Origin of the sequence: Streptomyces sp. NPDC059718, from assembly GCF_042733315.1 — a bacterium.
Taxonomy (GTDB): Bacteria; Actinomycetota; Actinomycetes; order Streptomycetales; family Streptomycetaceae; genus Actinacidiphila.
This window is the reverse complement of the sequence record NZ_JBHWGA010000038.1, coordinates 1-91,093: the sequence shown is the minus strand read 5'-3', so window position 1 is coordinate 91,093 and position 91,093 is coordinate 1. Positions and strand designations below refer to the sequence as shown.

General features: G+C 72.1%; 83 protein-coding genes. 31 read left to right on the top strand and 52 right to left on the bottom strand.

All coding sequences use genetic code 11. The features are described 5' to 3' along the window. Positions 1 to 120: 120 nt before the first annotated feature. From ACFV3E_RS33685 to sigE, 5 genes are all read right to left on the bottom strand, one after another. Positions 121 to 732: a hypothetical protein gene (locus ACFV3E_RS33685; protein ID WP_500538256.1), complete on the bottom strand. Its 612-nt coding sequence runs from the start codon at positions 730 to 732 to the stop codon at positions 121 to 123. Between the two features lie 78 nt (positions 733 to 810). Next, the gene (locus tag ACFV3E_RS33680; protein ID WP_500538254.1) at positions 811 to 1,251 is read right to left on the bottom strand and encodes a sec-independent translocase; all 441 of its coding nucleotides are present in this window, start codon (positions 1,249 to 1,251) and stop codon (positions 811 to 813) included. 133 nt (positions 1,252 to 1,384) lie between these two features. Beyond that, entirely contained in the window at positions 1,385 to 2,881 is a 1,497-nt protein-coding gene (locus tag ACFV3E_RS33675) for a S1C family serine protease (RefSeq protein WP_500538252.1), read from the bottom strand. 69 nt (positions 2,882 to 2,950) lie between these two features. After that, a complete protein-coding gene (locus ACFV3E_RS33670; protein WP_500538250.1) occupies positions 2,951 to 3,919 on the bottom strand; it encodes an anti-sigma factor family protein in 969 nt (322 codons plus the stop codon). Next, a complete protein-coding gene (gene sigE, locus ACFV3E_RS33665; protein WP_499513787.1) occupies positions 3,916 to 4,692 on the bottom strand; it encodes an RNA polymerase sigma factor SigE in 777 nt (258 codons plus the stop codon). Before sigE ends, ACFV3E_RS33670 begins: the two co-directional genes overlap by 4 nt. 136 nt (positions 4,693 to 4,828) lie before the next feature. On the opposite strand from sigE, the gene ACFV3E_RS33660 reads away from it, so the two are divergent. Then, the gene (locus ACFV3E_RS33660; RefSeq protein WP_499516934.1) at positions 4,829 to 5,494 is read left to right on the top strand and encodes an O-methyltransferase; all 666 of its coding nucleotides are present in this window, start codon (positions 4,829 to 4,831) and stop codon (positions 5,492 to 5,494) included. A gap of 109 nt (positions 5,495 to 5,603) precedes the next feature. On the opposite strand, the gene ACFV3E_RS33655 is transcribed toward ACFV3E_RS33660, so the two are convergent. Continuing rightward, the gene (locus tag ACFV3E_RS33655; protein ID WP_018561471.1) at positions 5,604 to 5,771 is read right to left on the bottom strand and encodes a DUF3117 domain-containing protein; all 168 of its coding nucleotides are present in this window, start codon (positions 5,769 to 5,771) and stop codon (positions 5,604 to 5,606) included. Between the two features lie 262 nt (positions 5,772 to 6,033). Here ACFV3E_RS33655 and chcB point away from each other — a divergent pair, with 262 nt between their 5' ends. Beyond that, positions 6,034 to 6,825: a 2-cyclohexenylcarbonyl CoA isomerase gene (gene chcB / locus ACFV3E_RS33650; RefSeq protein ID WP_500538248.1), complete on the top strand. Its 792-nt coding sequence runs from the start codon at positions 6,034 to 6,036 to the stop codon at positions 6,823 to 6,825. 37 nt (positions 6,826 to 6,862) lie between these two features. On the opposite strand, the gene ACFV3E_RS33645 is transcribed toward chcB, so the two are convergent. Together ACFV3E_RS33645 and ACFV3E_RS33640 are read right to left on the bottom strand one after the other, a co-directional pair. Then, on the bottom strand, positions 6,863 to 7,453 hold the full coding sequence (locus tag ACFV3E_RS33645; RefSeq protein WP_500366596.1) for a DNA-3-methyladenine glycosylase I: 591 nt from the start codon (positions 7,451 to 7,453) through the stop codon (positions 6,863 to 6,865). Next, on the bottom strand, positions 7,450 to 7,830 hold the full coding sequence (locus ACFV3E_RS33640; RefSeq protein WP_500538246.1) for a cell division protein DivIVA: 381 nt from the start codon (positions 7,828 to 7,830) through the stop codon (positions 7,450 to 7,452). The genes ACFV3E_RS33645 and ACFV3E_RS33640 overlap by 4 nt, the downstream gene beginning before the upstream one ends. Positions 7,831 to 7,953: 123 nt before the next feature. On the opposite strand from ACFV3E_RS33640, the gene folP reads away from it, so the two are divergent. Beyond that, on the top strand, positions 7,954 to 8,814 hold the full coding sequence (gene folP, locus ACFV3E_RS33635; protein WP_500538244.1) for a dihydropteroate synthase: 861 nt from the start codon (positions 7,954 to 7,956) through the stop codon (positions 8,812 to 8,814). A gap of 10 nt (positions 8,815 to 8,824) precedes the next feature. Here the strand turns inward: folP and ACFV3E_RS33630 are convergent, their stop codons facing one another. Together ACFV3E_RS33630 and dapE are read right to left on the bottom strand one after the other, a co-directional pair. Continuing rightward, positions 8,825 to 9,619, bottom strand: coding sequence for an LOG family protein (locus tag ACFV3E_RS33630; RefSeq protein WP_500538242.1), 795 nt, complete (start codon positions 9,617 to 9,619; stop codon positions 8,825 to 8,827). Between the two features lie 81 nt (positions 9,620 to 9,700). Continuing rightward, positions 9,701 to 10,768 carry a succinyl-diaminopimelate desuccinylase gene (gene dapE / locus ACFV3E_RS33625; RefSeq protein ID WP_500538240.1) on the bottom strand — a complete coding sequence of 356 codons (1,068 nt, stop codon included), beginning with the start codon at positions 10,766 to 10,768 and terminating at the stop codon, positions 9,701 to 9,703. Between the two features lie 64 nt (positions 10,769 to 10,832). Between dapE and ACFV3E_RS33620 the strand changes: the two genes are divergently transcribed. Then, on the top strand, positions 10,833 to 11,834 hold the full coding sequence (locus tag ACFV3E_RS33620) for a VldE C-terminal domain-containing protein (RefSeq protein ID WP_500538238.1): 1,002 nt from the start codon (positions 10,833 to 10,835) through the stop codon (positions 11,832 to 11,834). 285 nt (positions 11,835 to 12,119) lie between these two features. Then, positions 12,120 to 12,533, top strand: a complete 414-nt coding sequence (locus ACFV3E_RS33615; protein ID WP_500538236.1) for an ATP-binding protein — start codon at positions 12,120 to 12,122, stop codon at positions 12,531 to 12,533. An 83-nt stretch (positions 12,534 to 12,616) separates the two neighbouring features. Here ACFV3E_RS33615 and dapC read toward each other — a convergent pair whose 3' ends face one another. Both dapC and fdxA read right to left on the bottom strand, forming a co-directional pair. Further along, positions 12,617 to 13,729 carry a succinyldiaminopimelate transaminase gene (dapC, locus tag ACFV3E_RS33610; protein ID WP_500366608.1) on the bottom strand — a complete coding sequence of 371 codons (1,113 nt, stop codon included), beginning with the start codon at positions 13,727 to 13,729 and terminating at the stop codon, positions 12,617 to 12,619. Positions 13,730 to 13,823: 94 nt separating this feature from the next. Further along, entirely contained in the window at positions 13,824 to 14,144 is a 321-nt protein-coding gene (gene fdxA, locus ACFV3E_RS33605) for a ferredoxin (RefSeq protein ID WP_018561461.1), read from the bottom strand. 113 nt (positions 14,145 to 14,257) lie between these two features. Between fdxA and ACFV3E_RS33600 the strand changes: the two genes are divergently transcribed. After that, complete coding sequence (locus tag ACFV3E_RS33600; protein WP_500372664.1) at positions 14,258 to 15,283, top strand: GNAT family N-acetyltransferase; 1,026 nt, start codon at positions 14,258 to 14,260, stop codon at positions 15,281 to 15,283. A 10-nt stretch (positions 15,284 to 15,293) separates the two neighbouring features. Next, positions 15,294 to 16,118 (top strand): transglutaminase family protein, encoded by an 825-nt coding sequence (locus tag ACFV3E_RS33595; protein WP_500538234.1) that lies wholly within the window; start codon positions 15,294 to 15,296, stop codon positions 16,116 to 16,118. A 292-nt stretch (positions 16,119 to 16,410) separates the two neighbouring features. Here the strand turns inward: ACFV3E_RS33595 and ACFV3E_RS33590 are convergent, their stop codons facing one another. The 8 genes from ACFV3E_RS33590 to ACFV3E_RS33555 all read right to left on the bottom strand — a co-directional run bounded on the left by ACFV3E_RS33590 (position 16,411) and on the right by ACFV3E_RS33555 (position 23,756). Beyond that, positions 16,411 to 17,019 (bottom strand): response regulator, encoded by a 609-nt coding sequence (locus tag ACFV3E_RS33590; RefSeq protein ID WP_500538232.1) that lies wholly within the window; start codon positions 17,017 to 17,019, stop codon positions 16,411 to 16,413. Further along, positions 16,949 to 18,196 (bottom strand): sensor histidine kinase, encoded by a 1,248-nt coding sequence (locus tag ACFV3E_RS33585; RefSeq protein ID WP_500538230.1) that lies wholly within the window; start codon positions 18,194 to 18,196, stop codon positions 16,949 to 16,951. Before ACFV3E_RS33585 ends, ACFV3E_RS33590 begins: the two co-directional genes overlap by 71 nt. Positions 18,197 to 18,209: 13 nt before the next feature. Continuing rightward, positions 18,210 to 18,923: an ABC transporter permease gene (locus ACFV3E_RS33580; RefSeq protein ID WP_500366615.1), complete on the bottom strand. Its 714-nt coding sequence runs from the start codon at positions 18,921 to 18,923 to the stop codon at positions 18,210 to 18,212. After that, entirely contained in the window at positions 18,920 to 19,834 is a 915-nt protein-coding gene (locus ACFV3E_RS33575; protein WP_500538228.1) for an ABC transporter ATP-binding protein, read from the bottom strand. The genes ACFV3E_RS33580 and ACFV3E_RS33575 overlap by 4 nt, the downstream gene beginning before the upstream one ends. 136 nt (positions 19,835 to 19,970) lie before the next feature. Continuing rightward, on the bottom strand, positions 19,971 to 21,878 hold the full coding sequence (locus tag ACFV3E_RS33570) for a VanW family protein (RefSeq protein WP_500538226.1): 1,908 nt from the start codon (positions 21,876 to 21,878) through the stop codon (positions 19,971 to 19,973). A 386-nt stretch (positions 21,879 to 22,264) separates the two neighbouring features. Continuing rightward, positions 22,265 to 22,621: a DUF6113 family protein gene (locus ACFV3E_RS33565; RefSeq protein ID WP_500366621.1), complete on the bottom strand. Its 357-nt coding sequence runs from the start codon at positions 22,619 to 22,621 to the stop codon at positions 22,265 to 22,267. Next, positions 22,618 to 23,511: an N-acetyl-1-D-myo-inositol-2-amino-2-deoxy-alpha-D-glucopyranoside deacetylase gene (gene mshB / locus ACFV3E_RS33560; RefSeq protein WP_500366623.1), complete on the bottom strand. Its 894-nt coding sequence runs from the start codon at positions 23,509 to 23,511 to the stop codon at positions 22,618 to 22,620. Before mshB ends, ACFV3E_RS33565 begins: the two co-directional genes overlap by 4 nt. Before the next feature lie 50 nt (positions 23,512 to 23,561). Then, a complete protein-coding gene (locus ACFV3E_RS33555) occupies positions 23,562 to 23,756 on the bottom strand; it encodes a hypothetical protein (RefSeq protein WP_026251431.1) in 195 nt (64 codons plus the stop codon). Positions 23,757 to 23,944: 188 nt separating this feature from the next. Here ACFV3E_RS33555 and ACFV3E_RS33550 point away from each other — a divergent pair, with 188 nt between their 5' ends. Beyond that, the gene (locus ACFV3E_RS33550; protein WP_500538224.1) at positions 23,945 to 26,074 is read left to right on the top strand and encodes a S9 family peptidase; all 2,130 of its coding nucleotides are present in this window, start codon (positions 23,945 to 23,947) and stop codon (positions 26,072 to 26,074) included. Here ACFV3E_RS33550 and ACFV3E_RS33545 read toward each other — a convergent pair. Beyond that, complete coding sequence (locus ACFV3E_RS33545; RefSeq protein WP_500538222.1) at positions 26,071 to 27,084, bottom strand: hypothetical protein; 1,014 nt, start codon at positions 27,082 to 27,084, stop codon at positions 26,071 to 26,073. The genes ACFV3E_RS33550 and ACFV3E_RS33545 overlap by 4 nt on opposite strands. A gap of 435 nt (positions 27,085 to 27,519) precedes the next feature. Between ACFV3E_RS33545 and ACFV3E_RS33540 the strand changes: the two genes are divergently transcribed. The 5 genes from ACFV3E_RS33540 (at position 27,520) to ACFV3E_RS33520 (ending at position 33,709) form a co-directional block, all read left to right on the top strand. Beyond that, positions 27,520 to 28,548 carry an ABC transporter permease gene (locus tag ACFV3E_RS33540; protein WP_500538260.1) on the top strand — a complete coding sequence of 343 codons (1,029 nt, stop codon included), beginning with the start codon at positions 27,520 to 27,522 and terminating at the stop codon, positions 28,546 to 28,548. Positions 28,549 to 28,634: 86 nt separating this feature from the next. Further along, the gene (locus tag ACFV3E_RS33535) at positions 28,635 to 30,416 is read left to right on the top strand and encodes an ABC transporter substrate-binding protein (RefSeq protein ID WP_500538220.1); all 1,782 of its coding nucleotides are present in this window, start codon (positions 28,635 to 28,637) and stop codon (positions 30,414 to 30,416) included. Between the two features lie 80 nt (positions 30,417 to 30,496). Then, positions 30,497 to 31,474 carry an ABC transporter permease gene (locus tag ACFV3E_RS33530; RefSeq protein WP_500366629.1) on the top strand — a complete coding sequence of 326 codons (978 nt, stop codon included), beginning with the start codon at positions 30,497 to 30,499 and terminating at the stop codon, positions 31,472 to 31,474. A 37-nt stretch (positions 31,475 to 31,511) separates the two neighbouring features. After that, positions 31,512 to 32,603, top strand: coding sequence for an ABC transporter ATP-binding protein (locus ACFV3E_RS33525; protein WP_500538218.1), 1,092 nt, complete (start codon positions 31,512 to 31,514; stop codon positions 32,601 to 32,603). Positions 32,604 to 32,638: 35 nt separating this feature from the next. Continuing rightward, a complete protein-coding gene (locus tag ACFV3E_RS33520) occupies positions 32,639 to 33,709 on the top strand; it encodes an ABC transporter ATP-binding protein (protein ID WP_500538258.1) in 1,071 nt (356 codons plus the stop codon). 254 nt (positions 33,710 to 33,963) lie between these two features. On the opposite strand, the gene ACFV3E_RS33515 is transcribed toward ACFV3E_RS33520, so the two are convergent. Genes ACFV3E_RS33515 through ACFV3E_RS33495 form a run of 5 tightly spaced genes read right to left on the bottom strand, consistent with a single transcriptional unit; the run spans position 33,964 to position 39,574 of the window. Further along, positions 33,964 to 35,013 (bottom strand): ABC transporter ATP-binding protein, encoded by a 1,050-nt coding sequence (locus ACFV3E_RS33515; RefSeq protein ID WP_500538216.1) that lies wholly within the window; start codon positions 35,011 to 35,013, stop codon positions 33,964 to 33,966. Beyond that, positions 34,997 to 36,022 (bottom strand): ABC transporter ATP-binding protein, encoded by a 1,026-nt coding sequence (locus ACFV3E_RS33510; protein ID WP_500538214.1) that lies wholly within the window; start codon positions 36,020 to 36,022, stop codon positions 34,997 to 34,999. The genes ACFV3E_RS33515 and ACFV3E_RS33510 overlap by 17 nt, the downstream gene beginning before the upstream one ends. Next, entirely contained in the window at positions 36,023 to 37,024 is a 1,002-nt protein-coding gene (locus ACFV3E_RS33505; RefSeq protein ID WP_500538212.1) for an ABC transporter permease, read from the bottom strand. Next, entirely contained in the window at positions 37,017 to 37,940 is a 924-nt protein-coding gene (locus tag ACFV3E_RS33500; protein WP_500538210.1) for an ABC transporter permease, read from the bottom strand. Before ACFV3E_RS33500 ends, ACFV3E_RS33505 begins: the two co-directional genes overlap by 8 nt. 5 nt (positions 37,941 to 37,945) lie before the next feature. Beyond that, positions 37,946 to 39,574 carry a peptide ABC transporter substrate-binding protein gene (locus ACFV3E_RS33495; protein ID WP_500538208.1) on the bottom strand — a complete coding sequence of 543 codons (1,629 nt, stop codon included), beginning with the start codon at positions 39,572 to 39,574 and terminating at the stop codon, positions 37,946 to 37,948. Positions 39,575 to 39,983: 409 nt separating this feature from the next. Here ACFV3E_RS33495 and ACFV3E_RS33490 point away from each other — a divergent pair, with 409 nt between their 5' ends. The 5 genes from ACFV3E_RS33490 to ACFV3E_RS33470 all read left to right on the top strand — a co-directional run bounded on the left by ACFV3E_RS33490 (position 39,984) and on the right by ACFV3E_RS33470 (position 46,924). Then, complete coding sequence (locus tag ACFV3E_RS33490) at positions 39,984 to 40,964, top strand: ABC transporter permease (protein WP_500538206.1); 981 nt, start codon at positions 39,984 to 39,986, stop codon at positions 40,962 to 40,964. Positions 40,965 to 41,018: 54 nt separating this feature from the next. Then, positions 41,019 to 42,002, top strand: a complete 984-nt coding sequence (locus ACFV3E_RS33485; protein ID WP_500538204.1) for an ABC transporter permease — start codon at positions 41,019 to 41,021, stop codon at positions 42,000 to 42,002. Then, on the top strand, positions 41,999 to 44,071 hold the full coding sequence (locus ACFV3E_RS33480) for an ABC transporter ATP-binding protein (protein ID WP_500366646.1): 2,073 nt from the start codon (positions 41,999 to 42,001) through the stop codon (positions 44,069 to 44,071). Before ACFV3E_RS33485 ends, ACFV3E_RS33480 begins: the two co-directional genes overlap by 4 nt. A 31-nt stretch (positions 44,072 to 44,102) precedes the next feature. Next, positions 44,103 to 45,800 (top strand): ABC transporter family substrate-binding protein, encoded by a 1,698-nt coding sequence (locus ACFV3E_RS33475; protein WP_500538201.1) that lies wholly within the window; start codon positions 44,103 to 44,105, stop codon positions 45,798 to 45,800. Positions 45,801 to 45,955: 155 nt separating this feature from the next. Then, positions 45,956 to 46,924 (top strand): phosphotransferase enzyme family protein, encoded by a 969-nt coding sequence (locus tag ACFV3E_RS33470; RefSeq protein ID WP_500538199.1) that lies wholly within the window; start codon positions 45,956 to 45,958, stop codon positions 46,922 to 46,924. 63 nt (positions 46,925 to 46,987) lie between these two features. Here the strand turns inward: ACFV3E_RS33470 and ACFV3E_RS33465 are convergent, their stop codons facing one another. From ACFV3E_RS33465 to ACFV3E_RS33435, 7 genes are all read right to left on the bottom strand, one after another. After that, the gene (locus ACFV3E_RS33465; protein WP_500538197.1) at positions 46,988 to 48,100 is read right to left on the bottom strand and encodes an ABC transporter ATP-binding protein; all 1,113 of its coding nucleotides are present in this window, start codon (positions 48,098 to 48,100) and stop codon (positions 46,988 to 46,990) included. Further along, positions 48,093 to 49,148 carry an ABC transporter ATP-binding protein gene (locus ACFV3E_RS33460; protein WP_500366653.1) on the bottom strand — a complete coding sequence of 352 codons (1,056 nt, stop codon included), beginning with the start codon at positions 49,146 to 49,148 and terminating at the stop codon, positions 48,093 to 48,095. Before ACFV3E_RS33460 ends, ACFV3E_RS33465 begins: the two co-directional genes overlap by 8 nt. Before the next feature lie 11 nt (positions 49,149 to 49,159). Continuing rightward, entirely contained in the window at positions 49,160 to 50,122 is a 963-nt protein-coding gene (locus ACFV3E_RS33455; RefSeq protein ID WP_500366654.1) for an ABC transporter permease, read from the bottom strand. After that, positions 50,115 to 51,047, bottom strand: a complete 933-nt coding sequence (locus ACFV3E_RS33450; RefSeq protein WP_499513752.1) for an ABC transporter permease — start codon at positions 51,045 to 51,047, stop codon at positions 50,115 to 50,117. Before ACFV3E_RS33450 ends, ACFV3E_RS33455 begins: the two co-directional genes overlap by 8 nt. 154 nt (positions 51,048 to 51,201) lie before the next feature. Further along, positions 51,202 to 52,836 carry a peptide ABC transporter substrate-binding protein gene (locus ACFV3E_RS33445; protein WP_500538195.1) on the bottom strand — a complete coding sequence of 545 codons (1,635 nt, stop codon included), beginning with the start codon at positions 52,834 to 52,836 and terminating at the stop codon, positions 51,202 to 51,204. Between the two features lie 705 nt (positions 52,837 to 53,541). Beyond that, the gene (gene typA / locus ACFV3E_RS33440) at positions 53,542 to 55,437 is read right to left on the bottom strand and encodes a translational GTPase TypA (RefSeq protein WP_500366658.1); all 1,896 of its coding nucleotides are present in this window, start codon (positions 55,435 to 55,437) and stop codon (positions 53,542 to 53,544) included. A 395-nt stretch (positions 55,438 to 55,832) separates the two neighbouring features. Then, entirely contained in the window at positions 55,833 to 57,593 is a 1,761-nt protein-coding gene (locus tag ACFV3E_RS33435) for an ABC transporter family substrate-binding protein (RefSeq protein WP_500538193.1), read from the bottom strand. A 352-nt stretch (positions 57,594 to 57,945) separates the two neighbouring features. On the opposite strand from ACFV3E_RS33435, the gene ACFV3E_RS33430 reads away from it, so the two are divergent. From ACFV3E_RS33430 to ACFV3E_RS33415, 4 genes are read left to right on the top strand one after another with little or no spacing between them, the layout of a single operon-like run. Beyond that, entirely contained in the window at positions 57,946 to 58,239 is a 294-nt protein-coding gene (locus ACFV3E_RS33430; protein ID WP_499513748.1) for an Rv0250c family protein, read from the top strand. A 9-nt stretch (positions 58,240 to 58,248) separates the two neighbouring features. Then, the gene (gene sdhC, locus ACFV3E_RS33425; protein WP_500335003.1) at positions 58,249 to 59,094 is read left to right on the top strand and encodes a succinate dehydrogenase subunit SdhC; all 846 of its coding nucleotides are present in this window, start codon (positions 58,249 to 58,251) and stop codon (positions 59,092 to 59,094) included. Next, on the top strand, positions 59,094 to 61,007 hold the full coding sequence (locus ACFV3E_RS33420; protein WP_500538191.1) for a fumarate reductase/succinate dehydrogenase flavoprotein subunit: 1,914 nt from the start codon (positions 59,094 to 59,096) through the stop codon (positions 61,005 to 61,007). Before sdhC ends, ACFV3E_RS33420 begins: the two co-directional genes overlap by 1 nt. Then, positions 61,004 to 61,771 (top strand): succinate dehydrogenase/fumarate reductase iron-sulfur subunit, encoded by a 768-nt coding sequence (locus ACFV3E_RS33415; RefSeq protein ID WP_500538189.1) that lies wholly within the window; start codon positions 61,004 to 61,006, stop codon positions 61,769 to 61,771. Before ACFV3E_RS33420 ends, ACFV3E_RS33415 begins: the two co-directional genes overlap by 4 nt. A gap of 34 nt (positions 61,772 to 61,805) precedes the next feature. On the opposite strand, the gene ACFV3E_RS33410 is transcribed toward ACFV3E_RS33415, so the two are convergent. The 9 genes from ACFV3E_RS33410 to ACFV3E_RS33370 all read right to left on the bottom strand — a co-directional run bounded on the left by ACFV3E_RS33410 (position 61,806) and on the right by ACFV3E_RS33370 (position 73,143). Then, positions 61,806 to 64,424 carry a SpoIIE family protein phosphatase gene (locus ACFV3E_RS33410; protein ID WP_500538187.1) on the bottom strand — a complete coding sequence of 873 codons (2,619 nt, stop codon included), beginning with the start codon at positions 64,422 to 64,424 and terminating at the stop codon, positions 61,806 to 61,808. Between the two features lie 145 nt (positions 64,425 to 64,569). Continuing rightward, entirely contained in the window at positions 64,570 to 67,191 is a 2,622-nt protein-coding gene (locus tag ACFV3E_RS33405; protein ID WP_500538185.1) for a SpoIIE family protein phosphatase, read from the bottom strand. Between the two features lie 139 nt (positions 67,192 to 67,330). Further along, positions 67,331 to 67,747, bottom strand: coding sequence for a (deoxy)nucleoside triphosphate pyrophosphohydrolase (locus ACFV3E_RS33400; protein ID WP_500538183.1), 417 nt, complete (start codon positions 67,745 to 67,747; stop codon positions 67,331 to 67,333). Positions 67,748 to 67,797: 50 nt separating this feature from the next. Continuing rightward, positions 67,798 to 67,965 carry an SPOR domain-containing protein gene (locus tag ACFV3E_RS33395; protein ID WP_500366673.1) on the bottom strand — a complete coding sequence of 56 codons (168 nt, stop codon included), beginning with the start codon at positions 67,963 to 67,965 and terminating at the stop codon, positions 67,798 to 67,800. Beyond that, positions 67,962 to 68,399 (bottom strand): RpiB/LacA/LacB family sugar-phosphate isomerase, encoded by a 438-nt coding sequence (locus ACFV3E_RS33390; protein ID WP_500328035.1) that lies wholly within the window; start codon positions 68,397 to 68,399, stop codon positions 67,962 to 67,964. The genes ACFV3E_RS33395 and ACFV3E_RS33390 overlap by 4 nt, the downstream gene beginning before the upstream one ends. Positions 68,400 to 68,689: 290 nt before the next feature. Next, positions 68,690 to 69,445, bottom strand: coding sequence for a GntR family transcriptional regulator (locus ACFV3E_RS33385; RefSeq protein WP_500538181.1), 756 nt, complete (start codon positions 69,443 to 69,445; stop codon positions 68,690 to 68,692). Between the two features lie 90 nt (positions 69,446 to 69,535). After that, positions 69,536 to 70,822, bottom strand: a complete 1,287-nt coding sequence (locus ACFV3E_RS33380; protein ID WP_500538179.1) for a M14 family zinc carboxypeptidase — start codon at positions 70,820 to 70,822, stop codon at positions 69,536 to 69,538. A gap of 162 nt (positions 70,823 to 70,984) precedes the next feature. Continuing rightward, on the bottom strand, positions 70,985 to 71,950 hold the full coding sequence (locus ACFV3E_RS33375; RefSeq protein ID WP_500538177.1) for an LAETG motif-containing sortase-dependent surface protein: 966 nt from the start codon (positions 71,948 to 71,950) through the stop codon (positions 70,985 to 70,987). Between the two features lie 152 nt (positions 71,951 to 72,102). Continuing rightward, positions 72,103 to 73,143: a carboxymuconolactone decarboxylase family protein gene (locus tag ACFV3E_RS33370; RefSeq protein WP_500538175.1), complete on the bottom strand. Its 1,041-nt coding sequence runs from the start codon at positions 73,141 to 73,143 to the stop codon at positions 72,103 to 72,105. 211 nt (positions 73,144 to 73,354) lie between these two features. Here ACFV3E_RS33370 and ACFV3E_RS33365 point away from each other — a divergent pair, with 211 nt between their 5' ends. Both ACFV3E_RS33365 and ACFV3E_RS33360 read left to right on the top strand, forming a co-directional pair. Beyond that, positions 73,355 to 74,560, top strand: a complete 1,206-nt coding sequence (locus ACFV3E_RS33365; protein WP_500538173.1) for a sensor histidine kinase — start codon at positions 73,355 to 73,357, stop codon at positions 74,558 to 74,560. Next, positions 74,557 to 75,261 (top strand): response regulator, encoded by a 705-nt coding sequence (locus ACFV3E_RS33360; RefSeq protein WP_500366684.1) that lies wholly within the window; start codon positions 74,557 to 74,559, stop codon positions 75,259 to 75,261. Before ACFV3E_RS33365 ends, ACFV3E_RS33360 begins: the two co-directional genes overlap by 4 nt. Here ACFV3E_RS33360 and ACFV3E_RS33355 read toward each other — a convergent pair. After that, on the bottom strand, positions 75,200 to 76,270 hold the full coding sequence (locus ACFV3E_RS33355; protein ID WP_500538171.1) for a DUF4190 domain-containing protein: 1,071 nt from the start codon (positions 76,268 to 76,270) through the stop codon (positions 75,200 to 75,202). The genes ACFV3E_RS33360 and ACFV3E_RS33355 overlap by 62 nt on opposite strands. Positions 76,271 to 76,399: 129 nt before the next feature. On the opposite strand from ACFV3E_RS33355, the gene ACFV3E_RS33350 reads away from it, so the two are divergent. Next, positions 76,400 to 77,548 carry an SMI1/KNR4 family protein gene (locus tag ACFV3E_RS33350; protein ID WP_500538169.1) on the top strand — a complete coding sequence of 383 codons (1,149 nt, stop codon included), beginning with the start codon at positions 76,400 to 76,402 and terminating at the stop codon, positions 77,546 to 77,548. 509 nt (positions 77,549 to 78,057) lie between these two features. Here ACFV3E_RS33350 and ACFV3E_RS33345 read toward each other — a convergent pair. From ACFV3E_RS33345 to ychF, 3 genes are all read right to left on the bottom strand, one after another. Beyond that, positions 78,058 to 78,465 carry a hypothetical protein gene (locus ACFV3E_RS33345; protein ID WP_500538167.1) on the bottom strand — a complete coding sequence of 136 codons (408 nt, stop codon included), beginning with the start codon at positions 78,463 to 78,465 and terminating at the stop codon, positions 78,058 to 78,060. Positions 78,466 to 78,548: 83 nt separating this feature from the next. Continuing rightward, positions 78,549 to 79,529 (bottom strand): class I SAM-dependent methyltransferase, encoded by a 981-nt coding sequence (locus ACFV3E_RS33340; protein ID WP_500538165.1) that lies wholly within the window; start codon positions 79,527 to 79,529, stop codon positions 78,549 to 78,551. 217 nt (positions 79,530 to 79,746) lie between these two features. Further along, positions 79,747 to 80,835 carry a redox-regulated ATPase YchF gene (gene ychF / locus ACFV3E_RS33335; RefSeq protein WP_500538163.1) on the bottom strand — a complete coding sequence of 363 codons (1,089 nt, stop codon included), beginning with the start codon at positions 80,833 to 80,835 and terminating at the stop codon, positions 79,747 to 79,749. Between the two features lie 190 nt (positions 80,836 to 81,025). Here ychF and ACFV3E_RS33330 point away from each other — a divergent pair, with 190 nt between their 5' ends. Beyond that, on the top strand, positions 81,026 to 81,571 hold the full coding sequence (locus tag ACFV3E_RS33330; protein WP_500332251.1) for a DUF6542 domain-containing protein: 546 nt from the start codon (positions 81,026 to 81,028) through the stop codon (positions 81,569 to 81,571). Positions 81,572 to 81,611: 40 nt separating this feature from the next. Here the strand turns inward: ACFV3E_RS33330 and ppgK are convergent, their stop codons facing one another. From ppgK to ACFV3E_RS33315, 3 genes are all read right to left on the bottom strand, one after another. Next, positions 81,612 to 82,355, bottom strand: a complete 744-nt coding sequence (gene ppgK, locus ACFV3E_RS33325) for a polyphosphate--glucose phosphotransferase (RefSeq protein WP_500538161.1) — start codon at positions 82,353 to 82,355, stop codon at positions 81,612 to 81,614. Between the two features lie 29 nt (positions 82,356 to 82,384). Further along, positions 82,385 to 83,380 carry a 4-hydroxy-3-methylbut-2-enyl diphosphate reductase gene (locus ACFV3E_RS33320; protein ID WP_500538159.1) on the bottom strand — a complete coding sequence of 332 codons (996 nt, stop codon included), beginning with the start codon at positions 83,378 to 83,380 and terminating at the stop codon, positions 82,385 to 82,387. Between the two features lie 124 nt (positions 83,381 to 83,504). Further along, complete coding sequence (locus tag ACFV3E_RS33315) at positions 83,505 to 83,696, bottom strand: hypothetical protein (RefSeq protein WP_500366697.1); 192 nt, start codon at positions 83,694 to 83,696, stop codon at positions 83,505 to 83,507. A gap of 162 nt (positions 83,697 to 83,858) precedes the next feature. Between ACFV3E_RS33315 and xseA the strand changes: the two genes are divergently transcribed. From xseA to ACFV3E_RS33300, 3 genes are all read left to right on the top strand, one after another. Beyond that, positions 83,859 to 85,067 carry an exodeoxyribonuclease VII large subunit gene (xseA, locus tag ACFV3E_RS33310; RefSeq protein WP_500366699.1) on the top strand — a complete coding sequence of 403 codons (1,209 nt, stop codon included), beginning with the start codon at positions 83,859 to 83,861 and terminating at the stop codon, positions 85,065 to 85,067. Positions 85,068 to 85,142: 75 nt separating this feature from the next. Continuing rightward, positions 85,143 to 85,382 carry an exodeoxyribonuclease VII small subunit gene (locus tag ACFV3E_RS33305; RefSeq protein ID WP_500538157.1) on the top strand — a complete coding sequence of 80 codons (240 nt, stop codon included), beginning with the start codon at positions 85,143 to 85,145 and terminating at the stop codon, positions 85,380 to 85,382. A 141-nt stretch (positions 85,383 to 85,523) separates the two neighbouring features. Further along, positions 85,524 to 86,117 (top strand): malonic semialdehyde reductase, encoded by a 594-nt coding sequence (locus tag ACFV3E_RS33300; protein WP_500538155.1) that lies wholly within the window; start codon positions 85,524 to 85,526, stop codon positions 86,115 to 86,117. Between the two features lie 69 nt (positions 86,118 to 86,186). Here the strand turns inward: ACFV3E_RS33300 and ACFV3E_RS33295 are convergent, their stop codons facing one another. Further along, positions 86,187 to 86,723: a DUF4245 domain-containing protein gene (locus tag ACFV3E_RS33295; protein ID WP_500366704.1), complete on the bottom strand. Its 537-nt coding sequence runs from the start codon at positions 86,721 to 86,723 to the stop codon at positions 86,187 to 86,189. Positions 86,724 to 86,884: 161 nt separating this feature from the next. On the opposite strand from ACFV3E_RS33295, the gene glpX reads away from it, so the two are divergent. Then, entirely contained in the window at positions 86,885 to 87,928 is a 1,044-nt protein-coding gene (gene glpX / locus ACFV3E_RS33290; protein ID WP_499513720.1) for a class II fructose-bisphosphatase family protein, read from the top strand. Positions 87,929 to 88,008: 80 nt separating this feature from the next. Here glpX and ACFV3E_RS33285 read toward each other — a convergent pair whose 3' ends face one another. Further along, a complete protein-coding gene (locus tag ACFV3E_RS33285; protein ID WP_450388493.1) occupies positions 88,009 to 88,362 on the bottom strand; it encodes a WhiB family transcriptional regulator in 354 nt (117 codons plus the stop codon). Positions 88,363 to 88,605: 243 nt separating this feature from the next. Beyond that, on the bottom strand, positions 88,606 to 89,283 hold the full coding sequence (locus ACFV3E_RS33280) for a DUF1707 SHOCT-like domain-containing protein (protein WP_500538153.1): 678 nt from the start codon (positions 89,281 to 89,283) through the stop codon (positions 88,606 to 88,608). 130 nt (positions 89,284 to 89,413) lie between these two features. Between ACFV3E_RS33280 and ACFV3E_RS33275 the strand changes: the two genes are divergently transcribed. After that, positions 89,414 to 91,072: a fumarate hydratase gene (locus ACFV3E_RS33275; RefSeq protein WP_500538151.1), complete on the top strand. Its 1,659-nt coding sequence runs from the start codon at positions 89,414 to 89,416 to the stop codon at positions 91,070 to 91,072. The last annotated feature ends 21 nt before the right edge of the window (positions 91,073 to 91,093 follow it).

Genomic DNA, 91,093 nt, shown 5'->3' with positions numbered 1-91,093 from the left:
CGGGGGGCCACCCCGCCCCCAAAATGGTTCCGCCGGGGGGGGGGGCCCGGGCCCGCCCCCGGCACGGGCCCGGGGGGGCCCCGGGGGCGGGGCGGCGCCCCTGAGCCGTCGCTCACGGCCTCACGGCCGGTACATGGTGATGTCCTTCACCTGGGCCAGGCCGAGGCCGTAGGCGCTCATCCCGCGCCCGAAGGCACCCAGGTGCACCCCGCGCGCCGATCCGGCCATCACCCAGCCGTACTCCGACTCCCGGTAGTGGAACGGCGTGGGGACGCCGTCCACCGGCAGGCTGAGCGCCGACCAGTCGGGGCCCTCGAGGTTGTCTGCGAGGTCCCAGGCGATGGCGGTCTGCTGGTCGAGCCAGTTCTGCCGCAGGTGCCGCTCCATCTGGGTGGGCCAAGTGCAGGTCAGCAGTCCGGAACCCGCCAGCCAGGCCGCCGAGGCGACCGAGGTGGCGTCCAGCACGCCGGTGCCGTCCGAGCTGCGCCGGACCGGGCGGTCGGCGACCGTGACGACCACCACGAAGCGGCGGTGGTCGGGGGTGGGCTCGACCTTGACCGACGGTTCGTCGCCGTGGCCGGTGGAGCCGTGCTCGACCGTGCCGTCGGCGCTCATGCCGACGGGCGCGAGCCAGCGGTCGCCGGTGAACGCCTCGTCCAGTCCGTACCAGGTGAAGTCGGCCTTGAGATAGCCGCCGGTCGTACGATCCGCCGGATCAGCTGTGGTCTCCATACGCGCGGCGCCTCCTCCATAAGGGCAAACAAAGGGAGAATAGCCACTCGCGCTACGTGATCGGGGCAGGCCCCCGCATCAGGTGGCGTCGGAGTCGAACGGCGGGGCCTCGCCGGGCGTCAAGCCGTCGCGCTTGCGCAGCCGGTCCGGGGTGTCCGAGGAGCCCGCGGTGGAACCCGAGCCGCCGCCGCTGTCGCGGCCGTGCACGGCGTCGGTGACCGCCGACATCTCCTCCTTGAAGTCGAATCCGTTGCGGATCTCCTTCAGGCCCAGCTCGTCGTTGTCCAGCAACTGCTTCCGGACGAAGTTCTTCGGGTGCAGGTCCTCGAATTCGAAGTCCTTGAACTCCGGGCCCAGCTCGCTGCGGATGTCCGCCTTCGCGCTGTCGGAGAACTCCCGCACCTTGCGGACGAACTGCATCACGTCCTTGATGACCTTGGGCAGCTTGTCCGGCCCGAACACGAGCACGGCAAGGATCACGAGCGCGACGACCTCCAGCGCGCCTATGTCTGAAAACACCGTGCAGCTCCTCGTGGTCCTCGGCCGGCGGACGGAATCCGGCGGATCTCACCGTACCTGCCCCAACCGTCTGCACGGGAGTGGGCAGGGTCAACAGTAGGTCGCGCCCCGGTAAATCCCGAATTCGCCGTGCTCAGTTCCCGCTGGCCGAGCCCAGGGTCAGCTCCATGGCCCGCTGCTTGCCGTCCCGCTTGACGGTGAGCTGCAGCGTGTCGCCGGGCCGGTGGGCGCGGATCCGCACGATCAGCTCCTCGCCGTTGTGCACCCGCTTGCCGTCGATGGCGGTGATCACGTCACCCGGTTCGATGCCCGCCTTGGCGCCGGGGCCGTTCGGGGTCACCGAGTCGCCCTCGCCCTGGCCCTCCGGGCTCACCTGGGCGCCGTCGCCGGAGTACTGCAGGTTGATGCTGACGCCGATCACCGGGTGGGTGGCCTTGCCGTCGTTGATCAGCTGCTCGGCCACCCGCTTGGCCTGGTTGACCGGGATGGCGAAGCCGAGGCCGATGCTCCCGCCCTGGCTGCTGTTGCCGAAGGGGTCGGAGCCGCTGTCCGCCGAGCGGATGGCGCTGTTGATCCCGATGACCAGGCCCTTGGCGTCGACCAGCGGACCGCCGGAGTTGCCGGGGTTGATCGGGGCGTCGGTCTGGATGGCGTCGACGTAGCTGACGTCGCTGCTGTTGGTCTCCCCGCCCGCGGTGATCGGGCGCTGGGTGGCGCTGATGATGCCGGAGGTGACGGTGCCCTCCAGGCCGTACGGGGCGCCGATGGCGACGACCGGGTCGCCGACCTGGGCGGCGTCGGAGTCGCCGAGGGTCAGCGGGTGGAGCCCCTTCACCCCGCTGACCTTGATGACCGCCAGGTCGTAGCCGGTGTCCCGGCCCACGATCGTGGCGGGCTTCACCTGGCCGCCGTTGAAGGTCACCGAGATGGTGCCGCTCTTGGCGACGCTCTCCACCACGTGGTTGTTGGTGAGGATGTGGCCCTCGCCGTCCAGCACGAACCCGGTGCCGGTGCCCTCACCGGCGTCGCCCTTGACGTGGATGTAGACGACGCCGGGCAGGACCTGGGCCGCGATGCCCGCGATGCTGTCCGGGGCGCGGGTGCCGGCCTCCGCGGTGGCCTGCGGCAGGGTCACCTCCGGTGTGCCGCCGCTGTCGTGCACGTAGGCGCCCAGCGCCCCTCCGATGCCCCCGGCGATCAGGGTGACGGCGATCAGGGCGGCCGCCAGCGGGGCGCGCCGGCTCCCCGTGCGCCGGGCGGTCGGCTGCTGCCCCGTGGAGCCGCCCGGGGGCGCCCAGGGGTCGTAGCGGTGCCACTGGCCGACGGACAGCGGCGCCGGGGGTCCGGGCGGGCCGCTCGGCGGCGGGGGCGGGGGCGCGGGCTGCTGCGGCGGTGGCGCCGCGCCGGCGGGGGGCTGGACGGGCGGCGCGGGCGCCCAGGGGCCGGGCTCGCCGTACGGCGGGGTGTCGTACGGATCCGGGGCGTGCCGGGGGGCCGCTCCGGCGGGGGGCCCGGCGGGTGCGTCGGGGACCGTGTCCGGGGCGGGCCGGTCCCGCGGCTCAGGGGGAACCGGCGCGACCGTCTCCGGCCGGCTCCACCACTTCGGCCCTTCGGCCTTCCCCTCGTCCACGGTGCTCCCCTACGACGACCAGTCCTCCCTGGATTGAACCAGGAGTCGGCGCCGCCCGCAGCCGACCGCTCAGCGGGTCACGGGGAAGTGGCCGACCAGGGGGACGACCGAGTCGAGCGGAACGGGCACGGCAGGCGAGGCCTTGACGCCGCTCGACGAGCCGGGGGAAGCGGAGGGACTCGCGGTCGTCGGCGGGGCCAGGGCGGGTGCCGGGGTGACCCCGGGGACCGCGGACGCGGCCGAGCCGGTGACCGACCGTTCGTCGGCGGACAGACCCAGCGGCCGGGTGACGGTGCCGGCGGGCATCCGGCCGTCGGCCGCGCCGACGCCGTACGGATGCATGCCGCGGGAGTCGGGGTGCAGCAGGTCGCTGGTGGCCGTGCTCCACACGTCGGCGGCCGCGCGGGCGGTCGCGCCGCTGAACGGCGTCGCGGGGGCGCCCGGGCCGCTGCGGGAGAGCGGGGTGCCGCCGGCTCCGTCGACCGCGGCGTCCAGCGGCAGGGCGCCGCCGAGCGCGATGGCCGCCATGGAGACCGCGCCCGCCGCGGCGAAGGCGAAACGGCGCCGGCCGCGGACCGCGGCGGCGGAGGAAGCGGGGCCGACGGGCGCGACCGCTGCGCCGGAGCGGCCGCTCTCGTGGATCCGGAAGCCGCGCGACGCCGACGCGGACAGGGGCAGCGAGAACTCCTCGCGCGCCTTCCCGAACAGACCGCCGCCGAGGCGCTCACCGCCGAGGCTGGCCGTCTCCATCAGTCCGCCGTCCCCGAAGGGCCCGCTTCCGCCGTCCCCGTCACCCCCGGGCAGCTCCTGGAGGCGGGCGAGCAGGCCTGCGGACAGTGCGGGCGGCGCCGAGGCGGCGACCACGTCCTTCATCCGGCGCTGCTCGTCGGCAGCGGCCTTGCAGTCGGGGCAGGTCGCCAGGTGCGCGAGCACCCGGTCGCGGGCGTCGTCGTGCAGCTCGCCGTCGACGAAGGCGGCGAGGTGGTCGCCCAAGTGCTGGTCGGCACACGTGAGATGCCGGCTGACACCGCTGCTCACGTGCTCCCGCCCTCCAGGGCCGGCCGGCCGGTGGCCAGGACGGGCGCGCGGCCCGGACGGGCGGCCGGCGCACGGTGCTCCAGCGCCTTGCGCAGGTGCGAACGACCGCGGTGGATACGGCTGCGCACGGTGCCCAGCTTCACGCCGAGCGTCGCGGCGATCTCCTCGTAGGACAGGCCCTCGATGTCACAGAGCACGACGGCCGCGCGGAACTCCGGCGCGAGGGTGTCCAGCGCCTGCTGGATGTCCGCGTCGAAGTGGGTGTCGGCGAAGTGCTGCGCCGGGGACGGCTCGCGGCTCGGCAGCCGCTCCGCGGCGTCGTCGCCCAGGGCGTCGAAGCGGATGCGCTGACGGCGGCGGACCATGTCGAGGAAGAGGTTGGTGGTGATGCGGTGCAGCCAGCCCTCGAAGGTGCCGGGGGTGTACGTCGACAGCGAGCGGAAGACGCGGACGAAGACCTCCTGGGTGAGGTCCTCGGCGTCGTGCTGGTTGCCGGTGAGACGGTACGCCAGGCGGTAGACCCGGGCACTGTGCGTACTGACGATCTCCTCCCACGAAGGGGGAGTCCACGCCTGGTTGTCCCCGTCGGTGGCGAAGGTCGCGTTGGCGGCCACAGTCACGGACTCGTCGTTGCGCGGACGGTCGTCAGCTGTATCGGTCACGGATTTCGGCTCGCCGGCCGACCTGCGGAAGCGCGAGAGCACTCCCCGGTGACCCGCCGCAGCCGCACCTCCCCTGTCGGCTCTGGTGGTGTCCAGTAGAGCCCCTACCATAGCCACCTCGCCCGTTAGCTCCGGATAAGTGCCGGGCGCATCGCTCCCGGCCCCTGACGTTCAGGTCCGTCGCAGGTACCAACGAGCGGTCCCATCTGCGGGTTCCCGACCGCAACGGATACAGTCGCCGGGCGGGCTGCAACCGTCAGGCGGACAGGAGAGGGCAATTACCGGCAACCGGCAGGCGAGCTGGGCGTTCGCGGACGCCTTCGTCGCCGAGGACGACGCGCTGATACGAGCCCGCGGGCGAGCTCGTGAGGCAGGCGTGCGCCCCGTCTCCCCCGGCACCGGCGCGGCACTGCGGCTGCTGGCCGCCGCCACGGACGCCAAGGCGGTGGTGGAGATCGGCACCGGCACCGGGGTCTCCGGGATCCACCTGCTGCAGGGCATGCGCCCCGACGGCGTGCTGACCACCGTCGACACCGAACCGGACCGCCAGCAGCACGCCCGCACCGCCTACCGGGAGGCGGGGTTCGCGGGGAACCGCGCCCGCTTCATCCCCGGCCGGGCGCTGGACGTCCTCCCCCGGCTCGCCGACGGGGGCTACGACCTGGTGTTCTGCGACGGGGACCGGCTGGAGTACCCGGACTACCTGGGCGAATCGTTGCGCCTGCTGCGCCCCGGGGGGCTGGTCTGCTTCGAGGGGGCCTTCGCGCAGGGTCGGTCGATGGACGCCGCCCACTCCGAGCCGGAGGTCATCCGGCTGCGCGAACTGATGCGGACGGTACGGGACAACGCGGCCCTCGCCCCCGTCCTGCTGCCGACCGACGACGGCCTGCTCTGCGCGGTACGGCGCGGCTGACAATTTCCCCGCCCGGAATGCACCTGTTTCCGGAGCGGCGCGTAAACGGACAAACAAGTGGGCCCCCGGCGCATGCCGCCAGGGGCCCAAGGCTTGGATTGGCCGGTTGTCAGGCGATGGCCTTCTTCAAAGCCTCGCCGAGTGCATCCGCCTCGTCGGGAGTCAGCTCGACGACAAGCCGTCCGCCGCCCTCGAGCGGAACGCGCATGATGATGCTCCGCCCCTCCTTGGTCACCTCGAGCGGGCCATCACCCGTCCGCGGCTTCATGGCCGCCATGCTCGTTCCCCTTCCTGAAACCAGCTCTTCGCACACGGTGGCCCAGGCGCCACCGGACTCGAACACATTGGTTCTCGGCCATTATCCCGCATCGGGTGACCTGATGACCAACATCGGTTCCCATCCGTTCGAGAACCCGGTCCCGCAAAACCGTCCATTTCGGTGATGGCACTCTCGGCCGCGTTTGATGGGGGTCACATGTCCGTGCCCGGCGATCTCCGGCATGCTGGCCCCGAACGTGAGCCGCGACGAAGGGGACCACATGGCCGACACCGTGCTGTACGAGGTGAGTGACGGGCTCGCCACCATCACCCTGAACCGCCCCGAGGCGATGAACTCGCTGAACGTGGAGACCAAGGTCGCCCTGCGGGACGCCCTGGAGGCGGCGGGCGCCGACCCCGCGGTGCGGGCCGTGCTGCTGACCGCGAACGGCAAGGCCTTCTGCGTCGGCCAGGACCTCAAGGAGCACGTCGCGTTCCTCCAGGAGGAGGGCGGCGGGCCGGCCATGTCCACGGTGCGCGAGCACTACAACCCGATCGTCACCGCGATCGCCACCATGCCCAAGCCCGTCGTCGCCGGGGTCAACGGGGTCGCCGCGGGCGCCGGCGCCGGCTTCGCCTTCGCCTGCGACTACCGCGTGGTCGCCGACACCGCCGCCTTCAACACCTCCTTCGTCGGCGTCGCCCTGACCGCCGACTCCGGGGCCTCCTGGACGCTGCCCCGGCTGGTGGGCCGCAGCCGCGCCGCCGACCTGCTGCTCTTCCCGCGCACGATCAGCGCGCAGGAGGCCTTCGAGCTGGGCGTCGCCAACCGCCTGGTCCCGGCCGGCGAGCTGGCCGCCGAGGCCGCCTCGGTCGCCCGCACGTTCGCCGAGGGCCCGACGGTCGCCTACGCGGCGGTGAAGGCCTCCCTGGCGTACGGCGAAGGGCACTCGCTGGTCGACACCCTGGCCAAGGAGGACGAGCTGCAGACGGCCGCCGGTGCCTCCGAGGACCACCGGATCGCCGTCGAGGCGTTCCTGAAGAAGGACAGGCCCCGCTTCCTCGGCCGCTGAGCCGGGGCAGACGGGGCGGCAGGGACGGCCGGGACGCTCAGCGGCGGGCGCAGCAGTCGGCCAGGTGGTCGTCCACCAGGCCGCAGGCCTGCATCAGCGCGTAGGCCGTGGTGGGGCCGACGAAGCGGAAGCCGCGCTTCTTGAGGTCCTTGGCCAGGGCGGTGGACTCCGCCGTGACGGCCGGCACGTCCGCGACCGTGCGGGGTGCCGGGCGTCCGGCGGGATCCGGCGCGTACGACCAGACCAGGGCGTCCAGACCGCCCTCGTGGGCCTCGCGCAGCGCCAGGGTGGCCTGCGCGTTGCCGATGGACGCGTCGATCTTGGCGCGGTTGCGGATGATGCCGGTGTCGGCGAGGAGCCGCTCCCGGTCGTCGTCGGTGAAGGCGGCGACCGCCTCCGGGGAGAAGCCGGCGAAGGCCTTCCGGAAGCCCTCGCGGCGGCGCAGGATCGTGATCCAGGACAGGCCCGACTGGAAGGCCTCCAGGCACAGCCGCTCGAAGAGGGCCGCCTCGCCGTGCACCGGGCGCCCCCACTCGGTGTCGTGGTAGTCGACGTAGTCGTCGGTGGACAGCCCCCACGGGCAGCGGGCCAGGCCGTCCGGCCCGGTCACCACGCCGCCGTCGCTCACAGCCCGCTCCCGGGGGCGCGCGGGTCCTCGGGGGCCCGCGGGCCCTGCTCGGCGTCCTTGAGCAGCGAGTGGCCGCCGAGCCGGGTGGCGTGTGCGCCGGCCAGCGCGGCCTCCAGGTCGGCGATGTGGGCGTCGCGCTGGGCCAGTTCCGCGCCGAGGCGCTCCAGCACGTCGTCGACGTCCACCATGCGGTAACCGCGCACGGTCACCGGCAGGCGCAGCCGCTCGACGTCCGCGCGGCCCACCGGCCGCTGCGGCGGCAGCCGGTCGTCCACCCGGTCCGGCTGCACGTCACGGAGCACCCCGCCGTCGCCGAGCACCGCGAGGGCGACCGCGGCGACCACCGCGACCAACGCGATGAGCATGAACCAGAACAAGACCTCTCCCGGGGTCGGCCCGACGTGTACGCCACGATCGTGCCACGTCGCGCCGTGCGCGCGGTGTGCGGTCGGCGACTATCTTCGATCGGCGTACGACATTTCGAAGGAGGCAGGCGCGACATGCTGCGGCTGGGCACACGGGAATTCGGCGAGCACGAGCCCGTGATCATGGCGATCGTGAACCGGACGCCGGACTCGTTCTACGACCAGGGCGCCACATTCACCGACGCACCGGCCCTCGAACGCGTCGGGCGCGCGGTCGCGGAGGGTGCCGCGATCATCGACGTCGGCGGGGTGAAGGCGGGCCCCGGCGAGGAGGTCTCGGCGCAGGAGGAGATCCGCAGGACCGCCGGTTTCGTCGCCGAGGTGCGCCGGCGCCACCCCGACGTGGTGATCAGCGTCGACACCTGGCGCCACGAGGTCGGCGAGGCGGTCTGCGAGGCCGGCGCGGACCTGCTCAACGACGCCTGGGGCGGCGTCGACCCCCGGCTCGCCGAGGTCGCAGCGAAGCACGGCGTCGGCCTGGTCTGCACCCACGCGGGCGGCGCCCCGCCGCGCACCCGGCCGCACCGGGTCGGCTACGAGGACGTGATGGCCGACATCCTGAAGGTGACGGTGGGCCTCGCGGAGCGGGCGGCCGCGCTCGGGGTGCGGCGGGACGCCATCCTCATCGACCCCGGCCACGACTTCGGGAAGAACACCCGGCACTCGCTGGAGGCGACCCGGCGGCTGCCGGAGATGACGGCCACCGGCTGGCCGGTGCTGGTCTCGCTGTCGAACAAGGACTTCGTGGGCGAGACCCTGGACCGCCCCGTCAAGGAGCGGCTGATCGGCACCCTGGCGACGACCGCCGTCTCGGCCTGGCTCGGCGCCCGGGTGTACCGGGTGCACGAGGTCGCCGAGACCCGTCAGGTGCTGGACATGGTGGCCTCGATCGCGGGACACCGGCCCCCGGCGGTCGCCCGGCGGGGGCTGGCGTAGGGCCCTCGGTTCAGTCGCCGATCTCCTTGGTCACCAGGGCGACCGCCTCGTCGACGTCGTCCGTGACGTGGAGGAGTTCCAGGTCGACCGGGGACGCCTTGCCGCCGTCCACGACGGTGTTGCGGACCCAGTCGACCAGGCCGCGCCAGTAGGCGGAGCCGAACAGGACGATGGGGAACTGCGTGACCTTGCGGGTCTGGACCAGCGTGAGGGCCTCGAAGAGCTCGTCGAGGGTGCCGAAGCCGCCCGGCAGGACGATGAACCCGGAGGCGTACTTCACGAACATCGTCTTGCGGACGAAGAAGTAGCGGAAGTTCACGCCGATGTCGACGTAGGGGTTGAGCCCCTGCTCGAAGGGGAGCTCGATGCCCAGGCCCACCGAGACCCCGCCGGCCTCGCAGGCACCCCGGTTGGCCGCCTCCATGGCCCCGGGGCCGCCGCCGGTGATGACGGCGAAGCCCGCCTCGGCCAGGGCGCGGCCGATGCGGACACCGGTCTCGTACTCGGCCGAGCCCTCGGCCGTACGGGCGGAACCGAAGACGCTGACCGCCCTGCCGAGTTCGGCGAGCGCGCCGAAGCCCTCGACGAACTCCGACTGGATGCGCATCACGCGCCACGGGTCGCCGTGGACCCAGTCCGAGGGTCCGCGGGTGTCCAGCAACCGCTGGTCGGTCGTGGACTTCTGCACCTGGCCCCGGCGCCGTACGACGGGACCGGTGTGGCGCTCGGGCCAGCCGCGCCCCGTGGGGCGGCCCTCCGCCGCGGCTGTCTCGGCGGCGGACGCCTCCTCCGCGTCACTGTCCATGTCGCGCTCCTTTCGCTGCCGTCCGGTCAGGGTACGACCGCGTCCGCCGGGCGGATCAAGAACGCGCCGCTGAATTGCTCGTTACGACAGCCAGGCGCGCAGCTTCTCCTCCGCCTCCAGGACGGCGGCGACGGCGACGTGCTCCTCGCGGGTGTGGGCGAGCCGGGGGTCGCCGGGGCCGTAGTTCACGGCCGGGACGCCCAGCGCGGAGAAGCGGGCCACGTCGGTCCAGGCCTCCTTGGGCGCGGGCTCGGTGCCGATGGCCTCGACGAAGGCGGCCGCCGCCGGGTGGGACAGGCCCGGCAGGGCGCCGGGGGCGCTGTCGGTCAGCCGCACGTCATAGCCCTCGAAGACCTCGCGGACGTGGGCGAACGCCTCGGCCTCGGAACGGTCGGGGGCGAAGCGGAAGTTGACGATCACCGCGCAGGAGTCGGGGATCACGTTCCCGGCGTGACCGCCCTCGATCATGACGGCGTTGAGGCCCTCGCGGTAGGTGAGGCCGTCGACGACCGCCTGCCGCGGCGCGTAGGCGGCGAGCCGGGCCAGCACGGGCGCGGCCTTGTGGATGGCGTTCTCGCCCAGCCAGCTGCGCGCGGAGTGGGCGCGGCGGCCGGTGGTCTCCACCCGGAACCTCAAGGTGCCCTGGCAGCCGCCCTCGACCTTTGCGTCGGTGGGCTCCAGCAGGACGGCGAAGTCGCCGGCGAGCCACTCCGGGTGGTTCTCGGCGAGCCGCTTGAGGCCGTTGTGCTCCGCCGCGATCTCCTCGGCGTCGTAGAAGACGAAGGTCAGGTCGCGGTTGGGCTCGGTGAGGGTCGCGGCGAGCCGCAGCTGGACGGCGACCCCGGACTTCATGTCGGAGGTGCCGCAGCCCCACAGGACGCCGTCCCCGTCGAGGCGGGAGGGCACGTTCTCGGCGATCGGCACGGTGTCCAGGTGACCGGCGAGTACGACGCGCTCGGCCCGGCCGAGCCGTGTGCGGGCGACGACGGCGTCCCCGTCCCGGTCCACCGTCAGGTGGGGCAGGGCGCGCAGGGCGCTCTCCACGGCGTCCGCCAGCGGCTTCTCGGCGAGGCTGACGGAGGGGATGTCGACGAGCTGCGCCGTCACGGCGGCGGCGTCCTGACTGAGATCGAGCACGGGCCGTTCCATGCCGCCGACCCTACCGGGGGCCTGACGAGGCCACCGGCACAGCGGGCTTCGGTACGGTGTGCGCGTGCCGAAGCCACCGTCGACCTCGACACCCGCCGCAAGTGCCCCCCGCAGGCGGGGGCGCGCAGCCCGTCTGATCACCGCAGGACTGGTCCTGCTGGGGGTCGCGGGCTACTCCGCGTACCACCTGGCCGGCGTCGGCGGCGGTCCGCGCCATCCGGCCTGCACGGTCACCACGGAGGCCGGCAGCCTGACCCTGGAGCCCCAGCAGGCGGCGAACGCCTCGACGATCGCCGCGGTGGCGACCTCGCGCGGGCTGCCGGAGCGGGCGGTGACGATAGCGCTGGCCACGTCCATGCAGGAGTCGGCGCTGCGCAATCTCGACCACGGGGACCGCGACTCGGTGGGCCTGTTCCAGCAGCGCCCTTCGCAGGGCTGGGGCACGGCCGCGCAGATCATGGACCCGGTCTACGCCTCCAACGAATTCTTCGACGGCCTGGTGAAGATCCACGGCTATTCCCGGCTGCCCCTCACGGTGGCCGCGCAGAAAGTGCAGAAGAGCGGCTTCCCTCAGGCCTACGCCAAGCACGAGGCGGACGCCGCGCTGCTGGCCGGCGCGCTGACCGGCCGGCACGCCGGGGCGCTCACCTGCGTCACCCCGGTGGCCGCGGGTGCGGTCTCCGGGGGCGACCCGGCGAAGGTGCGGGAGCGGCTGGTGCGGGAGTTCGGGGCCGACGTGGCGCCGCGCACCACCGGGACGCCCGCGGACCCGGACGACGAGGCCGCGCGGGACGCCAAGAACGGTGCGCGGGGCGGGGGTCCGGCGCGGCGCACGGTGGCCGTGCCGTCGGCCCCGGCGGGGAACGAGGCGCGCGGCGACAAGGGCCGGCGGGGCTGGGAGCTGGCCCAGTGGGCGGTGGCGCACGCCCATGAACTGAAGGTGGAGAAGGTGTCCTTCGGGAACCGCGAGTGGTCGGCCAAGGCCTCCGACCGGGGCTGGACGGCGTCGAATTCCGACGCCGCGCACGGGGCCGGGGGCGACGTCAGGATCACCGTCGCGCAATAGTGCGGGTATTCACCCCCAGGCGGGTGATTGATACGCCAAAACCATCAGATGTGAATCCCCTCGTTCGGGGGTGCGAAAAAAGCTCCTGATCAAGGGCTGTGACGTTTCCGCGGCACTTCCGGCTCCGTCCGAATTGCTCCGCTTTACCGCCCCGGGAATCCTTTCGCATTACCAATTCTTTACTCTTGGCGGCCGCAACCTTCGGCCCCCTTCACGCGGTAGTCACGACGTCCGCCCCGCGGACATGTCACGTCGAAACTGTCGTCTCTCCGTAAAAGGAGCACCATGTCTCTCCCCCTCGCGCGTCGGATCGCCCGGGCTGCCCTGCTGGTCGGCGCGGCCGCGGCTCCTCTCATCGGTGCCGGTGCCGCGTCCGCCGCCGCGCTGCCGCAGGTCGGCGACCTGGGTGGGCTGACCAACGTGGACAAGACCCCCGAGCTCACCGGCACCGTGAACGGCGTGGCCAAGCAGTCCGGCGCCGTGAAGACCGTGCAGGAGGCGCTGCCCGCGACGACCGACACCGTCAGCGACCTGGCCAAGGGCGCCCAGCCCGCCGTCAAGGGAGCCGCGACGCAGACCGCCAGGACCGTCGGCGGCACCGCCCAGGAGCTCGGGAAGACCGCCAAGGGCTCCGGGCTGCCGGGCGGCCTCCCCTCAACCGGCCGGCTGCCCCTCCAGGGGCTCCCCATCGGCGGCTGATCCCCCACAGCCGCACCGAAAGGGCCCGGGGAGCGAGCGGTGCTCCCCGGGCCCTTTGCGCCCGCGTCGTGGCCGCCCGCGGCTCAGGAGGACAGCCGGCGCACCGCCGCCGCCACCCGCTCGTCGGTGGCCGTGAAGGCGATCCGTACGTACCGCTCCCCCGCCGCGCCGTAGAAGTCGCCGGGGGCCACGAGGATGCCGTCCTTGGACAGGTCCGCGACGGTGTCCCAGCAGGACTCGTCACGCGTCGCCCACAGGTACAGGCTCGCCTCGCTGTGCTCGATGCGGAAGCCGGCCGCCTCGAAGGCCTCCCGCAGGGACGCCCGCCGCCGCGCGTAGCGCTCGCGCTGCCGGGCCACGTGGGCGTCGTCCCCGAGCGCGGCGACCGTGGCGGCCTGCACCGGGGCGGGCGTCATCATGCCGCCGTGCTTGCGGATCTGCAGCAGCTCGCCGAGCACGGCCGGGTCGCCCAGGAGGAACGCCGAGCGGTAGCCGGCCAGGTTGGAGCGCTTGGACAGCGAGTGGACGGCCACGATGCCCTCGTAGGAGCCGCCGCAGACGTCCGGGTGCAGGACCGAGACCGGGTCGGCGTCCCAGCCCAGCTCCAGGTAGCACTCGTCGCTGAACACCAGCACGCCGTGCTCGCGCGCCCAGGCCACGGCACGGGTCAGCTCGTCCTTGGACAGCACGCGACCGGTGGGGTTGGAGGGGCTGTTGAGCCACAGCAGCCGCAGCCCGGCCGGGTCGGGCTCGGTCGGTTCGTCGTAGACGACCGCCTCGGCGCCCGCCAGCCGCGCCCCGACCTCGTAGGTCGGGTAGGCCAGCCGCGGGTACGCCACCTTGTCGCCCGCGCCGAGGCCCAGTTGGGTCGGCAGCCAGGCGACCAGTTCCTTGGAGCCGACGACCGGCAGCACGTGCGCGTCGGTGAGGCCGGTGGCGCCCAGCCGTCGGCCGGCCCAGCCGGTGATGGCGGCGCGCAGCTCGGGCGTCCCCCACACGGTCGGGTACCCGGGGCTGTCCGCGGCCCCGGCCAGGGCCCGCTGCACGATGTGCGGGACCGGGTCGACCGGGGTGCCGACCGACAGGTCGACGATGCCGCCGGGATGGGCGGCGGCCGTGGCCTTGTACGGTTCGAGCCGGTCCCAGGGGAAGACGGGGAGTCTGGACGAGACTGGCTGCGCCACGGTGGTGCTCACTTTCCGTTCCTCGCAGGCACGCGGCCTGCCACTGCCTGAAACACGGCGGTCCCGTACGGCGGTGTGCCGTACGGGACCGCCCGCAACGGTCGGGTCACTCGCCCTGCGGCGGCAGGGCGGCGATGAAGGGGTGGTCGCGCTCGATCAGCCCGAGCTTGGAGGCACCACCGGGCGAGCCGAGCTCGTCGAAGAACTCGACGTTCGCCTTGTAGTAGTCCTTCCACTCCTCCGGGGTGTCGTCCTCGTAGAAGATGGCCTCCACCGGGCAGACCGGCTCACAGGCTCCGCAGTCGACGCATTCGTCCGGGTGGATGTACAAGGACCTCTGGCCCTCGTAGATGCAGTCGACCGGGCACTCCTCGATGCACGCCTTGTCCTTGACGTCGACACAAGGCTGCGCGATGACGTAGGTCACGCTGTCGTTCCTCCTCGGTAGGGCTGTCTCGCGCGGGAGCGCGGCGTCGTCGATGCCCGCCCCTAGTATCTCCGTTCTTGGGCAGCAGACGAACAGGAGGGGCGGTCATGAGCATGGATTTCACCGCCGGAGGCCGGCTCGAGGTACGCATAACCCCTTCTGACGTGGGCAAACGCGTTTCGGTTCGGAGGATCGCGGAGATCGTCGAGGGGCGGCCGGTGTTCGCCGACGCCGTCGGGATTCTCACATCGTGGAACGAAGGGGTGCTTGTTGTCACCCGTCGGGACGGGGAGACCGTCCGCATCGCGGAATCGTCCCTGGTCGCGGGCAAGATCGTGCCCGACGCACCGGCGCGCCGCGGCGCCCGCGCGCCCCGCGCGACGGCCAGGGAACTGCAGGAATCGGCCTCCCGCTGCTGGCCCGCGCAGGAGGCCGCCCGACTGGGCGCGTGGACACTCCGGGCGGCCGGCGGCTTCACCAGGCGGGCCAACTCCGTGCTGCCGCTGGGCGATCCGGGTGTCCCGCTGACGGAGGCCGCCGCGCGGATCGCCCGTTGGTACGGCGACCGCGGACTGCCGCCGTACGTGCAGGTCACCACCGGTGGCGAGGACTCCGACGAGACGCTGGCGCAGGCGCTGGGCGGCCTCGGCTGGACGGCGGAGGGCCATGCCCTGCTGCGCACGGCCGCGCTGGCGCCGATCGCGGACCTGCCCGGCGCCGAGGCCGTGCACCTGTCCCGCGAGGCCGACGCGGCGTGGCTCGCCCGCTACCACCGCACGGGTGACCTGGGCGACGCGGCGCTGAAGGTGCTCACCGGCGGCCCCTCGGTGTGGTTCGCCACGGTGCCGGGGGACGGCGACCCCGCCGACGCCGGGCCCGCGGCGATCGGCCGCTGCGTCGTCGACGGCCGCTTCGCCTCCTTCGGCGCCGTCGAGGTGGCCCCCTCCCACCGGCGGCGCGGACTGGCCCTGGCCGTGATGGCCGCGCTCGCCCGCAAGGCCCTGGACGAGGGCGCCTCCGGCGCGTACCTGCAGGTCGAGACGGACAACGAGGGCGCGCGCGCCCTCTACGACCGAATGGGCTTCACCACCCACCACGCGTACCACTACCGGCGCGGCCCGCTGTCCGCGGAAGGGTGAGAACCCCGGTATGGACGACTCCACCAGGCAGCGCTTCGCCGAGGCCGCCCGCGAGGTGCGCCCCGACCTCGCGGACCTGTGCCTGCTCATCGGGGCCGAGGCCGACCCGTCCCTCGACGAGGCCGGGACGGACGCGGCGCAGATGGAACTCGACCGTCTCGCCGGGCTCCTGCCGTACGGCCTCACCGGCCCCGCCGAGTGGGCCGACGCCGCCGCCGAACTGCTCGCCGGCCGCTGCGGGTTCGGCGGCTCCCCGGCCGACTACCAGCGCCTGGAGTCCTCGCTGCTGCACGAGGTGCTGCGACGGCGGCGCGGACTGCCGATCCTGCTGTCGGTGGTCTGGATGGAGGTCGTCCGGCGTGCCGGCGGCCCCGTCCACGGCGTCGCCCTCCCCGGGCACTTCGTCGTGGGCTTCGGCGACCCCGCGGGCGTCTTCGTGCTGGCCGACCCGTTCAACGGCGGCCGGCGGCTCGGGGAGGAGGACGTGCGCCTGCTGGTGGCGGGCGCGACGGGGGCCGCGCCCTCCCCGGCGATGCTGGAGCCCGCGGATCCGCTGGACATCGTGCTGCGGGTGCTCAACAACATCCGCGCGTGGGCCTCGGCACGGCCGGAGCACCTGACGACGCAGCTGTGGGCGGTCGAACTGGCGCTGCTGCTGCCCCACCATCCGGCACGGCTGCGCCTCGAGCACGCCCAGCTCCTGGTGCGGAAGGGGGACTTCGCGCGGGGTGCCGCGGAGATGGAGGCGTACGCGGACGTGCTCGCCGAGGCGGAGCCGTCCGCCGCGACGGCGATGCGGCGGCAGGCGCGGGCCGCCCGCGCGCTCCTCAACTGACCGCCCGGGGGGGTTGCGGGTCGGCCGCCCGCCGGAGGCCGGGGGCACCCCCAGCGGCAGCCGGGGGAGGGCCGGCGCAGCCCCACGACGGCGCCGCACCGGTGCGGTGCGCACGGTCTCTCCCCCGGCCTGGCGGCTGGGGGTACCCCCACGTGTGCACGCCGGTGGGTGGGGGTGGGCCAGCCCTCCCCCGGACTTCGGCCGGGGGCACCCCCACGCCGGGGGCACCTCCCAGCGGCAGCTGGGGGAGGAACGACTTCCCGCGACCCCCACGGGCCCGGGCGGCGGGCGGCTAGAGCCAGCCGCGTTCGAGGGCGATGCGGACCGCTTCGGTTCGGTTGCGCGCGGCGGTCTTCTGGATCGCGGTGGAGAGGTAGTTGCGCACGGTCCCCTCGGAGAGGTGGAGGCGGCGGGCGATGTCCGCGTTGAGGGAACCGTCGGCCGCCGCGCGCAGGACGTCGCGCTCGCGCGGGGTGAGGGGGTCGGCCCCCTCCGAGAGCGCGGCGGCGGCGAGCGCCGGGTCGATCACCTTCTCCCCCCGCAGCACCCTGCGCACCGCCTCCGCGAGTTCCCCCGCGGGCGCGTCCTTGACCAGGAACGCGTCGGCGCCCGCCTCCATGGCCCGGCGCAGGTACCCGGGCCGGCCGAACGTGGTGACGATGACGACGCGGACCCCGGGGAGTTCCGCCCGCACCACGGCGGCCGCGTCGAGGCCGGTCATCGCGCCGGGCATCTCGATGTCGAGGAGCGCGACCTGCGCCCCGGCGTCGCGGGCCGCTCCGAGGACGTCCTCGCCGCGCGCGACCTGCGCGACCACCTCGATGTCCTCCTCAAGCCCCAGCAGCGCGGCCAGGGCCTCGCGCACCATCGACTGGTCCTCCGCCAGCAGCACACGGATCATGGCCGTGAGCGTAGTCGGCCGGGACGACGGCGTGGAGGGTGAAGCCGCCGTCCGCCGCGGTCTCCAGGCGGCCACCGGCGAGCAGCAGGCGCTCCTCCATGCCGGTCAGGCCGTTGCCGCGCCGTGTGGCGCCGGGGCCCGGGCCGCGGCCGTCGTCGGCGACGGTGAGCCGTACCGTGCCGTCGTCCTCGGCGACCGTCACCACGCAGCGGGAGGCACCGCTGTGCCGTACGACGTTGGTGACGGCCTCGCGCAGGGCCCAGGCCAGCGCGCCCTCGGCCTCCGGGGTGAGCGGGGCGGCCACGGTGGCGGGCAGCTCGGCGCGGACGCCGGCGGCCTGCAGGGCGCCGCGGGCGCCGGCGAGCTCGGCGGCGAGGGTGGGCCTGCGGTAGCCGCTGACGGCCTCCCGGACGTCCACGAGGGCCTGCCGGCTGACCCGCTCGATGTCGGCGACCTGCGCGGCGGCGTCCTCGGGACGGCCGGGCAGCATGCGTCCGGCCAGTTCGCTCTTGAGGGTGATCAGCGACAGCGAGTGGCCGAGCAGGTCGTGCAGGTCGCGGGCGAGCCGCAGCCGTTCCTCCGTGGCGGCGAGCTGGGCCACCGCCGCCCGGGCCTCGCGCAGTTCGCGGGTGGTGCGCACCAGCTGGCGCACCCCGGTCATGGCGTAGCCGCCGAGCAGGCACGGCACGAGCAGCGAGACCACCGTGGCCTCGTTCGCCCCGGTGAGCCCGGCGACGGCCGCGAGCACCGCGGTGACCAGCGGGATCGCCCAGCGCGCCTGCCGGCCGGGCAGCACCGCCCCGCAGCCGACGGCCAGGTAGACGAACAGCACGAGGAACGCGTCGCCCAGGGTGAAGGTCATCAGCAGGCCCAGCGCGCAGAGCAGCAGGAGCTGCCCGTACACCCAGCGCGGCTGGTGTTCCGCGTTGGTCCGCAGGAAGACGATGCCCAGGTAGGCGGCGACGAAGGCGGCGAGCCCGAGCCAGCCGAGCACGGTCGCGGTGAGGCCGTGCCCGCCCTCGGCGAGGTCGCTGACCGGGGCGCCCAGGTAGAGCATCCACATGGCCACCCAGACCAGCTTGACCACGGCCTGGCGGCGGTTCTCCGGGGCACGGCCGATGGCCGGGGCGTCCCGGGGCTCGGCGGCCTCCCGCTGCTGTGTCGTTCCGGCGGCCACGATCGTTCTCCTCTCAGGCCTTCGCGGTGTCCTTGCGGTACATCCAAGCGGCTGTCCCGGCGAAGACCAGCCCGTAGACCACCAGTACGGCGACGTCCCGGGCGTGCGGGGCCTGGCCGAGTTCGACGGCCTGGCCGAGCGCCGCGTACGGCCGGGCCGGCAGCAGGTTCGCGATGTCGCGCAGCCAGCCGGGGAAGGAGCTGAAGGGCATCCACAGGCCGCCGAGCAGCGCGAGCCCGAAGTAGGCGATCATCGCGATGGGGCGGGCGGTCTCCGCCGAGGCGACGTAGCCGATGGCCACGCCGAGCGCGGCGAAGACGAAGCTCCCCGCCCAGCTGGTGAGCAGCACCCCGGCCCACTGCCAGGCGGCCATCCGCACGCCCTTCACGGCGCCGCCGGCGAGCAGCACGAGCACGATCGAGGGCAGGCTGACCGTGGCGGCCGCGGCGATCTTCGCCAGGACGTAGCCGCGCCCGGGGAGGGCGGTGAGCCGCAGCTGGCGCACCCAGCCCTTGTCGCGCTCCCGGGCGATCCGCTCGGAGTTGCCCATGAGCACGGCGGTCATGGCGCCGAAGGCGCACATCGCGACCATGTAGTACGGCACCATCGCGGCCTTCTGGCCCGCCGTGAGGATCATGAAGAGCAGCACCGGGTACAGCACCGAGAAGAACATGAACCTGCGGTTGCGCAGGACGCGCAGGATCTCCAGCCGGGCCAGCGTCCTCATCGCGCCGCCACCTCCTCCTCGGACTCCTTGGACGACTCCGTGATGGCCAGGAAGGCCTGCTCCAGGCCGAGCCCGGCGACCTCCAGGTGCCGGGGGTAGAGCCCGGCCGCGTAGACCGCGTGCACCGTCGCGTCGGCGTCCGTGGAACGGATGCGCACCGTGCGCCCGGTGATCTCCACGTCCGTGACCCGTGGCAGGGCCCGCAGGGCGGTCTCGTCCGGCGGGGTGTCCAGGTCGAAGACGATACGCCGGACCCCGGCCCGCGCCTTGATCTCGGCGGCGGTGCCGTCGGCCACCAGCCGGCCGCCCTGCAGGACGAGCACCCGGTCGGCGACGGCGTCCGCCTCCTCCAGGTAGTGGGTCGCGAAGAGCACCGTGCGGCCCTGCTTCACCTGGCCGCGCATGGCCTCCCAGAAGGCCTGCCGGGCGGAGACGTCCATGCCGGTGGTCGGCTCGTCGAGGACCAGCAGGTCGCTCGCGCCCGCCGTGGCCAGGGCGAAGCGCACGCGCTGCTCCTGGCCGCCGGAGAGCTTGTCGACCTTGCGGTCGGCGATGGACTCCAGCCCGGCGGCCGCCATCACCTCGGCGACGGGGTGGGCCCGCGGGTGCAGGTCGCAGGCGAGCCGTACCAGCTCGCGCACGGTGACCTCCTCCATGAGGCCGCCGCTCTGCAGCACCGCCCCGACCCGGCCCTCGGTGATCGCCCGGCGCGGGGTGGTCCCGAAGACCTCGACGGTGCCGGAGTCGGGCGTGCGCAGCCCCAGCAGCAGGTCCAGGGTGGTCGACTTGCCTGCGCCGTTGGGGCCCAGCAGGGCGACGGTCTCACCCGGGTGGAGGGTCAGGCTCAGGTCGTCGACGGCCCGGACCTGACCGAAGCTCTTGCTCACGTGCGTGAACACTGTTGCGGTCATGGCAGCAGCGTCGCCTGCGGCGCGGTCCGCGCGGCAGTGCCGGGCGTCCTGTCCCGCGGATGACAGATGTCATGGGTGTGGCCCCGGTACGGGTACCGGGGCCACACCCTTCACGCGTGGATCGGGCGACCGGGGGTCAGGACGTGCCCTCGATGGTCACCGTCTTCTTGGCGGTGTCGGTGGTCTGCAGCGCGGGCAGCATCGCGGAGGCGACGTCCTCCGGGGTGACGGCGGTCTTGCTGCCGTCCCCACGCTCGACCAGGACACCGTCGAAGGCGCCGCCGTACAGGCCCTGGAGCACCTTGCGGTCGATGTACGGCGTCAGGTTGCCGTCCTGGTCCGGCACCATCGTGAGGATCTTCGACAGCGAGTTCTGCGGGCTGAACGGGACGGGTGCCCCGGCGCCCGCACGGACCATGACGAACCCGGACATGGCCGTCTTCCCGAAGCCGTTGACGGCCTTGTCGAGCGCCTCCTGGGTCACCTTGGGCTGGACGGTGGTGACCTTCAGGCTGACCGCACCGGCCTTGCCGGTGGCGACCTGCGTGGCGTAGGCGGCGGTGACGGTGTCGATCGAGGCGGCCACGTCCACGCCCTCGTGGGGCTTGCCGGGGACGGCGACGGCCTTGCCCTTCACGAACTTGACCATGCCCTCGGAGCCCGAGCCGCCGAGCCCCTGGGAGAGCTTCTCCAACTGGGCGCGGAGCTTCTCGCTGTCCGTGGTCAGCACGGGCTCGGCCGCGCGCGAGCCGCCGAACAGCGAGCCGATGACGGTGACCGGGTTGTAGTCGCGGTGCGCCACGTTGCGGACGGTCGCGTCGGTGTCGAGGACGAGACCGGCGGTCGCGGGCTTCAGCGAGGTGCGCTGGTCGCCGACGGTGACGGTGATCGGCGCGTTCTTGCGGGAGCCGAGCGCCTGGTCGAGGACCGCGACGGCCTGGTCCTTGGTCTTGCCGCCGATCCCGACGCCGTAGACGGTCGTACCGGCCGGGACGTCGGAGTGGTCCATCAGCAGTCCCGCGCCGTAGGCGATGCCCAGCACGCCCAGCACGCCGACGCCCGCCAGTATGAGCTTGGAGCGGCCCTTGGCCTCGGGCTGCGCCGCGCTCTGACGGCCGGCGGGCGGGGCCGGCCGGGTGGCGGACGGTCCCGCGGGGGGAACCGCCGGGATGCCGCTGACGACGGTGTCGCCGGACATCCGGTCGGCCGCGGAGGACGGGAACGGCGTGGGGAACGGCGGCCGGCCGGCGGCGGGGCCCGCCGGGGGCACCCGCATCTCCCCGGTGACCGGACCCGTGGTGGGGCCGGCCGGCGGCTGCTGCCCCGGGAAGGGCGCACCTGCTCCGGGACCGGCGGGCCCCGCGCCGGGGCCGACGGGGAACGGGCGCGGTGCCGGCGCGGGGCGTCCGGGACCCGCGGGGCCGCCAGGGCCCCCAGGGCCGCCGGGACCGCCGGGACCGCCCGGGCCGCCCGGCATCACGGGGCCACCGGGACCCACGGGGCCGCCGGGGCCACCCGGCGCCACCGGACCGCCGGGACCGGCCGGGCCGACCGCGCCGTCGTTCAGGTACGGGATGCCACCGCGTCGCGGGCCGCCGGGGGCGGCGCCCGGTCCGGGGACCGGTCCGCGCTCCATGGGGCCGGGCTGGGCGGGGATGTCGCCGAGCTGCATGGGCTGGGTGACCTCGGGCGCGGAGAACCCCTGCGTCGCCTCGGGACCGGGCGCCGGGGCCGGCCCCGGGCCGGCCTCGGGCCTGGGCGCGGCCTTCCGCGGCGCGAACCAGTCGCTGGCCGGCTTCTCGCCCTTCGGCGCCGGAGCCGGCTCCGCGACGGGTTCCGGCGCGGGCGCCGGAACGCCCTGGCCGGCCCCGGTGCCGCCGCCGACGGTCCAGCCCGTGGGCAGCGGGGCCGACTCGGCCTCGGGGGCGGCCGGGGCGGACCCGGCGGGCGCCCCGCCCTCCGCGCCGCCCTCGACGGGCGTGCGGACGACGACCGGCGGGATCGGCCGGGACCCGGGGATGTTGATGCGCACCCGGGTGGTCAACGTGGTCTCGGTCTTGGTCTCCTCCGCGGCGGGAGCCGCAGCGGGCTCCCCGGTCGCGGCACCATCGCGCGGGTCCTCCTGCGGATGCAGCGACGGAAACGGTCGGGTTCCGTACGGCGGGGTACCCGACGGGTACGCGGCTCCGCCCCGGCCCTGGGGGCCGGGGGACGGACGATCAGTTTCACGACTCAAAGCAGGCTCTCCCGGTTCGCTTCGCCACCCGTCACGGCCTTTCCGCGGGCGGCCCGGCGGCGCGCACCACCATACTGGGCGCCGCGTCGGAGCCGCCTGCCCGCCGGATGGAGACCGCCCTGATCAAAGGGGTTTATGTGACGTCAACCGCCAAAACGGGCGACGCTCGCTCCGTAACGGACGCAACGTGGCGCCTATGGTGCCTCAAGTGATCCACCGGCGGGAGGACGGGGTTGCACAAGCGTGGCCGACATCACGCCGGCCATCGCTCCGCCCAACAGGTAGACGTACGGACTGATTCCGTTGGCGAACAGGAAATCACCCTCCGGGCGGGCGGAGCTCAGCAGCATCACGGTGATCAGCCACACCGCCGCCGGCACCACGGCGCCCAGCCGCGTGCCGGTCAGCCGGGCGCCGCCGTGGAAGAGCGCCGCGCTCCCGGCGAGCGCGAGCAGCAACCCGCCCGGGAACCAGGCGGCCTGGACCAGCGACCCCGCGACGGCGACCAGCACGCCCAGGACCGCGAGCAACGGATAGGCGGCGCGCCTCATGCCCCGGTCCCCGCGAACAGATCGTCCTCCAGGCTCCCGGCCGGCGCGGGCACGCCCTTGACCAGACGGTAGAACTCGGCGCCGAACAGGGGCTGTCCGAGGTCGTTGGAGAGCGCGAAGAACGGGCCGTCCACCGCGATCTGGGTGACGTGGGCCTTCATCGCCGCGGCCTTCTGCCCGGCGTAGCGGGCCTCCACGTCGATGGCGGCGGTCACCAGGCCGTCGTCCACCACGCCCGGGACGTCGTCGGCGGTCGCGATGCCCTCGAAGGGGATCTGCCGGCCGGCACCGCGCAGCCGGGCGAAGCCCTCCTCGACCACGTGGCGCGGGATGCAGTTCCAGTAGATCTTGGCGATGGAGTGCGGGCCGCCGAGGTCACGCCGGTAGGCCGGCTCCGCGGCCAGTTCGGCGGCGCGCATGGCGACCCGGTGCGCCTTGATGTGGTCGGGGTGGCCGTAGCCGCCGTCGGGGTCGTAGGTGACCAGGACCTGCGGACGGACCTCGCGGATCACCTCCACGAGGTACGAGGACGCGAGGTCGAGGTCCGCCTGCCAGAAGCTCTCCGGCCGGTCGTTCTGCGGCACGCCCATCATCCCGGAGTCCCGGAAGCGGCCGGGGCCGCCGAGGAAACGGTGGTCGGTGACGCCGAGCTGCGCCATGGCCTCGGCGAGTTCGCCGGTCCGGTGCGCGCCGAGGGTGTCGTCGCGATCGGGGGCCAGGTGCGCCAGCTCGGGCGGGATGACCTCGCCCTCCTCGCCGAGGGTGCACGTCACCAGCGTGACGAGAGCGCCCTCGGCGGCGTACTTGGCCATGGTGGCGCCGTTGTTGATCGACTCGTCGTCGGGATGCGCGTGGACGAGCAGCAGTCGGCGGGCGGGCGGTGCGGTCATGAGGAGAGCCTAGGGCAGGCCCCGCGGCTCACCAGGGGGAAGCCACGGGCTCAGAACTTGAAGTCGCCGATCATGCCCGCGACGTTGCTGGTGAGGTCCCGGATCGTCGGCGCGATGGAGGAACTCGCCAGGTAGAACCCGAGCAGTACGCAGACCACCGCGTGCCCCGCCTTCAAACCGGCTTTCCTGACCAGCAGGAAGACGACGATCAGCAGCAGCAGCACCGCCGAAATCGAAAGTGCCACAGCGGCACACCTCCAGGGCCTCAGAGTCCGACAGCACTTGCCAACCGGTTGTTACCCACTCTCGGCAGTGGATCATAACTTTGTGGCGCACCGCATAGCTCGTCGCACGGGAGCACGCGGGGGCGCATGGCCGGATCTCGTGGTTGGCGTGCGCCGGGCTCACCGGCGGGCGGTGACACACTCCCCCCATGACGCAAGCGCTCTCGTTCCCGCGGCAGTACGCCCGCACGCAGCGGTTCTCGCTCGGCGCCCCGCGCGCCTTCACCGTGTCGCCGGACGGCGGCCGGATCGCCTTCCTGCGCTCCCGTTCCGGGACCGACCGCTCGCACCTGCTGTGGGTGCTGGACCCGCAGTCCGGCGCCGAGCGGGTCGCGGCGGACCCCGGGGTGCTGCTGTCCGGCGCGGCGGAGGAACTGTCGCCGCAGGAGAGGGCGCGCCGGGAGCGCAGCCGGGAAGGTTCGGCCGGAATCGTCGGCTACGCGACCGACGACGCGGTGGAGCTGGCCGCGTTCGCCCTGTCCGGAAGGCTCTTCACGGCGGAGCTGCGGGCCAGCACGGCCCGGGAGATCGCCGTGCCGGGCCCGGTGGTGGACCCGCGTCCGTCGCCGGACGGCCGCCGGGTGGCCTACGTGGCGGACGGTGCGCTGCGCGTGGTGGACGCCGACGGCGGCGGGGACCGGGCGCTGGCCGAGCCCGAGGGCCCGGACGTCGGCTACGGACTGGCGGAGTTCATCGCCGCCGAGGAGATGTCCCGCAGCCGCGGCTACTGGTGGGCCCCGGACGGCGCCTCCGTACTGGCGGCCCGGGTGGACGCGTCCCCGGTCCGCCGCTGGTGGATCGCCGACCCCGCGAACCCCGCGCAGCCGCCCGCCGAGGTGGCCTACCCCGCCGCCGGCACCCCGAACGCCGAGGTCACGCTGGTCCTGCTGACGCTGGACGGGGCGGCGACGCCGGTGGAGTGGGACCGCGAGCGCCATCCGTACCTCGCGCAGGTGCACTGGTCGGCGGCGGGCCCGCCGCTGCTGCTGGTCCAGACCCGGGACCAGCGCGAGCAGCTGTACCTGACGGTGGACACCGCCACCGGCGGCACCCGGGAGGTGCACCGGGACAGCGATGAAATCTGGCTTGATCTTTTCGCCGGGGTGCCCGCCTGGTTGTCCGGCGAGCGCCTCGTACGGATCTCCGACGAGAACGGCTCGCGAGCGCTGTTCGTCGGTGAACAGCCGTGGACGGGACCGGAGTTGCACGTGCGTGCGGTGCTCGGGACGGACGGCGACGGCGTCCTGCTGTCGGCCTCGGCGGGGCACGGCGCCAAGGACCCGGAGACCGGCGAGATCCATGTGTACCGCGCCGACGGAGGCCCCGCCGGAGCGGTCCGGCTGAGCGGTGGGCCGGGCGTGCACTCCGCGGTGCGCGCCGGGGCCGTGACGGTGCTGTCGTCCGCGTCGCTGGAGTCGGCCGCCACGACCGTCCGGGTGCTGCGGGACGGCGAGCGGGTGACGGAGATCGCCTCGCACGCCGAGACCCCGGTCCTCACCGCGCGCCCGGTGCTCGTCAGCGCCGGCGAGCGCGGCGTCCCGGCGGCCGTGCTGCTCCCCTCGGGGCACCGGGAGGGCGACGGACCCCTGCCGGTGCTGATGGACCCGTACGGCGGGCCGCACGGCCAGATGGTGGTGAGCGCGCAGCGCGGCTACCTGCAGGCGCAGTGGCTGGCCGACCAGGGCTTCGCGGTGGTCGTCGCGGACGGCCGGGGCACCCCCGGGCACTCCCCCGCCTGGGAGAAGGCGATCGCCGGCGACTTCGCGGGCGTCACGCTCGACGACCAGGTCCACGTGCTGCACGCCCTGGCCGGCCACTACCCCCTGGACCTCACCCGGGTGGGCATCCGCGGCTGGTCGTACGGCGGGTACCTGGCGGCGCTCGCCGTGCTGCGCCGCCCGGACGTCTTCCACGCCGCGGTGGCGGGCGCACCGGTCACCGACTGGCGGCTGTACGACACGCACTACACCGAGCGCTACCTCGGCCACCCCGAGGAGCGGCCGGCGGTGTACGCCGCCAACTCCCTGGTCACCGACGCCGGTCTGGCGGACCCGGCGGACGAGGTCCGGCCGCTGATGATCATCCACGGCCTCGCCGACGACAACGTGGTGGCCGCGCACACCCTGCGGCTGTCCTCCGCGCTGCTGGCCGCGGGCCGCCCGCACGAGGTGCTCCCGCTGTCCGGGGTCACGCACATGACGCCGCAGGAGGAGGTCGCCGAGAACCTGCTCCTGCTCCAGGTCGCGTTCCTGAAGCGTTCCCTGGGCGTCGCGGGCTAGGGCGGGTCCTGCAGGTACGCCGCCCGCGCCTCGGAGGCGGGGCCGGGCGGCGGCTGCGGGTAGGAGCCGAAGACGGGGAGGACGGCGGTCTGCTCGTACAGCGGCATGGACAGGTTGTCCGCTGCCGCGGGGACCTCCGCCTCCACGTACGGGTCGCCGCCCGGCACGCCCACCGCCGCCAGGTCGCCGGGGACGAGCAGCAGCGTCACCACCAGCGCGGCGCCCACCGCGAAGGCGGCGGCGAAGTCGTCGGCGCCCGGGGCGTCGATCCGTGAGGTGCCGATCACCGGGACCGCGGTCACGGCGAGCAGCCCGGCCACACCGATGCCCAGCGGCCGGGCGAACGGGGCCCGTACGAACGCGGCGAGGCCCGCGGCCGCGGCCAGGCCGGCCGTCGCCCAGACCAGCCACTCGTAGGGCGCCCCCAGTTGGGAGTCCACCAGGTAGCCGCCGCCCGCGGTGCGCCAGAAGAAGCCCGGCGGCAGCGGCGCCGCCGGGTCGGACCGCCGGGAGAACTCCAGGACGCCGGCGATGAGCGCCACCACGAGCAGCAGCATCCCCGCCAGCACGCCCGCCGCGGGCCGCGGCGGGGCGGGCGCGTCCTCGCCGGTGCGCCGTACGACGACGAGCAGCACGAGGGCACCGGCGATCTGCCCGCCCGCGGTCACCAGCAGGGCTCCCTGCAGCCCGGGCGGGCTGCCGCCCGAGGAGGGGGCCAGGAGGTACGCCGTGGGGGTGCGCAGCGCCAGGGTGAGCACCGCGGCCGCCCCGAGGACCCCGACGCCGCCGGGCTTGAGGGACGCGACCGCGGCGGCCACGTAGAGCCCGAGGAGCAGCAGGTCCACGGTGGAGGTCACCAACGGCGCCCCTCCGACGGGTACCGCAAGACCCGCCCACACCCTGACGGCGCCCTCCGCCCGGAACTGCACGAGGTCCTGGCCCAGCCAGGCCGCCTCGGCGGCCCCCAGGGCGGCACAGACCATTCCTCCGAGCCGATACGCCTGCCGCATGGCCACCTCCCCGGCCCCTCCGGCAGCACTGTCCTTTGGCCTTCCGAGGGGATACGTACCGGGCCGGTCCAGCGTTCACCGCGGACGTACGGCGGCCGGCCGGGGCGATGTGTGATCACCCCGGCCGGCCCACGGCACCCGCACGGCCGTACGCTGCTCAGCGTGGCGCGTCCGTATATCGGTGATGCGTCGATCAAGTTGCCTGCGTGTAAAAGAATTTCATCCTGAATCCTCCGCATTCGCGGGTGGACCGCGGAAGCTGTCAAGCACGCGTTAACGACGATATCCAAAATCTTGCCCCAAGATAACGGCGATCTCGTCTTCTGATCGCTTCACCCCCTTGACTGGCCGCCAAATCCATTGCCCAATACCGGCTAGCTAGCCACGGGCGTACACATGCGCCACCAAAACTCTTTGGTGCGGGGGCAGATGACCATGTCCAGTCCGAGCACGGCCGCGAACCGGCCGGAACCCGTTCCGGCAGAGGCGCCCGCCCCCGTCGCGGGCACCGGCAAGGAAGCCTCCGAACTCGTGGGGCGCTCCCCGGGCCGGCTCGCCTGGCTGCGCTTCCGCCGCGACCGCACCGGAATGGTCTGCGCCGGCGTCGTGCTCTTCTACCTCGTCGTGGCGCTGGCCGCACCGCTGATCTCCAAGGTGTACGGCAAGAACCCCTACGAGCTGTACGGCCAGGACCTGGGCCTGCTCAACAGCTACGGGATCCCGCTCAAGCCCAACGGCGGCATCGACGGCGACTTCTGGTTCGGGCTCGAACCCCAGCTCGGCCGGGACGTGTTCACCCTGCTCATCTACGGGATCCGCACCTCGCTGGGCATCGCCCTCGCCGTGACCACGGTCTCCGTCGTCGTCGGCGTGCTCATCGGGCTCGTCCAGGGGTATCTCGGCGGGCGCACCGACTACTTCATGGGCCGGTTCTCGGACCTGATGCTGTCCTTCCCGCAGCAGTTGTTCTTCATCGCCTTCACGCCGGTCATCGTGGCCCTCTTCGTCTCCCCGCGCGACGAGGAGCCGACCTACGTGCGCATCGCGGCGCTGGTCGTCGTCCAGTTCATCCTCGGCTGGATGAGCGTGGGCCGGCTGGTGCGCGCCCAGGTGCTGAGCCTGCGCGAGCGCGAGTTCATCGAGGCCGCGAGGATCAGCGGCGCCTCGTCGGCGCGGATCATCCGCAGGGAACTGCTGCCCAACATCTGGTCCACGATCCTGGTCCAGTCGACCCTGCTGCTCCCGGTGAACGTCACCGCCGAGGCGGGCCTTTCCTATCTCGGCGTCGGAATCCTGCCGCCCACCCCGGACTGGGGACTGATGTTCCAGCAGGCCGCGGCGTACTACGAATCCGACGTCACCTTCATGTTCTTCCCCGGCATCGCCATGGTGATTTTCGTGGTCGCCTTCAACCTGCTCGGGGATTCGGTCCGGGACGCACTCGACCCCAAGACCGTGCGCTAGGTGTCCAAGCCGCCGCGCCGGGCCCCTGTGGGGGGAGACCGGGCACGTCGGTATCCGCAGTTCGGTTCACTGACAGGCAGGGATCAATGAGAATTCGCAAGGCGCGTTACGCCTCCGCGTTCCTGGCGTTGGGGGCTCTGGCACTGTCCGCCGCGTGCAGCAGCGGTGGCGGCGGCGGGACGGGCACCGGCGGCGGCGAGGGCAAGCAGGCCACCGTGCAGAACTTCGGCATCGGCACGGCCGCCGACTCCAAGGGCCCCGCCCCGGAGGTCCCGGGGGCCACGAAGGGCGGCACGGCGTACGACCTCGACCAGGCGGGCTTCGACTACCTGGACCCCGGCCAGCAGTACGTCAGTGACCAGTTGTCGGTCCAGCTGCTCTACAACCGCTCGCTGACCGGCTACAAGATCGACGCCAAGACCGGCAAGACGATCCTCGTGGGCGACCTCGCCACCGACACCGGCAAGTCCTCCGACGGCGCGAAGACCTGGACCTTCACCCTCAAGGACGGCCTGAAGTTCGAGGACGGCACCCCGGTCACCTCCAAGGACGTCAAGTACGGCATCGAGCGACTCTTCGCCGACTACCAGACCCAGGGCCCGCAGTACATCCAGAAGTGGCTCTACGGCGCCGACTACCGCAAGGCGTACACCGGCCCGTACGAGGGCAAGGAGATCCCTGCCGACAAGATCGACACCCCGGACGACAAGACCATCGTCTTCCACTTCCTGGAAGCCCACGCCGACACGCCCTACGCGGCCGCGATGCCCAACATCTCGCCGGTGCCCAAGGCCAAGGACGACAAGCAGAAGTACAACAACCACCCGGTCGCGACCGGCCCGTACAAGATCGCCAGCTACAAGCCGGGCAAGGAACTGGTCTTCGAACGCAACACCAACTGGGACCCGAAGACCGACCCGATCCGCAACGCCTACCCGGACGGCTGGAACTTCCAGCTCGGCATCGCCGAGCCGGGCCTGACCAACCGGCTCGCCGCCGAGGACGGCAACGACAAGTACGCGGTGAACCTGTCCGGCTCCTCCGACCCGTCGAAGATGCAGACCCTGACGACGGACGCGCAGTACAAGTCGCGGACGGTGAACCAGTACCAGCCGTACGTCGAGGTCATCAACATCAACACCAAGCGGATCACGGATCCGAAGATCCGCCAGGCGATCATGTACGCCTTCCCCATGACCCAGGTCCAGCAGGCCTTCGGCGGCGGCGCCCAGGGCGAGCTCGGCACCACCCTGATCAGCCCGACCGTGGCCGGCTGGAAGAAGTACGACCCCTTCGGCAAGCTCGACAAGCCCACCGGTGACATCGACAAGGCCAAGGAGCTGCTGAAGGAGGCCGGGGTCACCGGCAAGGTCAAGCTCTCCTACGCCTACTCCAACACCCCGCGCTGGCAGAACGTGTCGCTGACCATCGAGAAGGCCCTGGAGAAGGCCGGCTTCGACGTCCAGCGCAAGGCCATCGACCCGACCTCGTACTACACGGTCGTCGGCAAGCTCGACACCCCGTACGACATCTACCGCACCGGCTGGGGAGCCGACTGGCCCGCCTCCTCGACCGTGGTCCCGCCGACCATGGACGGCCGCAACCTCGCCGACGGCACCAACAACTACTCGTTCCTCAACGACGAGCACGTCAACTCCGAGATCGACCGCATCCTGGCGATCACGGACATCGACAAGCAGAACGACGAGTTCCGGACCCTGTCCGAGTACGTGCTGAAGAACGACACGTCGCAGATCCCGTTCATCTTCGACAAGTACTTCAACATCCACGGCTCCGGCCTCGGCGGCGTCACCTACAACGAGGTCTACGGGACGATCAACCCCAACACGATCTTCGTCAAGCAGTAGTCCCCGCGCAGACACGCCGGTCCCGGCCTCTCCCCGGGCCGGGACCGGCGCCCCGACGGAACCGACGGAGAGCCTGACCCATGCTGCGTTTCCTGGTACGCCGTGTGCTGGGCGCGCTGGTCATCCTGCTGCTGATCAGCGCCATCACGTACTTCCTCTTCTTCTTCCTGCCCTCCGACCCGGCGCTGCTGTCCTGCGGCAAGAACTGCAGCCCGCAGAACGTGGCCCTGATCCGCAAGAACCTCGGCCTGGACCTGCCGATCTGGACCCAGTACTGGCACTTCATGGTCGGCGTCTTCGCCGGCCGCGACATGCCCATCGGTCACTGCCCGGCGCCGTGCTTCGGCTACTCCTTCGCCGACCAGCAGCTCGTCTGGGGCACCATCGCCGACCGCTACCCGACCACGCTGTCGCTGGCGATCGGCGGCGCCACCGTCTTCCTGTGCGTCGGCGTCGGCCTCGGGCTCGTCTCCGCCTGGCAGCAGGGCAAGGCCTTCGACCGGATCGCCAGCGGCATCTCGCTGGTCGGCAACTCCGTGCAGATCTACTTCCTCGGACCGATCGCCATCGGCCTGTTCGCCAGCAGCTGGCACGTGCTGGACCGCGGCCACGACCCCGACTGGTCGCACGACCCGTGGGGTTCGGTGCAGGGGCTGATCCTGCCCTGCCTGGTGATGTCGGTGATCTTCTGGTCCAACTACAGCCGCCAGACCCGCTCGCTGATGGTGGAGCAGCTGTCCGAGGACCACATCCGGGCGGCCCGCGCCAAGGGCATGTCCTCGCGGTACGTGTTCCTGCGCTACGCGCTGCGCGGCGCCGCCGCCTCCATCATCACCATCTTCGGCATCGACCTGACCGCGGTCCTCGGCGGCGCGATCATCACCGAGGTCACCTTCGGACTGCACGGGCTCGGGCTGCTGTCCGTGCAGGCCGTGCTCCGCAGCGACCTGCCGCTGGAGATGGCCGTGATGCTGATCGGCGCCACGATCATCGTCGTCTGCAACATCGTCGTCGACGCCGCCTACGCCCTCATCGACCCGCGGATCAGGCTTTCGTGAGCCGGAACGCTTGCCGGCACGCAGAGGAGAAGCACCGTTGAGCATCCTCACCAAGACCGAGGCGGGGCCGCCCGGCCCCGGGGACCCGACGCCGTCCGGGCCGTTCCTGTCGGTCCGTGACCTGTACGTGCAGTTCGCCACCGAGGACGGCGTGGTCAAGGCCGTCGACGGGCTCTCCTTCGACCTGGAGCGCGGCAGGACCCTGGGCATCGTCGGCGAGTCCGGCTCCGGCAAGTCGGTCACCAACCTGGCGGTCCTCGGTCTGCACAACCCCCGCAACACCACCATCCGCGGCGAGATCGTGCTGGACGGGCAGGAGCTGACGGGCGCCCCCGAACGGACCCTGGAACGGCTGCGCGGCCGGAAGATGGCGATGATCTTCCAGGACTCGCTGACCGCGCTCTCCCCGTACTACACGGTCGGCCGGCAGATCGCCGAGCCGTACAGGAAGCACATGGGCGCCTCGAAGAAGGCCGCCCGGGAGCGGGCGGTCGAGATGCTCGCCCGGGTGGGCATCCCGCAGCCGCGGCTGCGGGTGGACGACTTCCCGCACCAGTTCTCCGGGGGCATGCGGCAGCGCGCGATGATCGCGATGGCGCTGGTCTGCGACCCGGCGCTGGTCATCGCGGACGAGCCGACGACGGCCCTGGACGTCACCGTGCAGGCGCAGATCCTCGACCTGCTGAAGGACCTGCAGCGGGAGACGGGCACGGCGATCATCATCATCACCCACGACCTGGGCGTGGTGGCCAACACGGCGGACGACGTGATGGTGATGTACGCGGGGCGCTGCGTGGAGCGCGGCACCGTGCGCGAGATCCTGAAGACGCCCGAGCACCCCTACTCCTGGGGCCTGCTGGCCTCCATCCCACGGCTGTCGGCGCCGGTGGACCTGCCGCTGTCCCCGATCCCCGGCACCCCGCCCAGCCTGCTCAACCCGCCCTCGGGGTGTCCCTTCCATCCGCGGTGCACCTTCACCGAGGAGGTCGGCGGCGGGCGCTGCGCCACCGAGCGGCCCGGCATCCCCGAGGGCGAGCGGCGCGGCTCCGCCTGCCACCTTGCCCAGGACCGGAAGCGGGAGATCTTCGCCGGGCAGATCCGGCCGCGGCTGGGCGGAGGTGCGCGGTGAGCGCCCCGCAGCAGGACGACGCGCCGAGGGAGACCATGAGCCCGCTGCTCGAAGTGACCGGACTGCGCAAGTACTTCCCCGTGCGGGGCGGCTTCCTGATCAAGCGCCACGTGGCGGACGTGCGGGCCGTCGACGGGATCGACCTCGCCATCGCCGAGGGCGAGAGCCTGGGCCTGGTCGGCGAGTCGGGCTGCGGCAAGTCCACCACCGGGCGGCTGGTGACCCGGCTGCTGGAGCCCACCGCGGGACGGATCGAGTACCGGGGCCGGGACATCACGCACGCCTCGCGCAAGGAGCTGGCCCCGATCCGCTCCGAGATCCAGATGATCTTCCAGGACCCGTACGCCTCGCTCAACCCGCGGCAGACCGTCGGGCACATCGTGTCGGCACCGCTGGAGATCAACGGGATCAACCCGCCGGGCGGCCGCGAGAAGCGGGTGCGCGAGCTGCTGGAGACCGTCGGCCTCAACCCCGAGCACTACAACCGCTTCCCGCACGAGTTCTCCGGGGGGCAGCGGCAGCGCATCGGGGTGGCCCGGGCACTGGCGCTGGAGCCCAAGCTCATCGTGGCGGACGAGCCGGTGTCGGCGCTGGACGTGTCGATCCAGGCCCAGGTGGTCAACCTGCTGCAGCGTCTGCAGCGGGAACTGGGGATCGCCTTCCTCTTCATCGCCCACGACCTCGCGGTGGTGCGGCACTTCTCGCAGCGCGTGGCCGTGATGTACCTCGGGCGGATCGTGGAGGTCGGCGACCGCCGGGACATCTACGAACGGCCCCGCCACCCGTACACCCACGCCCTGCTGTCCGCCTCGCCCGAGCCGGACCCGGACGAGCGGGAGGCGAACGAGCGGATCCGGCTCGCCGGCGACGTGCCCTCGCCCGTCTCCCCGCCGTCCGGCTGCCGCTTCCGCACGCGCTGCTGGAAGGCGCAGGACAAGTGCGCGACCGAGGAACCGCCCCTGGTACGCCTGGAGGGGAACCGGGAGGGGCACCTGAGCGCGTGCCACTTCCCCGAGGAACCGACGACCGCGGCACGCGGCGAGGACGTCGTCCTCGACCCCGCGCTCGCCGCGGCCGAGGAGACGCCCGCCGACAGGACCCTTTGACCCGGGCCGACAGACGTCTCCGTTCGGAGCCCCGACCCGCGCCCGCACCCCTGCACCACCGGGCGCGGGCGGTGCTTTTCCGTGGCTCGGTTCGCCTCCGGTGCGCCCCAGCCGGCGTTGGGGGCACCCCCAGCCGCCAGGCTGGGGGAGGTCGACCATGCTCGGTCCCTCGTTCCTCAGGACCTCCGCGTGCCCTCCCTTTCGGCACCGGCCGCGGACCTTCGGCTCACTCGCGGGTCGTGCCTTTCCGCGGCTCACTCGCCCGGCGGCTCGGGCGGCACCACCGTCTTCTCCTCGGCGAAGTGGCAGGCGCTGTCGTGCGCCGCCGGGGAGTCCACACCGCGGAACACCGCGGGCACCGCCAGCGCCGGCACCTCCAGCGTGCAGCGTTCCTGCGCCTTCCAGCACCGGGTGCGGAAGGGGCAGCCGGACGGCGGGTTGGCCGGCGACGGGACGTCACCGCTGAGGATGATGCGCTCGCGGTGCTCGCGCGCCCCGGGGTCGGGCACCGGCACCGCCGACAGCAGCGCCTGGGTGTACGGGTGGGTCGGGTGGTCGTAGATCTGGGTGCCGTCACCGGTCTCGACGATCCGCCCGAGGTACATCACCGCCACCCGGTCCGAGATGTGCCGGACGATCGACAGGTCGTGCGCGATGAAGACGTAGGAGAGGTCGAACTCGTCCTGCAGCCTCTCCATCAGGTTGACGACCTGCGCCTGCACCGAGACGTCCAGCGCCGAGACCGGCTCGTCGGCGACGATCACCTCGGGCCGCAGCGCCAGCCCGCGGGCGATGCCGATGCGCTGCCGCTGGCCGCCGGAGAACTGGTGCGGATAGCGGTTGAGGTGCTCCGGGTTGAGGCCGACGACGTCCAGCAGCTCCTGCACCCGGCGGCGCCGGTCGCCCTTCGGGGCCACCTCGGGGTGGATCTGGTACGGCTCGCCGACGATGTCGCCGACCGTCATCCGCGGATTGAGCGAGGTGTAAGGATCTTGGAAGACCATCTGGATGTTCCGGCGGACGGCCTTCAAGGCCCGGCCCGACAGCTTGGTGATGTCCTGCCCCTTGTAGAGGATCTGCCCCCGGGTGGCCCGCTCCAGGTGGACCAGCAGCCGGGCCACGGTGGACTTGCCGCACCCGGACTCGCCGACGACGCCCAGGGTCTCGCCCCGGTACAGGTCGAAGTCGACGCCGTCGACCGCCTTCACCGCACCGATCTGCCGTTTGAGGAGGATCCCCTGGGTGAGCGGGAAGTGCTTGTACAGCCCGCGCACCCGGAGCACGGGCTCACCGCTGGTGCTCACCGAGGCACTCCCTCCAGAAGTGGCAGGCGCTGCCCCGCCGCGCGCTGATCCGGTACAGCTCCGGCTCGTCGGTGGCGCACACCTCCCGCGCCAGGGGGCAGCGCGGATGGAAGGCGCAGCCGGTGGGGATGCGCAGCAGGTTCGGGGGCAGGCCCTTGATCGCGTAGAGCTCCTGGCCCTTCTGGTCCAGGCGCGGGATCGAGTCCAGCAGGCCCTTGGTGTACGGGTGCGCGGGCCGCTTGTAGATCTCGTGGACCGGCGCGGTCTCCACGATCCGGCCCGCGTACATCACCGCGATGTGGTCGGCGACGTCGGCCACCACGCCGAGGTCGTGGGTGATGAGGATCAGGCCCATGCCGTACTCGCGCTGCAGTTCGGCCAGGAGCTCCATGACCTGGGCCTGCACGGTGACGTCGAGCGCGGTGGTGGGCTCGTCCGCGATGATCAGCTCGGGCTCCAGCGCCAGCGCCATGGCGATCATGATGCGCTGGCGCATGCCGCCGGAGAACTGGTGCGGGTACTGCCCCACGCGTTCGCGCGCCGCGGGGATCCGCACCCGGTCCATCAGCTCCACCGCCCTGGCCCGGGCGTCCTTGCGGGACATCCCGCGGTGGACCCGGAACATCTCGCCGAGCTGCTCGCCGACGGTCAGCACGGGGTTGAGGGCGGACAGCGCGTCCTGGAAGATCATCGCCATCCTGGCGCCGCGCACCTTGCGGCGCTCCTCGGCGCCCATGGTGAGCAGGTCCTCGCCGCGGAAGAGGATCTCGCCGCGGGTGACGAACCCGGGCGGCGAGTCGAGGATGCCCATGACGGCCTGCGCGGTCACCGACTTGCCGGAGCCGGACTCGCCGAGCACGGCGAGCGTCTGACGGGGGCGCACCGCGTAGGAGACCCCGTTGACGGCCCGCGCGACGCCGTCCCGGGTGCGGAACTCCACGTGCAGGTCGCGTACGTCGAGCAGGGGCGGCTCGTCCCGGGCCGCGGCGGCCATCGGTCCTCCGTCCATTCAGCGCAGCTTGGGGTCGAGGGCGTCGCGCACCGCGTCGCCGAGCATGATGAAGGCCAGCACCGTCACGCTCAGCGCCCCGGCCGGCCAGAGCAGCATGTGCGGTGCGTTGCGGATCTGGGTGGAGGCCTGGGAGATGTCGATGCCCCAGGAGACGGTGGGCGGTTTCAGCCCGACGCCGAGGTAGGACAGGGTGGCCTCCAGGGAGATGTACGTGCCGAGCGCGATGGTCGCCACGACGATGACGGGCGCGACGGCGTTGGGCGCGATGTGCCGCAGCAGCAGACGGGTGGTGCCGGCGCCGAGGGCGCGCGCGGCCTGGACGTAGTCGTTCTGCTTGGCGGTGATCACCGAGCCGCGGGCGATGCGGCCGATCTGCGGCCAGCCGAGCAGCACGATGAAGCCCACCACCGGCCAGACGGTGGTGCTGGTGACGACGGACAGGAAGACCAGGCCGCCGAGGACGATCGGGATGCCGAAGAAGATGTCGCTCACCCGGGACAGCACCGCGTCGGCCCAGCCGCCGTGGTAACCGGCGAGGCCGCCGAGCAGCGCGCCGAGCAGGGCCGCGCCGACGGTGGCGCAGACGCCCACGGTGACCGAGGCGCGCGCCCCGTGGACGACCCGGGTGTAGACGTCGCACCCCTGGGTGTCGAAGCCGAAGGGATGGCCGGGTGCGGAGCCCTTCTGGGAGTTGTCCAGGTTGCAGCTGAGCGGGTTGCCGGAGGCGATGAGCTGCGGCCACAGGGAGATGACGACGAGGAAGAGGATCACCAGTGCGGCGAGCACGAAGACCGGGTTGCGCCGCAGGTCCCGCCAGGCGTCCGACCACAGGCTGCGCGGCCGGTCCGCCCCGGGGAGGGCGGCCGGGACGGGCGGTCCCGTGCCGGGGCCGGGCGCCCGCTCCAGGGTGCGTGCCTCGTCCTGCCCCAGGCCCATGGAGGCTCCCGTCCCGCCGGCCGGCTCCATGGCCTCGTCGGGGTGGTTGCGCGGCTCAGGCATAGCGGATCCTCGGGTCGAGGACGGCGTAGAGCAGGTCGACCAGCAGGTTCGCGAGGAGGAAGACGATGACCAGGATGGTCACGAAGCCCACCACGGTGGCCGAATCCAGCCGCAGGATGCCCTGGTAGAGCTGGTAGCCCACGCCGTGGATGTTGAAGATGCGCTCGGTGACGATGGCCCCGCCCATCAGCGCCCCGATGTCGGTGCCGATGAAGGTGACCACCGGGATGAGGGAGTTGCGCAGCAGGTGACGGGTGATCACCCGGCGGCGCGGCAGCCCCTTGGCGACGGCGGTCCTGACGTAGTCGGCGTGGACGTTCTCCACCACGGAGGTGCGGGTGAGCCGGGTGACGTAGGCCAGCGAGGTCAGGGCCAGCACGAGCGCCGGCACGATCAATTCGTCGAACCGGGCCTCGGAGGAGACCGAGGGCGCGATGAGGTTCCACTTGACGCCGAGCAGGTACTGCAGCACGTAGCCGGTGACGAAGGTCGGCACGGAGATGACGACCAGGGTGCCGAGCAGCGTCGCGGTGTCCGCGGGACGGCCGCGGCGCAGTCCGGTGAGGACGCCGAGGGTGATGCCGATGACGATCTCGAAGAGGACGGCGAGGACCGTCAGCCGCAGCGTGACCGGGAGGGCGGTGGCCAGCAGCTCGGTGACCGGCTGGCCGTTCCACGCGACCCCGAAGTCGCCGCGGAAGATCTGCCCCATGTAGTGCAGGTACTGCTGCCACAGCGGGTGGTCCAGGTACAGGTCGTGGCGGATCTGCGCCGCCGTGGCGGGGTCGCAGGCGCGGTCCCCGCACCGGGCCTGGACCGGGTCGCCGAGCGCGTACACCATGACGAAGATCAGCACGGTGGTGCCGACGAAGACCGGGATCATCTGCAGCAGACGGCGGACGACGTACCGTCCCATGGGCGTCAGCTGACCTTGATCTGGTTGTAGACGGGGACGCTGAAGGGGTTGAGGGAGACGGCGGAGAGCCGCCCGGACCAGCCCGCGCTGCCGTTCTGGTACCACAGAGCGATCGCCGGGACCTGCTGCGGCAGGATCCGCTCGGCCTGCTGGAAGGTGTCGACGGCCTTGGCGGTGTCGCTCTCGGCGTTCGCCCGGTCGACGAGCTCGTCGAACTTCGGGTCGCTGAAGTGCGCGTCGTTGGACGAGGCGTCGGTGTAGTACAGCGGCTGCAGGAAGTTCTGGATCAGCGGGTAGTCCATCTGCCACCCGGCCCGGAACGGGTTCTTCATCTGCTTGTTGACGATCTGGTTGCGGAAGTCGGCGAAGGTGCCGACGGGGTCGCCGACACAGGCGTCGTCCTTGCCCAGGGCGTTGTTGATGCTGTTGCAGACCGCGTCGACCCAGTCCTTGTGGGAGCCGCTGTCCGCGTTGTACGTGATCCTCATGGTGCCTCCGGGGAGGCCGCCGCCCTCCTTGACCAGTTGCCTGGCCCGGGCGGGGTCGTAGTCGCACGTCCGGCCGCAGAGGGTGTCGTCGAAGCCGCCGTCCGCGCCGAGCACGGGTGAGGTCCAGTCCCGCGCCGGGATACGGGTGTTCTGGAAGATCTTCCGGGTGATCTGCTTGCGGTTGATCGCCATGGAGATGCCCTGGCGGAGCTTGTCGGAGTGCTCGCCCGACCAGGCCTTGTCGTAGAGCGGGAAGGCGAGGGTCTGGATGATGCCGGCCGGGGTGTTGAGGTAGCGGCCGTCCAGGTCGCCCTTCACGTTCTTCAACTGGGAGGCGGGGACGTCGTCGACCAGGTCGAGGTTGCCGGCCTGGAGGTCGGTGTAGGCGGTGATGTTGTCCGTGTAGACCTTGAGGTCCACGCCGCCGTTGACGGCCGCGTCGCCGCCCTTGTACCCGTCCCACGTGCGCAGTTGCATGCCCTGGCCCTTGGTGTAGGACTCCACGCGGTACGGGCCGTTGCCGACGGGCTTGCGCAGCCAGGCGGCGTGGTCGGTGAAGAAGGCCCGGGGCAGCGGCATGAAGGCGGCGTAGCCGAGGGTGTCGGGCCAGGTGGAGAACTTCTGGTTGAGCTTGACGGTGAAGTTCAGGTCGTCCTGCCTGGTCAGGCCGGAGAGCTTCCCGGCGGCCGGCCGGCCGGACCCCGGGTGGACCTTGTCGTAGCCCTCGACGTACCGGAAGAAGGAGGCGTTGATCTGCTTGTTCGTCACCAGCGCCCCGTAGTTCCAGGCGTCGATGAACGAACCGGAGGTGACCTTCTCGCCGTTGCTGAAGGTCCAGCCGTCCTTGAGCGTGATCTTGAACGTCCGCTGGTCGGTGGTGGTGATCGCGTCGGCGATGACGTTCTCCGCGGCCGCCGTCCTCGGGTTGTACTTCTTCAGACCGCGGAAGATCATGTCCAGCACCTTGCCGCCCTGCACCTCATTGGTGTTGGCGGGCTCCAATGGATTCTGCGGATCGGTCCACGAGGCGCTGAACACCCCGGAGGCGCCGGTCGAACCGCCGCCTCCGCCCCCACCCCCGCAGCCGGTGGCCACCAGGGCGGCCACGGCCGCGCGGGCGGCCCACCTCGCCGCGCTCCGTCGCATCGGATGCCTCCTCGGGGAGCTCTCTACGCCATGAAGGACACGAGACTCACCATGACATCGCAAACCCGTACATATTGCACAGCGGCTCACCGGCCCGGGCGTTCCCGAGGGCGGACAGAGGGTTTTCCCTATGCACCGGCCCGTCAATGAGGGTTATCCCGATAGTCGGGTTAAATTTCGACCAAAAAAATAAAGGATCCATCACGACGAACCGGCGCTCGTTGACGCGGCCATAATTCGGTTGCGAAAGTCCCATCAACCCTTCAAGCCCGGGTGGAATGCGCACGACCTGCGCAGACGGCCCAGGTGCAAATGTTTCGGCCGTGCTACACAACTATGTCAGACGCGGTCGGCGAAGAAAGTTCAACCTTGTTATTTGTTCGAAACGAACCGACTGAGAGTGTGAGCCGTGGGCCGTTACCTGCTGCGCCGACTGATCAACCACGTGGCGCTGGTTCTCATCGCGGCTTCCCTCACGTACTTCCTGGCGGCGATCAGCCTCAACCCGCGGGCCAACTTCGCGGGCCGCAACCCCCCGGTGGCGGCGTCCTCGGTGACGGCCACCCTGAACGACTACAACCTCAACCCCGACACCCCGGTCGTGGTCCGCTTCGCCCACTGGGCGAACGGCGTGGCCCACGGGGACCTCGGACGGACCGTCACCGGCGGTGAGGTCAACGACGAGTTCGGCCGGCGCGTCGGGGTGAGCACGCGCCTGCTGCTGATCGCCACCATCCTGGGTTCCATCGGCGGTGTCCTGGTGGGCGCCTGGGGGGCCATCAGGCAGTACCGGGCATCGGACCGGGTCACCACACTGGCCTCGTTCTTCGTCCTGGCCATGCCGGTGTTCGTGATCGCGGTGACCTTCAAGCTCTGGGCGATCGACATCAACGACGCCGTGGGTCACAAGGTCATCGAGTACACCGGTGAGTACGATCCCGGGCTCACCGGGACCGGGGAGATCCTCGCCAGCCGGCTGCAGCACCTGCTGCTGCCCAGCCTGACCCTGATCGTGATCCAGGTCGCCCTCTACAGCCGCTACCAGCGCAGCACCATGCTGGACGTCCTCGGCAGCGACTTCCTGCGCACCGCCCGGGCCAAGGGCCTGTCGCGGCGGGCGGCACTGATGAAGCACGGCCTGCGCACCGCGGTCCTCCCGGTGGTCCCGCTGCTGGTCTACAACGTCGTCCTGCTCTTCACCGGCGCGACCTTCACCGAGAAGATCTTCGGCTGGCACGGCATGGGCGAGTGGCTGGTCAACTCCATCAGCACGAACGACGTCAACGCGGTCGCCGCCGTGGGCATGTTCACGGCGTCCGTGGTCCTGATCGCCGGTCTGCTGTCCGATGTGCTCTACGCGGCGCTCGATCCCCGCGTACGGGTGCGCTGAGACCCACCGCACCCCTCCGCCGCCCCGATCCCGCGTTACCAGGAGCCTCCACCCATGGCCGTCCAGACCCCCTCCGTACAGCCTCCGGCGCACGTGCCCGCCGCGCCGGACGACCAGCCCGCCAAGCGCCGCGCGAACAGCAGGCTCCGGCTCACCGCCGTCCGCTTCGCGCGCAACCGCATGGCCCTGTTCGGCCTGGTCATGCTGGTCCTGCTCTTCCTGATGGCGTACGTCTCACCGCTGTTCTACAAGTGGGACTACACCGAACTCGACTTCACCGCCTTCCAGAAGCCGCCCTCGGCCGCCCACTGGTTCGGCACCGACCAGACCGGCTCCGACCTCTTCGCACTCACCGCACGCGGTATGCAGAAGTCACTGGTCATCGGCATCCTGACCGGTCTCATCTGCACGTTCGTCGCCGCCGCGGTCGGCGCCAGCGCAGGCTACTTCGGCGGCTGGACGGACCGTTCCCTGATGTGGGTGGTCGACCTGCTGCTCGTCATGCCCAGCTTCCTGATCATCGCGGTGCTGTCGCCCCTGTTCCAGGGCACCACCTGGCTGGTGTTCGTGGTGCTGCTGGCGGCGTTCAGCTGGATGATCACCGGCCGGGTGGTCCGCAGCATGACGCTCACCCTGAAGGACCGTGAATTCGTGAAGGCCGCCAAGTACATGGGCGTGCCCGCGCCGGTCATCATCTTCCGGCACATCCTGCCGTCGATGGCCTCGATGCTGATCATCGACGGGACGATCCAGGTCGGCGCGGCGATCATCGGCGAGACCAGCCTGTCGTACTTCGGTTTCGGCGTGCAGTCCCCCGACGTCTCGCTGGGCACGGTCATCGCCACCGGCACCCCGGCGGCCCCGTCCTTCCCGTGGCTGTTCTACTTCCCGGCCGGCTGCCTCGTGCTGATCTGCCTGTCCATCGCCTTCATCGGCGACGGCCTGCGCGACGCCCTCGACCCCAACTCCAGCGGCGCCAAGGCCCGCGCACCCCGCACCAGCAAGAAGAGCACGTCCACGGAAGGACGCACGTCGTGAGCGAGACGCCCCCCGCCCTCGAGGTCACCGACCTCCACGTCTCCTTCCCGAGCGAGGCCGGGCCGGTCAGGGCCGTGCGCGGCGTGTCCTTCTCCGTGCGTCCCGGCGAGGTCCTCGGCATCGTCGGCGAGTCCGGCTCCGGCAAGTCCGTCTCCTCCCTCGCGGTCCTCGGACTGCTCCCGGAGACCGCCGACATCAAGGGCTCGGTCAAGCTGCACGGCCGCGAGCTGCTGGAGCTGGACGACCGGGACATGACGGAGATCCGCGGCAAGGACATCGCGATGGTCTTCCAGGACCCGCTGTCCGCGCTGACCCCGGTCTACTCCGTCGGCAACCAGATCGTCGAGGCGCTGCGGATCCACCAGGACCTGGACAAGGACACCGCCCGCAAGCGCGCGATCGAGCTGCTGGACCTGGTGGGCATCCCGGACCCCGCGCGGCGCGCCGACGCCTTCCCGCACGAGTTCTCCGGCGGCATGCGCCAGCGCGCGATGATCGCCATGGCGATCGCCAACGACCCCGAGGTGATCATCGCCGACGAGCCGACGACCGCCCTGGACGTGACCATCCAGGCGCAGATCCTCGACGTCCTGAAGAAGGCCCAGGAGGTCACCGGCGCCGCCATCGTCATGATCACCCACGACCTGGGCGTGGTGGCCGGCTTCGCCGACCGGGTCCAGGTGATGTACGCGGGACGCCCGGTGGAGACCGGGACCGTGGACGACGTCTACTACACCCCGCGCATGCCGTACACCATCGGTCTGCTCGGCTCGATCCCCCGGCTCGACGACGGCGGGCGCCACGCGCTGACCCCGATCGACGGCAACCCGCCCTCGCTGGTGGACCTGCCGACCGGCTGCCCCTTCGCGGCCCGCTGCCCCATCGCCATCGACGTGTGCCGGCGCATCGAGCCCGAGCTGACGGTGCGCGAGGGGGGCAACCACCCCACGGCCTGCCACCGCAGCCACGAGCTGGTGGCGGGCGGCTCCCTCGACCCCGCGACCATCTACCCGGTACCGCCGGTGCCGAAGGCCCCGGCCGACTCCGTGCCCCGCGCGGACCGCGCCCCGGTGCTGGAGGTCGACGGGCTGGTCAAGCACTTCCCGCTGCTCCACGGCGCGGTCATCAAGCGCAAGGTCGGCGAGGTCCGCGCGGTCGACGGCATCAGCTTCGACATCCGCGAGGGCGAGACGCTCGGCCTGGTGGGCGAGTCGGGCTGCGGCAAGACCACGACACTGCTGGAGATCCTCGACCTGCCCTCCGGGCAGTCCGGCACGGTCACCGTCTTCGGCAAGGACATCCGGGGCCTGAAGGGAGCCGACCGCAAGGCGCTCCGCCGCGACCTGCAGGTGGTCTTCCAGGACCCGATGGCCGCGCTCGACCCGCGGATGCCGGTCGGCGACATCCTCGCCGAGCCCATGAAGACCCACGGCTGGTCCCGGGACCGCATCGCCGCCCGGGTGCCGGAACTGCTGAACCAGGTCGGCCTCGACCCGGACCACGTGGACCGCTTCCCGGCGGAGTTCTCCGGCGGGCAGCGGCAGCGCATCAGCATCGCGCGGGCGCTGGCGCTGGAGCCCAAGCTGGTCGTCCTGGACGAGCCGGTCTCGGCCCTGGACGTGTCCATCCAGGCCGGTGTGCTCAACCTGCTGGACGAGCTCAAGGCGCGCATGAACCTGAGCTACCTCTTCGTGGCCCACGACCTGTCCGTCGTGCGGCACATCGCCGACCGGATCGCGGTGATGTACCTCGGCCGGATCGTCGAACTCGGGTCCGCCGAGGCCGTCTTCGAAGCACCCTCCCACCCGTACACCCAGGCCCTGCTCTCCGCGGTGCCGCTGCCCGATCCCCGCAAGGAGCGCGATCGCAGGCGCATCCTGCTCACCGGCGACCTTCCCAGCCCCGCGGACGTGCCGACCGGCTGCCGATTCCGCAACCGCTGCCCGAAGTTCGCCTCCCTCGACGAGTCCGACCGCGGCCGGTGCCGCGAGGAGGACCCGGCACCGACCGGACTGGCGGGCGACCACACCGCGGCCTGCCACTTTGCCGCCGCCGTCACCGTCGTGTGATTTCCCACCCAGTAAGAGGAGAGAGAGTCCGTTGAACAGAACACGTATGTCCGTCGCCGTGGTGGCGCTGGCCACGGCGAGCGCGCTGACCCTGACCGCGTGCGGCGGCGGGGACGGGAAGAGCGACGCCGCGTCCAAGAAGAACTCGGTGCCCAAGTCGAGCGTCAACAACATCAAGGCCACCGACCGCGACCAGCTCAAGCAGGGCGGCACCCTGAACTGGCCGCTGGGCGAGATCGCCGAGAACTTCAACTACAACCAGATCGACGGCACCCTGGCCGACGGCTACGACGTCGAGCGCGCCGTGATGCCGATCATCATGCTGTCGGACGCCACCGGCACGGTCACCCCGAACCCGGACTACCTGACCTCTGCCGAGGTCGCCGACACCGCCGGCAAGCAGGTCGTCACGTACAAGATCAACCCCAAGGCCAAGTGGTCCGACGGCACCCCGTTGTCCTGGAAGGACTTCGAGGCCAGCTGGAAGGCGATGAACGGCAAGGACGCCAAGTACAAGATCTCCTCCAGCACCGGCTACGAGCTGATCAGCAGCGTCGCCAAGGGCGCCGACGACCAGGAGGCCGTGGTCACCTTCTCCAGCCCCTACGGTGACTGGAAGGGCCTGTTCAGCCCGCTCTACCCGGCCAAGGTCATCGGCACCGCCGACGGCTTCAACACCGGCTACCTGGGCAAGTTCCCGGTCACCGCGGGTGCCTTCAAGTTCCAGGGCATCGACAAGACCACCAAGACCCTGACCATCGCGCGCGACGACAGCTGGTGGGGCAACAAGGCCATCCTGGACAAGATCATCTACCGCGCGCTGGACTCGGACGCCACCGCCGGCGCCTTCGCCAACGGCGAGGTCGACTTCTTCAACGTCGGCCCCGACTCGGCCGCCTACAAGCAGGCCAAGGAGGTCAAGGGCGCCGACATCCGCAAGGCGGCCGGCCCCAACTACCGCCACGTCACCTTCAACGGCACCCGCGGCGCGCTGAAGGAGGTCAAGGTCCGCCAGGCCATCATGTCCGCCCTGAACCGGCAGGCCATCGCCGAGTCCGACCTGCAGGGTCTGGACTGGGACGCCAAGCCGCTGAACAACCACTTCTTCGTCACCAACCAGAAGGGCTACAAGGACAACTCCGCCGGCATCGGCACCTTCGACCAGGCCAAGGCCAAGAGCCTGCTGGACGAGGCCGGCTGGAAGCAGAGCGGCGAGTTCCGCACCAAGGGCGGCAAGACCCTGGAGCTGGACTTCGTCATCCCGGCGAACGTCAGCACCTCCGCCAACGAGGGCAAGCTGATGCAGCCGATGCTCAAGGCGGTCGGCATCAAGCTGAACATCAAGTCGGTGCCGCTGCAGGAGTTCTTCGACAAGTACGTCAACACCGGCAGCTTCGACCTGACGGCCTTCTCCTGGCTCGGCACGTCCTTCCCGGTGTCGTCGACCAAGTCGATCTACGCCAAGCCCGTGGGTGACAACATCCAGCAGAACTACACCGGCGTCGGCAGCGACGAGCTGGACGCGGCCATGAACAAGGCCGCCGCCGACACCGACCCGGCCCAGGCGATCGACGACGCCAACGCCGCGGACCTGCTGATCTGGCAGCAGGCCAACCTGCTGCCGCTGTACCAGCGTCCCGACATCTACGCGGTGAAGAAGAACCTGGCCAACATCGGCGCCTACGGCTTCCAGGACCTGCGCTACGAGAACATCGGCTTCCTGAAGTAGGCCGCGCCGGCTCCCGGCACCGCGTCCGCCCCGTCACCGCACCTCGGTGGCGGGGCGGACCGCTTTATGTGGGTGGCCGAAGTGGGCGCCGCCATGGGACCGTTGACGGCCCCGCACGCCGCGGCCGGGTCTCCCGGCAGGACAGGATCCCCGCCATGCCCCTCGCGCGCTCCCGGCCCTTCGCCGACGTCTTCGCCCATTTCGGGGTGGCCGAGGGCGACCGTCCCGCCCGCTCGGTCCACCCGCACTCGCCGGTCTTCCGCTGCCGTGTGGCCGGGACGGAAGCGGCACTGAAGAAGGCCGCCTCGCCGCAGACCGCGGCGGCGGCCGTCGCCGGCTGGACGCGCGCCCTGGCGGCGCGGGGCGTCCCGGTGGTCACCCCGCTCGACGGGCCGGCCGCGAACCCGGCCCGGATCGGCGAGGGGGACTGGGTGGCCTACCCCTGGGTGGAGGGCCGGCCCTACCGCGGTACGGAGGCGGACATCGAGGCGGCGGGCGACCTGCTGGGACGGCTGCACGCCCACAGCGCCGACGGCCCCGCCGCGGTCCCCGCCTTCACCTGGCCGGACCACGGACCGGCGGACCTCGAAGCCGACCTCGACGCGCTGCGCCCCGCCCTGGCCCGCCACGCCCCGGCGGTCCGGGAGGCCGCGACGGCCCGGCTGGAGCTGTGGTCGCGGACCCTGATGACGCATCTGCTGCCCGCCCTGCGCGACGCGGGCCTGCCCCGTGTCGTCGCGTCGATGGACTTCAAGGCGAACAACCTGGTCTACGCCGAGGGCGGCCCGGTCCTCATCGACCCGGAGAACGCCGAGTACGCGCCCCGGCTGCTCGACCTCGCGCTGGCGCTGCTGCTCTTCCACACCGAGTCCCCGAGCGCCCCGCCGCGGCCGTTCACGCCCCGCGAATGGGCGGTCTTCCACGGCGCCTACCGCCGCCACTGCACGCTGACCGCGGCCGAGGTGGCCCTGTGGCCGGTGGCCGTGCGTTACATGCAGGTCGAGTGGGGCGTGTGGACGCTCCTGGACGCCACGGAGAGCGGCGACTGGGCCGACCCGCACCAGCGGGCCTTCCTCACCGCTCTGGCGCTCGCCGGGCCGGACGGCCGCCCCGTACGGCCGTGAACGCCCGAGGGGCGCCCGCACGGCAATCGTGCAGGCGCCCCTCGTGGGTGGTGCGGGTGGTGCTCAGTTCACCGCGTGGACGACGTCCTTCTCCTCGGCGAAGTGGCACGCCGACTCGTGCGCGGCCGGGGTGTCCTCGCCCTGGAAGCGCTGCGGGATGGCCAGCAGCGGCTCCTCGGTGGCACACCGGTCCTGTGCCTTCCAGCACCGGGTGCGGAAGCGGCAGCCGGACGGCGGGTTGGCCGGCGACGGGACGTCACCGCTCAGGATGATGCGCTCGCGGTGGTCGCGCGCCTCCGGGTCCGGCACCGGCACGGCCGAGAGCAGGGCCTGGGTGTACGGGTGGGTCGGGTGGTCGTAGATCTCGGTGTCGGTACCGATCTCGGCCATCTTGCCCAGGTACATCACGCCGACACGGTCGGAGATGTGGCGGACGATCGACAGGTCGTGCGCGATGAAGATGTAGGAGAGGTTGAACTCGTCCTGCAGCTTCTCCATCAGGTTGATGACCTGCGCCTGCACGGAGACGTCCAGCGCCGAGACCGGCTCGTCGCAGATGATGATCTCCGGGTTGAGCGCCAGGCCGCGCGCGATGCCGATGCGCTGCCGCTGACCGCCGGAGAACTGGTGCGGGTACCGGTTGATGTACTCCGGGTTCAGGCCGACGACGTCCAGCAGCTCCTGCACCTTGCGGCGCCGGTCGCCCTTCGGGGCCACCTCGGGGTGGATGTCGAAGGTCTCGCCGATGATGTCGCCGACCGTCATGCGCGGGTTCAGCGAGGTGTACGGGTCCTGGAACACCATCTGGATGTTCCGGCGGACGGCCTTCAGGGCCCGGCGGGACAGCTTGGTGATGTCCTGTCCCTTGTAGAAGACCTCGCCGGCGGTGGCCCGCTCCAGGTTCATCAGCAGCTTGGCGACGGTGGACTTGCCGCAGCCGGACTCGCCCACGATGCCCAGGGTCTCGCCCTGGTACAGGTCGAAGGAGATGCCGTCGACGGCCTTGACGGCGCCGATCTGCTTCTTGAAGAGGATGCCCTGGGTCAGCGGGAAGTGCTTGACCAGGTTGCGCACCTGGAGGATCGGCTCGCCGCGCTTGACCGGCTGGGCGATCGCGGCCTCGACCGCCGCCACCTCGTCGGAGACGGCCTCGTCGTTCTTGGTGACGTCAGCCATGGATCGTCTCCTTCCAGAAGTGGCACGCACTGCCGCGGCCCGGCAGCTCGCTGCCGTCCTGCTCGGTCACCCGGTGCAGCGTGGGGACCTCGGTGCGGCAGATGTCCTGCGCCATCTCGCAGCGCGGGTTGAACGCGCAGCCGGTGGGGATGCGCAGCAGGTTCGGGGGCAGGCCCTTGATCGCGTAGAGCTCCTGGCCCTTCTGGTCCAGGCGCGGGATCGACTCCAGCAGGCCCTTGGTGTACGGGTGCGCGGGCCGCTTGTAGATCTCGTGGACCGGCGCGGTCTCCACGATCCGGCCCGCGTACATCACCGCGATCTTGTCCGCGACGTCGGCGACCACGCCGAGGTCGTGGGTGATCAGGATCAGGCCCATGTTGTACTCGCGCTGCAGTTCCGCGAGCAGGTCCATGACCTGGGCCTGCACGGTGACGTCGAGCGCGGTGGTGGGCTCGTCCGCGATGATCAGCTCGGGCTCCAGGGCCAGCGCCATGGCGATCATGATGCGCTGGCGCATACCGCCGGAGAACTGGTGCGGGTAGTCGTTGACCCGCTCCTTCGCCGCCGGGATGCGGACCCGGTCCATCATCTCGATGGCCTTGGCCTTGGCTTCCTTCTTGGACAGGCCCTGGTGGACCCGGAACATCTCGCCGAGCTGGTAGCCGACGGTGAGCACCGGGTTCAGCGAGGACAGCGCGTCCTGGAAGATCATCGCGATCTTGCGACCGCGGATCTTCCGGCGCTGCTCGCCGGACATCTTGAGCATGTCCTGGCCCTGGAAGAGGATCTCGCCCTGCGGGATCCGCCCGGGGGGCATGTCCAGGATGCCCATGATCGCCTGCGCGGTCACGGACTTGCCGGAGCCGGACTCGCCCAGCACCGCCAGGGTCTCACCGGCCGACACCGTGTAGTTCACACCGTTGACGGCCTTGGCGACGCCGTCGCGGGTGTGGAACTCCACGTGCAGGTCGCGCACTTCCAGCAGCGGAGCGGCGGCATCCCCGGTACGGGGTGCGGGCACGTCCGCGGTCTTGTCGATGGTGGTCACGTACGCCTCCCTCAGCGCAGCTTGGGGTCGAGGGCGTTGCGGACCGCATCGCCGAGCATGATGAACGCCAGGACCGTGATGCTCAGCATGATCGACGGGTACAGCATGATGTGCTGAGCCGTACGGATCTGCGCGGCACCACCGGAGATGTCCTGACCCCAGGAGACCACGGACGTGGGCAGGCCCAGTCCGAGGTAGGACAGGGTGGCCTCGGCCGAGATGTAGCCGCCGAGCGCGATGGTGGAGACCACGATCACCGGGGCGACCGCGTTCGGCAGGATGTGCTTGAACAGGATCCGCGTGGTGCTCGCGCCCAGGGCCTGGGCGGCGTGCACGTAGTCCGCCTGCTTGATGGTGATCACCGAACCGCGCATGACGCGGGCGATCTGCGTCCAGCCGAGGAAGGCCAGCGCACCCGACACCACCCAGACCGTGCGGTCGGTGAAGGAGTTCAGGACGACCAGCGTGCCGAGCAGGAAGGGGACCGCGAAGAAGATGTCGGTGATCCGGGACAGGATCGTGTCGACCATGCCGCCGAAGTAGCCGGCGATCATGCCGACCAGGCCGCCCAGCACGGTGACCAGGAGGGTCACGCTGACACCGACCGTGATCGAGGCCCGGGTCCCGTAGATCACACGGGCGAAGACGCTGCGGCCCTGCCCGTCGTAGCCGAGCCACTCCGCGGAGAACACGTGCCCGTACTCGGGCTTGCCCAGGTAGTGGTTCCGCAGGTCGGCGTAGGTCGGCGAGGCGCTGGTGAACAGGCCCGGGAAGACCGAGATCACCAGCAGGAGCAGGATCAGGATCCCGGAGACCACGAAGTAGGGGTTGCGGCGCAGGTCCCGCCAGGCGTCGCCCCACAGGCTGCGCGCCTTCTCCGCCGTGGGCGCGGGCCCGGTGGCGGAAGCGGTGTCCGCGGCCGTGGCGGCCATCGGGTCCGCGTTCTCGACGGCGGTCTTGGTGACGTCAGGCATAACGGATCCTCGGGTCCAGGACCGCGTAGAGCAGGTCGACGATCAGGCTGGTGACGAGGAAGACCAGCACGAGGACGGTGACGAGACCGACCAGCGTGGTCCCCTCGCGGCGCAGGATGGACTCGTAGATCGTGCCGCCGACACCGTGGATGTTGAACAGGCCCTCGGTGACGACCGCGCCGCCCATCAGGGCGCCGATGTCGGTACCGAGGAAGGTGACCACCGGGATCATCGAGTTGCGCATCAGGTGCACGCCGACCACCCGACGCCGGGGCAGGCCCTTGGCGATGGCGGTCCGCATGTAGTCGGCACGCAGGTTCTCGGCTATGGAGGTACGGGTCAGGCGCGCCACGTACGCCAGCGAGAGGCTGGCCAGCACGATGGCCGGCATCAGCAACTGGCTGTAGTTGGTGGAGTCCTGGACGTTCGGTGTCATCCATCCGAGCTGGAAGGCGAAGACCAGCTTGAAGATGAAGCCGAGGACGAAGACCGGGACCGAGATCAGCAGCAGGGTGAAGATCAGCACCAGCGAGTCGGCGAGCTTGCCCGCGCGCATGCCGGCCCAGACACCGAGGGCGATGCCCACGACCAGTTCGATCGCGAAGGAGAGCCCCGCGAGCCGCAGCGTCACCGGGAAGGCGTCCCCGAGCACGTCACGCACCGGACGACCGCTGGCAATCTGGTTGCCGAAGTCGAAGTGCAGGATGATGCCCGTCATGTAATCCCAGTACTGCTTCAGGATCGGCTGGTCGAGACCGAGGTCATGACGGATCCGCGCCACGGTCGCCGGGTCCGCGCCCTTGTCGCCGAAGAGCGCCCGCACGGGGTCGCCAGGCAGGGCGTAGACCATGAAAAAGATGAGCAGAGTCGTCCCGATGAATACCGGGATCATCTGGAGCAGTCGCCGCGCGACGTAACGCCCCATCGTGCCTCCATGTCAGTCGCTGTGGCAGCAGAGATGGGCCCTTCCCCCGTCCTCCTCTTCGGGAAGACGGGAGAAGGGCCCCCCAGCCGTTGCCTGCACCCCGCGCGTCCGACGTCTCCGTCAGCCCCGCACCGGCGTGCTCACTACGCGATGGTTACTTCTTGACCTCGACGCCGGTGAGGATCGGGTCACCGTTCTGCGCGTACTGGACGTTCGAGACGTTCTCCGAGTAGCCGGCGTTGACCTTGTAGTACCAGAGCGGGATGGCGGGCATGAGCTCGACCATCTTCTTCTCGGCGGCCTGGTACTCCTTGACCGACTCGTCGAGCGTGGCCGCGGTGTCGGCCTTCTTGATCAGCGCGTCGAGCTCCTTGTTGGAGAAGCCGGACTGGTTGCCCGCCGAGGTGGTGCCGTAGAGGTCACGGATGAAGTTGGCGTTCACGGGGTAGTCGAGCACCCAGCCACTGCGGTAGATCGACTTGACCTCGTGGGCCTCGCGGGCGTCCAGGTCGCTCTGGAAGTCGGCCTTGGAGTCGCCGGCGCACTTGATACCGGTCGCGTTGGTGATGCTGTTGCAGACGGCCTCCACCCACTCCTTGTGGCCACCGTCGGCGTTGTACTGGATGGAGATCTTGTTGCCGGGGACGCCGCCGCCGGCCTTGATGAGCTCCTTGGCCTTCGCGGGGTCGTACTTGAAGACGTCGCCGCCCACGTTGTCCTGGTAGCCGAGCACACCCTTGGCGACGAAGCCGGTGGCGGGCTCACGGGTGCCCTGGAGCACCGTCTTGGTGATGGTGTCGCGGTCGATCGCCATCGACAGACCCTGGATGACCTTGGGGTCGACGTTCTTCCACTGCTTGGAGTAGAAGGCCGGGACGATGGACTGGATGGCGGAGTACGCCTGGTCCACGGCGCGGTCACCGAGGTCGTCGCGGTAGACCGGGAGGTCCTTCGGCGCGATCTGACGCAGGACGTCGACGTTGCCGGACTTCAGGTCCTCGTACGCAGCCTCGAGGCCGGTGTAGTTCTTGAAGATCACACCGCCGTTCTTCGCCTTGTCCGGGCCCTTGTAGCCGTCGAAGCGCTTGACCTCGATCTGCTTCTTGTGGTCCCACTTGACGAACTGGTACGGGCCGTTGCCGACCGGGTTCTCGCCCGCGGCCTTCGGGTCCTTGTAGAAGGACTCCGGCAGCGGCGAGAACACCTCGTAACCGAGCTTGTACACGAAGTACGGGATCGGGGTGGTGAGCTCGATGGTGAAGGTCTTGTCGTCGACGACCTTCAGGCCGGACATGGTGTCGGCCTTCGGCTTCGCGCCCTCCTTCTCGGGGTGGACGTCCGCGAAGCCCTTGATGTCGGCGAACCACGACGCGTTGGTCTGCGCGTTGTTGATGTTGGCGGCCCAGTTCCACGCCTTGACGTAGGACTCGGCGGTCACCGGGGTGCCGTCGTGGAACTTCCAGCCGTCCTGCAGCGTGACCGTGTAGGTCTTGTTGTCCTTGGTGTCCACCGACTTGGCGTTCACCATGACGATGTTGCCCTTGGGGTCGTAGTCCACGAGCTGCGCGAACAGCGAGCGGACGACGATGCTGCCGTTGGACTCCATGGTGTTGGCAGGCTGCAGGGGGTTCTGCGGCTCGCCGACCTCGACGGAGAACTTGCCGTTGGGGTTGACGCCGCCAGCGTCGTTGCTGCTGCCCTTGTCACCACCGCCGCCACCGCAAGCGGTAGCAGCCATAGCGACGATGATCGCACCTGCGACCCAAGTGGCGCTCTTGGCACCGCGCATGGGTTTGCCTCCTCAGGAGTCACTGTTCTTACGTGAAAGGGCCGGCCTCACTGACACCCCTGACAGTGATACCGGTCACCTGTGCTCGTGAGTCGGCGCTCCCCATAAGCGCTTGGACCCATTGACCCGAGCTCAACGGCTCCAACTATCGGTCACGTTGGGCCTACGAACCACACACTTACGATCTCGTTTTGGTCACAACCGGTCCAAAACAATCCCGCAATTCGGACATTTAGATTGTAGACAGACACCGACGAAACGGACTTGTAACACAAGTACCGGTGAACTCCGTCCGGTATCCGGACGTCGCCGGACTGAAATCCGGTTGCCCTCAAAGCGCGTAGATTCCACGCGAATGTACGTGCCTGACGGGCCGACAGGGAACGAGCTGTCGCGCCCACGCCACTGGCGCAACCGCGACACATCGCCGCCCCGGGAACCGAACCGCGCACAGCGGGCCGCGCCCCGGTGAGTTCGGTCACAACCGGCCCCGGAAGGGCCCCTCGATGTGACCGCCCTCACGGAAAACGGCGCTCCACGCACACCGGGATCGACGTGGATGTCCCGTGATGTCGTATCCGGGCCGCTCCCGTCCGGGAGCGGCCGCGAAGCGGCCCGGCGCCCCCGTGGACCGGGGACGGCCGGGCCGGTGTCCGCGCACCGCCGAGGATGCGGTCCGCGCAGCCGGCGCGGACCGCAGGGGCCTCAGCGCTTGGCGCGGGAGGCGGTGCGGCCGCGCTCCTTCTGGTCCAGGACGACCTTGCGGATGCGGACCGTCTCCGGGGTCACCTCGACGCACTCGTCGTCGCGGCAGAACTCCAGCGACTGCTCCAGGGAGAGCTTGCGCGGCGGGACGATCGCCTCGAACGAGTCGGCCGACGAGGACCGCATGTTCGTGAGCTTCTTCTCCTTGGTGATGTTGACGTCCATGTCGTCGGCGCGGGAGTTCTCGCCGACGATCATGCCCTCGTACACCTCGGTGCCCGGGTCGGTGAAGAGCACACCGCGCTCCTGGAGGTTCGTCATCGCGAAGGCGGTGACGGCACCGGCACGGTCGGCGACCAGGGAGCCGTTGTTACGGGTCACCAGGGGGCCGAACCACGGCTCGTGGCCCTCGTGGATGGAGTGGGCGATGCCCGTGCCGCGGGTGCCGGTCAGGAACTCGGTACGGAAGCCGATCAGACCGCGGGAGGGCACGACGAACTCCATGCGGACCCAGCCGGAGCCGTGGTTGGACATGTTGTCCATCCGGCCCTTGCGGGTGCCCATGAGCTGCGTCACGGCGCCCATGTGCTCCTCGGGCACGTCGATGGTGATGCGCTCGACCGGCTCGTGGAGCTTGCCGTCGACCTCGCGGGTGACCACCTGCGGCTTGCCGACGGTCAGCTCGAAGCCCTCCCGGCGCATGGTCTCGACGAGGATGGCCAGCGCCAGCTCACCGCGGCCCTGCACCTCCCAGGTGTCGGGGCGCTCGGTCGGCAGCACGCGGAGGCTGACGTTACCGATCAGCTCCCGCTCCAGGCGGTCCTTGACCAGGCGGGCGGTGACCTTGCGGTCCTTGACCGCCGACTTGTCGGCACCCTTGCCGCCGGGACCACGGCCGACCAGCGGCGAGGTGTTGGCGCCGATGGTCATGGAGATCGCCGGCTCGTCCACCGTGATCAGCGGCAGCGCGATCGGGTTCTCCGGGTCCGCCAGCGTCTCGCCGATGGTGATGTCGGCGATGCCGGCGACGGCGCAGATGTCGCCCGGGCCGGCCTTCTCGGCGGGCTTGCGGGTGAGCGCCTCGGTCATCATCAGCTCGGTGATGCGGACGTTGGCGATCGAGCCGTCGCGCTTGATCCACGCGACCGTCTGGCCCTTCTTGAGCTCGCCCTGCTCGACGCGGAGCAGTGCGATACGGCCCAGGAAGTTGTCGGCGTCCAGGTTGGTGACGTGCGCCTGCAGCGGGGCGGCCTCGTCGTACACCGGGGCCGGGACGTGCTCCAGCAGCGTGGAGAAGAACGGCTCCAGGCTGTCGCTGTCGGCCGGGACCGTGCCGTTCTCCGGCTTGGTCAGCGAGGCCACGCCGTCCCGCGCGCAGGCGTAGACAATCGGGAACTCGATCTGGTCCTCGTCCGCGTCCAGGTCCAGGAACAGGTCGTACGTCTCGTTGACGACCTCGTCGATCCGGGAGTCCGGGCGGTCGGTCTTGTTGATGCAGAGGATGACCGGCAGCTTCGCGGACAGCGCCTTGCGCAGCACGAAGCGGGTCTGCGGCAGCGGGCCCTCGGAGGCGTCCACCAGCAGCACGACCGCGTCGACCATCGACAGGCCGCGCTCGACCTCACCGCCGAAGTCGGCGTGGCCGGGGGTGTCGATGATGTTGATCGTGATGGGTTCGCCGCCACCCTTGGGGTGGTACTTCACGGCCGTGTTCTTCGCGAGAATGGTGATGCCCTTCTCGCGCTCCAGGTCGTTGGAGTCCATCATCCGGTCGTCCAGATGCTGGTGCGCGGCGAAGGCTCCGGCCTGCTTGAGCATGGCGTCCACCAGCGTCGTCTTGCCGTGGTCGACGTGGGCGACGATGGCGACATTACGAATGTCGTTACGCGTGGGCATACTGGGGCGCTTCTCCCGGGTAGGTAGGTGGGGCGGCGTGCCCTCGTCGGCACACCTAGCCCGCCGGGCGAGTCAAGCCACGGCCTCACCCCATGGTACGGGGCCCGGGCGGCAAGGGCCGCCCGGGCATGATCGTCCCGGGTCGGTCAGGGCCGGGCCGCCTCCCCGATCCGCAGGGCGGGGGAGGACGGCACGGGGCGCGCCGGAAGTACGGGCCCGGCCACCGTGACGGACGTCACGGAGGTCGACGGCCGCGCCGGCGGGTTCCGCGGCGGGCCGCCGCCCTTCTCCTGCGCCTCCGGCGTCCGGTCCCTCGCGTCCCGCGTGTGCGCGGTGCACGCGGCCGGGGCCGCGACGACCGGCGTCACGGCCCCGGCCCTGATCCGGCGCTCCCCCTACTTCCTGAAGCCGATGTCCTGGAAGCGCGGCGTCGCGAAGCCGAAGGCACCCGCGTTGAGGACGTCCTTGCGCAGGGCGACCAGCTCGGGGCGCTGGTAGAGGGGGATGGAACCGGCGGCCGCCCAGATGCGGGCGTCGGCGCGGGCGGCGAAGTCCCGGGCCTCGGCCGCGTCGAGCTCGCCGGCGGCCTGGTCGAAGAGCTGGTCGATGAGGTCGGTGCCAACCCGGGGGTAGTTCTGCTCGACCACCAGGGAGCCGTCCGGCGCGGGCTCGGGCTTGGCGAAGATCGGGCGGGTGTCGGTCGCCGGGAAGGCCGTGCCGGGCCAGCCGTACAGGGCGAGGTCGAAGTCGCCGGCCGCGATGTGGTCGCGGAAGAAGCTGTCGTCGGAGACCCGCTGCAGCTCGGTGCGCACGCCGATGCCGGAGAGCATCGTGGCGATGCGCTCGCCGACCGTGTTCAAGGTCGCCGAGGACTTGGGCAGGACGAAGCGCAGCGTCAGCGCCTTGCCGTTCTTGCGCAGCACCGTCTTGGCCGGTTCGACGACGCTGACCTCCACCTTGTGCGCGGGCGCCGCCTGGTTGCGCTCCGCCGCCCCGGCACCGCCGCCGCCCGCCCCGGCCCCGGGGTCCAGGGCGGTGCGCTGCCAGCCCGCGGCGGCGAGCAGGGCGCGGGCGGCCTTCGTGTCGGACGTGCCCAGGGCCGAGCTGTGGTCGGCGTACCCGGCCTGCGTGAGCAGCAGCAGGTGGTTGCCGAGCGGTTCGTCGGGCAGGCCGAGGGGCCCCAGCACCGCCTTGGCGATGGCCCGGCGGTCCACCGCGCGGGCCACGGCGTGCCGCACCTGCTCGTCGGCGAGCGGCCCGGTGGAACCGTTGAGGGCGAGCTGCGTGTAGGAGGCGGCGCGCGTCCGGTAGACGGCCACGTGCTTGCCGGTCACGTCGCGGTCGACCTCGGCCACGTCCAGCGCGCCGGAGGCCAGGTCGGCGGCCCTCTGGTGGGCGGGCGTGGCGGCGAGGACCAGCTGGGACAGCTTGGCGCGGTCGCCCCACCACTTGGTGTTGCGGACCAGCGTGACGGACTTCCCGCTCGCGCTGCGGACGGCGAAGGGCCCGCCGGCCACCGGCAGCTCGCGGCGCGCGCCCTCGTTGAAGGCCTTGGCGGTGCCGGTGACGGCCTTGGGGTAGAGCGGGGTGAACAGCGACTGCCAGTCCGCGTACCGCTTCTCGAAGGTGACCTTCACCTCGTGCGCGTCCTTGCCGGCCGTGACGGAGGAGATCCGGTCGTACCCGGCGTTGCGCGCGGTCCAGTAGGCGTCCTCGGTGCCGCGCAGCGCCTTCCACTGGGCGGCGAAGTCGGCGGCGCCGATCGGGCGGCCGTCGCTCCAGACCGCCTTGGGGTTGAGCCGGTACGACACGACCTGCTGCGGCTCGCTCCGCACCACCTTGGCCGACCGCAGCAGATCGGTGTCCAGGTACGGGCGGCCCTGCCCGTCCAGCCGGAAGGCGGCGGGCAGCACGGCCGCGGCGACCAGGGAGGTGGCGTCGTTCGCCCCGGACTGGAACGCGTTCAGGGTGCCGGGCGCCGCGTCCACGGCCCAGCGCAGGGTGCCTCCGTCGCGCACCCCGTCCCGGGGCGCCGAGGCGAGGTCGGTCCCTGCGAGGGGGTCGTCCTTGCCGGCCGAGCACCCGGCGGAGGCGGCGACCGCGGCGGCGAGTGCCACGGCGGTCGCGGAGCGGATCAAGGTGGCGCTGCGGGCCATGCGTGCGTACCTCCGCGAGGGGGCCATGATCACAGGACGTCTATTTGCCGCTTATCGCACCTACTGAAAGCCATTCCGCGACCGCGGACGCCGTCGACACGTCGCGCGCCCCCGCCCTCCCACCCGCCCGGCGCAACGCCTCCGCGGGCCCCCGCCCCGTGCGCCGGACACCACCCCCGCACGGGTGCGCGGCCTTCGGGGGAATCACGCGCCACGGCGCGTTCGCACCGGGCGCGCGCCACCCGTAGGTGGGACAATCCCTGCAGATCTCTTCCCAAGCGCGACTGTGACGCGCGACACTCGCTTGGCGTTAGCGTCGTGCACCCGCAACGTGGCGGAGGTGAGGACAGCCATGTCCCTGCAGGACGAACTTGCATCGGTACAACGCCGGCTGGATGAACTGGGCCGGGCCGTGTCCAAGCTGGAGCAGCACGTCGGCGACAGCCTGGACATGAGGCGTGTCCGTGCCGACACCAAGCACCTCAGCGACGACCTCGCGCTGCTGCGCGACAGCGTCGGCACCACCCCGGCCGGGCAGAAGGCGCGGCAGGAGATGGTGACGATCCCGGATACGCCGTACGACCCCAGTCTCTGGTCCGGCGCGGAAGACGAAGGGCTGGGGGCGCCGGACCGCCGAGCGCCCTAGGAGTAGTCCTTGGCCACCGACACACAACCACCCGCTCCGCCGACTCCACCCGCTCCACCCGCGCGCCACGGCGTCCTTTCCGCCGGGCGCGCGGCCATTCCGGCACGACATCTGCGCACCGACCGCTGGTGGCTGCAGCCGCTGCTCACCGCGCTCGGCCTGGGCGCCTTCGTCGTCTACTCGACGTGGCGGGCCTTCGCGAACGCGCACTACTACGCCGAGCCGTACGTCTCGCCGTTCTACTCGCCCTGCCTGGGCTCGAACTGCGTGGACATGCCGCTCGGCGCGCGCTGGCCGCTGTTCGGCGACTGGTGGGGGCTGTCCCCCGCCCTGCTGGTGCTGATCTTCCCGCTGGGCTTCCGGCTGACCTGCTACTACTACCGCAAGGCGTACTACCGAGGCTTCTGGGCCTCGCCACCCGCCTGCGCGGTGGCCGAGCCGCACGAGAAGTACACCGGTGAGACGCGGTTCCCGCTGATCCTGCAGAACATCCACCGGTACTTCTTCTACTTCGCCATCCCGGTCGCCGGGATCCTGAGCTACGACGTCGTGCTCGCCTTCCGGGACGAGCACGGGGCGTGGGGCCACATGGGCCTCGGCACCCTGGTGCTGCTGGTGAACATCGCCCTGATCTGGGCGTACACCTTCTCGTGCCACTCCTGCCGGCACATCGTCGGCGGCCGGCTGCGGCACTTCTCCCGGCATCCGGTGCGCTACCGCATGTGGACCTGGGTGGGGAAGCTCAACTCCCGCCACATGCTGCTGGCCTGGCTGTCGCTGGTGAGCGTGGCGCTCGCCGATCTCTATGTCTACCTGGTCGCCAGTGGGGCGTTCGACGATCCGAGGTTCTTCTGATGGCACAAGTCGAACGGCACGCGTACGACGTCGTCGTGGTCGGCGCGGGCGGGGCGGGGCTGCGCGCCGCCATCGAGGCGCGCGAGCAGGGCATGCGCACCGCCGTGATCTGCAAGTCGCTCTTCGGCAAGGCGCACACGGTGATGGCCGAGGGCGGCATCGCCGCGAGCATGGCCAACGTCAATCCGCACGACAACTGGCAGGTCCACTTCCGCGACACCATGCGCGGCGGGAAGTTCCTCAACCAGTGGCGGATGGCGGAGCTGCACGCCCGCGAGGCGCCGGACCGGGTGTGGGAGCTGGAGACCTGGGGCGCGCTCTTCGACCGCACGAAGGACGGGAAGATCTCCCAGCGCAACTTCGGCGGTCACGAGTACCCGCGCCTGGCACACGTCGGCGACCGTACGGGCCTGGAGCTGATCCGCACCCTCCAGCAGAAGATCGTCTCGCTGCAGCAGGAGGACCACCGGGAGCACGGTGACTACGAGGCCCGGCTGAAGGTCTTCCAGGAGTGCACGGTCACCCGGGTGCTCAAGGACGGCGACCGCGTATCCGGGATCTTCGGCTACGTCCGCGAGTCGGGGCGCTTCTTCGTCGTCGAGGCGCCGGCCGTGGTGCTGGCGACCGGCGGCATCGGCAAGTCCTTCAAGGTGACGTCCAACTCCTGGGAGTACACCGGCGACGGGCACGCGCTGGCGCTGCTGGCCGGGGCACCGCTGATCAACATGGAGTTCGTGCAGTTCCACCCGACGGGGATGGTCTGGCCGCCGTCGGTGAAGGGCATCCTCGTCACCGAGTCGGTGCGCGGCGACGGCGGGGTGCTGCGGAACTCCGAGGGCAAGCGGTTCATGTTCGACTACGTCCCGGACGTCTTCAAGGAGAAGTACGCGCAGAGCGAGGACGAGGGCGACCGCTGGTACGAGGACCCGGACAACAACCGCCGGCCCCCGGAGCTGCTCCCCCGCGACGAGGTGGCCCGCGCGATCAACTCCGAGGTCAAGGCCGGCCGCGGCACCCCGCACGGCGGGGTGTTCCTGGATGTCTCCACGCGGCTGCCCGCCGAGGTCATCCGGCGCAAACTGCCCTCGATGCACCACCAGTTCAAGGAACTGGCGGACGTCGACATCACCGCCGAGGCCATGGAGGTCGGCCCCACCTGCCACTACGTGATGGGCGGCGTGGACGTCGACCCGGACTCGGCGGCGGCGACCGGCGTGCCCGGGCTGTTCGCGGCCGGCGAGGTGGCCGGCGGCATGCACGGCTCCAACCGGCTGGGCGGCAACTCGCTCTCGGACCTGCTGGTCTTCGGGCGCCGGGCGGGCCTGCACGCGGCGGAGTACGCGGCCGGGACCGGCGGCACACGTCCGGCCGTCGCGCAGTGGCAGGTCGACGCCGCCGCGGCGGAGGCGCTGCGGCCGTTCAGCGCGGAGGCCGGGGCCGTGCCGGACGGGGTCCCGGAGAACCCGTACACGCTCCACCAGGAACTGCAGCAGACCATGAACGACCTGGTCGGCATCATCCGCCGGCAGGGCGAGATGGAGGAGGCGCTGACCCGGCTGGACGCGCTGCGCGTACGGGCCCGGCGGGCCGGCGTCGAGGGGCACCGGCAGTTCAACCCGGGCTGGCACCTCGCCATCGACCTGCGGAACATGCTGCTGGTGAGCGAGTGCGTGGCCCGGGCGGCGCTGGAGCGCACCGAGTCCCGGGGCGGCCACACCCGCGACGACCACCCGGAGATGGACCGCCGCTGGCGCAAGCTCAACCTGGTCTGCGAACTGGCCGAACCGGCGGACGCGTTCGGCGAGGTGTCGGTCACACGGCGCGAGATGGACCCGATCCGGCCCGACCTGCTCGCGCTCTTCGAGAAGGACGAGTTGCTGAAGTACCTGACGGACGAGGAGCTGGACCGGTGAGCACGTACACGGGGCACTTCAGGGTCTGGCGTGGCGACGCGGACGGCGGCGGGCTGCAGGACTACCGGGTCGAGGTCCACGACGGCGAGGTGGTCCTCGACATCATCCACCGGCTGCAGGCGACCCAGGCGGGCGACCTGGCGGTGCGGTGGAACTGCAAGGCCGGCAAGTGCGGCTCGTGCAGCGCGGAGGTCAACGGCAGGCCGCGGCTGATGTGCATGACCCGCATGTCGGTGTTCGGCCGGGACGAGACCATCACGGTCACGCCGATGCGGGCCTTCCCCGTGGTGCGGGACCTGGTGACGGACGTGTCCTTCAACTACGAGAAGGCGCGGGAGGTGCCGTCCTTCGTCCCGCCCGAGGGCGTGGCGCCGGGCGAGTACCGGATGCTCCAGGAGGACGTGGAGCGTTCGCAGGAGTTCCGCAAGTGCATCGAGTGCTTCCTGTGCCAGGACACCTGCCACGTGGTCCGTGACCACGAGGAGAACAAGAAGGCGTTCGCCGGTCCGCGCTTCCTGATGCGGGTGGCGGAGCTGGACATGCACCCGCTGGACGCGGCGGAGGAGCAGGGCCTGGACCGCAAGCGGTCGGCGCAGGACGAGCACGGGCTCGGGTACTGCAACATCACCAAGTGCTGCACCGAGGTCTGCCCCGAGCACATCAAGATCACCGACAATGCGCTCATCCCCCTCAAGGAGCGCGCGGTGGACCGCAAGTACGACCCGCTGGTCTGGCTCGGCAACAGGATCCGGCGCAGGAGCTGACCGGTCCGGTACTCCCCCGCTGTGGAGGCGCTGCTCAGAAGAGGCTGAGCAGCGCCTCTATCGTGTCCTCGCCGGTGCTGCCCTCGCCGTCCGAGGGCAGGTCCAGCTCGAACCAGACGGTCTTGCCGCGGTGGGTGCGCCGGGAGCCCCAGCGGGTGCTGAGCAGGGAGACCAGCTGCAGTCCGCGGCCGCCCTCGTCGGTGGCCCGGGCGCGTCGGCGGCGCGGCTGGGCGAGGGCGTCGTCCCAGACCTCGCAGACCAGGGTGCGGTCGCGCAGCAGGCGCAGCCGGATGTCGCCCTGGCCGTGCCGCAGGGCGTTGGTGACCAGTTCGCTGACGAGCAGTTCGGTGGTGTCGACCAGCGCGGCCAGGCCCCAGGCGACCAGGCAGTCGCGGGCGAGCTCGCGGGCGCGGGCCACGGAGCGGGGGTTGGGCTCCAGCGTCCAGTCGCCCACGGAGTCCTCGGGCAGGCCGTGGACGCGCGCCATGAGCAGGGCGATGTCGTCCTCGCCGTGGGCGGTGTCGAGCCGGGCGAGTATGTGGTCGCAGACGTCCTCCAGCGGGCGCTGGGGTTCGTCGAGCGCGGCACGGAAGGCGCGCAGGCCCTCGTCGAGCGGGTGGTTGCGGGACTCGACGAGACCGTCGGTGTAGAGGGCCAGGAGGGCGCCGTCCGGCAGGTCGACCTCGACCTCCTCGAAGGGCTCGCCGCCGACGCCCAGCGGCATGCCGGTGGGCACCTCCAGCATCATGGCCTGCTCGCCGGGTTCGACCAGGACCGGCGGCAGGTGGCCGGCGTTGGCGATGGTGACCCGCCGGGTGATGGCGTCGTAGACGGCGTAGACGCAGGTGGCGAGGTAGACCTCGGACAGGTCGGAGCCGTCGGCCTCCTTGCCGCGCCGGTTGCTGCGGCCGTCGCCGCTGCCTCCGAGGCCGCGGGCGACCTCGTCGAGGGCGGAGAGCACGTCGGCGGGCTCGATGTCCAGGAGCGCCAGGGTGCGTACGGCGGTGCGCAGCTCGCCCATGGCGACGGCGGCGCGCAGTCCGCGGCCCATGACGTCGCCCACGACGAGCGCGGTGCGGTGGCCGGGGAGCTCGATGACGTCGAACCAGTCGCCGCCGACCTCGGTCTCCATGTTGCCGGGCAGGTAGCGGCAGGCGATGTCGAGTCCGGCGGCCTCGGGGTTGCCGGGCGGGAGGAGGCTGCGCTGCAGGATGAGGGCGCGTTCGTGCTCGCGCCGGTAGAGCCGGGCGTTGTCGATGAAGACCGCGGCGCGGGCGGCGAGTTCCTCGGCGAGCATCCGGTCGCGCTCGGAGAACGGTTCGCTGCCCTTGGCACGGGCGAACTGGACCAGGCCCAGGACGGTGTCGCGGGCGACGACGGGCACGGCGAGGGTGGACTGCACCAGGCCTCCGCCGAGTTCGCCGAGCTCCACCTCCGGATCGCCGCCGTCGGCGCCTATGACCTGGGTCTGTGCGGTGCGCAGGGCGCCCGCCCAGGGGGAGTTGAAGGGGTAGCGGTGGACGGCGCCCACGGAGACGGGGCCGCCCGTGTGGCCGCCGTCCAGGGGGGCGACGGGGGCGTCGGAGACGGCGCTGGCGAAGGCGACCCGGCGGACCTCGCCGCTGCCGTCGGCGGTGCCGACCGGGCCCTCCTCGCCGACCAGGAGCGCCTGGTAGAGGTCGACGGAGGCCAGGTCGCAGAAATGCGGCACGGCGACGTCGAGCAGTTCGCGGGCGGTGGTCTCCAGGTCCAGGGAGCTGCCGATGCGCCGGCTGGCCTCGTTGAGCAGGGCCAGGTTGCGCCGGGTGTGCGCGGCCTCCCGCTCGGCGCGCTGGCGTCCCGTGACGTCCTGGGCGAGGCCGGCGACGCCGATGGGACGGCCGCTGCCGCTGTGCAGCCGGTACAGCGAGATCGCCCAGCGCCTGCGGTTGTTGGCGCCGGACCCCGAGGAGACGGTGCCGACGATCGTCATGTCCAGCACCGGGTCGCCGCTGTCGAGCACCTGCTTGAGCGCGGCGGTGAGCCGGTCGGCCTCGACGCGGGAGAGGAAGTCGTGCGGGGTGCGGCCCCGGTGGTCGCCTGGGCTGCGGCCGAAGACGGTGGCGAAGCGCTGGTTGACGCGGAGCAGCTTGAGGTTGGTGTCGAAGAGGATGAAGCCCATCGGCGACTGGCCGAACACCGCCTGCGAGGAGGCGAGATCGGTCTCGATCTGACGCAGGACGCGGACGTCCACGGCGATGCAGAGCGCCCCGCGCCCGCCGGTCTCGCTCCGCGAGGGCATGACGTAGACCTCGGCCAGGCCCTCCTGGCCGGCCTTGTCGCGGTACGGCACGGTGCCGATCCACTCGCGCCCGTCGAGGATCTCCGCGATACGCTCGTGCGCCCGGGTACGCCGGTCCTCGGGGACGAAGGCGGTGATCGGGTCCTGGCCCAGCGCCTCGGCGGCGGATACGCCGAAGAACTCCTCGGCGCGCTCGCTCCACTGCTCGATCCGCCCGTCGGGGCCGAGGGAGAACGAGGCCACCCGGATGTAGTCGTAGAGGGAGCCGGGCGGACTGGACTGCCAGGCGCTCTGTGTCACGGCCTCAGGGTTCCGGGGCCCAACAACCCCCGACGGCTCATCGTTCACGCCCGACCCCTCCAGCTCACACATACGGACCGGCTGGTGCCGAGTATTCAGCATTACCCCCGTTCCGCACATGCACTTGTCGATCACAGCATCATCTCGAGGCGTACGAATTCCGCCGACGCCCCACTTCAACTACCCTGCTCCGGCCCGCCGAACCGTGCGTGACCGGTCATCCGCGCGGGCCGCCCGCGGCGGTCGCCGGGGCGGGGAGGGCGAGCTCGAACCAGACCGTCTTTCCCAGCGGCCCGTGCCGCGTGCCCCAGCGACGGGAGGTGTGGGCGACCAGTTGCAGCCCGCGGCCGCCCTCGTCCTCCTCGCCCGCGGCGCGCCGGCGGGGCGGGTCGGGCAGCGGGTCGGAGACCTCGACCAGCAGCGAGGTGCCACGCACCATGCGCACGCCGATGGGCCCGCGGGCGTACCGCAGGGAGTTGGTGACGAGTTCGCTGACGAGCAGCACGGTGACGTCGGTGAGGTCGCGCAGCCCCCAGTCCCCGAGGGTCTCCCGCACCTGCCGCCGGGCACGGCGGACGGCGCTCGGCTCGGCCGCGAACGTCCAGTGGGCGGTGCTGCCCTCCGGGAGGCCGCCGAGGCGGGCCATGAGCAGGGCCACGTCGTCTGGTTCGCGGCCGTGGGCGAGGGTGGCCAGCAGGTCGTCGCAGGCCTCCTCCAGGGAGCGCAGCGGACGGCGGGCGAGCACCGACCGCAGCCGGTCCATGCCGATCCCGATGTCCTCGCCGCGCGCCTCGACCAGGCCGTCGGTGTAGAGCACGAGGACGGAGGAGTCGGGCACGTCGAGCTCGACCGACTCGAAGTCCACGCCGCCGACGCCCAGCGGCACCCCGGCCGGGGAGTCCAGCAGCCGGGCCCGGCCGCCCCCGTGGGCGCCGGGCTCCACAAGGACCGGCGGCGGGTGCCCGGCGCGGGCCACGACCAGCCGCCGGGTGGAGGGGTCGTAGACGGCGTAGACGCAGGTCGCGGTCCAGCCCTCGGCGGTGCCCGCGGCCAGGTCGTCGCCGAGGTCGTCGACGCGGCGCAGCAGTTCCTCCGGCGCCATCTCCAGGGCGGCCAGGGTCCGTACGGCGGTGCGCAGCCGGCCCATCGTGGCGGCGGCGCGCAGCCCGTGGCCGATGACGTCCCCGACGACGAGGGCGACCCGGCCGCCGGCGAGCGGGATGACGTCGAACCAGTCGCCGCCCGCCGCCGCCCCGGTGCTGCCGGGGACGTAGCGGAAGGCGAGGTCGACGCCGGGCGGCTCGGGCACGCTCCGCGGCAGCAGGCTGCGCTGCAGCATCAGGGCGCCCTCGCGTTCGCGGATGTAGAGGCGGGCGTTGTCCAGGGCGGCGGCGGAGCGGTCGCACAGTTCCATGGCGAGGGCGACGTCGTCGGCGTCGAAGGGCTCGCGCCCGCCGGCGCGGCTGACGACCAGCAGCCCGAGGACGATGCCGCGGGCCCGCAGCGGGGCGACCATCAGCGAGTGGATGCCGAGGTCCAGGGCGGCCTGCACCTTGGGGTCGCCCGGGAAGGTGGTGACGGTGTCGCGCAGTTCGTCCGCACTGCCCACCAGGGCGGGCCGTGCGCTGTGCAGCACGGACCCGAAGACGGACGCCCGGTCGACCTGGATGACCTTGCCGATGCCGATCATCAGGTCGACCAGGGGGCCCTCCTTGGCCGCCCCGATGCCGAGCTGGCGCATCTCGGTGCGCTCCCCGTACGGGGCGCCGGGCAGTTCCCCGCCGTCCGGCACCGCCGCGTGCAGGATCACCCCGCTGTAGTCGCTGAACCGCGGCACGACGGTCCTGGCCAGTTCCTCGGCGATCCGCCGTACGTCCAGCAGGTCCGCCAGGCGTGAGCCGACGTCGTTGAGCAGCGCCAGCCGGCGCCGGGCCCGCTCGATCTTCTCGGCGCTCTGCTGGCGCTCCGTCACGTCCATCACGGTGCAGCTGATGCCCAGCACCCGGCCCGCCCGGTCCTCCAGCCGGTGGTACGACACCGAGCGCCACCCCCCGGCCGGGCCCGGCACGACGACGTCGATGACCGCGCGCCCGGTGGCCAGCACGTGCCGCTGGAGGGTGGCGAGCTCGTCGGCGGCCTCGGCGGCCACGATCTCCTCGACGCGGTGGCCGAGGGTGTCCTCGGCGGGGACGCCGTTCATCCGCGCCAGGGCCTCGTTGACACGGACGTAGCGCAGCTCGGTGTCGAAGATCGCGACGCCGAGGGGCGAGGAGCCGAAGAGCGAGTCCAGTGCCGCCAGGTCGTGCTCCATGCCGCGGATCCGGCTGGTCTCGGCGATCGACACCAGGACGAAGGGCCGGCCGTCGCCGTCCACGAGGAGCGAGGCGCGCGCCTCGACCTGCACCTGGTGGCCGTCGCGGTGCCGGACGGAGAGGATGCCCTCCCAGCGGCCGGTGCGCAGCAGCTCGGCGAGGATGCGTTCGGCGGGGCCGGGGCGGGGCACAGAGGCCGTCCGGCGGGCGGCGGGCGGTGTCCTCCACGGCCGGCCGTCCTCGCCGGGGCCGATCAGGGCGGAGACCCGGCGGCCCACGATGTGCTCGCCCGCCCAGCCGAGCATCTCCTCCGCGAGGGGGCTCCAGAGCAGGACGCGGCCGGAGGTGTCGAGCATGACCACGGCCAGCCGCAGTGTGTCCAGGAGCGTCCCGGAGGCGGTGGGCCCGCCCGGCACCGGTCCCGCGGGTCCGGGATGGAGACCGGCGTGGGCACGCCCGTGCCCGGCCGGGGACTCGGGGTGTCCCGGGTCCTCGCCCTTGGCTGTGCCGTCCTCGCTCCCGCTCACGTGTGGGGACCCCAGACCAATGCAGGGCCACCGGCTCAGGGCCGGCCGACCGTCGGCGGATCAATCCCCCCATACCCGATATTCCGCGCCGCATATCCGTCCTGGCGCGCCGTGGGCGGTCCCGGGGGAGCGGGGGCGGTCAGCCCGGGGTGGGCCCCCGGACGGCCCGGGCCGCCGCCCAGGCGGCCGCGGGACGGTCCTGGTCGAGCCAGTCGACCTCGTCGAGACGGTCGGGGGTGAGCCAGCGCAGCTCGTCGTGGTCCTCCAGCGGCCGGGGCTCCCCGGACAGGATGCGGGCCGTCCACACCTGCAGGACGTAGCCGGGCCCCAGTGGCCATTCGCCGGGGACCCGCTCCAGCGCCTCGGCCTCCACGCCCAGTTCCTCGCGGAGCTCACGGGTCAGCGCCTGCGGCGCCGTCTCCCCGGGTTCGAGCTTGCCGCCGGGCAGCTCCCACCGCCCCGCCAGCTCCGGGGGCGCACTGCGCCGCGCCGCGAGCAGCCTGCCCCGGTCGAGCACGGCCGCGCCGACCACCACCGTCACGTCCTGCGTCGTCATGGGCGGCACCCTATCCGTGGCGGCCCGTGGCGGCTGTCCGTGGCGGACGGCTACGACGCGCGCCGGTCGATCCGCTCGATGAGGTAGAGCTGCTTGTGGCCGCGCGCGTCCAGGGCGTCGGCGACGCGTTCGGCCTCCTGCCGGGTGGCGTAGCGGCCGACCCGGTAACGGTTGCCGTTGTCGTCCTGACGTATGACGACCCAGACCAGCTCGCTCATCGGATGTCCTCCAGGTGCGCCACGTTGGCCCGGTCGTCGTCCTCGCCGCTCGGGACGCCGGCGAACCAGGCGTCGAGGATCTCCTTGAGCAGGGGCTCGCTGGTCAGACGCAGGCTCAGGGCGAGTGCGTTGGCGTCGTTCCACTTGCGGGCGCCGTCCGCGGAGTAGGCGTCGACGCACAGGGCGGCACGGACGCCGGACACCTTGTTGGCGGCGATGGCGGCCCCCGTGCCCGTCCAGCAGCACACGACGGCCTGGTCCGCGCGGCCCTCCGCGAGGTCCCGGGCGGCGCTCTCCGCGCTCCACGCCCAGTCCTTGCGGTCGCCGGCGCGCAGGGCGCCGTAGGCGATCACGGTGTGGCCGCGGCGGCGCAGTTCGTCGACGACCAGCCGCGCAACCGGCTCGTCCATGTCCGAGGAAACGGCGATGCGCATATGCCGGAGCCTACGCCCGAACGTGACGCGCCGGACACGTTCGGGCAGTATTCGACTCGATCGGGCCATGTTCGATTGGGAGTTGACTCAGAAGGGGCTCTTGTCCGCGCCTCCCGCGCATCGGCGCGCGCCCCGGCGCCGCCCTCCACGCCCCGCGCACCGCCGGCGCCCCGCGCCCACGCGGCCCACCAGCGGACTTGCGGACACCGGCGCGGAAGCGGCGCCGCCCGCCGGGTGCCCCGGACTCAGCCGACGTGGCCCGCCGGCGGCCGCCCGGCGCCCGGGCGGCGTCACTTCACCGGCATCCGGTACGAGACCCGGTAGCGGTCGGCCGGGATGACGATGTCCGCGGTCTCGACGGGGAGCCCGGAGGCGTAGTACGTCCGGTGGATCTCGATGACCACGTGGCCGGGCACCCCGCCCAGCACCGCGGTCTCCTCGGCGAGTCCCGGCCGGGCGCCGACGTCCTCGGCCACGTTGTCGACCACGACGTCGAGCGCGGTCATGCGCTCCACCACGCCCTGGCCGGCCAACGGGCCCTCCTCCGGCAGCAGGACGGGCGAACGGCCGGTCACCGACAGCGGCTCCCAGGACGTGGCCATCATCATCGGCTCGCCCTCCGTCCGGTAGAGGTAGCGCGTGCGCATCACGCGGTCGCCCGGTTTGATGCCGAGCCGTTCGGCGACGCGCGCGTTCGCCGCCTCCTGGAAGCTGTTCGACTCCCAGGTGCCCTTGAAGCCCTCGTCGGCCTGCTCCTGACGGAACGGCGTCGCCTGGCCGCTGCCCGGCCGGTAGCCGGTGCGCACGACCAGCCGCGGGTCGGGGCGTTCGCGCACGTACGTGCCCGAGCCGGACCGGCCCTCGACGAAGCCCTCGGCCATCAGCACCTTGCGGGCCTCCAGGGCGACGGTGTCGGACACCCCGTACTCCGCCCTGATGCGGGCCTGCGAGGGCAGGCGGGTGTGCGGAGGGAGGCTGCCGTCGAGGATCTTGCGGCGGAGATCCTCGGCGACGCGCAGGTACGCGGGCTGCTCACCGAAAGGCACGTGCCCCTCCCTCGGGTTGACTGTGTGCGACAGCTTGACAACTCAGGGTTGCCACCCGCAAGCCTTCCGCAAGGCTTTACCCGTGTCGCGTCACCCGGGCAGCAGATCGAAGGCCGCGAGCACCACCCGTGCGTGCTGCTCCGCCTGCTGGCGCACCGGGATCCAGCGGGCCCGGTGCGCGGTCTCGTACGCCTCGCACCAGTCCGCCACCAGCCCCTCCAGCAATTCGCGCACGGCCACCAGCGGGGTCGGCCCGTGGTCCACGGTACGGACCACCCGCAGCAGCATCGCGGCGGCGCGCAGCGGCAGTCGCTGCGCGTAGATCTCGACGCTGCTGACCCGGGCCCGGGTCATCGCGGGCAGCGGCGGCGCGGCCGCGGTGCGCAGGGCCGGGTCCCAGTCGGCGGCCAGCGCCGGGCCGACCGCGACGATCTCCCGCGCCGCGCGCAGCAACGGCCCGCCGTCCCCGGGCAGGTGCGGACCCACCTCCCCGATGAGCCCGCCGACCAGCAGGCTGGCCCGGCGCAGCGCCTCACCCGCGGTGCGCAGCGCGCCGTCGGCACTCGGGTGCGGCGAGGTGTCGGCGGCGCGGTCGCACGCCCACATGGGCACCTCGGCGATCGCGGTGACCCCGCCGTACCGGTGGGCGTACGTCCAGGTCGAGTTGGAGGCGTCCTCGCGCGGGCCGCCGGGCGGCGGCAGCACGTACACCCCCGGGCCGGGGCTCGGCCAGTGGAAGGCGTCGGAGGAACCGGCCTCCAGGGGGATGTCGAACTCGGCGGCGGACTTGGCGATCCGCTCCGCCAGCCGTGGGATCTCCCGGGTCACCTGGATGAAGGTGCCGCCCACGTCGATGCCGTGCAGCGAGCACTGCAGCACCGGCCGCAGCTCGTCGATGACCCCGATCAGCGCGCGGGTCTCGGGCAGCGCGCCGTCCAGCGTGCCGTCGTCCGGCAGCCACTCGGGCTGCTCGGCGGCGCGCGGGCGGAAGAAGTGCCGGTAGTGGCCGAGCATGGTGAACCGGGCGTCGGGGACGGCCTCGTTGAGCCGGGCGCCGTCCGGGTCCGCGCAGAGCAGGAAGTGCCAGGCGGCGTCGGCGCCGTCCCGCAGCACGGGGTCGGCGGTGACCCGCCGGGCCAGCAGCAGCACGGTGGCACCGCCGACCATCTCGTTGGCATGCGGGCCGGCCACCACCAGGACGTTGCGCGATCCGTGCCCGACCGAGAGCAGCAGCAGCGGCTCCCCGGCCCGGGAGAGGCCCACCGTCCGCAGCCGGCAGACGTCGGGCCGGCGGAGCGCCAGGGCCCTGGCCGCCGCGGCGACCTCGTCCACGGTCGGGTAGCGCTCGCCGACAGCGGTCTCCCCCGGAGATGTCATGCAGCCCCCCGCATCGGTCCCTACGGTCAGGTTCGGATTGTTCCAATCCGTACGGAGCCGGGGCTAGAGCGCGTCGGGCGGCTGTCGGACCCGACACGGAGGAGGGGTACGGCTGCGTCAGCAGCCGTACCCCTCCTCCGCCCGGCGGGTGCCGGTGCGCGGTCAGTGCCGGCCGGCGGCCTGACGGCGACGGGTCGCGAGGACCACACCGCCACCGGCGGCCAGCAGCACGGCCGCGGCGGCCGAGATCATGCCCACGTTGCTGCTGCCGGTCTCGGCGAGGTCGCCCGAGCCGCCGTTGGGGGACTCGGAGGTCGCGGCCTCGACGGACTCGGACGGCGAGGCGGACGCCGACGCCGACTCCGAGGCCGGGGCGGTGGCCGAGGGGGTCTCGGTCGCGGCGGGGGTGGTCTCCTCGCCGCCGGCCGGGGTGGTCTCGCCACCGGCGGGGGTGGTCTCGCCGCCCGAGGGGGTGGTCGGGGTCGAGGTGGCGGGGGTGGACGGGACGGTCTGCGTGGTGCAGTCCTTCGTGCCGCCGTTCCACCAGGCGATCTTCTTGTCGCCGATGACCGCGTGGTCCGGGCCCTCGGGCAGGTCGCCGTGCTCGTAGCCGTCGTTGGCGTCCAGGACGCCGTCGTACTTCTTGTTGCCGTAGTACAGGTCGATCTGCGCGAAGCAGGTGACGTCCGGCACGGCCACGTCGAGGGTGTCGGTGCCGGTGGTGATCTTCACGGTGTCCCAGTCGTGGAACACCTGCTTGCCGGAGGTCTGGAAGGTGGCGCCGTGGGTGCGGTAAGAGGCGAGGGACACGGTGCAGGACGAGGAGCCGTCCGCGACCCGGACCTTGACGTGGACCTTGCCGTCCTCGCCGGGCTTGAGGTTGACGTCGTCCACCTTGACCGACGGGTACCAGGCCGTGCCGTCGAGCGAGAACTCGCAGCGGTCGGTGGAGGTCTTGGTGCCGCCGCCCTGGCCGGGCTTGTAGCCGTGGTGGCCACCGCGGTCCCAGCCCTTGCCGCCCGGGCAGTCGCCGGCCCAGGCGGAGGTGGCACCCACGGCGGTGAGGGCGACGGCCGCGGCGCTCACGCCCAGCAGCCGTCCGACGGTGACACGTCGCGATATGGACATGCAGAACCCAATCTTGGCGTTGCGTGGCCCGGCGGGCGCGGCTGACGGCAGCTCTCCCCGTACGTGAGCAGGCCGAGGCGTCACCGGGCGAGTGGTCGAAGTGCACACGGGGCTCAACGGCCCCAGTGGCACCACGCATCGTCGTGGCTCTGTCAATGGGCTGTCAACCTGGGGCGAAGCAAAGGCTCGTGGACCGAGGTCTCGATCCGGCACACCGCGGTCATCGCGCCGAAGGCCAGCACCCTCACCAGGTCGGCGTCGTAGGGGTCGGGATCGGCGGTCCGCCAGGCCTCGGCGTCCGCCTCGGTGATCCGGTACGGGGCGAGGGCGGCGAGCAGCGCCAGCCGTGCGCCGGGGCGTTCGGCGGCGGGCACGGCGGCCAGCGGCGCGGCGGTCCAGTCGCCGCCGAGCGGCGGATGCGCGCCGTCCCAGGCATCGACCGCGGCCACGACCGCCTCCCGGGCCGCGTCGCCGAGCCGCCGCCCGCCCACGGCGGCGGCCCGCCGCAGCGCGGCGAAGGCGGTGCCCACCGGGGCGTCCGCGGCCCACTGCGGCGCGGGCCCGGCAGGGCCGCGCAGCAGGGGCAGGCTGGCACCCGGGGGCAGCGGCCTGCGGACGGTACGGGCCAGGGCCCGGCCGCCCAGGCTGCGCACCAGCCGCAGCCGCTGCAGTCCGCCGGGGAGCATGTCCTCGGTCAGCAGGGCGGACACCATCCGGTTGACGAAGTGGAAGGCGAGCGCGGTGCCGATGAACTCCGGCGCGTCCTGCGGGCCGAAGGGGTGCGCCGCGGCCGCGGGCGCGCCGGGGGTCGCGGTCGCCCCGCCCCAGGAGACCAGCGCGGCCTGGGCGGGGTCGTCCGGCGTGCCGCCGCGGGCGACCGTCTCGGCGAGGCGGTGGTCACCGGTGGCGTGCAGCAGGACGGTGTGCGCGTCCACGCAGAAGGGGCAGCGGTTCGCCGCCGACACTCCCAGGGCGACGAGCTCCTTGTCGGTGCGCGGCACGCGGCCGGCGAGCAGCGACTCGCGCAGCACGGCCCAGGTCGCCGCGAGCAGGTCGGGGGCGGCCGACAGCGCGACGAAGGTCGGCGCGCGGCCGATGCCGAAGTCGGCGGCGAGCTGGGCGTAGACCTCGGCGGTGCGGCCCGTGGCGTCGCCGGGTGGCGCGGGAGTGGTGAGACGGAAGGGCGTGGCCATGGCCGGGCCTCCTCGCTGACGGATCGTGGACGGCGGTGTTCTCGACGGCTCGATGGTGGCCGCCCGGGGTCCCGCCGGTCGTCCTCCGGGGGAAGGGGGATGCCACTGCTCCGGACGCCGGGGCCGCGGGCGGGACTACTCCACCGGGAGTAGCCGCGGAGCCGTCTTCGGGGAGGACGTGCCGCCCCGCGGGGCGGCGTAGGGTGCGGGCATGGGTGGCACGCTGATCGGGCGTCAGGGGTGGGCCGGGCTGCGGGGGTGGCGGGGCGTCGCCTTCGACGCGGTGCTCGGCGTCGTCCTGGCCGTCGACGTCCTGCTGCTGCCCGGGGTACCGCGCCCCTCGAACGCCCTCGACCTGGCACTGGGCCTGGTGGGCGCGCTGGCGGTGGCCGGGAGCCGCCGCCGGCCCGCGGCGGCGCTGCTGCTGTGCACCGGCTGCATGCTGGCGTACGCGCTGCGGGTGCACCCCGGTCCCTCGGCGGCGTTCCCCGTGCTGGTCGCGGTCCACATGGCGGTCAGGTCGGGCGGGAAGCGGCTGCCGGTGCAGCTGTCGGCGCTGGCGTTCCTCACCGGCTACCTCGCCTCCGGGCAGCCCGCGCCCACGTCGGCGCAGTCCACCGCGCTGCTGCTCGGCTGGTTCCTGGCCTCGGTCGCCATGGCCGTGGTGGGCCGGCACCGCCGGGCCTACCTGGAGCAGCTGGAGCGGCGGGCGCTGGACGCCGAACGCACCCGCGAGGAGGCGGCGTTGCGCCGGGCCGGCGAGGAGCGGCTGCGGATCGCCCGGGAGCTGCACGACTCGCTCACCCACAGCATCTCGATCATCAAGCTGCAGGCCGGGGTCGCCGTCCACCTGGCCCGCAAGCGCGGCGAGGAGGTGCCCGCCGCGCTGCTGGCGATCCAGGAGGCGAGCGGGGAGGCGATGCGGGAGCTGCGCGCGACCCTGGAGGTGCTGCGCGGCACCGGCGGCGGCCACGGCCTGGACCGGATCGAGGACCTGGTGGAGCGCTCGCGCACGGCCGGACTGCCCACCAGCGTCACGGTCGGCGGACGGGAACGGCCGCTGGCCGACGGGGTCGACCGGGCCGCCTACCGGATCGTGCAGGAGGCGCTCACCAACGTCACCCGGCACGCCGGTCCTGAGCCCCGGGCCACCGTCCGCATCGAGTACGGCGACCGGGAACTGGTCGTGCAGATCGACGACGACGGCACCGCGGCCCCCGGGGACGGCCCGGTGCCCGGGGTCGGGCTGACCGGGATGCGGGAGCGGGTGACCGCGCTCGGCGGACGGCTGCGCGCCGGGCCGCGGCCCGAGGGCGGCTTCTCCGTACGGGCCGAACTGCCCCTGGACGGGCTGCCGGCGGCCGACGGCAGGACGGCGGCCGGGGCGGCCGGGGCGCCGCTGGAGGAGGTGTCGTGATCCGCGTGCTGATCGTCGACGACCAGGCGCTGATGCGGGCCGGATTCCGCGCCCTCCTCGACGCCGAGGACGGCATCGAGGTGGTGGCCGAGGCGGGCGACGGTCAGCAGGGCGTCGAACTCGCCCGGCGGCACGTGCCCGACGTGGTGCTCCTCGACGTCCAGATGCCCGTGCTCGACGGGATCGGCGCGACCCGGCTGATCGCCGCAGATCCGCGGCTGGCCGGGGTGCACGTGGTCATCCTGACCAACTACGGCCTGGACGAGTACGTCTTCGACGCGCTGCGCGCCGGCGCCAGCGGATTCCTGCTGAAGGACACCGAACCCGCCGACCTCGTCCAGGCCATCCACGTCGCCGAGCGCGGCGACGCCCTGCTCTCCCCCGCCATCACGCGCAGGCTGATCGGCGAGTTCGTCGCGCGGCCGCCCGACGCCACGCACGCGGCGGGCCTTGAGGCGCTGACCAACCGGGAGCGCGAGGTGCTCGCGCTCGTCGCCCGCGGGCTCAGCAACGACGAGGTCGCCGGGCGGATGGTCATCAGCCCGCTCACCGCCAAGACCCACGTCAGCCGGGCGATGACCAAGCTGGGCGCCCGCGACCGCGCCCAACTGGTCGTCTACGCCTACGAGTCGGGGCTGATCACACCGAAGGGTTCGCCGCCGCGACCGTCGTGGCCAGCCCCAGCGCCTCCCGTGCCCTGACGGCCTCCTCGTGGCCGCTGTGCGAGTCCGCGGCCTCGTAGTGCTCGTAGTAGGCGTCCGCGTCCTTCGCCGCGGCGGCCTTGGCCCAGTGCGCCCGTGCCTTCCCGGCCTCCGCCACGAGCGCGGCGACCGGTCGCCCGGCGCCGGCCGGCCAGTCGTGGGCGTCGAGCGCCCGGGCCTCGGCGGCGAGGGCGACCGAGACCTGGCCGGCCCAGGTGCGGTAGCCCTCGAGGTCGTCCTCGACGTACTCCTCCTCCGGCCCCTTCGCCATGGCCTCGTTGAGGACGTTGGCGGCCTTCAGATAGGCGACCTGGTGCGCGTCGAGCGTGCTCGTGTCCTGCCGCAGGGAGCCCTTGAGCGCGCCGTTGTCCTTGCCGAACACGCAGGTCACCTCCCGGTCCCCGAGCTTCCAGGTCTCCCGGTCGGGGGCGTAGTAGTACACCGTGACGTCCGCCGGCACCGCCCAGCTGTCCATGGCGTAGGTGTCGGACAGCCGTTGGCAGCGGTCCTCCACGAGGTCCTTGAGCTCCGTGTCGCCCGGGTAGCCCTGGGGCCGGGGCAGCCGGAAGGTCCCGACCACCTCGCCGGCGTGCCCTTGTGCGCAGGGCACGGTGTCCATGTCGGCGGTCGGGGCCTCCAGGTCGCCGCCGGGGGTGTCGAAGCAGTCGCCCCGCCGCAGCGAGAAGGCGCCGTCGTCCCGCGCCCCTTCCCTGACGCCCTCCTTGAAGCTCTTGACGAACGCGGCGGCCCCGCCGGCGAGCACCAGGGCGCACAGCAGCGTGCCGACGGCCGACAGCACCAGGCCGGTGACGGCCATGCCCTTGCCGCGCGCGCCGGTCCGTTTGATCCGCACCAGCGCGATCGTCCCCAGCACGACGCCGACCACCGGCAGCATGCACAGCAGCCCGGTCACCAGCGCGGCGACGGCAAGCCCGTTCAGCGGCGCCCGCTGCGCCGCGGGCGGGAGCGCCGGCTGGAGGGGGTACGACGGATACGGCGGAGGCTGCACGAACGGCTCCTCACGGACGGGTGGCGTGGCGAACGGCCGCGCGAATATATCCCGGCCTCCGCCACCCGCTGTCGGCGGCCACCGTTAGGGTTCTGCCAGCCGGGCGCAGACACCCGAGGGGGAGCCACGATGTCCGCCGAAGCGGCCGAACAGGCCTGGGACCGCATCGACTTCTGGCTGGGCGCCCACGCCCCGGCGACGTTCGCCATGCTCCGTCCGCCGGCGCCGGAGGAGGAGATCGCCGCGGTACAGCGGCGCATGGGGGTCACCTTCCCGCCGGACCTGGTGGCCACGCTGCGCCGGCACGACGGCGCGGACGAGGAATTCCTCCTGCCGACGCACGACGGCCTGCTGGGCACCCACGGATGCGAGGAGCGGTCCGGGTTCCTGCGCGGCATGCTGGCCGAGGTCCTCAACGAGGACGAGGAGGAGAACGACGGCGCCTACTGGCACCACCGCTTCGTGCAGTTCGCCTCCTACGCCATCACTGCGGACGGCCTGACCGTGGACTGCCGCCCCGGCGCGTCCTTCGGCGCGGTCGGCCGCTTCTTCGACGAGTCCGGCACCGACTTCGGCCACGCCCCGTCGCTGGGCGCGTACCTGGGCGACGTCGCCGACAGCCTGGAGCGCGGGCTGCCCTTCCAGGGCGGCTGGACCTGGCCCGTCGTCAGCGACGGCGCCCTGGAGTGGGACGACTCCGAGCGCGCCCACCCCGAGTGGGGCGATCCGTCGGACCGGCCGCCCTCCCCCGACGACGCCTCGCTGCCGCCGCTGCCGCCGCGCGGCTCCGAGGAACCGCTGCGTGCCGTCCACGTACGCAAGCTGGGCGGCCTCGGCGCACTCGTGGCCACACTCCCCCGCGGGACGGTCGCCACCGCCGCGGCCCGGCAGATGCGCCGGCTGGCCGAAGAGTCCGGCCTGGCAAGGTACCCCGAGGTCGCCGCGGCCCTGGACACCCTCGACGGCGGCCGCGCCGTCGGGCTCACCGGCACCGGTCCGCTCGGGCTCAGGCTGCGCCAGGTCCGCCGCGAGGCCTCCGCCCACCACGACGGCGTCCGCGGGCAGGCCGTGATGTGCCTCGTGCTGCTGCTCACCGACCTGCCCCACCGGGCGCTGGTGAGGACGGCCGACGTCCGCTCCCGGATCTCCTCCGACTGGCGCGCCGCGCTCCACGCCGACCTCGGCTCCCCTGCGCTGCCGCCGGAGCCGGACGCCGTCTTCTGGACGACGCTGGACAACCCCGCGATCGACGCGGGCCGTCAGGGGGCGGGCGCATGACGACACGACGGACGGTGCTCGCCGCGGGTGCGGCGGTGCTCGCGGCCGGATGCGGCTCGCGCCGTCCGGAGGCGGAGCGGCGCGAGGCCGCGGAGGGCCCGGTACGGACGGACACCGCCCCGCTGGAGCGGCGTTTCCCCCTGCTGGGTCGGCTCCACGGCGCCCACTGGCTGGGGTACGACCTGGTCGCCGGAAACGACGGGAGGTCGGTCCCCGGTCCTTCGGAGGTGCGGGTGGTCGGCGTCGCCGCCCTCACGGACGGCCGGGTCGCCGCGCTCACCGCCCACCGCGACTTCCGCCCGGCGAGCCCGCCCGTGCTCCCGGGCCGGCCGGCTTCCTCCCGGCGGACGCACGGTGGCTGCGGAGCGGGTCCTTCGACGCCGAGATCACCGCGGACGCCTACAGCGGCTCGTTCCTGCTGTCGCAGGCCCGGGGACTGGTCTGCTTCGACAGCGTCAACCCGGTGGCCGCCGCCCCGTCCCCGTAGACCGGGGCGGGGCGGGGGCGGCTCAGGACGTGCAGAGCGTCTGCTCCAGCACCTCGTTGACGGCCTCGGCCTGTTGCTCGGTGAGCCGGTGGCCGGCGCTGCCGAAGCGCGACTGCGCGGCGGCCACCGCGTTGCCGCCGCCGGTGATGGTGGCGCACTGCTGACGTGCGTTGGCGACGGCCTTGTCCGCGTCGGCGGCCAGGGCCGGGTCGACGGCCTTGAGCGCGGCGAGCAGCGCCGCGCGCCGGGCCCCGGTCGGCTCCTCGGGGATGCCCTCGCTGATGTCCGGCACCTTCGAACCGGACGCCGCGACGGACGGCGTGCCACCGGCGTCGGGCTCGCTGCCGGAGTCGTCGGTGCCGGAGCTGCAGGCGGGGACCGCGAGGAGCACGGCCGCGAGGAGCACTCCGGTGCTGAGGCGTGTACGCATGCCCGCCATGGTGGCCCGCGGCACTCCCCGGCACCCCCCGGTGCGCGGTTTCCGTCGCCGTGCTGTGACCTGCGGGAGGGCGGTCAGCCGCCCGTCACCTTGCGCAGCAGCCGCCGCACCCGCGACGGCGCGGGGGCGGCCTCCTGGCCGAGGGCGCGCTGGAGCTGGGCGAAGTGGTCGGCGCGGGTCTCCGAGAGGTACGGGTCCTTCAGCAGCGGCTTGGCGATCTTCCAGGCGCGCTGGTGGTCGCCCGCGTAGTGGCACACGTACGCCTTGGCCAGCTCCAGGACCTGCTTGAAGGGGACCCGTCCGGTGTGGTCGACGTCCACCTCGTCCTGCACCGCGGTGATCAGGGCGAGCTTCTCGTCCACCGTGTAGTCGTCCTTGGCGATGCGTTCCAGCAGCTCGGCCGGGACCGGCCGGACGACCTCGAAGACGAGGGTGGAGCGGATCGGCGCACCGGCGATCCCGATGTACGGGAGCAGGGCGCCGGTGCTGTGGTGCAGCCACGGCAGGCGGGGGCTCGCGAAGTCCTGGTGCAGCACGACCGCACCGGGCTCCAGGCGCGGCAGGAAACGTTCCGCCACGCACCGGAACACCCGCGCCGTCTTGGCGATGTCGACGTGCAGGAACTCGATGGGGCTCTTGTCCTCAGGGTCGGAGGTGTTCCATATGTCGCCGGCGTGGACCTCGATGAACCCCATGAACGGGGCCAGCGCCGCCTCGAAGTCCTCCCGGAAGGAGTTGTCGCCCTCCGGCGCCTTGCCCGCCTTGAAGAACCTCTGCGTGGCGAAGGTGCCCTTGCCCACGCGGAAGAAGTCGAAGGCCTGCAGCCGGCCCTTCTGCTCGTCGAACGCGGGGTTCTCCCGCAGCCCCTTGGCGATGGCGTAGGTGGAGCCGCCGCCGCCCGAGCCCAGCTCGACGAGGGCGCCGGTGCCGGTCACGTGGTGACGCGCCACCAGGTAGAGGAACTTCTGCTCCCAGTCGCTCATCTGGGCATACGGGATCTCCTCCGGGAGTGCCACGTCGTCGAACATCGAGTAGAGCCTGCCGAGGGACGCCATCGTTTCCTCACATCTCAGATCCGGGATGCGCCGATTCCACCGCGCGTTCCGCGCATCCCAAAAGGACCTGCGCCTACTGTGCATCCCCGCGACCGAAACGATTCACCATCCCGCTGCCTCCCGTACATCCGCCGACCATCGCCAGGGATGTGCGTACGAAACGACGAAGGGCCGGACCCCGAGGGGCCCGGCCCGTGACGCCGGAGGGAACAGTCGGTCAGACGTTGAAGCGGAACTCCACGACGTCGCCGTCCTGCATGACGTAGTCCTTGCCCTCCATGCGGGCCTTGCCCTTGGCGCGGGCCTCGGGGATGGAGCCGGTTTCCACCAGGTCGCCGAAGGAGACGATCTCCGCCTTGATGAAGCCCTTCTGGAAGTCGGTGTGGATGACACCGGCGGCCTCGGGGGCGGTGGCGCCCTTCTTGATCGTCCAGGCGCGGGCCTCCTTGGGGCCCGCGGTCAGGTACGTCTGCAGGCCGAGGGTGTCGAAGCCGACCCGGGCGAGGGTGGCCAGGCCCGGCTCCTCCTGGCCCATGGACTGCAGCAGTTCCAGGGCCTCGTCGTCCTCGAGCTCGATGAGCTCGGACTCGATCTTGGCGTTGAGGAAGATCGCCTCGGCCGGGGCGACCAGGGCGCGCTGCTCGGCCTTGAAGGCCTCGTCGGTCAACTCGTCCTCGTCGACGTTGAAGACGTACAGGAAGGGCTTGGTGGTCATCAGGTGCAGCTCGTGCAGCAGCCGGCCCTTCTCCGTGCCGGCGGTGATGCCGGCGGAGAACAGGGTGCGGCCGTCCTCGAGGATCTGCTGGGCCTCCTGGACGGCGGCGAGCACCGGCGCCTTCTCCTTCTGGAGGCGGGCCTCCTTGGTCAGCCGCGGCACGACCTTCTCGATGGTCTGCAGGTCGGCGAGGATCAGCTCGGTGTTGATCGTCTCGATGTCGTCCTTGGGGGACACCTTGCCGTCAACGTGGACCACGTCCGGGTCGACGAAGGCCCGGATGACCTGGCAGATCGCGTCGGACTCGCGGATGTTCGCGAGGAACTTGTTGCCCAGGCCCGCGCCCTCGCTGGCGCCGCGGACGATGCCGGCGATGTCGACGAAGTCCACGGTCGCCGGGAGCTTGCGCTGCGAGTCGAAGATCTCGGCGAGCTTGTCCAGACGGGGGTCGGGGACACCGACGACGCCGACGTTGGGCTCGATCGTGGCGAACGGGTAGTTGGCCGCCAGCACGTCGTTCTTGGTCAGGGCGTTGAACAGGGTCGACTTGCCGACGTTCGGCAGGCCGACGATTCCGATCGTGAGCGACACGTGACGACTTCCCGTAGCGAGAGGTGGGTGGAATGGGCCGCCACGCCCGGGCGGGCGACCGGCGGACCGATCCACCAGTCTACGGAACGCACCGGCCCCGGGGCGGGCCGCGCCCCCAGTGGCCCCCTGTGGCGGTGAAAAGTCGTGTCCTGACCCCGTTTCCCCCCTCCTCGACGCCTACGTTGGGTGCGTGGAGCAACACAGTGCGCGCACACCCCACAAGAACAGCGGTGCACCCACCGCCGCCTCCCCGCTGCCGCGGCCGGTCCGCCCGCAGCGTCGCCCGCAGGGCGCGACCGCCGTCCGGGGCGGTCTGCCCCGGGGGCCGCTGCTGCTGCGGGTGGCGCGGCTGCGCCGGACGGAGCCCCGGCTGACCGGACTGGGCACGGGCGTCTTCATCACGCTGACCGCGCTCGCCGGCGGCGCCGCGGACTCGCTGATCACGGGCGAGCCCGGCACCCTCTTCGGGGTCGTCTTCCTGCTGGCCTGCCTCGCCGCCGGAGCGTTCGTACGGCCGTACGACCTGTCGGCGGCGCCGGTCAGCGCGCCCATCGCCTTCACCATCGCGCTGGCCGTGACGGCCGGCGGCGACGGCGGGGGCTTCACGGGTCACCTGATGGGCCTGCTGACCGGCCTCGCCACGCAGACAGGCTGGCTGTACGGGGGCACGGTCGGTGCCGCGGTGATCGCGGCCGCGCGGAAGGTGGCCTATGTGATGCGCGAACGGCGCCGCTGAGCGCCGCCCTCCACCGGCCCCCTCCCGCCGGCCGCCGCGGTCAGGAGCGGACGGCGGCCGCCGCCATGCCCGCGCCGACGATGCCCGCGTTGTTCTGCAGCGCGGCCGGCACGATCTCGGCCCTGATGCCGGTCAGGAGTGGCAGGAACCTGTCGGCCTTGCGGCTGACCCCGCCACCGAGGATGAACAGCTCGGGCGAGAAGAGCATCTCGACGTGGGTGAGGTACTTGTGCAGGCGCTTCGCCCAGTGCTCCCAGGTGAGGTCCTCGTCGTCCTTGGCCTTGGTGGAGGCCTTCGTCTCGGCGTCGTGGCCGTGCAGTTCGAGGTGGCCCAGCTCGGTGTTGGGCAGCAGGTTGCCGTCGATGAAGACGGCGCTGCCGATGCCGGTGCCGAGGGTGAGCACGATGACCGTGCCCTTGCGGCCATGGCCCGCCCCGTACTCCATCTCGGCCATGCCGGCGGCGTCCGCGTCGTTGAGCAGGGTCACCGCGCAGCCGACCTTCTGGGACAGGAGCCCGGCGGCGTCCATGTCGATCCAGCCCTTGTCGACGTTCGCCGCCGTGCGTGTCATGCCGTGCGTGACCACTCCGGGGAAGGTGGCCCCGACGGGGCCAGTCCACCCGAAGTGGTCGACGACCTGCTTCACGCACTCCGCGACGGCGTCGGGGGTCGCGGGATGGGGAGTGAGCACTTTGAAGCGCTCCTCCGCCAAGTCACCGCGCCCGAGATCGACCGGGGCACCCTTGATGCCCGATCCGCCGATGTCCACACCGAAAACGCTCATGCCCCAACGCTACGACGTGGCACGGTCGGTCACCCCTCGGAGGTGCCGCCCCGCATCAGTTCGGCGGCCTCGGCGCGCAGGTCCCGGCGGAGCTCCTTGGGCAGCGAGAAGGTGATCGACTCCTCGGCGGCCTTGACGATCTCCACGTCCTCGAAGCCGCGGGCGGCCAGCCACTCCAGCACCTGCTCGACGAGCACCTCGGGCACGGAGGCGCCGGAGGTGACACCGACGGTGGACACGCCGTCCAGCCACGCCTCGTCGATCTCGTCGGCGAAGTCCACCAGGTACGCGGCGCGGGCCCCGGCCAGCTTGGCGACCTCGACCAGGCGCACGGAGTTGGAGGAGTTGCGCGAGCCGACGACGATGACCAGTTCGGCCTCGGCGCCCATCTGCTTCACGGCGAGCTGACGGTTCTGCGTGGCGTAGCAGATGTCGTCGCTCGGCGGCGAGATCAGCAGCGGGAACTTCTCCTTGAGCGCGTCGACGGTCTCCATCGTCTCGTCCACGGAGAGCGTGGTCTGGGAGAGCCAGACGACCTTGGACGGATCGCGGACCTCGACCTTCTCCACGTCGCCGGGGCCGTCGACCAGGGTGATGTGGTCGGGGGCCTCGCCGGAGGTGCCGATGACCTCCTCGTGGCCCTCGTGGCCGATCAGGAGGATGTCGTAGTCCTCGCCTGCGAACCGCACGGCCTCCTTGTGGACCTTGGTGACCAGCGGGCAGGTCGCGTCGATCGTGGCGAGCCGCCCCTTGGCGGCCTCCTCGTGGACGACCGGGGCGACGCCGTGGGCGGAGAACATCACGATCGACCCCGGCGGCACCTCCTCCGTCTGCTCGACGAAGATCGCGCCCTTCCGCTCCAGGGTCTGCACGACGTACTTGTTGTGGACGATCTCGTGGCGGACGTACACGGGGGCCCCGTACTGCTCCAGGGCCTTCTCGACGGCGATCACGGCACGGTCCACACCCGCGCAGTAGCCTCGCGGGGCGGCGAGCAGGACGCGGCGGGAAGTCGTAGCGGTCATGTGCCCATCGTACGGGGCCCGGACGGGGGCCCATCGCTGCCCCGAGTGGTCCGGCCGGGGGTGCGGAGGCGGCGGCGGAGCACCGCGGGGCGCACGCGCGGACGGCACGGACCGGGCACGGGGCTCAGCGGCAGCGCCGCGGGCCCCGGGCGGCACGGCGGGCGGCGAGCGCCCACCCGGTCGCGAGGGCGGCGCCCGCCAGGGGCAGGCAGCTGAAGCAGCCGCAGCCGGGACCGTAGCGGCCGACGCGGAACCCGGCGTGGACACGCGGCGGGCGTTCGGACGGGGTCCAGCCGTACCGGCCGGGTCGGCGCATGGGAGCTCCCGGGACCTGTCGGAGACGCCGGCGTCACCGACGTCAGCGGTTTACCGGGTTGCCCCCAGCCTGCGCGGCGGCCGGGCGGGGGGACAGCGGGGCGTGCCATTCGGGTCGGGCGGGAGGGGCGTCACTGTCCGTGGCGGGGGCTAGTCTCGGCGTATGGCTGTGAACACGTCCTCGGAGGCGCCGATCCCTGTCGGCGAGGTGTCCCGGCTGATCGGCGGCTGGGTCGACCGGCTCGGCCCGGTGTGGGTCGAGGGGCAGATCACCCAGTTGTCACGGCGCCCGGGCGCGGGCGTGGTGTTCCTGACGCTGCGCGATCCGTCGCACGACATCTCGCTCAGCGTCACCTGCCGCCGGGCGGTCTTCGACGCCTTCGACGGGGCGGTCGGCGAGGGCGCCCGGGTCGTGGTGCACGCCAAGCCGGAGTGGTACGCGCCGCGCGGCCAGCTGTCGCTGCGCGCGGCGGAGATCCGCCCGATAGGCGTCGGCGACCTGCTGCTGCGGCTGGAGCAGCTGAAGAAGCGGCTGGCGGCCGAGGGCCTGTTCGCGCCGGAGCGCAAGCGGCCGCTGCCGTTCCTGCCGCAGCTGATCGGGCTGGTCTGCGGCCGGGCGTCGGCCGCTGAGCGGGACGTGCTGGAGAACGCGCGGCTGCGCTGGCCCGCGGTCCGCTTCGAGGTGCGCAACGTGCCCGTCCAGGGCGCGTACGCGGTGCCCCAGGTGATCGAGGCGGTGCGCGGGCTGGACGCGCACCCCGAGGTCGACGTGATCATCGTGGCGCGGGGCGGCGGCAGCGTGGAGGACCTGCTGCCGTTCTCGGACGAGCGGCTGGTGCGGACGGTCGCGGAGTGCCGTACGCCCGTGGTGTCGGCGATCGGGCACGAGCCGGACACCCCGCTGCTGGACCTGGTGGCCGATCTCCGCGCCTCGACGCCGACCGACGCGGCCAAGCGGGTCGTGCCGGACGTGGGCGAGGAGCTGGCCCGGGTCGAGCAGCTGCGGCAGCGGTCGCTGCGGGTGATGCGCGGGCTGCTGGACCGGGAGGAGCGGGGGCTGGCCGCGGCGGTGAGCCGGCCGTGCATGGCACGGCCCCATCTGATGGTGGACGAGCGCGCCGAGCAGGTCACGGCGCTGCTGGAGCGCTCCCGCCGTCATCTGCGGCACCGGCTGGACCGGGCGGAGGACGAGCTGGCGCACACCCGGGCCCGGGTCGTGGCGCTCTCCCCCGCCGCCACGCTGCAGCGCGGGTACGCGGTGCTGCAGCGCGAGGACGGGCAGGTCGTGCGCGCCGCGGACGAGGTGGCCGAGGAGGAGAAGCTGCGCGCCCGGGTGGCCGAGGGCGAGTTCACCGTCCGCGTCACGCGCTGACCGCCGGCGCGCCGGTCCCGGGCCGGCCGCCGCGCGCCCGGCCGCCGTGTCGGAGGGCGGCCCTAGGCTGGTGCCATGGCAGATCAGGACACGCTGGGGTACGAGCAGGCCCGCGACGAGCTCGTCGACGTCGTTCGCCGTCTGGAGGCCGGCGGCTCCACGCTCGAGGAGTCCCTCGCCCTGTGGGAACGGGGGGAGCAGCTCGCCAAGGTGTGCCGCGACTGGCTGGAGGGCGCCCGCGCCCGGCTGGATGCGGCCCTGGCGGAGGAGTCCGGCGGCGCCGGGCAGGGGCCGGAGGCCGCGGAGGAGGGATGACCGGGTGAGCGGGGCGCGGGCGGCGTGAGCCGCTTCACGTCGCGATACTTGAAAGTTCAGTTGAAAATTCATCTATGCTGACGGAAGTGTCCCGACGCGCCCCTCCCCAGGGTGCGGTTCCACATCCCCCCAGAGGTACCGATGACGCTCCAGCTCGACGCCGCCGCCCAGAACCTCCTCTTCCTCGATGCGCGCACCGCCAACGCCTTCACCGACGAACCGGTGACCGACGAGCAGGTCCAGGCCGTGTACGACCTGGTCAAGTACGCCCCGACCGCCTACAACCAGCAGCCGCTGCGCGTCGTGCTGGTGCGCTCCCCCGAGGCCCGCGAGCGCCTGGTGGGCCACATGAACGAGGGCAACCGGGCGAAGACCGCCACGGCGCCGCTGGTCGCGGTCCTGGCCGCCGACAACGAGTTCCACGAGGAGCTGCCGGCCCAGTTCCCGTCCTTCCCGCAGGCCAAGGAGGTGCTCTTCGCCGAGCGCCCGGTGCGTGAGGCGTCCGCCGGCTTCAACGCCGCCCTGCAGGTCGGCTACTTCATCCTGGGCGTGCGCGCCGCGGGCCTGGCCGCCGGACCGATGACCGGCTACAACGCCGACGCCATCGACAAGGACTTCTTCCCCGACGGCGACCACTCCGTGCTGGCCGTGGTCAACATCGGCAAGCCGGGCGAGAACGCCTGGCGCGAGCGCGGGCCGCGGCTGGCCTACGACGAGGTCGTCACCACCGTCTGACGGCGACCGCCCCTCACGTCACCGCCGCCGGCAGGGCCGGCGGCGGTGACGCGGTTCAGGGTTCAGGGTTCAGCCCTGCCGGCCGCCCCGCTCTTCGAGCGCGGCGGCCAGTTCCGCGAGCCGGGCCATCGGGGCCGTGCCGGTGACCATCGTGGTCACCCCGCCCTCCTCGCGCACCAGCGCGTCGTACTTGTGGCCCTCGTAGCGCTGCCAGGTCTCACCGCCGACGGTGCGGGTACCCACCCGCTTCGCCTCGTGGCTCTTCTGCGCGACGAACTTCTCCGCGGCCTCGTTGCTCTGCTCGACGGCCGCGTACTCGTTCTTCGGGTCGACGAAGCCCAGGTGCCACCGCACCGCCCGCGGGTCGGTGGACTCGTACGTCACCGAGGTCGCCCGCCAGTCCTCGCCGAGCCCCACCGGGGCCGCCACCTGGTACGGGGCGTCGCGCCGCGCCTGGTCGAGCTCGACCCGGTAGCCGACCACCTTGACGGGGTCGTGGTTCTCGTCGTGCGGGATGAAGAGCCAGATGCCCCCGGCGACGACGCCGATCGCCGCCATCGAGAGCACCATGTCCCGCAGTGTTTCCGTGCCGCGCTTCTTTGCCACGCCCCCTATGGTCCACCATGCCCCGGACCGTCCGTCCGCCCGGGGTCGCACCCGGCGGAATTCCGCTCATGTGACAGGTGCCCTGCTCATCCTGGCGGGGTCCGGATAAGGTCGTAACACCCTCTTATCCCGGCCGTCCTCGTACAGAAAGGTGCGCTGTGATGACCGAGCAGCACGAAAACCACAACCTGCCGCCGCAACTCGAGGTGAATCCCGAGGCCCCCGACCGCAACCTCGCCCTGGAACTCGTCCGGGTCACCGAGGCCGCCGCCATGGCGGCCGGCCGCTGGGTCGGACGCGGCGACAAGAACGGCGCGGACGGCGCCGCCGTCAAGGCCATGCGCACCCTCGTCTCCACCGTGTCGATGAACGGCGTCGTCGTCATCGGCGAGGGCGAGAAGGACGAGGCCCCGATGCTCTTCAACGGGGAGCGCATCGGCGACGGGAACGGCGCGGAGTGCGACATCGCCGTGGACCCGATCGACGGCACCACCCTGACCGCCAAGGGCATGCCCAACGCCATCGCGGTGCTCGCCGCCGCCGACCGCGGCGCGATGTACGACCCCTCGGCCGTCTTCTACATGGACAAACTGGTCACCGGCCCCGAGGCCGCCGACTACGTCGACATCACCGCCCCGCCCTCGGTCAACATCCGCCGGGTCGCCAAGGCGAAGGGCAGCGCCCCCGAGGACGTCACGGTCGTCATCCTCGACCGCCCCCGCCACGAGGGCATCGTCAAGGAGATCCGGGAGACCGGCGCGCGGATCAAGTTCATCTCCGACGGCGACGTGGCCGGCGCGATCATGGCCGTCCGCGAGGGCACCGGCGTCGACATGCTGATGGGCGTCGGCGGCACGCCCGAGGGCATCATCGCGGCCTGCGCGATCAAGTGCCTGGGCGGCACCATCCAGGGCCGGCTGTGGCCGAAGGACGAGGCGGAGAAGCAGCGCGCCCTGGACGCGGGCCACGACCTGGAGCGGATCCTGCACACGGACGACCTGGTCGAGGGCGACAACGTCTTCTTCGTCGCCACCGGCATCACCGACGGCGAGCTGCTGCGCGGGGTGCGGTACCGCGCCGAGACCGCGATCACCCAGTCGCTGGTCATGCGCTCGAAGTCCGGCACGATCCGCCAGATCGACTCCACGCACCGGCTGTCGAAGCTGCGCGCCTACAGCACCATCGACTTCGACCGCGCGCGCTGAGCCGCCGCGGCAGCCGCCGCGCACCGGCACACGAGAACCGGGACCCCGCCGTATCGGCGGGGTCCCGGCCCTTTCGTCGTTCAGCCGGCCGCGGCGATCTGCGTCCCGGGCCGCTGCAGCTCCGCCTCACGGCGGCGGCGCCGGGCCAGTACGACCCTGCGCTCCGCGGCGGTCATCCCGCCCCACACACCGTAGGGCTCCGGCTGGAGCAGCGCGTGCTCGCGGCACTCCAGCATCACCGGGCAGCGCGCGCACACCCGCTTGGCGGCCTCCTCCCGGGACAGCCGCGCCGCGGTCGGCTCCTTCGAAGGCGCGAAGAACAGACCCGCCTCGTCACTGCGGCACGCCGCCTCCGAGTGCCATGGGCCGCCCAGGTCCCGGGGGTGACTCAGGGAGGACCTGGAGGCTGCCGGGGGCTCGATCGGTTGAAGCACGGGATACTCCTGACGACGGCTCGGCTTGGTGTCACCCTTGCCCGTCGCTGCGGTGCCGGTGCGTCTCCACGGGTCTGTCGGCGTGAGGAGGGCTGCGGCGAGCGACGTGTCCCCTTGCCCTACCCGCTGTGCGCGCGTTCATGCGCACCGTGCCGGGGCCGCCGCCCGGGCCACGCCTCCGTGGCACCGGGACCACGCTCCGCCGACCCCCTTGCACGGCAAGGGAGTTGACCCGCGCCGCGGTCAGCCGTCGAGCTCGGCGGGGCCGAGCCCCTTCTTCTTCACACGCTTGCCCCGGCGCGGCTTGGCCTCGACGCCGCCCCAGAAGGCGAAGCCCTGCACCTTGATGACCGGGGCGTTCGGGTCGGGCGACTCGTACGCCTTCACGTCGGAGCCGCCCATGATGCCCACGACGCCGCCGCCGTGCAGGGTCACGTTCTCGGGGACCTTGATCTCGATGCCGCCCATGATGGCCGTGCAGTTGATGACGAGCTCGGGGCTGGTGAAGGTGGCCTCGGTGAGGTCGATGACGACGCCGCCCATGATGGCGACGGCGTTGATCTTCGAGCCGACCCGCCAGCGCCCCTTGCGCTCGGCCCCGCCGAGGATGCCGATCAGGTTGGGGTTCTCCCCGGAACCGTCCGGCACCCAGTGGTGCGCCCCCGGCGACGGGGCGGGTGCGCTCGTCGTGCGTCCCGCGGGGAGGTCGCGGACGTAGGGCTCCAGTTCGCCGACGGTCTTGGCCGCGTAGACCCCGTCGAGCCGCTCGGAGTGCTCCTCTGTGGTCAGACGGCCCTCCGCGAGGGCATCGCGAAGGATGTCCGCCACCCGGTCGCGGTCCGCGTCGGACGCACGGATATCGGCTTCGGCGACGGGGCGCACGGGGTGCTGTTCACGCTTCTGGAGCGACGACTCATCCACCCGACTACCGTACACAAACGCGATAGATCGCGACTAGGGCCGGTGAGGGTCACCTCACACATCCGGTACCCCGCGCACGTTCTACGCTTGTTGGGCTTCTATGACGCAGCGCCAGTGAGGATGTCCACAAATGCCCGAGTTTGCCTATACCGACTTGCTCCCCCTCGGTGAGGACACCACTCCGTACCGTCTGGTCACCTCCGAGGGCGTCAGCACCTTCGAGGCCGACGGCCGGACCTTCCTCAAGGTGGAGCCGGAGGCGCTGCGCAAGCTCGCCGCCGAGGCGATGCACGACATCTCCCACTACCTGCGTCCGGCGCACCTCGCCCAGCTGCGCCGGATCCTCGACGACCCCGAGGCGTCCCCCAACGACCGCTTCGTCGCCCTGGACCTGCTGAAGAACGCCAACATCGCCGCGGCCGGCGTGCTGCCGATGTGCCAGGACACGGGCACCGCGATCGTGATGGGCAAGCGCGGCCAGAACGTGCTCACGCAGGGCGGTGACGAGGCGGCCCTGTCGCACGGCATCTTCGACGCCTACACCAAGCTCAACCTGCGCTACTCCCAGATGGCCCCGCTGACCATGTGGGAGGAGAAGAACACCGGCTCCAACCTGCCCGCGCAGATCGAGCTGTACGCGACCGACGGCGGCGCGTACAAGTTCCTCTTCATGGCCAAGGGCGGCGGCTCGGCCAACAAGTCCTTCCTCTACCAGGAGACCAAGGCGGTCCTGAACGAGGCCTCCATGATGAAGTTCCTGGAGGAGAAGATCCGTTCGCTCGGCACGGCCGCGTGCCCGCCGTACCACCTGGCGATCGTGGTCGGCGGCACCTCCGCGGAGTTCGCGCTGAAGACCGCGAAGTACGCCTCCGCGCACTACCTGGACGAGCTGCCGGCCGAGGGTTCGCCGACCGGCCACGGCTTCCGGGACAAGGAGCTGGAGGAGAAGGTCTTCGAGCTCACCCAGAAGATCGGCATCGGCGCGCAGTTCGGCGGCAAGTACTTCTGCCACGACGTGCGCGTGGTGCGGCTGCCCCGGCACGGCGCCTCCCTGCCGGTCGCCATCGCCGTGTCCTGCTCCGCCGACCGCCAGGCCGTCGCGAAGATCACCGCCGAGGGCGTCTTCCTGGAGCAGCTGGAGACCGACCCCGCGAAGTACCTGCCGGAGACCACCGACGAGCACCTGTCGGACGAGGACGTCGTGCGCGTCGACCTCAACCGGCCGATGGACGAGGTGCTGGCGGAGCTGTCCAAGTACCCGGTCAAGACCCGGCTGTCGCTGACCGGCCCGCTGGTCGTCGCCCGCGACATCGCGCACGCCAAGATCAAGGAGCGGCTGGACGCGGGCGAGGAGATGCCGCAGTACCTGCGCGACCACCCGGTCTACTACGCGGGCCCGGCCAAGACCCCGCAGGGCTACGCCTCAGGCTCCTTCGGCCCGACCACGGCCGGCCGCATGGACTCCTACGTCGAGCAGTTCCAGGCGGCGGGCGGCTCCAAGGTCATGCTCGCCAAGGGCAACCGCTCGAAGCAGGTCACCGACGCGTGCGCCGCGCACGGCGGCTTCTACCTGGGCTCGATCGGCGGCCCGGCGGCGCGCCTGGCCCAGGACTGCATCAAGAAGGTCGAGGTCGTCGAGTACGCCGAGCTCGGCATGGAGGCGGTCTGGAAGATCGAGGTCGAGGACTTCCCGGCCTTCATCGTCGTCGACGACAAGGGCAACGACTTCTTCACGGACCCGGCGCCCGCGCCGACGTTCACCGGCATCCCGGTGCGCCCGGGGGCGTGACCGTCCGGGGCGGCCCGGCAC

Coding starts and splice junctions, on each gene's coding strand:
- ACFV3E_RS33520 (WP_500538258.1), top strand. CDS start 32,639: ATGAGCCCGCTGCTCGAAGTGACCGGACTGCGCAAGTACTTCCCCGTG.
- ACFV3E_RS33305 (WP_500538157.1), top strand. CDS start 85,143: ATGGCAGATCAGGACACGCTGGGGTACGAGCAGGCCCGCGACGAGCTC.
- ACFV3E_RS33420 (WP_500538191.1), top strand. CDS start 59,094: ATGGCACAAGTCGAACGGCACGCGTACGACGTCGTCGTGGTCGGCGCG.
- ACFV3E_RS33510 (WP_500538214.1), bottom strand. CDS start 36,022: ATGGACGGAGGACCGATGGCCGCCGCGGCCCGGGACGAGCCGCCCCTG.
- typA (WP_500366658.1), bottom strand. CDS start 55,437: ATGCCCACGCGTAACGACATTCGTAATGTCGCCATCGTCGCCCACGTC.
- ACFV3E_RS33410 (WP_500538187.1), bottom strand. CDS start 64,424: ATGTGTGAGCTGGAGGGGTCGGGCGTGAACGATGAGCCGTCGGGGGTT.
- ACFV3E_RS33615 (WP_500538236.1), top strand. CDS start 12,120: ATGTCTCTCCCCCTCGCGCGTCGGATCGCCCGGGCTGCCCTGCTGGTC.
- ACFV3E_RS33655 (WP_018561471.1), bottom strand. CDS start 5,771: ATGGCGGCCATGAAGCCGCGGACGGGTGATGGCCCGCTCGAGGTGACC.
- ACFV3E_RS33380 (WP_500538179.1), bottom strand. CDS start 70,822: ATGACATCTCCGGGGGAGACCGCTGTCGGCGAGCGCTACCCGACCGTG.
- ACFV3E_RS33580 (WP_500366615.1), bottom strand. CDS start 18,923: ATGAGGACGCTGGCCCGGCTGGAGATCCTGCGCGTCCTGCGCAACCGC.
- ACFV3E_RS33530 (WP_500366629.1), top strand. CDS start 30,497: ATGCTGCGTTTCCTGGTACGCCGTGTGCTGGGCGCGCTGGTCATCCTG.
- chcB (WP_500538248.1), top strand. CDS start 6,034: ATGGCCGACACCGTGCTGTACGAGGTGAGTGACGGGCTCGCCACCATC.
- ACFV3E_RS33500 (WP_500538210.1), bottom strand. CDS start 37,940: ATGGGACGGTACGTCGTCCGCCGTCTGCTGCAGATGATCCCGGTCTTC.
- ACFV3E_RS33300 (WP_500538155.1), top strand. CDS start 85,524: ATGACGCTCCAGCTCGACGCCGCCGCCCAGAACCTCCTCTTCCTCGAT.
- ACFV3E_RS33350 (WP_500538169.1), top strand. CDS start 76,400: ATGTCCGCCGAAGCGGCCGAACAGGCCTGGGACCGCATCGACTTCTGG.
- ACFV3E_RS33275 (WP_500538151.1), top strand. CDS start 89,414: ATGCCCGAGTTTGCCTATACCGACTTGCTCCCCCTCGGTGAGGACACC.
- ACFV3E_RS33575 (WP_500538228.1), bottom strand. CDS start 19,834: ATGACCGCAACAGTGTTCACGCACGTGAGCAAGAGCTTCGGTCAGGTC.
- ACFV3E_RS33340 (WP_500538165.1), bottom strand. CDS start 79,529: ATGGCGTCCCTCGGCAGGCTCTACTCGATGTTCGACGACGTGGCACTC.
- ACFV3E_RS33455 (WP_500366654.1), bottom strand. CDS start 50,122: ATGCCTGACGTCACCAAGACCGCCGTCGAGAACGCGGACCCGATGGCC.
- ACFV3E_RS33450 (WP_499513752.1), bottom strand. CDS start 51,047: ATGGGGCGTTACGTCGCGCGGCGACTGCTCCAGATGATCCCGGTATTC.
- ACFV3E_RS33315 (WP_500366697.1), bottom strand. CDS start 83,696: ATGCGCCGACCCGGCCGGTACGGCTGGACCCCGTCCGAACGCCCGCCG.
- ACFV3E_RS33345 (WP_500538167.1), bottom strand. CDS start 78,465: ATGCGTACACGCCTCAGCACCGGAGTGCTCCTCGCGGCCGTGCTCCTC.
- ACFV3E_RS33435 (WP_500538193.1), bottom strand. CDS start 57,593: ATGGCCCGCAGCGCCACCTTGATCCGCTCCGCGACCGCCGTGGCACTC.
- ACFV3E_RS33400 (WP_500538183.1), bottom strand. CDS start 67,747: ATGACGACGCAGGACGTGACGGTGGTGGTCGGCGCGGCCGTGCTCGAC.
- ACFV3E_RS33630 (WP_500538242.1), bottom strand. CDS start 9,619: ATGGACAGTGACGCGGAGGAGGCGTCCGCCGCCGAGACAGCCGCGGCG.
- ACFV3E_RS33445 (WP_500538195.1), bottom strand. CDS start 52,836: ATGCGCGGTGCCAAGAGCGCCACTTGGGTCGCAGGTGCGATCATCGTC.
- ACFV3E_RS33365 (WP_500538173.1), top strand. CDS start 73,355: ATGGGTGGCACGCTGATCGGGCGTCAGGGGTGGGCCGGGCTGCGGGGG.
- ACFV3E_RS33390 (WP_500328035.1), bottom strand. CDS start 68,399: ATGCGCATCGCCGTTTCCTCGGACATGGACGAGCCGGTTGCGCGGCTG.
- ACFV3E_RS33535 (WP_500538220.1), top strand. CDS start 28,635: ATGAGAATTCGCAAGGCGCGTTACGCCTCCGCGTTCCTGGCGTTGGGG.
- glpX (WP_499513720.1), top strand. CDS start 86,885: ATGACCGAGCAGCACGAAAACCACAACCTGCCGCCGCAACTCGAGGTG.
- ACFV3E_RS33495 (WP_500538208.1), bottom strand. CDS start 39,574: ATGCGACGGAGCGCGGCGAGGTGGGCCGCCCGCGCGGCCGTGGCCGCC.
- ACFV3E_RS33470 (WP_500538199.1), top strand. CDS start 45,956: ATGCCCCTCGCGCGCTCCCGGCCCTTCGCCGACGTCTTCGCCCATTTC.
- ppgK (WP_500538161.1), bottom strand. CDS start 82,355: ATGAGCGTTTTCGGTGTGGACATCGGCGGATCGGGCATCAAGGGTGCC.
- xseA (WP_500366699.1), top strand. CDS start 83,859: ATGGCTGTGAACACGTCCTCGGAGGCGCCGATCCCTGTCGGCGAGGTG.
- ACFV3E_RS33375 (WP_500538177.1), bottom strand. CDS start 71,950: ATGTCCATATCGCGACGTGTCACCGTCGGACGGCTGCTGGGCGTGAGC.
- ACFV3E_RS33545 (WP_500538222.1), bottom strand. CDS start 27,084: ATGCGGCAGGCGTATCGGCTCGGAGGAATGGTCTGTGCCGCCCTGGGG.
- sigE (WP_499513787.1), bottom strand. CDS start 4,692: ATGGTAGGGGCTCTACTGGACACCACCAGAGCCGACAGGGGAGGTGCG.
- ACFV3E_RS33565 (WP_500366621.1), bottom strand. CDS start 22,621: ATGAGGCGCGCCGCCTATCCGTTGCTCGCGGTCCTGGGCGTGCTGGTC.
- ACFV3E_RS33540 (WP_500538260.1), top strand. CDS start 27,520: ATGTCCAGTCCGAGCACGGCCGCGAACCGGCCGGAACCCGTTCCGGCA.
- ACFV3E_RS33550 (WP_500538224.1), top strand. CDS start 23,945: ATGACGCAAGCGCTCTCGTTCCCGCGGCAGTACGCCCGCACGCAGCGG.
- ACFV3E_RS33430 (WP_499513748.1), top strand. CDS start 57,946: ATGTCCCTGCAGGACGAACTTGCATCGGTACAACGCCGGCTGGATGAA.
- ACFV3E_RS33370 (WP_500538175.1), bottom strand. CDS start 73,143: ATGGCCACGCCCTTCCGTCTCACCACTCCCGCGCCACCCGGCGACGCC.
- ACFV3E_RS33590 (WP_500538232.1), bottom strand. CDS start 17,019: ATGATCCGTGTGCTGCTGGCGGAGGACCAGTCGATGGTGCGCGAGGCC.
- ACFV3E_RS33320 (WP_500538159.1), bottom strand. CDS start 83,380: ATGACCGCTACGACTTCCCGCCGCGTCCTGCTCGCCGCCCCGCGAGGC.
- ACFV3E_RS33685 (WP_500538256.1), bottom strand. CDS start 732: ATGGAGACCACAGCTGATCCGGCGGATCGTACGACCGGCGGCTATCTC.
- mshB (WP_500366623.1), bottom strand. CDS start 23,511: ATGACCGCACCGCCCGCCCGCCGACTGCTGCTCGTCCACGCGCATCCC.
- ACFV3E_RS33465 (WP_500538197.1), bottom strand. CDS start 48,100: ATGGCTGACGTCACCAAGAACGACGAGGCCGTCTCCGACGAGGTGGCG.
- dapE (WP_500538240.1), bottom strand. CDS start 10,768: ATGGAACGGCCCGTGCTCGATCTCAGTCAGGACGCCGCCGCCGTGACG.
- ACFV3E_RS33485 (WP_500538204.1), top strand. CDS start 41,019: ATGGCCGTCCAGACCCCCTCCGTACAGCCTCCGGCGCACGTGCCCGCC.
- ACFV3E_RS33505 (WP_500538212.1), bottom strand. CDS start 37,024: ATGCCTGAGCCGCGCAACCACCCCGACGAGGCCATGGAGCCGGCCGGC.
- ACFV3E_RS33395 (WP_500366673.1), bottom strand. CDS start 67,965: ATGAGCGAGCTGGTCTGGGTCGTCATACGTCAGGACGACAACGGCAAC.
- ACFV3E_RS33595 (WP_500538234.1), top strand. CDS start 15,294: ATGGACGACTCCACCAGGCAGCGCTTCGCCGAGGCCGCCCGCGAGGTG.
- folP (WP_500538244.1), top strand. CDS start 7,954: ATGCTGCGGCTGGGCACACGGGAATTCGGCGAGCACGAGCCCGTGATC.
- ACFV3E_RS33600 (WP_500372664.1), top strand. CDS start 14,258: ATGGATTTCACCGCCGGAGGCCGGCTCGAGGTACGCATAACCCCTTCT.